The sequence below is a fragment of the Nostoc sp. XA010 genome (genome assembly GCF_020829625.1).
GTDB lineage: Bacteria > Cyanobacteriota > Cyanobacteriia > Cyanobacteriales > Nostocaceae > Nostoc.
The window spans coordinates 1-115,343 of record NZ_JAIVFX010000017.1 but is presented as its reverse complement, the minus strand read 5'-3'; the positions used below and the strand labels follow the sequence as shown (position 1 = coordinate 115,343).

Here is a 115,343-nt window from a genome sequence, read left to right as displayed (position 1 = left end):
GTTGTCGGTTTTAGTGTGACAATACCTCATAAACAGGCAATCATGCCTCTGCTTTCAGAAATTACCCCTCTTGCTCAAGCTATAGGCGCAGTGAATACTGTTAGTCGCCAAAATAATCAATGGGTGGGGACAAACACAGATATAGAAGGATTTATCGCTCCTTTGCAGACGACATATAAGCAAGATTGGAGTCAGAAGGTAGCAGTAATTTTAGGCAATGGTGGCGCAGCGAGAGCAGTTGTAGCAGGTTGTCACCAACTAGGTTTTGCGAAAATTCATGTTGTCGGGCGTAATGTGCAGAGATTACAGGAATTTGGCAATAGTTGGAACAATTCACCCATAAGTGAAAATCTACAGGTTCATCAATGGGAAGAATTACCAAAGCTAATTCCCCAAGCTAATCTGCTGGTAAACACAACCCCCATAGGTATGTATCCCAAGGTTAATGAGTCGCCTTTGAGTGTAGAGGAAATAGCAAATTTACCAAAGGGTGCGATCGCTTACGATTTAATATATATACCTAAACCGACGCAATTTCTAGAGCAGGCAGAAAAACAAGGCGCAATTGCGATCGATGGATTAGAAATGCTAGTTCAACAAGGAGTAGCAGCATTAAAAATTTGGTTGCAGCAGGAAACTGTACCTGTAGAAGTGATGCGCCAAGCGTTGCAAAAGCATTTGGGTTTGGGTTGATGGAGAAATCTCTTACGCAGCTTAATACTATACTAATTATTGAAAACTGACGAATTATTTTTTAATGGACAAAAGAACATTTGCTTTTTCAAGCAGTATTATCGTCTTAGTAAGAATGAAAAATATCTTCATCAAATGAGTATAGTATCTAAAACTAAAGTCAGTATTGCTGGAACCATAAAGTTTCTTGGGCTTGCTCTTCTAATCTACTGGCTGATTGTAACACCAGGTTGGGCAGAAATTAAGTCAATTTTCACCACTGATTTTGAAACAGAAATGTTTGCGGCAGGCTGGACTAATGTTGGAGCGGGCGAGTATGGCAAAAATCTTATTTGGTCTGATACAGGATCATATTCTGGCAAACATCACCTGTCTATAGTTAAACATCAGGATATAGCTGTAGATGGTGGCTGGGAATCCCCTCCATTCCTTGTAAAACCGAACCAGTATTATAAAGTAAGTTTTTTTGCCAAATCACCTCAACCAAATTACTGGACAATATTGTTCTATAACCAATATGGAGCATTGATTGGGGGTGATCACTCTTCATTAATTAATGCAGCACAAGAATGGACAAAACAAGAATTTTACTTTCAAACAAAATTCCCTGGCGTGACAGGCTCTATTGTCTTTAAACCATTAACGGAGCAGTCATTACCATTAGATATTGATAATCTTAGCATCACACCAGTTACTCGTGAAGATGTTGGTAAATGGGTAGAACTTGTTTATGGCAAAGTACGAACCATAGATTATAAGCCGCTAGAGGCTCGTGAAAAGCAACTGTTACCTAATACTATTAAAAAGCTGAAATATGGTGGAAATCTTAATATAGTGCTGCTGGGGGATAGCATTGCCAATGACCTAAGTAATTCCTTTTTAGATATATTATTAGAGCGTAGATTTCCTAAAACTCATATCAATATGCAATTCACTGGTAAGGGTGGTATAAGCTGGCTAAAATTACAATCTCAAGTACAACAGCGCATTATTAACCATCAACCAGACTTAGTTATATGTATGGCTATCAGTAATAATCCAAAATACTTATCTTCTCCCCTTTTGCGTATCATTGACATTACAAAGAAATTTTCTCAAAAAACTGATTTTTTACTACTCAGCCCACATTTGCGAAGCTGGTATGAGAAAAAAAATGATGGGCTGGTACATCGCAATGCTTTGTTGCAGGTAGCAAATAATAGACAAGTTGCTATTATTGATTTGATGACAGCTTGGGAAAATTATCTGATACAAAACAATAAGCAGGTGGATTCGCTACTACGTGATTCAGTACACATGAATGAGCTTGGTCGTCAATTGTCTGCCCAAATAATAGTTGACTACCTTTCTCGAATTATGCAAGGTGTATAGCAAAGTCCTTACTGGAGTCAGGTACGTTGGTCACTGTTGATCAAGCTCAATCTAGGGTACGTATTTTACCGATTAGACGTGGATAGCTGGGTGCTTTGATTTGGGAATCTATATAAGTTTTTCTCAATTCACTTTGAGTGATGATGAGGAATTTATTTATGCATTAGGTCAATTCATATATGTTTCTTAAAGCCAAAATAGTTTTATCATGGCTTGCATTCTTACTGAGTTTTGCAAGCCTATTTCTTAGTTCTTGGATTATTCTTCCGGCTCCAAATATGTTTTTACTCAACCTAGCAGTAGGAGCGCCAGAAGTGAGTCCTTGGTTATTGTTATTAAATTTGCTCTCTTTATCACTTGCTTTTTTCTACATACGTCGCCGTAAATTACAACGTTTAGCTTGTATTTTTAGTTTAATAGGATTGCTAATTTGTGCATGGGTGCTAGTGAATATTCCACCAACTCAAATGCAGATGACTAAAGCGATGAAACAAGGACTCGGAGCAAATTATCTAGAGCAAATTCCAGCCCAAGTAAAGGCAAAGATGCAAACGCATCCCTTTGATTTAGTTAATTTTTTCGGGGGTATTGCACCAGCTAAAACCCGTCATCAAAAAGATATTCTCTTTGCTTCTCCTGGAGGAGTGCCTTTAAAAATGGAAGTTTACCAACCCTCAGAGGTTGGGAAATATCCAGCAGTGGTAGTAATTTATGGTGGAGCTTGGCAATATGGCAACCCTCATGCAAACTCCGAGTTTAATCAATATATCGCTCATCAGGGATATACAGTATTTGCGATCGCTTATCGACATGCACCTAAACATCGTTTTCCAGCTCAGTTAGATGATGTGCGTACAGCCCTAAATTTTATTCGCAAACATGCAGCAGAATATGAAGCTGATCGAGAACGGATGGTACTTTTAGGCCGTTCTGCGGGAGCGCACCTAGCAATGTTAGCGGCTTATCAACCAGATGCACCACCGATTCGTGGTGTAGTGAACTATTACGGGCCTGTTAATTTAACGGAGGGATACAAAACACCACCAAATCCCGATCCTATTAACACCCGCGCTGTTTTAAAAGCATTTCTCGGTGGTTCTTTAGAAGAATTGCCTAATCAGTATGAAATTGCTTCACCAATAAATTATTTGACGCACCCTTTACCGCCAACTTTATTAATTTACGGCAGTCGCGATCATTTAGTAGAAGCGCGATTTGGCAGACAAATGTATGAACGTTTACATGATTCTGGTAATACTGCAGTTTTTCTAGAGATTCCTTGGGCAGAACACGCTTTTGATGCCGTCTTCAACGGTGTGAGCAATCAATTAGCGTTATATTATACCGAGAGGTTTTTGGCTTGGGCGTTGTTTAAGCAATAATTTTAATTAAAGTACAGTACACTCATACCGTTTCTTTGTGAAGCTGCATATATTTACCCCCGGCTACGCCGTCCCCCCTTGTAAAGGGGGGACTGATTATGTGCATCTTCATACAGAATTGGTATCAGAGCTTAAAGACTCATTAACGGAGTTCAAAGGCCATTAATGGAGTTCAAAGGCTCATTAACGGAGTTCAAAGGCTCATTAAGTTTTACTCAGCAATTCTAACTTCTGACTCCTTCTGTGGCCAGCGCCAGTTATAGCGATTCCATTCGTAAATGCCTTGAATTTCATACTCAGCGCCGTTGAAGAAGCGGACGACACAGTTAGTAGAGGTATCATCAGCGTTGCTAATTTCCTCGACCTTGATCACCATACAGGGAAACCATTCGCGCTTACAAGGGCCATCTTCTTGCACCCATTCCCATAGTGCATTGGAAACTTCAATGCGATCGCCTACTCTTAGCTTTAGTGCATCCTCAAAATAAGAATACTTATCAAAATGATATGACTCTACACGATTCAACCACTGTAAACCATAGCGTTGCCGAATAAATTGTACTGTTCCAGAGTCATTTTGCAGTAGCCAGTCGTTGAGTAATTGCACTTTCCAAGTGCGGTTGCGTTGTTCTTCATCCTTAACAAATTGTAAAAATGCTTCTAACTCCTCTGAGGTAAGTTCGTCTAAGGGATTAGCAATAGCTGATGCTCTAGAGGTAGAATTTCCCTGAATTTGCTCCACGACTTGCAGTAATATCTCTTTCTGTGTGTCAGTGAGAGGACAGCTTGCTGCATCACAATCATTAAAGGCTGCGAGCATAGATGCTTCAATCTCATCTGGAGTCATAAGTTAATAGCAATTAAGGGTTTATTTCCCTAATTATTACAAAGGTTAAATTAAAGTCTTCAATTCCTTGTAGTTAAATTCAGTTAAGCTGAAATTATAAGTTACATATTGCTAGATTAAGTCACGGAGTCTTTTATGCGCTTGCGCTCACTCACGGTCGTTTTTATTTCCTGTCTCATCACCTTTCTATCGTGGGTGAGCATTCCCCCTGCTGTAGCACTGACACAGATTAGATTATTTGATGTTTCCTATAAAGAGTGCCCACCAGAACTAGCACAAGGGGCTGTTACCAGTAGTGGTAGCGCGGCTGCTAATTGTTTTCTTGTCATTGGCAAAGCAGAAAATGGCACTTATAAAACAGTCTACGACGCAGATATTTTTGGACGCATCTATGATGCCAATAATGACTCAGTAATGCAAAACCGCACTCGCTTAGGTTCTATTGCTGAAGTGCCACCAGGCATTAGCGATTTTGAATTGAGAATTTCTGTACCTGCGAATCAGCCTACTCCGTTGAAGCTGAAGCAGTTTAAAGCAGCTGGATTTAGCGGCCAAGTGCGTAGGTAATACCAATTTTGGATTTGAGATTTTAAAGCCAGTACATTGGTATTAATGTTACCAATGTTTGAACAAGTAGTCATAAGCTTAAAAGACTATCTAAGTAAACAGTTCTACAAAAACAATTCATATTGCTACGAAGCCGTATTTAACATTATCTGGCATTGTGCCCAAAATCTAACTTACCCAGATTTCCACAAAGCCATGAACTAAACAATAAGCGCAGAATTCTTTCTCTTCCTCCGCCTTCCTCTGCGCTTCCCTCCGCGTCCCTCTGCGTTAAAAAAGAATCTCCTCCCTCATCCTCTCTTCCAGCACATCCAATAACCCATCCACATCCTTCCCAACTTCCTCAAAACAAATTGGTGGTGGTGGTTCCGGTGCAAACTGAATTAATTTAATTTCCCCTTTCCCAATCCCAATCATCACAACCTCCACTTCCGGCTTGTGATTCTCGACAATTCCTAAAATTTCTTGCAGCCGATTTTCAACTCTAATATTTAAATTCTCTATCTGCTCTTTCGGACAATAAACAAAATGCGGCGTTGGTTGCAAATCAATACCAACAGTACCTTGACTGTCACCATTTGCTAACCACAATCCCCAAAACAGCGCCGCCAATTCTTGCTGATTTGCTTTGACAAACTTATCCAACTGGCGACGCCACTTAGTATCACCTGATTCTGGTTGACTATTACCAAAAAACATAAATAATTCGTAATGAAGACACAAAACTTTGCGCGAAAGTTATCTCAAACCTGACTGTACACGCCAGAGGCCGGAATAAATTCCATCTTTCTCCAGCAATTGCTCATGGGTTCCCGACTCTACTAATTTCCCATGTTCCATGACATAAATGCAATCGGCATTGCGGATAGTGGAAAGACGATGAGCGATCGCAATTGTAGTTCTATCTACTGTAATCCGTTCGAGCGATCGCTGGATTGCTGCTTCTGTCTCATTATCCACTGCTGAGGTCGCTTCATCTAAAATCAAAATGGGGGGATTCTTCAAGACTGCACGGGCGATCGCAATCCGTTGTCTTTGTCCACCAGATAACTTTTGTCCTCTTTCCCCCACAATTGTCTCATAACCTTGGGGCAGATCAATAATAAATTCGTGCGCCTCGGCTATCTTCGCCGCCGTGATAATTTCTTGCTCTGTATTCTCAAAGCTACCATAAGCAATATTCTCTGCTACAGTGCCATGAAATAGAAAAACATCTTGGCTCACTAAACCAATACAACGGCGTAAATCTTGTAAATTCAAACTTTGCAAATCAATGCCATCGAGAGTAATGCTTCCCGTTTGCACTTCGTATAACCGCAACAAAAGTTTGACTAAAGTGCTTTTACCAGAACCAGTTGAACCGACAATTGCAATGGTTTTTCCCGCCGGAATATCCAAAGACAAATTTTTAATTACTGGAAATCTGTCTTTATAGGCAAAATAAACATTTTTAAATTGGACTTCACCGCGCACTTCATTCACAGGTAACGCCACATCACCTGTATGAATAGCGATAGGAGTATCCAACAAATTCATGACTCGATTAGTAGAAGCCATTGCCCGTTGATATTGGTCAAATGTTTCGCCTAATCTTGTTAAAGGCCACAGCAATCGCTGGATTAAAAATACTAATACGCTGTAAGTACCTACAGACATTTTTCCAGAAACTGCTGCCATCCCGCCATATAAGAGTAATGCTGTAAAACCGACTAAAATCAGCATCCGAATTAACGGTACAAAAGCAGCAGAAAGAGTAATTGCTTTAGAGTTACTCCGGCGATAAGCTTCACTATCTAATTCCAAACGAGAGGCTTCATAAGCTTCGGCGGTGAAACTTTTAATAGTAGTAATTCCGCTAATATTGTTTGACAAACGCGAATTCAGGAAACCTACCTTTTCGCGCACATCAGCGTAACGAGGTGCAAGTAGTCGTTGATAAGCAAAGGAACCCCAGAGGATAAATGGCATCGGTGACAAAGCCATCCACGCTACACTTGGAGCCAAAATAAAGAAAGCAGCCCCAATAATTAGAACAGTTGCGGAAACTTGGATAATATCATTCGCTCCACTATCTAAAAACCGCTCTAATTGGTTAATATCATCACTCAAGATAGACATTAAACCGCCAGTGCTGCGTTCTTCAAAATAAGCCAATTCCAACTCTTGCAAATGTTTGTATGCATCCAAACGCAAATCATGCTGAATATTTTGAGCCAAATTTCGCCAAAGTCGAGCGTAGGCGTACTCAAAAACAGATTCTAGTATCCAAATGATGACGGTGAGGAAGGAAATAATCAAAAATTGTTGAAAGACATCGCGTACCCCTAACTGGGCAATTATGGAATCTTGCTGCTTGACTACCACATCCACCGCGACGCCAATTAAGCCGGGTGGTGCTAAGTCGAAAAATTTATTGAGGGTAGAATAAGTAGTCGCTAGCCAAATTTGTTTACGATACTGGTGTCCATACTCAAGGAAGCGCTGGAGAGGATGCGTTGAATGTTTACGCTTTCTTGATGCCCGGTGAGATTTTAATACAGTAGCCACAGGTTTTTGCGGTTTATTTTAATATAGCGAGAATTACTTTCACTATTAGGACTTTCCAACAAATTAGAAGGAATTGCTCTACTATTACCAGCGAATCTACTGTAATTTATTAGTGCGATCGCTCTATTGCCGCTTCTATTTTATCTATCTTCAAGGTCTTTACCAATGCCCCAAATATTCCCAAGCGTATTAATCCTACTCGCCCAAAGGTTGATGTTTATTTTATAGGATTATGAAAAAAATATGAGGATATTTAACGGCAAAGTAAATGACTCCACCAGAAAACAAACCTAGTTTACCAGAGGTTCACCGCAGTATTAGAATCCCTAACAGCAGCAGCTTTTGGCGCAAGATGATGGCTTATACAGGGCCAGGGTATCTGGTTTCTGTAGGATACATTGATCCTGGAAATTGGGCAACAGACATCGCTGGGGGGTCAAAGTTTGGGTATGCTCTATTAACAGTGATCCTGCTGTCGAATCTGATGGCGATATTACTCCAATGATTATGTGTACGTTTAGAAGTTGCTACAGGACGAGATTTGGCGCAGGCTTGTCGGGATTATTTCAGCCGAAGGGTAAGCTTTTGTTTATGGGTACTGTGTGAAATTGCGATCGCAGCTTGTGACTTAGCAGAACTACTAGGAAGTGCGATCGCACTACAACTTTTATTTGGTATTCCCTTAGTATGGGGTGTTTGCATCACAGCATTGGACGTTCTGGTATTGCTATTCCTACAAAATAAAGGCTTTCGCTATACAGAAGCCCTAGTAATAATGCTAGTAGCAACAGTAGGCATCTGTTTTACAACAGAAATTCTGTTTTCCCGCCCTGATATGGGGGGGATTTTGTTAGGATATCTGCCCAAGAAAGAGATTTTACAGAATTCAGATATGCTCTACATCGCTATCGGCATTTTAGGTGCAACAGTGATGCCTCACAATTTATATTTACACTCTTCAATTGTGCAAACTCGTGATTGGCAACCTAATACTAAAAAAAGATGGGAAGCAATTAAGTTTGGCACAATTGATTCAACTTTTGCTTTGTCATTAGCACTATTTATCAACTCAGCAATTTTAATTGTATCTGCTGCAACGTTTCATTTTTCTGGTAATCAGAATGTGGCAGAAATTCAAGATGCTTATAAATTACTTTCACCTTTGTTAGGAGCGAGTGCTGCTAGTGCTATTTTTGGTATTGCCTTACTTGCTTCTGGACAAAGTTCAACACTGACTGCAACTCTAGCAGGACAAATTGTTATGGAAGGCTTTTTGCAATTTCGCTTTCCATCTTGGTTACGCCGTTTGATAACCCGTTTACTTGCCATTATTCCAGCGTTAATTACAATCATTATTTTTGGTGAAAATAGCACAAGCAAACTCATAGTTTTCAGTCAAGTTATCCTCAGTTTACAGCTACCCTTTGCAGTGATTCCATTGGTAATGTTTACGAGTAATCGCCGTTTGATGGGTGAATTTATAAATCCCTTGTGGTTGAAATCTTTAGCCTGGTTAGTTGCTATTATTATCGTTGGCTTAAATATTTGGTTGCTATTACAAAGTATCTTGGGATAATTAGTACCGGAGGGCGGAAGTGAAAAGTCTAAAAGCTTTAATTTTGGGCTTTATGGCTGGTTTGAACGGTAGATAGTTTCATGCCAAATAATATTCGCGTCAAATTAAATGGTTTTATTAGAAAATGGTAAGCGAGAATTTTTTTTGAGAACAGACACTAATTTTCTCCTTGTGTAGCTTCATATAAAGCTTTTAAGTCTCGATGATATTGAGTTTGACTAAATCGCAGCTATACGGAATCACAAATGTTTGATCTCTACCATTGGTGGAACAACGGTTGCGATCGCTTGCTGTAGTATTAGCCTAAATGACTCTAAAGATCAACAAAAATGAGCATTATCGTCTTCGGCAGCATAAATATAGACTTGGTAGCAACAGCACCCCGTTTGCCAGTCGCCGGAGAAACGTTATTAGGAGAAGAATTTTTTAAAGTTTCAGGAGGTAAAGGAGCTAATCAAGCGGTAGCATTAGCAAAATTGGGAATTCCTACCCAAATGGTGGGGCGTGTAGGTGCAGACGATTTTGGTGGGGAACTTATTAACAATTTACAAGCATCTGGTGTGCAGATTGGCAATATTTTCGTGGATGAGACTGTTAGTTCTGGAGTCGCGATCATTGCCGTAAATCATGCTGGTGAAAATCAAATTATTGTAATTCCTGGTGCAAATGGGTGTGTGAATCAAGAAGATGTAGAACGATTGTCCCATTTATTACCAGAAGCGACAGCACTGCTTTTACAATTAGAAATTCCGATTGCTGCTGTGGTTGCAGCAGCTAAAGCAGCAAGAAACACTAAAATAACGGTAATTCTCGATCCTGCACCCGCACAATCTGATTTGCCAGATGAACTTTACCCGTTAGTGGATATTATTACACCGAATGAAGTTGAAGCAGGGCAGTTAGTGGGTTTTGCTGTGGATGGAGAAGAACTTGCAGCCAAAGCAGCTGGAGTTTTATTAGAACGGGGTGTGAAATGTGCGATCGTTAAACTGGGTGCTAAAGGTGTTTTTTGTGCCACTGCTGAGGAAAAGTTTTTTGTACCCGCTTTTCCAGTTCATGCAGTTGACACAGTAGCTGCTGGCGATGCTTTTAATGGCGGCTTGACGGCGGCGCTTTTTGAAGGACTTTCTTTACATCAAGCAGTTGTTTGGGGTGCAGCAGCCGGTGCTTTGGCGACGACAAAACCAGGCGCACAAACTTCGTTACCGGATAGGTTTACGTTTGATGCGTTTCTTCAAGAAAGGTAAATAAAAAGCCCCCATCTTACCTTGAGGGCTTGGGATTTTGGAAGCATCCACTTTTGGTAGAGCGACTTTTTTAGACTAAGCATATAGTAGGGTTTTTGGCATCAAGCAATTATGTTTCTGCCAAAAGTGGATGCTCCCGGCATTCTTTTGCTATGGGACTCCGATTTGATTTTTGAAATCCGCGTAGGGTGTGTTAGCGCAGAAAGTATAAAACTATTTCGGGCTTTTGGTGCGTTACGCTTCGTTAACACATCCTACAAGAATACTTAAATTTTTTCAAAACAATTTACGATTTCCATAGATATCGGCTCAATCCCTTCTAGCTACGAGCAAGGGTAATCTGGGCAGCGTCAAAGTCTTGTAGCCGAGTCATGTTTCCACTCTCTTTATTTATGTTATACACAGCATTGGGTGTCTCATACCTCTGCGCTCCAAATGCTAAAAGTTGACCTGTTCCAGAGCAAACCAAGCTTTGTAAGCCATTATTCCATGCTTTACCATTAAGTTTCAATTGTGCCAGTCTGATCGGTGTTTTTTGATTTGAGTCTAGTTGCACCAAAGTTGTATCACCATTTAATCCCACTAAAGAGGTATAGAGTTTTCCATCTGGGCACTGTGCTAGATTGCTGGCTCGCTCATCGCTTGGGAATTTAACCTTACTAATAGTAGTGATCTCTCCTGTTTGAAGGTCAATATCTACCAATGCGATCGGTGGTGTACCGTTCTTCTTATTTACTAAACCGATGAGTCGCCCATCATTAGTCCCTAGCAAACTCCCAAGCTGTTGATTCTGTTTTAGTCCTGAGATTATCAAAGTTTTTACAGGCGTACCCAAAAATGTAATGCGAGTAGGTGTTGCCTGTTTCCTACCAGTGGTAACAGGAGTAGCGGCTACAACAAGTGTGCCATCGCTTAAAGAAGTAAAGCCACTCAATGTCTCATTAGTCTCTACTAAAGGTCTAACCTGATTGGGAGCCTCATTGAGAACTACGCCATTCGTTAAAGAACCGAGGTTACTCAATATATCATCGACCTTTCCTAAAGCTGTACCGAGCTGGGCAATTGTGCCATCGCTTAAAACAGCGAAGCTACTCAATGTCTCATTAGACTGTACTAAAGCTGTACCGCGCTCGGCAAGTATTTGAGTAACTACTGGACTTAGAAGTTGAACCCTTCCTGTATTTAAGGATTGCAAAATAAAGGAGTCCAAAACAAGTCCTAGCCCTACAGGCTTAATATTTGTAGGTACAACGTTTGCGGTAATGCTATTTAATTCAGTGGTATCTACCTCTGGACTAACCGTTTGGTCTGTGCTGATGATAGAGCCAGAACCTATCCCTACAATTTTGAAACTTGGTGTTTGCGCTAAAGTTTTGTTGCTTAAATAACTAAGCCCAGATACTATAGTTCCACCAAGTACCAACTGACCAAACTGCCGACGTGATAGCTTGAAGCTCATATTTCCACTCCTAGAATTAATGACTTTTATTAAGTAGCAATGTATTGAACGTAAACGGGTAAAGTTATGATATTCGCGTCCAGGTTGCTACTGAGGGTGTTCCATTGTTGTCACTAATAAAAAGCATGTACCAGCCTGGTACTGCTATGTTTCGATTGGTTGCTAGCGTGACATTGAGAGAAGTAGCGTTTCTAGAATTAATCCGCACATCCACTAACCTTTGTTCTGTATCGTAGGAATGAGTGGTTGCCATTGGCTTAATCAAACTAACCCATTTGATATTTCCAGCCTGGGGTGTCTGAATTGTAAATTGCTGTCCGTAAGTCAATACGTCAGGAGCGCTTTGAATAATTGGGCGCGATCGCGACATATACGCAGGACTGTAGATTTCTAATCGCAGTTCATTAATAGTCCGGTTAGGGTTACCCCCAGCTGTGACTACCCTACCATCTGGTAAAAGCAAGGCGACTGAGTGATATACACGGGGGACATTTTGTTTAGCTACTACTGTCCAGGTATTTGTAGCTGGATTGTAGATTTCTGCTGGCAGCATTGATTGTTTTGTGTCTTCATTCATTTTGCTACCATTGCAGACAAACACTGTGCGATCGGGCAACAAAACTGCACTGTGATGCATCCGAGCATAGTTTAGAGGCTTTGCTGCTACATAAGTTGGGTTAGTAGCTTTTAAATCTACAATATTGACCCTGTTTGTTGCCGTGTTACCACTACCCCCACCGAGAATCATCACTTTTTGGTCTTGTGCAGGTGGTAAAAGCACGCTGGTAGCTTGATTTCCGAAGGCTGGGTCTTGCAGCCCTGGCACCACTTTTTCGGTAATGGATTCTGTAAATGTCTCTGGCAGGGTTAGTATAGTTGGCGCTACTCCATTGTTACCGCCCATTTGGGCACCTGAATAAAAAAGCTTTCCACTATTGAGTAGAAACAGATTTGCGTATGCCGGGAAGGAACTAGTTGTTGGAAAAGCGTTCCAACCATTTGGAAAGAAATATGAATAAATTTCTGGTTGTTTGTTGAGCTTGCCATCTTTATCCGGCCCAGATATTGCAAAGACCCGACCGCTACCTAGTGTTAACAAAGTAGGATACCAGCGACCATTATTCATTGGTAGTATCTTGAACCATTTCTCGCCAATAGGATCAAATATCAGGGCAGAGGGTGAACCATAAAATGGGTCATAGCGCAAAGTTCCACCCGCAACTAATAACCCACCATCAGGACGGAAGGAGTGACCGGCGCAAAAAATATCAATAGGCTGATTATTACTATCTAATGGAGCCTTTTGACGGGTAAAGGTTCCTTTGCCCACATCCCAAACCACACTGTCATAGGGAGTATTTAACCGACTGGGATCATTACCTGAACCGCAGAAAAAGAATACTTTACCAGTACGAAGTAAAGCGGCATGTATAGGCAGGATTGGAGCACTATACGGCAATACTTGCCATTTGTCTGTGGTACTAGCCTGAGCGATGAAAGTCCCTAAATCCGTTTCTTCTAAAAGGTTAGGGTTGTTATGAGATTGAGTCACTTTATTTACAATTCTTCCTACGTAGGTTTGATCTTTTTGTTCTTTGTTTGAGTAGCTTATTTCTAAAATTATATTTATACTTTGTAAGCTTTTCTAATGTTAAGATGTGATGTTTTTTATAACAAGATTAGATAAATACCGTTTTTTTATTAGTAATTACGCTGTCAATTTTGCCTGTTATCGAGTATCTAATTAAGCCTTGCACTGTGTTTTTTCGGAAAGGATGAATCACGCTTTGAAATTTGATGTGGATACCTTTCAGGGCTTGGCATTGAGCATTACTGGCTAAAAACTTGTGTTTTTGACCTTTGATTTGTAACTAGTTTTGCACGCTCAGGTGTCGCATATTTAATTTGCCCAACTAAGACGCGCAGAATGCCTACCCCACAGGAGATTGGTTTATTGGAGGATGCAAATTGAAATATTTTTAATTTATTTTGTATTAAAAGAAAAATAATTATCTAAAATCTGAATTACAAGTATAATACAATACTTAATACATAGTTAATAGAATTAAAAGGATGACAACCGATCACACCCCATAGCGATCGCAAATTTGAGACAATTAGCTGAGAGATTCTAGCCATAAGCATGATACAAAGTACAGCCAAAGCGTAGTAAAGTAAAGTAGTAAAGCTCAGAGTGGGTTGTAAAAATCGAAACCTACTTAGTAGAAACAGTGGTAACGTCAATCGCTCTCAAAGCAAGATTGTCGCCATGAGCAACTCAACTCCAATGAATGACGAGAAAAATCTTTCCAAGAAAAAGGGCAGGACACTCCCTCCCAAGCTGATCATCTGGCTGGGAAAGTTTGTCTGGACGACTATGTGGCGGATCATGATGTCAAAGCTGGCTCCTAGCAATCAGTCGGGAGCTTATGTTCGTCCTAATAGCCAGTTTCGGAAGTTCATTGGCACAGAAGAAGGAAATCCACACCCACCAGCAGTAGGGCGCTACAAACTATATGTTGGGCTGGGGTGCCCTTGGGCGCATCGAACCCTAGTTGTGCGATCGCTCAAAAAACTCGAAGCGGTAATATCAGTATGTATCGTCTCTCCTTCTCCCATTGAAGGCGGTTGGATATTCAACGAAGAAGAAGAAGGTTGCCGCACACTGGCTGAATTTTATCAGTTGGCAGAACCTGGTTACAGTGGACGCTCTACAGTTCCAATACTATGGGATAACCAAACAAAAACCATCGTCAATAATGAAAGTTCAGAGATTATCGTCATGCTGAACTCTGAGTTTAACGAGTTTGCCAACAATCCCACGCTGGATCTTTATCCAGAAACACTCAAAGAAAAGATTGACTGGTGGAATGAAAAGATTTATCACGCGGTAAATAATGGTGTGTATCGCTGCGGCTTTGCCCAAAGCCAAGAAGCATACAATCAAGCCTGTAATGAACTGTTCGCAACTCTCGATGAGATTGACATTGCATTACAAACTAGTCGATATCTGTGTGGGGATAATCTCACCCTAGCAGATGTCCGTTTATTCACGACGTTATTTCGGTTTGATAGTGCCTACTATGGGTTGTTTAAGTGCAATAGGCAGCGAATTCGAGACTATGAGAACTTGGGAGCTTATTTACGTGATTTATATCAGCTTCCAGGTGTAGCTGACACCTGCGATGTAGAGAGTGTGAAGCGGGACTACTACGGGAATCTATTCCCACTCAATCCGGGCGGGATTATTCCCAATGGGCCTGATATGTCTTATCTTTATCAACCACATGGGCGCGATCGCATCGGCACAGTGAACGCTTCATGAGGTACAGTAATCTACTTACAAATAGTTAAAAAACTGCTTATAGCGCTTCTGGTTTACGTGAGATACACCCGTAGGGGCACGGCACTGCCGTGCCCCTACATTCAGCGATTGTTGTACCGCATCTGAATCGGAACCGCTATATGACATTCTTTTACCACAAAATATACTATTTTGGAGATGTCTAATAATTAGTCCGATCTAGTTGATTCTGGAGGCGATCGCTCACGATTAGAGAACTAATAGCCGATAGTTCTAAAATCATGTAGGGTGCATTAGGCGCTTTTTTTAGCTTTTTGCGCCGTAACGCACCCGATAAGAAAAGGCGATCGCTTGGTTCTTTACACAGTCAACGGTTGCCCTTTTTCAATTGCTGGTTGCTCATTGGTTGATTGCTTGAATCTATTGAGCCATTTCTCAGCCTTTGAGTAGTTATCTTTTTGTACCTGTTTACTTGCTTGTTTAAAGTGTAATTGTATACCCCAAACATCTGAGTGGAAACGCTTCTCTTTCTTCATCCGCTCAAAGAATTCTCCAGCTTCGATATGGGAGAGTTCGCCAACCGTTTTAGCGATCGCTAAGAACACCTCAAACACATCATCTGCCATTTTGGCATCACCACATACGTAGTAATTACATTGCGGATGATTCAATAAATGCCAGAGTTCAATATCTTTTTCTTGCATCAAGCCTTGAACATAGACTTTTCTATCTGTTAAGCGCGAAAAGGCAACTTCCAACCCAGTCAGCACGCCTCTATGCTGCCAATTTACAAGTTGTTCACTATAGAGAAAGTCATCATGATTCCGGCAGCCGAAGTATAAGCAGGCATCTCCAAGCTGTGTTCCTTGGTTCTGTAAGGCTTCACGATATTGGAGGAAAGCAATTAGCGGTGATACTCCTGTGCCGGGCCCAACCATCAGCATTGGCGCTTGCGGATCGGCAGGAGGACGGAAGCCAGAGGTGCGAATGCCAACCCGCACCTTTGAGGCAGGTTTCAGCCCCGCTAAGTAGTTAGAGCAAAGTCCTTGACGCACTTTACCTGCGTCAGTTTGCACTTGCAGCACCCCAACTGTAATTTGAATCTGTTGGGGATGCAGAAGTGGACAGGAGGAAATTGAGTAAAGACGTGGCTTTTGCTTCGGTAGCAGTTCCAGCAAGGCTTCTAAAGTAATTGGGGCGGAGGGGAATTCATCGAACAGATCGACAACACTCATGAAGTTGTCCGTAATCGTTTTCTTGAGCGTGATGCTGTCGGGATGATCCTCTCCTTGGCGCAGAATTTCTAGCCAAGTTTCCAAACGTTGTTTGTCTTGGGGATTTTGTGCTGCTGTGTACAAGTAAGCTAGTAAATCGTTCAACGGTTCCCGCAAGGCTAGATCAAGTTCTTCCAACAGAAGCTGACCAACAGTTGTAGGAATTGCAATAGGCGGCTGGTCTTCAGTTACTATCCCATCAGGTGTAGTGTATTGAGCAGTGAAATAGACATCAGGAATAACACCGATTCGTTCGCATAAACGATTCACGAGTTCTGGCGGATTGCCAGGATGTACAGCAATGTGGTCGCCTGTTTCGTAGTGTAAATCTGTACCAGAAATATCGAAGACGAGATAGCGAGTGGAACGGCTGCCAGGAATCACTTCTTGCAGCAGTTCATCATTGGCAATTAACGGAACTTCGATGCCTCTATCACCGCTTACGGCTATGGGGGTAACGGTTGCAGCTTCTGCTGCACTCAAGAATTTCACCGTCAGTTTTGGTGTAGCGGCGTTTGTGGCATTACCAGACGTTTCATCTGCACCCAACATGCGGGAAATCAGTCCCAACCACTGTTTGAAAGTATTAGCTTGTCCCTTGATTTCATCGCCTTTGTGTAGTGGCAGAACACAATTTGCCCCTGCCTTGGTAAGTGCCTTATCGACAGCAATCCCTGCCGCACAAAACTGTTCATACACGGTGCTGCCAATCCCTAAAATAGAATACTTTAAGCCATTAAGGGAACCCGCAGGCTGTTGCTTTAGCCGTTGGAGAAATTGCTTACCGTTACTTGGCATTTCACCGTTGCCGAAGGTAGATGTGACAATTAATAGCAGCTTTTCAGAAGCAAGAGTATCAATACTCATCTCATCCAATGCCATGACTTGGGGACGAAATTGTTGCAATTGTCGTGCTGCTTTGCGAGCGAACCCTTCGGCAGTGCCTGTTTCTGAGGCATACAGGATGAGAATCCGGTCTTTCTTATCTCCATCCTCATCGGGTACGGCAATGAATTCCTCTAGATTGATGCTCTGTTCCACTGCCCAGCGATCAGCAGCATGATGATAAGCAGGTTCTAGATAGAAGTCGCGCATCTGATGATGCCATACCGGACATGCACTACCACCGGCGGCGGGGACAACCCAGCCCCAGTCACCCGGACACTCACGCCCGGCTTTCTTCTCGCGCAAGTCGTGAGTTAAGAACTGACGCGAGGCTGTTTGGTGATCTACCATCGTTACCTTCGCTTTCTGGAAGGAGTAGAGGATGGCAATGTTGAGTTCGAGGGCGACGCGATCGCGCCACAGGGTTTGTTCAGAACTGGTATCTAACTTTAGGGCTTTGGCAATGTCCTCCATCATGTTATAGCGGTACTCGTCAAGGAAATTCCGCATGATTTCTGTACCCATGTACCAGCCATTGAAGGGAATACAACCATAGTTGATGCCGCCAATGTGAACGGAGAAGTTACTAATAGCCGGAATGCCGTACCACCGCATACCGAGTGACTTCAACTCTGGAATGCTGGGATGCTCGATTTCCACTTCCAGCACTTCGTCTTTGTTCCAGTGATACATCTTCGGTTGCTGATTGGCAGCTTCAATCACCAGTGGCAGAATGTCGTAAGCTGTGCGTAGTTCTGGTGGTTGCCAGCCAAATTTGATGATGGCGTTGGTCAATTCCAGGTTGGCTGGGTCGCCCAAGGTGCTGCCATCGGGTTGCTGATATGCGGCATAGCGATACAATTGGGAATTCCAGATCCGATGTCCCCAGCGTTCCTTGGGTTGCTTAGGACGGAAGACAGTCATGGTAATTTGCAGATTGCCGCCGTTAGTGGCAAAGCGGACGTGTTCTCCCAGTTCGCGGAACATTTCATCTGGGTCGGTGACGTGACGGCGATCGCGCACTACCATATTATTCCAGGCAATCCGCCCGACACATTTGGAAGCATTACGCCAAGCTAACTGTGCCCCGTATGCTAATTCTTCGTAAGTATGAGTATAGGTGGCTGTTGCTTTGACTTCTTCCTTAATTTCTTTCCATCGCCGTTCCTTATCCTCCAGTTCCCAAGCTTGCTCAGATGCAATTAACTCTAAAAATTGTTTTGCCTTTTTGAGCAATCGTTCTTCATTCAGCTTTGGTAACTTAATGACGTTGATCACTCGCTCGATCACCGTCACCCATCCCTGGGACATCTCTGGCGTAAAATTTGGGATGTGCCGTTCCATTAAGGCAATCATGCAGTCTGTAATTGCCGGATAGGCACAGGTGGGTACATCCGCACTACCATGCACCTGCCCCAAAAAGCGTAGTTCGCGCAACATCTCATCGCTGCTGCCAGCTTTGAGGCAGTTGACCAAAAATTCTAGTGCCTGGAATAAGTGAAGCGAAAGATAATCCATGTCTGCCCGTCCAAAAATGGGCAGCACAAACGGATATTTTTCAAACAGCATTTGATAAAACTCAATCCCCATCTGCTGCTTGTTTTGGCTCATGACTTGCCAGGAAGCTGCCATTTTTCGTAACAGTTCTGCTGGTAAGGTTTCTTCATAATTACGAATTGCATCTACCATCGGTAGAATCACATGGGTATTGAAGAACTTATATAATGCAGAGTTTAGTCCTTTTGTCAACTCCTCGCGATCATATTCTTCCAGGTAGGGAATCGACGGCAGCATCCACATCCATACCTGCCGTGCTTTTATCCAGTGGTGAGGACGCATTCCTATATCCGCAAAAAACTTGCCGTACTCTTCAACGCTCTTGAACCCATCCTCTCGCTCTGGTGGCACACCCATTAGCGGTTCGCCAACGATATTTTGAGTCTCAGGTTGAAGTTGGTGGACACAGCAGTCAAACAATTCATATAAAAAGTCTGCCATGCTGTCGATCGCTTCCCCAAACAGATATTCCAAGTCTGGTTCTTCCAGCAACAAACGCTTGAAAAACTTTTCCATCTGGAGTTCTTTCCAAGCTCGCAGTTTGTTCCATGCGTCTTTGACAAGCACTTCCTCCTGTGACGTTAGAGGAATGGGTTGGGGTAGTTCAACCTCAGCCTTGGCATTATCATTATCTTGACGGCGCAGCGAACGAACACCATTTTGTCTGCCAAATATAGTAACAGTACTGCTGTCACCTTCATTTATGCTTTGCGTTAGACGTGCTTTTAACTTTAGCTGTGGTGCCTGACTCCAGGTTAGAATGGGAAACTCTAAATCCGCATTTGAGTCACCCTGGAAATATTCTTGTGTTGCAAACGTAACCGTTCCAGCATCTTGCCAAGGATTAGTAATATCTCCTTCTCGGTAGCAGAGTGTGATGGAAATCGTGCAGTCACCCTTATTCTTCAACTCTACCAACCAATTAGGCTGCATTCGTGCAAACAAGTCCTTCTGCAACAAAGCCTTACCATCGTTCGATGCGAGATACACACGGCATTTGTACTTATAAGCATTGGAAGGAGGAAAGTCAATGGCAGAGACTTCAGTTAAATGAAAAATTCGTTGATTATTATCAGACTGATTATTGTGCATGTTATAGAGATTGGAGAAGCATTGAACTAGGCGTTTACAAATCTGAAGTGAGACTGAATGTCAATTCTAAGCTCAAAGTAACATATGAGTATTGTTGACGCTTAGAGATGATTGGTTGATATCGCTTATTGCCGCACTCAATTAATGGTAAGTTGAGAATTATATCTCTTAATCCTAGTTGACGGTAATAGTTTTCTTGACTTGTAATGCCCGGTGTAAGTAATGCTTCTAGTTGCGAAGCAATTACTTCATCTTCCACCATCGGTCTTTGGATCTTTTTAGCATGGTTTCTGCTGGTTTTTCGACTGACGCTCATGGTTCCCCACAAATACTCAAATACCTATTCTGGCTGAATTAAACATGATTTTTTCTAAATGCCAATATTCCTCACATAATGACTGAGAATGATAATCAAATAGACTTAGTGGGCAAGCATTGCTAGCCTCGTACACGCACTATTCTCATTATTATGCAAATTTATTTATACTCAAAAACGCAGAAATGTTGAATGCTGATACAAAACTTTACATAAATAGTTACACTAACTCTAAAAAGCCTAAATTAGTCAACATAACATCATCTCCTCAAACCAATGAACATAACTGATTTTCTGACACATACAAGATTGAAGATAGCGGAATTTATCTAATAGTGTATGTCCCCATTGTGTGGGAATATATAAAAGCTGTAAAATCAGATAAGCTATCAAACTAACGTAAATTTGTATGGTGATACCATTGACGTTTTTGGTAATTAATTTGTCAAGTTTCAAGTGCATCTTTAAGAACTTCCACAAGAGTTCAACTCCCCAACGTAATCGATAAATATCCCTAATTTCATCATCACTAACAGCTGCATCTCCAGATGAAGGTAAATTAGTTACTAAACGGAATTCAGTTTTAGTTTCTAAATCACAAAAATTAATGACTCTATAGGCTTGAGCATCATCAGATGCACCTACTTTGACTAATCCACTTGCATCCTCAAATTCTAGTTTCCAATTGTTTTTAATCCGCAAAACAAAATATTTGTTTTCTTGTACCAATTCTTGAATAAATTTTAATCCCGCAAAGCCTCTATCCATTACTCCAACAGCATTTATTGGTAGATTAGACATCATTTTTGAGCCAAATTTATAATCATGGTCGTGACCAAAATTGATGAAGTTATCTTCTGGGCTTCCTGTGGAGAGATTTAAGGAACTGAACAGCTTGACTTGATGATGACCTAGTACCCATAACAACTTACTTGTCAGACTAATAATTGTTGAATCTATTGGACAAATTGCATATTTATCGTGTAACTTTTTTTGAACTTTCTTCTGTACTAATTCATTTAATTTTTGGTAAATTTCTTGAAAAGGTTTTTGAGTTCGATGTAAGTTTGCTTTAGAGAAAGTAGAAATATCTACCTCAAACCCTGTGTTGTTTAATCTCTTAAACAAATTTCGCATACTTGTTAAGCTGTTATCCATAGCATAAGATAACCAGCACTCAAAGAACAGACGACTGTTCAATACTGGATAATCGTTTTTTGGCAGTCCTCTCAAGATATCTTTGACAATCTTGGGAAATGAATTTATAATCACTATCAAATATATATACTTTAATGTTCCGCCCAAAATTTAACATATTTTGGGCTGTTTTTATCGGATTTTTCTTAACATTCAACACTTTTGTCAAAAACGTATTGACATTCACTCACTTTTAACTTGTTTCAAATGGTGTAATTGTGAACCAAATTAATCGAGTTGCAATTGTCGGTGGAACTCATGGCAATGAGTTTACGGGGGCATACTTAATCCAAAAATTTGCCCAGTTTCCCGACTTGATTACTAGACAAAGTTTTGAGACAGTGACTCTGTTAGCAAATCCTAATGCTTTTGCGGCGGGGAGGCGATATGTAGAGAAAGATTTAAATCGTTGTTTTATCAAGCAAGATTTACAAGATCCGACTCTGAGCAGTTACGAAGAATTGCAAGCTAAATCAATCCAGCAGACTCTAGCATCAAACAAAGATAAACAAACTGATTTTATCTTAGACTTGCACAGCAGTACATCTAATATGGGTTTGACAATTATTTTGGTAAACAGTCATCCCTTAAACTTGAAATTGGCTGCTTATCTGAGCCAGATTAATCCTTTGGTTAGGGTTTATCGTTGCTCTTTTAAATCAATTGAAGAAAACCCATTTGTAAATTCTCTGTGCGAATTAGGCTTTGCGATCGAGGTTGGCCCTATTGCCCAAGGACTCTTAAAAGCGACGCTATTTCAACAAACAGAAGAACTTGTTTATGCGGTTCTAGACTATCTAGAACGGTTTAACCAGGGGGAAATTCCATCAACTAACGAAACGTTGATTCTATATGACCATTTATCAGTTATGGATTATCCAAAACAACAGGATGGTACAATCTTTGGGATGATTCATCCAGAACTTCAAGATAAGGATTATCAAGCCTTAAACCCAGGAGAACCAATATTTCTAACTTTTGATGGTAAAACGATTTATTATGAGGGAGCATCTGCCGTTTGGCCAATTTTTATTAATGAAGCAGCTTACTACGAAAAGGGAATTGCAATGTGTTTTACCCAGAAGCAGCAAATAAATATCTAAGATGTGTATAGAATTTTTTGTCCGTAGTTTACCGCCGTAGGCATCGCTTTTTATTGGAAGTGATGATAAAAATTGAGCATCCTCATCAATTATTTATATATATAAAGCATTGCTAAAACTTACTTATACGTTTACATATTTCTTGGTTATGATATATTGATGACCAGCAATTATTATATATCAGGGTAAAAAGTTGTCCAAAAGGCTGATCAAGTCGAGATTAAAGGAGCGCTGAGTCGAAGTACAAAACTTGATCGATAAAGCCCAAACCTAACATTATATTTACGCTTAAAATAATGAAAATCAAGCGACAAGAAAACAAACCAATAGCCAGTCTTTCTTTAGACTTGGATAATGTTTGGTCTTTTTTAAAAAATCAGGGCGCTCCAGGTTGGGAGACTTTTCCATCTTACTTGGATATTGCAGTCCCTCGTTTCTTAGATATTTTTCAGCAATGGGATTTGACAATCACAGTCTTCATTGTCGGTCAAGATGCAGCGCTGGAAAAGAACACCAAGGCATTACAAGCCATCGCCACTGCCGGCCACGAAATAGGCAATCATTCATTTTACCACGATCCTTGGCTACATCTTTATTCAGAGGATGAGATTGAACAAGAGGTGGCCTTAGCCGAACAACATATCAAACGCGTCACTCATCAACATCCTATTGGCTTCCGGGGGCCTGGATACAGTTTCTCTCCTGCGGTATTGAAAGTCTTAGCACGACGGGGATACGAGTATGATGCTTCGACTTTTCCCACATTTTTGGGGCCTATCGCCCGAGCATATTATTTAATGACTTGTAAACTGAGCAAAGAAGAACGCAAGAAACGAGAAGCCCTTTTTGGTGGTTTTAAAGAGGGTTTGCAGCCTCTAAAACCTTACCAGTGGAAGATGGGTAAGGATAGACTCACAGAAATTCCTGTTACTACCATGCCAATTTTCAAGGTGCCAATTCACTTTAGTTACATAATGTATCTGAGTACATTTTCTTCGGAAGTGGCGTTACTCTACCTGCGAATTGCCCTGTGGCTGTGTAAACTGACGCGTGTACAGCCTTCTTTGCTATTCCATCCCACAGACTTTGTAAGTCAAGAGGATGTGCCAGAGCTATCATTCTTCCCTGGAATGAGCCTTCCCACTTATAAAAAGCTGGCAATAGTGAACAAAAGTTTGGAAATTATATCCAGTCAGTTTAATGTTTTGACTGTTGGACAACACGCCAAATCCGTAGCCAGTGCCCGTCAACTGCCTGTATTAGTGCCTCAAAAAAGGTAAAAATATGAGCTATGCGATTGATAAGTCGAATTTGTATCCTTAATTACAAATAAAATTAACTTTGATCTGTTGTTGAAAAGGAGAAAATAGTGTTTGCAAAAAGATAAATTTATTTTAAAATAGTCCACTATTCCAATGTCTTTATTAAAAACTTCTGGTGATATCCCTTCCCCAGAGGTTATTTTTTTTTAAATTCGATGTCTAATCAGATTTTTTAATCGTTATCTAAGTTTGAATATCAGTAAATTATCTTGAAACCAGCTGGTATTTGCTAGTAAGTATGTGTAAAGTAATTGAGAGTGATAACTATCTCTAATTTCTGACACATCCATCTATGGTAAGACTATGGTAAGAAAAACCCAACGTCTTTTGCTGCTAGTTGTTTCCTGTAGTGTAATTGGTGTAGTTTTAGGAGGTACTGCTGCTTGGGCAGAAAGCAGTCTCTGCTTGGAAGACAGTAAGGTTACAAGTGAGTGTGTAACCCAAGATCCGATCCAAAAAACTATCCAAGGAATGAGTACCGGATTGGTAGCTGGGGCTGGGGCCGCTTGCGGTGCAGCATGGCAGTTACGGCATGAAGATTGAGTGTAAACTACTTACCACTAACCCGGAGTACCGGGTTAGATCAGATTTTTGTACTAATTGACCAGTGCCTTTACTTAAGCTTTCGCTCAACATGAGGTCTTACCTCCCCTTTTACAGCAGAGACGGCAGAATCTTCCCTCAATAGCCATCTGATATCTTCTGCTCTAATATTTATCGCTGCATTTCTATTTCGGCCATCGTGAATACCTGAGTGCCGATCAGTCCTTTCTGAGGGAAGCAATTATAGTGAATTCGCAAGAGGGTTGTATTACAAAAACTGGACACGGAAGAATTTCTGTTAAAGTTGGGCGGTCAATCATCTTGATTTATGTGCCTTTGGAAGAATACCGATCTATTAATGCACAAGCAAATTTCTGATGTTGTTCAGCTAGATGTTGAGGAGAGATGAACTGAGCATTGCCTATGAAGCGGTACACCCAGCGACAAAACTCCTCCAGCGATCGCTCAGGAAGTTTAATATAAATAATCTACGTAAGCAGGTTTGCGATTTTTTACCTTTGACCCTAGTTTTATATCTTGCTTAGGATGTCGCTTCTCGCCCTCTTGGATACATTCCATAACTTCAGGAAAAAATCGAACTTGCACTTCCACAAGCTTTAGTTCTCCACGAATCTCCCGTCGCTGATTATAAAAATATGACTTGGGTTGAACCAAAATCTAGTAAGAAAGTAGTAAGCAGAGCAGGTGATATTTTAATAAGTTCGGATTCATCTGAAGAAGAAAATCTAGAAGCATTAGATATTGTCAGCAATTGGAGGTCATCATATACATTTACCTTACATATTATTGCAAGTTTATTAAGGTCTAAGGTAAAGAATGTTGAAAAAAATGCAATAATTACCCAAAGATTAAAGCGTATTCCATCAATACTAGGAAAACTCAAACGCCTTCCTAATATGAGATTACATACAATGCAGGATATTGGAGGATGTAGAGTAGTTTTATCAGATGTAAAAAAAGTACATGCTTTAAGAGACTTACTATTAAATAGTAAAACAAAAAATGAATTGGTAAAGCAAAATGATTATATCGAAAATCCTAAAGATTCAGGATATAGAGGGATACATTTAATTTATAAATACAAAGGTAAAAAAGATAATATATATAATGGGTATACAATTGAAATACAAGTAAGAACAAAGATACAGCACTCATGGGCTACAGCAGTAGAAGTTGCAGGAACATTCTTAAAACAATCTCTAAAATCAGGAGAAGGCTCTGAAAAATGGTTACACTTTTTCAAGTTAGTAAGCTTGCTTTTGGCATTTCTAGAAAATTGTTTACTAGAGAATATAAGCAATGAAAAGTTAAAAAAAATTAAACAAGAAGTAAATATATTAGTAGCAGAATTAGAAGTATTCAAAAAACTTCAAGCATTTTCAGTATCAACTCATCTAATTACTGATAATGGAAATAATGATGTTTGTGGTTATTTTCTGATTCTGCTTAATATTGACAAACAAGATGTTAAAATATGGTCTTACAAAGAAAAATACCGTTTTCAAGCAACTGAAGACTATAATAATTTTGAAAAAAAATACAAAGATACAAAAGAAGTAGATATCGTATTAGTTAACGCCAAATCAATAAAGACATTAAAAAAAGCATATCCAAATTATTTTGCTGACTCTAAAGAATTTTTAGACAAACTTAACGAAGTTCTAGCAAAAGAAATATAAGTGAATCCCTAGAGTTCCCAGAGAATCAATATCTGTCATCGCAGAGGATATTTTCAAGCGATCGCACAATAATGGACAACAGCAAGGCATTGTTTGACTAATAGGGATGACCGAGTTCGGCTGAAAAACTATGAGTTAATTGCAGCTCCTGGACACGTTAAAACCCAGGATCATTGTCTAACTGTGCTATCCGTTGTAGCGAAGTGTTAGCTGCAACCGACTGAATCGATATCTGGCTTAGGATGCAAAGAAGCAAGCGTGTGGGCGCATTTGCATTGTTGATGCCTTATAGACAATAATCACAAATAAAGCAGCTTTGGCTTCTTTATGCGAGATAATAAATATAAAATATGGCGATCGCAATCGATTTTGGTACTAGCAACACAGTCATTGCTCGTTGGAACCCTGTAACCCAACAGCCAGAAACCCTGAATTTACCAGGTTTATCAATTAAACAAAGTCTCAATCCACCACTGATTCCCAGCTTGGTTTATGTTGAAGACGCAACAAAAAATCAAGTCTTAATAGGGCAACAAGTACGCGATCGCGGTCTTGACCTCAAAGGCGAAACGCGATTTTTCCGCAGCTTCAAGCGGGGTATCGGTGCAGATATCCAAGGTTTCTTACCCGAACTAGATGGACAAATTGTCACCTTTGAGCAAGTAGGGCAATGGTTCCTCACGAAAGTAATTGAAGAACTAGCTCCCCTGGAAGGGGGGTTAGATTCTCTAGTGTTAACCGTACCTGTAGACAGTTTTGAAGCTTATCGTCACTGGTTGGGGACAGTTTGTCAAGCCCTTCCGGTCGAACAAGTGCGGATGTTGGATGAACCCACAGCCGCCGCCTTGGGTTATGGCTTGGCAGATCAAGAAATTCTCTTGGTGATTGACTTTGGCGGCGGCACTTTGGATTTATCCCTTGTCCGGCTGGATCAAGGTGTGCAAGCAACCACAAAGCCGCTCGGATTTCTTCTCAAGTGGGGTAATAAGTCTCTGGCTGAAAATTCAAAACAAAAAGTTAAAACTGCCCGTGTCCTGGCGAAAGCTGGGCAAAATTTGGGCGGTACTGATATTGATAATTGGTTGGTAGATTACTTTGCCAAAACTCAAGAGTTGGCGATAAGTCCATTGACAACAAGATTGGCAGAACGGGTAAAAATTCAGCTATCAACTCAAAACCAAGCTAGTGAAGTTTATTTTGATGATGAGACATTTGAAAGCTATGAACTGGAATTAAACCGCGATACTTTTGAAGATATCCTCAAAGAACATGCATTTTTTGAGTTACTTGATGAGTCGATGACGACACTGTTGCAGCAAGCAAAACGCCAAGGGATAGAACTTCCAGATATTAATGCAGTTTTGTTAGTTGGTGGGACAGTGCAATTGCCAGCAGTGCAGACATGGATCAAACAGTATTTTGAGCCAGAAAAAATCCGTTGCGAACGTCCCTTTGAAGCGATCGCTCAAGGTGCATTACAGTTAGCACAAGGGATACAAATCAAAGACTTTCTGTATCATAGTTATGGTATCCGCTACTGGGATCGTCGCAATCAGCGTCACAAATGGCATTCTCTGATTAAAGCTGGGCAAGCATACCCAATGAGTCAACCAGTGGAATTAGTCTTAGGTGCTTCAGTGGAAAATCAGCCCAGCATTGAACTAATTATGGGAGAGTTAGGAGCAGATACGGGTAGTACTGAAGTTTATTTTGATGGCGATCGCTTGATTACCCGCCGGATGGACAATACTGAAATCAGCGTCAAACCCCTTAACGATCAAGAAGGCGCGAGGACAATTGCCCAACTGACACCAGCCGGATATCCTGGAAGCGATCGTATAAAAATTCTCTTTCAAGTTGATGAGCAACGGTTTTTGCGAATTACCGTTGAAGACTTGTTAACAAATGATACGCTGTTGGAAAATCAACTTGTGGCACAGTTAAGTTAATTAATTAAAAGGATTTAAAAGTGGGATACCGCAGCCGTCAAAATCCCGGATGTTGCGCGTTACTAAAGTCAATTGATGAATTTGAGCAGTAGCAGCAATCATCATATCTGCTTGGGTGTGTGTTTTCCCACTTAATCTTAGTTGACCTCGTAATTCCCCGGAGCGCTTGGCAATTTCAATGGTGATGGGAAATACTTGACAGTTATTTTCCAAAAAGCTTTCAAACCATATTTGAATTCTAGGGTTAGGCTTGGATGTCAGTCCGTAAAATATTTCTTCAACGGTGATTGCACTCAGAACTATTGAGGAAACTTTTTCTGCCCATTTCACTACACCAGAGTCAGGTTGTAGTCTTACTAATTTGCTGATAATGTTAGTGTCACACAGAAAAGTCATCGATGGCATCAGCGAACGCTTACCCACTTTATAAGTTATTTCTAACCGCCCATTTTTAACCATCCAAAAACTTGATTGACGGTTAGTGCAAGTTGAATTTCTGGTAATACAGGCAAAAAATCTTCTCCCTGGAGTAACACTGGTTGTTGCTCTGGTAGAAATACCAAAATACTGAAATTATCAGGGTCAAGAAACCATCGAAGGTGGCTACCATACTTTAGACAGTAGAGAATGTTGCCAATTACTTTGTTGGGTTTTTGTTCTAGCGAAAGAATCTCAATCGTCCAGTCTGGTGGAAGCTCAAAATTATCAGGTATTTCATTATCAACGCTGAACGGTATGCGTCCCCACTAAAATACAGCTACATCAGGTACAATTGAGCGATGTTTACGGCTGGCTACGCCTACGCCAAAACTACACCGTAATCTTGCAGGCTTTGTTTATGGGGGCTTCAGGAACTCCTCCAGGGTAAGTAGTTGAGTAGTTGAGTAGCTCATAGCTCCTAAATCCCTCGAAGATGTAGTTTTTAGTCTAGCAGTATGTATAGACAGGTGCTTAATTCCGTGAACGCACCTGTCCATACATCAAAGACAGAATTGCAACTCTTAATTACGTTAGCGCAGCGTTAGCGAGTCTTCTCCCAAGGGAGACGCCAAGGGCGAACGAGCGTCATTACGAATTATTTCCGCACCACTACTAAAGTTCCCGTTGAAGCCCATCTGTAAAGATTGCGAGCTTGCTTAACAGGTAAATTTACGCAACCGTGGCTAACTGGAGTTCCAAACCGATTATGCCAGTAAGCACCGTGGATAGCATAGCCTCTGTAAAAATACATTGTGTAAGGAACATCAGGAATATTGTAGCCCCTGCCTCGCATCCGGTGAGTACGATACTTAGAATTAATCCGAAATCTACCTATGGGTGTGGGGGTGGATCGCTTGCCTCCAGAAATGCGGTATGAATAAACAAGTCTTTTACCTTCCCATGCACGTAAGCGTTGCTCTGACAAGTCAATTTCAATCCAGCGAGGTTGGGATGTTTGCCTGATATTAGATGCAGTGATGCTGTTTTCATCCACTGACGCGGCTGTTGCTGTAGTAAAGTTAGGTGTACCTGCTAAAGGTGATGACCAAGAAAATAGAGTTGCCACCATCAGCGCCACGCCTGTACAAAAGGTTCCTGAAGAACGAATTCTATCACTGCGAATCCAAGATTGCATTATGCCTCACCTTCTAAACTACGCAAAAATTATGAAGTAAAGTAATTTTCTGGAAAACTACAAATTTCCAGATCAACTACTCGCTTCCTGTTGAGGATTTACGCAATTCATCCGCTAATGCTTTTCAAAACAAGTCCTAAGCTAATCTGCCTGCAATTTGCACATTTGTCATTTGTCCTTAATTAAATGATGAGTTCTAACTAATAACCGATGACTAATGACTAACCACAAAGGACACCTTAAAAAAAAATCTGTCATTTAAATGCCTAAATACAAACTTTCCCCAAATTTATATTTGCATTTTTAATTTCACACAGCAATTGTCAGGATTTACGCTTGTTTTCTTGGGCAAATCGTTAAATGCCCTCTTCTATATTTTATTCCAAATTCGGTAATTCCGACTCCGAAGATTCCCAGCATAAAATATTGCTGGGAATCACTCAATTGTCTTGATTTGTTGTTATTAATTATTTTCTCTAAATTGCCTTTTGCTTGCTTCACCTACTATTTCTGGATAACTACTGGTGTGCCTACCGATGCCCACTCAAATAGCCATTTAGCATGTTTAGGTGCGAGATTTACACAGCCGTGGCTAACTGGAGTGCCAAACCTTTTATGCCAGTATGCTCCGTGAATACCGTAATTACCTTGATAAAACATGGCATGAGGAACGTTGGGAACATTGTAGTTTTCTCCCCGCATCCGTGTAGTTTTGAACTTGGATTGAATATTAAAAGTACCAATAAGAGTGGGAGTAGCTTTTTTGCCAGAGGAAATAGCACTTCCATAAACCACTCTGTCACCTTCCCAAGCTATTAACCGTTGCTTTGAAAGATCAATTTGAATCCAGCGCTTATCTGATTTTTGTAATGTCTGGATTGTTTGTGCAATCACTTGATTTTTGGAATTCGCCCAAACTTCGCTCGTTCCAGTAGTAGTAAAAACACTTAAGGACAGTGCTGTACCAGTGAGGAGTATTTGTAAGTGACGCACCCAGTCAGGGTAAATTAGTTTTTTCATTTTAGATACACTCACACTTAAATCATGAAGCCTTGAGAAACTTATCAGTTTTCACCTTTGTTTCCCTATCTATTACTTTAATAGACGTGAACTTTTGATGATTTGATTCCACGTTAACTTAACTGTTGTATCAGCTTTCTTGCCCCAGATGCGATCGCTTCCCAATTCCCCTCTGTGACAAGCTTTTTCGGAAATAATTCCCCGCTCAAACCGACAGCGATCGCTCCGGCTTGTAAAAATTCTTTGGCATTTTCTAAAGTCACGCCGCCAGTAGGAATTAAGGGAATCTGACCTAGTGGCCCTTGCAAACTTTTAATATAATCTACCCCTCCCACTGCTTGTACGGGAAATACTTTTACACAACTAGCGCCCTGACTCCAGGCGGTAACAATTTCTGTAGGAGTCATAGCTCCTGGGATGATCGGCACATTTTTTTCTTGTGCTGCTTGAATCATTGCGGAGTCAACGTGGGGTGTGAAGAGGAATTGCGCCCCAGATGCGATCGCTTCTTCTAACTGTTGCACATTGAATAGCGTACCAGTGCCAATAGTACAGGCTGGTAATTCTGAACGTAGTTGAGTGATTAATTCCCCAGCTCGCGAACTATTCCAGGTAATCTCAATTAACTGCATTCCCCCAGATGCTACAGCCATCGCCATTTGCTGTCCCACTTCGATTTTAGGGGCGCGGATGACTGCGATCGCCCGATGTTTTTGCAATTGTGATAACCAAATTTGATTAGGCATTTTGACTGGGAATTAGGGATGGGGGATTAAGGATTATGGATTATGGATTGGGCTAATACAAGCAAAATTTCCCATTCCCTAATACAAGCGTGACATAGTAACCGCGATCGGCTCTTAAACTTGCTTCTTGTATCAAGTTATGAGATATTATAAACAACAGTAAATTTATCGAATTACCGTAGTTTAAAATAAATACCTCAGCTTTTGGGGCTAAAGGAGTAATTAAAATGACAATTGCACAACAAAACCCAGCAGAATATTTACCAATTACCATTCATACTTCCAAAAGCATGGAAATAGGGAGCCTGTGGAAGCTTGTCCGGCTAGGTGCAGTACAAATAAATGGATTTTGGTGGCGGACTAAGGCATACGGAACGATTTTAGGGGTTATCTTACTAACCTTGGTGAGCCTGATTTTTTTAAGTATGCATTGGTCTTATCGCAGACTGTTCCCATTTCTCAGCCATCGAGTCATTAACTATACTCGTCCTATACATCGCCTAATTTTGCTTCCTTTACATTACTTTAGAAACACTCTTTAAAAACTCAGCTTAATTCTTCTAGTAGAGGAGAGGGCTAATTAAAAATGCATATACTGCAATTACCAAGCAATAGTTTGATAAGCCCCTAGTTGAAGACCTACTAGGAGCTTTTTTTTAATTGATTATCTAGCTCAATGGTGGTACATACTAATAAAAATAGTTGTGATTAAACTCTTCCTTATGGTTATTAATGATTAATTCTGATGGTAGATGGAACGAAAGATTAGGATTGATAATATGAATTTGTGACTAAAAAACGTTTACCCAATTAATAACAATGAATATTCTTGCTTGGATTGTTTTAGGTCTAATTGCTGGTGCGATCGCTAAAGCTATCTACCCAGGTCATCAAGGTGGCGGTATTCTGGGAACAATCTTACTAGGAATCATCGGTGCTTTTGTTGGCGGTAGCTTAGGCGTATTCTTCAGTACAGGAACGTTAACTTTAGCAGCCCCTACTCTTAGTATTCCTGGTATTGCGCTAGCAGTTCTTGGTGCAATTGTTGCAGTTTTCCTGTGGAACTTAATAACTCGTCGCAGTGCTGTATAAAAGCAAAAATGCAGACAAGGAGTGAGGGGAATTTAGAAAATCCATTTAACTATTTTAAATTAAATCTAAAAAATAGCGCCAGCCTGTGATTCAGGTGGTGCTATTTTTTGGATTATTGATCAATAAAATAATAAGGACATTGCATAGCGATGTTTAGGAGTGGCTACGCCTACGCACTAATTCATATTTCTATTCCAATATGGTTCAGTTAAGAAGAATTGTAGGTTGGGTTGTAGCAAGATCCCCGTAGGGGTACGAAGTGAAACCCAACAAAGCCTTGATAATGTTGGGTTACTCTGCGGGAAGCCCCTTTGGGTCTACGTTCCTCAACCCAACCTACACCAGTTTTATTTTTTAGCCTTAACTGAACTGTATTGATTTATATTCTGGAACGCCTGGCTTTGTGAAAGACCCGAAACGCTGAGATATTCAAGATTACCCCTAGTGCAATTTTGAGTACCGATGCTGAAAAAATGCCGACAAGCATTCCTCCAATAATGGCTCCAATCACCGAACCAACCCCCATAGGCGCTATGGTATTGCTCAAGGCTGTACGATCTACAAATGCACCTCGATTAGCATATTTGATAACCCCTACCAGTACAGTTGGGAAGCTAACTAGAAGACTGGCTGTACCTGCCGTCTTAATATCTGCACCAAAAGCGAAAACAAGTGTTGGGATAATCACTTCACCTCCTGCAACCCCAAGTAGGCTGCTTACCAACCCAATTGCTAATCCAAATAAAATACCTGCCAAAATGCGCCAACTTAAAGCAGGGGGTAGAAGGGCTGGTATTTGTTGAGGTAGAAAACCCTCGATTATCAAGGCAATGCCAATGACTACCAATAGTACTAAAATGATTCTCTCAAGCTGTTCGTTCGAGAGCTTCCCCGCCATTGCCGCCCCAAAAAAAGCAGTGATAACTGCTCCGGCAATCAAGGAGAAGATTACAGGCAGCAATGGAATAACGGGGCTGAAGGAAAGCCTACTACCCCGGATTACTAAGGATGCAGCAATCGTAATCAAGCTAACAGCCAAGTTCAGAGGCACAGCCTGCCGCACTGAATAGCCCAATGTTCCAGCAAGGACTGGCAGCCGAAACTCTGCACCTCCTAAGCCAATCAGTCCTCCTAATAACCCAATTGGCACGGCATAAAGAAAGGATAATCGGAAACGGCGTACTTCCAAGCTAGTAGTTGTAGGCTCCGGCGCAGACGAGGTATTCTTTTTCATCAATTTTCTTAGAATCTGTTAGGGTGCGTTATAGACTAATGTCCTAACGCACCGAAAATCTAAGATGGTGCGTTAGCCTACGGCATAACACACTCTACAGCTTATATTCCGCAGGTTGGCGATCGCTAATTGTGGATTAATTTCATGCGAGTAAGGACGTTGTTTAGTTTACAGCAGCACTAACTAAACCATTGTGCCTGAGCAAAGCGATCGTACTCGGTTCACGACCCCGGAAAGTTTTAAACACCTCCATTGGATGCTGACCACCACCAAGTGCCAGTACTGTATCTCGATAACGCCGACCTGTAGCTTTTATAGCCTCTTCATCTTCTAGCCCAGCTTCTTCAAAAGCGGCAAAAGCATCAGCACTTAGTACCTCAGCCCACTTGTAACTGTAATAGCCTGCTGCATAACCACCCTCAAAAATATGTCCAAAAGCACATAAAATTGAATCTTCTGGAAGTGGCGGTAAAACGCTAGTAGTCTTGGCTATGCGATGACGCACATCTGAGGGAGTTTCATTACTACCAGGGCGATAGCGATAGTGTAGTTCTAAATCAAGACTGCTCAGGTGGATCTGCCGCAACGTGGCAGATCCACTCATATAATTACGCGCCGCTAGCAGCTTTTGATAATAATGCTCCGGTAGGGCTTCACCAGTTTCGTAATGCTTCGCCATTCCAAAGAAAGTGGTTCGCTCATAACACCAGTTTTCCATAAACTGACTAGGTAGTTCCACTGCATCCCATTCCACGTTATTGATGCCTGCGGCTCCCGTATAGTCAACCTTAGTGAGCATGTGGTGCAATCCATGACCAAACTCGTGGAACAAAGTCTCTACTTCATAGAAAGTCATTAAACTAGGTTTACCATCTACAGGAGGACTTTGATTACACACCAAATAAGCTACAGGTAAACGGATGGCAGTCACACCATTTTCAGTGATTTTGGCCCGATTGATGCACACATCCATCCAAGCACCACCGCGTTTCTCGGCTGGACGGCTGTAAGGGTCTAAGTAGAAGTAGGCTATGGGAGAACCAGTTTCGTCAGCAATTTGGAAATAACGGACATCTTCATGCCATACTGGCGCTTGACCATCGGCAGAGGTGACAGTAACGCCAAACAGCCGCTTGACTAGTCCAAATAAGCCGTCTAACACTTGGGGAAGAGGGAAGTAGGGACGCAATTCTTCAGAGGTAAAGGCGAATTTTGCTTCTCGTTGGCGTTCTGCCCAAAAGCTGATATCCCAGTGTTTTAAATCCTCAGCTTCTGCTGCTCCCTGTGCTGCTGCAAAAGCTTTGAGTTCTTCCAAGTCTTTGACAGCAGCATCATAACTAGCACGGCGTAGTTCTTCTAATAGGGCGTTGACTGCTTCAACGTTGGGAGCCATTTTACTAGCGAGGCTCAATTGGGCAAAACTTTTAAAGCCTAGTATATCTGCGAGTTCTTGCCGCAACTTCAAAATGCGCTCAATTAAAGGGTTGTTATCCAAATCGCCAGTAGAAGCGCGGGTGATATGAGCTTTGTAGAGCTTTTCACGCAAATCTCGACGGGTGCTGTGCTGCATGAAAGGGCCATAGCTGGGGAAGTCCAAAGTAATCCGCCAGGGGCCATTTTCTGGTGTGGCATTACTTTCGCCAGCTGCACGAGCAACTTGGGCTGCTAAACTCACTAAACTTGGTGGTAAACCGTCAATTTCCGCTTGTGTTGTTAGGGTTAAGCTGAAGGCTTTAGTGGCATCAAGTACATGGTTAGAGAATTTGGTAGAAAGTTCTGCTAACTCCATTTGTATGGCGTTAAAACGTTCTCTTACCTCTCCTTCTAAGCCAACACCAGAAAGTTCTGCATCTCGAATGGCAGCATCTACAATACGCTGTTGGGCTAATTCTAAAGTTGCCCAACTATCACTGTTATGAAGTGCCTTAAAGGCATTATAAATAGGTTTACTTTGACCAAGCTTGTTGATAAATTGTACAACTAGTGGCTGTACGATTTCATGAGCTTCGCGCAGTTCTGGGCTATTTTTAACACCCATTAAATGATTCACCACCCCCCAACTCCAGGTAAGCCGTTCTGTCAGCTTTTCTAAGGGTTCTACTAAACCACTCCAAGTAGGCTGTACATTAGACTCTAAGGTGGCAAGCTGCTGCTCAAGTTCTGCCAGCAACTCATTGAAGGCTGGTACTACTCGCTCTGGTTTAATCTCTGCAAAGGGAGGTAAACCAGTGCCTTGAAGTAGGGGATTGTCGGAAATAATGGTACTTGCACTCATGGTTTTGTGTGAACTGCGAGGGAATAAAAATCATTGTTGATTTATATATATCTTCTAATGTAGCGATCGCAGTGCTAGTTAGTGTTGCCGTTATGAGAAAAAGGCGAAAAAAGCGAGAATTCCTCACAAAAATATCCCGATACAGCAATTTTGTTTAGTTTGTAAACAATATCTAACGGCGTGACAGTTCCAGAAATATCAAAGCGATCGCCCGCAGAGTGCATTCACCTACCTCAACTTTACCAAAGGCGATGCCTGCGGCGGGCTACGCCAACGCAAAAAACCATAATTAATGTACTATGTCAAACAGGTAGCGCGTCCGCCAGCATGGGCGTTATCCTGAAAGCACAGTTTCAGCCCAAGAATCCCATACTTCCAAGGCGTGGGAGTGTCACATTAACTTAATGCGATCGAGCATCCTTGCCGAACCGAAAAGGTAGGCTGTATATTTATGATTTTATTTGGCAACTCATCTTTTTACTCGTAAAATCGAAAACAAGATCAAGGTAAGTAGAAAAGAGTCCCTAAATTAATGAATACGTTAATCAGTCAGGGTGGAAGAGCTATCACTAAATTTCAGGTGGTAGACCGGATAAATGATATCGTTTGGCAAGCTCACCAAGGTAGCGTTGCTGCGATTATTCAACTATTGAACGAAAAGCTAGCCAAGTCTGGTGTCAGAACTAGAGCCATATTTTCTGATGGTGTCTTACAACTTCTGTGCGAAGCGGCTAGGATAGAGCAACTTGAGCAATCTCCCCTCGTAGAACAAATCCAGCAAATTCTTGATTCCATCGCGCCGCGTCACATTCGGCGAGTTAATATCAACAGTCGAATTGTTCGGGAACAACAATTACTGTGGTTAAAGGAAATAGATAGCGATCGCGACAACCAATTGCTTTGGTCACAGGAAATTACATTAATTCAGCCTAATCTTGTAAAGCAATTAATTACAGATTTCACAGAAGCTCAAGCTGAACTAGGAAAGCCAAATTTTCCTAGAACTCAAGTCTCTCGTCCTTTAGTACTTATTAACAAAGAAAAACACAAAAATAAGCCTAAAGCAAAGATATTAGCTGCGGCTGGTTTATGCTCACTCTTGTTGCTTAGTTGGGTTATTTATGCCCAGTTAGGTAATAATTTGATAAACCTAATGCAATTACAAACTTCTAAATCTATAACTCCAGAAAATACGAGTAATAGGAAAGTTCAAACACCAGTTAGTCCTACTAAAAATAACCTTTCTGACCCGTCTGATGACCAATTTGCCATAGCCGTGCGAATTGCTAACCAAGCTTCTGCATCTGGTAAAACAGCCACAGTCTCAACTCAGTGGTTAGAGATAGCTGCTAAGTGGCAACGGGCTTCAGATTTAATGAGTAAGGTGCCACAAAAACACAGCCGTTATCAGGAAGCGAAGATTCGTACTCAACTTTATAAGAAATACAGTGAGGCGGCGCAGAAAGAAGCAGGTAAGAGTAAATCTTAGTTTTTTTTATTAGAAAACTTCGATTACTGAGCAGGCAAAATTTAGTAGACAATGATTTTTACTTAAAATCTATTATCACATATTGTATACATCATGACTGGTGGCTCAGAATTTCGATTTTTGTACCAAATACTGTTGGGGACAATTAGAAAAAAATCGACCTTATTGTGTTTTCAATAAGGTCGATTTAATCAAGCTGATTGATTCGTGGAGTCAATCTAAAATCCAAAATCCGTATGTCCCCTAACTCAGGAGTTCTCCTGTTTCTTGCAGGGAGTGTAAGCGGCGATAAATCCCCTCGTGACGCAAGAGTTCATCGTGGCTACCCACTTCTACAATCTTTCCTTGCTCCAGAACTACAATTTTATCGGCTTCCCTGACTGTACTTAAACGGTGGGCAATAACAATAGTGGTGCAAGTACCTTGAATCGATCGCATCGCTAGTTGAATCGAACGCTCAGACTCATAATCTAAACTAGAGGTGGCTTCGTCAAAAATCAGCACATCTGGTTCCACTAACAACGCCCTAGCAATTCCCAAGCGTTGTCTTTGTCCTCCAGATAGCCTGACACCTCGTTCTCCCACGACGGTGTAATAACCTTTGGGTAAGTGCTGCACTACTTCATCGACTCTGGCAATTCTACAGGCTTCTTGAACCTGCTCCAAACTAGCGTTCGGTCTGCCGTAGGTGAGATTATCTAATATAGTACCGTTGAAAACGTCTACTTCTTGGTGAACGATCGCTAGCCTTCGTCTATACTTACCCACATCCAAAGTGCGAATATCTTGACCATCAATCAGAATTTGACCTTCTTGAGGCTCAAAATATCGCAACAGCAACTTTACTAAAGTAGACTTACCAGAACCGGAACGCCCCACCAATGCTACTGTTTGGTATGGCTCAATCAACAAGTTAATATCTTGCAAAACTTGACGGTTGGCATCATATCCAAAACTGAGGTGGGACAACTCAACTTTTCCAGTAAATTTATAAGGAGATTCTGTCTGGTTGCTCTCTTCTAAAAGACTAGCCGAATCAGATGCAGTTGGCTCTTGCAGAAATTCGTGAAACCGTAGCATAGGAGAATAACGACGGGCAAAAACTTCTGCCAAGGCACTAATAGGTTCTAATTCGGCATAAGCCATGCTAGAAAGAGTTAAGGTCATGACAAAGTGACCGAGAGAAATTCTCCCATCTACTGTTGCTGCTAAAGTCAAACCCAGAATTGTAAATACACAAAACTGAATTACAGTTCTTTGCCAAGTAGCCAGTATCGTATAACCTTTGTGGATGCGACTCTCAACCACCGTTAGTTCACGATCTAAACGTTGCTTTTGCCGTTTCAGTTCCCTAGCTTCTCTAGCAAATGCTTTCACCGTTTTGATATTAGTGATCAATTCGGAAGTACGGCTTTCGGTGTCCTCACCGTATTTATCCAGAATAGTTTCGTGCCCAATCAACCGTTGTAAATCCTTCAAAGTTAAGCCAAGGATAACTACAAAGGAGATTAGATATATAACTGCAATTCGCCATTCAATCACCAAAATAAACAAGAAAATTCCTAGTACACGAGCTAGTTTAGGAATCAACTGTCCGGCAACTTCAGGGTAACTAAAAGTATGGTTAGAAATACCTCTTGCTATTCTTCCAGCAATACGCCCGGGGTTATTTTCATCATAAAATTCGAGTGGGAGAGTCAGAATTTTTTCTATGGCTGTTTGGGCTTTCTCCCGACGCACCCTTAAAGGTATATCCCAATGAAACCAAGTGCTTAACCACGGTTGTGTTGGCGCTTTCACTACGGTGACAACGAAAATTAAACCCAGTAAGACACCTAAAGATAGAGTTTTATTGACTGGGTAATTGGTGATGTTTGAAAAAGTTGCGATCGCACTTTGAAGTGGTTTATCCAAAGGTTGATTAGACAAAACGTTTAAAATCTGCCCGATCGCGTAAGGTACAGCTAGATCAATAACTTCGTAAATGCTAGATGCTGTAATACTGAAAACACTCAGCTTCCAGTAAGAATGAAAGTAATTGACAATATCTCGAAATTTGGCCATGATGCACACCGTCCAAGAGCGCGATCGTAAACTTGGAATTTACATACTACAGTTGTATTACATAATAGTCAAGGGCTATAGGTTTAAATCACTCCTTTGAAGTAGTGGGCATTTGTGCGGGGATAAATTCTAGGCGATAGCGATAGAGAGCAACTGGTCGAGAACCAGCTTTAAAGTAATCTGGATCTTGGGGCGAAAGATAGACAGCAGTAACTTGATCTGCCTCAATTGCCGGATTAGCTGTTGCAAGTTTATGATAAGCGGTGGTAGATTCTACAGAGTTTAAATAGGGGCGTGAACCACCTTTAAATAGTTGTTGAAACACTTCTGTAGTGATGAACTTGCCATCAGGGGTAGTTTCTGTAGCTCGTGCAGTCACAATGGAAACTAGTTGTCGACTGCTACGCAAGAACGTAATCTGACGATTAGGTGAATCTGGATCTACTTTGACTAATAACACAGCTTCATCCCCTAAATAAGCTCTTGCCAAATTCAAGCTATTAAACGCTCTATCTGCTACTAAAATTGGGGATTTTCTATTTATCTGAGGTAATATTTTTAACCCAGAAAGATATGGTTGTTCTTTGACAAATCTTACTACAAAACTCACAGGCTGATTTAATTGTCGGCGATTACCTTCAAATCCTGGCGTTATGATATCTGGTGCTAAAGGTGCAGCTAAATCTACCAAAGTACTTGTAACTTGCCAAGTACCAGCCATCCATTCAGGGTAAACCAAATCACCCGAAGCCGATTGTACGGAAGTTAATTTTTCCCATTGGGGAAAATTTGCTAACCGTTCAGATAACTCTCCTGCAAGAGCATCGCCACCCCACAGGAGGAATAAAAGCAGCAAACAAAAACTCCAAATCGCCTTTATTGTAAGCATTAGCAGTTTTATATTTAACGTTTATTATTTATCGATTAAAAATTAAGTAAGTTTGTGTAAAAAATTAAAACTTTGTAGTAAAATATTTGACCTTACAATCCCAAACTATGGTTATAGCATGACACTGGCACTAGGCATGATTGAAGTTTATGGCGTTCCCACAGCAGTGGAAGTGGGAGATGCTATGTGTAAAGCTGCCCGTGTAACCCTTGTTGGTTATGAAAATACTGATTTGGGACGAATTACCGTGTTAATTCGGGGGGTTGTGGGCGAGGTAAATGTGGCGCTGACAGTAGGACTAAAGGCAGTATTGCGAGTTAACGGCGGCGAGGTGATTTCTTATCATATTATTCCCCGCCCCCACGAAAATTTAGAATATGTTTTACCGATTCATCGCAGTGTTAATGTGAAGCAGTTTAGTGCAGATATCCGATTTCCTCCACCCCTATCAGTTTAGCTGTATTAAATTTCTGCTGGTAAAGGTTGCCAAATATCACCATACTTCTCTTTTAGAGTCTGCCAAGCTTCCACCTGTCCTGGTTCATATTCACCAGGTTTACCCCATTGCAAAAACAGGCTTAAGGCAGGTTCTTGTTTATCATCTATAAACCGGATAGCATAGGTTGTAAAATTCCCCCTCTTCGCTTCACCTGTTTCAAATTTCACCTGAGTAATTTTGTCCATATTCAAGTGAAACTCAAAGCCTTCAGTATGCATATTCGCGTACTTACCTTTAGGCAATTCTGCATAAAATAACTTTTCTATTTTGCCTCGTGCTTCTAATACAGCAGCACTACTAGTAACAATTAAACGCAAAGTTCCTAAAGTCTCACAAGCTTCTAAAAATTCTTTCAATGTTGTGGTCATTTGTCATCTATCCTTTGTCATTTGTTATTTGTCCTTGGTTAAACAATGAGTCCTAATTAATGCCCCATGCCCAATTCCCAATCGCTATTTTTCGTATTGTTCATAAGCAGCAACAATGCGCTGAACTAGAGGATGGCGCACAACATCTTTTTGGGTAAATTCGCAAAAGGCAATGCCTTCAACGTGTTTTAAAATTTGTAAAGCTACTCCTAAACCCGATTGTTGGTGAAGTGGTAAATCAGTTTGTGTCATGTCGCCTGTAATCACCATCCGAGAACGGAAGCCCAAACGAGTCAAAACCATTTTCATTTGAGCAGGTGTAGTATTTTGCGCTTCATCCACAATTACAAAGGCATTATTGAGGGTGCGTCCCCGCATATAAGCGAGTGGTGCGACTTCAATTACACCGCGTTCCATTAAACTGGGTACTTTTTCGGGGTCGATAAATTCATAAATAGCATCGTAAAGTGGGCGAAGATAGGGATTAACTTTCTGCTGTAAGTCTCCAGGCAAAAAACCAAGTTTTTCACCAGCTTCGACGGCAGGACGAGTTAAAATTAGCTTTTCAAACTCGTTAGCAAGAAGTGCTTGCACAGCGACAACAACAGCGAGATAAGTTTTACCAGTACCAGCAGGCCCAATACCAAAGGTGAGATCGCGTCTACGGAGTGCATCAATATATTGACGCTGGCGGAAGGTTTTGGCACGGACTTCTTCGCCTCGGCGACTTTTGGCGAGGACATTTCGCTGTAAATCTTGCAGTTCCCCTTGCCGATCGCTATCTATGGCTTGACGAGCTGTTAAAATATCGGCACTGGAGATAGTATTGCCTTTAATCCAGAGGTCTTCAAGCGATCGCACTAATCGAGAAGCCAGATCAATTTGCCCTTCGGTACCAGAAATCACTAATTCCTGTCCGCGTAGCACTAAAGTGGCTCCTGTTTGCCGAGATAGCATTTTGAGATTTTCTTCTCTATCTCCCGCAAGAGCGATCGCACTGGGAATATTGGGCAGCTGAATTGTTAAGGCACCTGCCATAGTATTTCTTAATTGGTGAGGATCTGTGTTTGACAAAGGTTAATGTTTTTTCGCCCTTAGCGAAATTACGCTTTTATTATTTACATTTTGGAAAAATCTTTGCAACAAATAAATCGGCAGTAGGGGCATAAAGCTGTACGCCCCTACAGGTCGAAAAGAGGAAAAGGGGCAGGGGGCAGGGAGCAGGGGGGAATCCCCATACATGAATGTAGGGCTGCTGAAAGTTTGGACGTATTATTTCTCGTGTTACACATCTTGAAATAAATACTTTTACTTTTAGGCATAAATAAAATTAGTTGCTTTCTAACCCTTGTGCCAGGGTCATTCCAGTATCTTTCTCCCTGCCCCCTGCCCCCTGCTCCCCTGCTCCCCTGCCTCTTCGGTGAAGAGTTCAAAAAAAGATCCAAAAATCTTTTTGCTACTTTCCATCTTTACAAAAATTCTGAGCGGAGGTAACCACAACCGCTCAGACTTGCTCTCTAGTTTGAAACTAGCGGAGGCGGGGTTTAACAATGGGTTTAGGCCCATCATTTCCACGCGGTTCTCTTCTAGCCGGCGGTGGCGATCGCTCTTCTGTCTCTTCATCAAAAGACATACCCTCGCGGCCCGGCGTAGTGCTGCCGTAGATATCCAGATATACTGATTGCCCAGTAGCGGCGGCGGCGGCGGCAATTACTGTACGAATCGCCTGAATATTGCGTCCCCCTCGACCAAACACTTTCCCTTTATCCGTGCTTTCAAAGGCGATGCGAATCCAAGCCCGGTTGAGGGCTTGAGAAATTTCACAATCGACGCTTAAAGTTTCTGGAGATTCCAAAAACGGCTGCACTAAAAACCTAACCAGCCCAACATAGTTGGGACTAGCTGTTGGGGATATTGTTCCCGAATTATGATGCGGCTGTAGCTGTGGCACTGACCTGTTCAAAAACATTGGCTTTTACTAAAATGCGACGGACGGTGTCAGTGGGTTGAGCGCCTTGTTGTAGTCGCTTGACGATGCCGGGAATGTCTAGTCGCACTTCATCGGTTCTAGGGTTGTAGAATCCCAACTCTTCTAAGGGACGGCCATCGCGGCGAGAGAGGTTGTTAATGGCGATAATGCGGTAACTTGCTTCCCGCTTTTTACCGTATCGCTTCAAGCGCAGTTTGATCATGGTTAAAGAATCATTCTCCTAATTGGTAAGTATGCCGAAATGCTAATTTTAGCACTGGTCTAGCATTTGGTGCTATTAGTCATTGGTCATTAGTCATTAGCAAATTACCAATGCCCAATAACTAAAGATTACCGAAGCCTTTCTTCTTTTTATCTTTGGTTTTTTTCTTTTTCGTGCCTGTGGCATCACCGCCATAACCCCGCCATCCGGGGGCTGGGGGACGATTGCCTGCGCCTGCGAAGGCGTTGCCCATGCCGCCACCGCCGAACATTCCTGGCATTCCAGGGAAGCCGCCTTGACCCATTTGCTGCATGAGCGATCGCATTTTTTGGAAATCACCCACCAGTTTAGTCACATCTGACTCTCTATAGCCGGAGCCAGCAGCAATCCGCCGTCGCCGGCTGGGAGAACTGGCTAATAAATCGGGGTCATGGCGTTCTTGGCGAGTCATGGAGTTAATCATTGCCTCACAGCGTTTCAGCTGGGTTTCTCCCTGCTTAAGCTGATCGTCTGAGAGCTTGTTCATCCCTGGAATCATCTTGATGAAGCCTCCCAGAGAACCCATGTTCTTTAGCATCCGCAACTGCTTGAGAAAGTCAGTAAAGTCAAACTTTGCTGACAAAATTTTCTCCTGCATTTTCTCAGCATCTGCTAAGTCAAACTCTTCCTGGGCTTTTTCTACCAGGGTCAGCACATCGCCCATTCCCAGAATTCGGGATGCCATGCGATCGGGATAAAACGGTTGCAGTGCCTCAACTTTCTCACCCACGCCCACAAACTTAATCGGCGCTCCCGAAATCTTTCGCACCGAAAGCGCTGCACCACCACGGCTATCACCATCCATCTTGGTGAGAATCGCCCCAGTAATTCCGATCTGCTCATGGAAGGTGCGGGTAAGATTGGCTGCCTCTTGACCAGTCATCGCGTCCACCACCAACAGAGTTTCATGGGGTTGGACAGTTGCTTTGATGCGGGCTAATTCCGCCATCATATCTTCGTCAATTTGCAGACGACCAGCAGTATCAATAATTACTGTGTTTACACCTTCTGCCCTAGCGCGTTCTACACCTTGCCTTGCAATTTCTACGGGATCGGCGTCGCTTCCTAGTTCAAATACTGGTACGTCAATTTGCTTACCCAACGTTACCAACTGGTCGATCGCTGCTGGGCGATATACGTCTGTCGCCACCAACAAGCAGCTACGATCTAATTTTCTCAAATGTAAGGCTAACTTAGCGGTAGCTGTGGTTTTACCAGTACCTTGCAACCCAGCCATTAACACAATAGTAGGCTGTTCCTGGGCTTCTGCAATGGGAACATTTTCTTCTCCCATCACCTGCACCAATTCATCGTGAACAATTTTGATGAACTGTTGGTCAGGTCGCACGCCAGTAATCACCTCGGCTCCCTGTGCCTTGGCTTCGACTTCGCTAATAAAATCTTTGACTACCTGGAGATTGACATCTGCTTCCAACAAGGCGCGGCGCACTTCGCGCAATGCATCTTGAATGTTGGATTGAGAAATTTTGTCCTGTCCCCGCAGTTTTTTCCAGGCGGCTTCTAAACGGTCAGATAAAGCATCAAACATAATGTAATTACAGGTAGTTCGCCAATGGGAAATTTTGAACCGCCGATGAATGCGATTCCGAATTTCCGCTAAATTTTAAACGTGCTATTTACCAGCTTAGTAGTTTTCACCGCGACTGTAGCAACCAGATACCTAGCTTTATAGAAGATTGAGCTTAAAGTACAATGAGGCCAAGAACGGCTATTGTACAGCGAGAACATACATCACATATCGCTATGACTAGCAACACACTGTTTGAACCTACAGAAATCATCCACTTATCAGATATCAGTTGGCAAACATATCAAAACTTGTTAACTGAACTTGGTGTTAATCGCCGCCTCCGGCTCACATACAATCGAGGTACTCTAGAAATCATGGTTCCCTCACCTGAACATGAACGATACAAAAGAATTGCGGGTCGATTTGTCGAAACTCTCGCAGAAGAACTAGAAGTTAGAATTGAGTGCCTTGGTTCTACCACTTTTAAACGTCCAGAACTGAGTGGCGCAGAACCAGATGAATGCTTTTACATTGAAAATATTAATTTTATAAGAGGCAAAAAAAGAATTGATTTAACCCAAGATCCGCCGCCAGATTTGGTAGTAGAAATCGATATTACTAGCAGTTCTAAAAATCGCTTTGAAGTCTATGCGGATATGGGTGTGCCTGAAATCTGGCGATATGATGGCAATTCTTTTAGTATTAACGTTTTACAAAATCAGCAATATCTATCTGTTGAACGGAGTTTAGCATTTCCCAATCTGCCATTAACAGAGATTTCTAAGTTTTTAGATCAGGTGGGAGAAAAAGATTATTTAGAATTAGTTAAAGAATTTCGCCAATGGGTTAGAAGCCACATTTAATATTAAAATTGCGAGTTAATTTAGACAGATGTCGCAGCGAATCAAAGTATATTCATACTCGATATACCACTCGGCGAATTCATACATTGGTGTTGCTCTTGCGGAAAAAGCATTGCAAGGTTTACCTGTTGATATTGAACGAAGACCAATCTATACACCGAAAAAGCGCGGGATAAAGGTAGCTGATTTACAAGGGCGAAGTGAAAGCGCTTTGTTATCGTCGTATCACAAAGAAGATTATTTGCGGTGGGCGAAAAAGTACGGAATTGAAATTCGTCTTAAAGAACTTGAAGAATTTGGTCGGTAGGCCAAGCGCTGGGAGCAAATGAAATTTGGTCGGGAAGAACTTCCTGCAAGAGCGTATTATGCTGCTTGTGGAACCGGAAAGGAGCATCTGCTTGATGCAGCTTTTTTTCGAGCGACGTATATCGACCTTCTTGATGTTAATGATGAGTCTGTGATTAAGAAAGTTGCAAATGATGTTGGGTTGAATAGCGATCGCATTCTTGAGTTAATCTACGGGGAAGCAGCCAAAGAAGCAGCAGTGGCAGCTTTGGCAGAATACGAACAGTTTGGCTGCCCCGGAGTCCCGACTTGGGTAGTCGAAGGCGAGAGGTTTTGGGGAAAAGATCGCGTTGATTGGGTTGCCGAAAAGGTAAAGCAATTATCTTAACTCTTTCTCAAGAGTCGCCCTTTGATGATTGAGTTCCTGCTGGTTTTGAGAGCTGTTGTTGATAAAAGCGGACAACTTTTTGCACATACTCAGCAGTGAAGCCTTTGTCACAACCTGTATAGCTACCAGTCATCCACCAACAAGCTGCACCACGCACAGATGCAATTTCATTATTATTAGTAGCGCGGAATTGATTTGTTAACTCACGGCGGGTGATGCAAGAGACAACTTGGCGAGCGATCGCAGGATTATTTTCAAACTGCGTCGGTGTCAGTTCTCGTTTGAGACAAGTTTTTGACCAGCCTTTAAGGGTTTCTGGTTTAACTTGCCATTCACTATAATATCCATCGTTGGGATTTTTTGTCTGCGGTGCAGCTTGTCGCAATGCTTCTACCATCGCCCCAACTTGGGTATCAGAAACCGGCTGCTGTGCTTGAGCTAATAATGGCAATAGTCCGAAGGTAACAATAACTCCGCCCAGTAGTAATCCTATGGGTTTTTTGATCATTAAGATAACATCCTATGTGTTTACGCTATCAATTAGCAAGGCATGATGTACAACAGATTAGGAACCTACTAAATTTTCTATAGTATCGGCATCATTCGGTAATGCGGCTGTTAAAACTTCGCTACCTTCTGTTGTAACTAAAACATCATCTTCGATGCGAATTCCGCGCACATCAGCAAATTCAGATAAACGTTCCCAATTTACTACATTCTGATATTTTGAGCGAACATTAGCATCATTTAAAATTGCTGGTACTTGATAAAAACCAGGTTCAATTGTGACTAACATTCCTGGACGCAAAGGACGATTTAAACGGAGGTAGCCTAAGCCAAAGCGATCGCTCCTACAACGTCCGTCTTCATACCCTGCTAAATCACCTAAATCTTCCATATCATGAACATCTAAACCCAGTAGATGACCGATACCGTGAGGGAAAAACAGCGCGTGGGCATCCATCTCGACTAAATCTTGAGGGTTTCCTTGTAAAATGCCTAATTCCACTAAACCTTCAGCTATAACCGTAGCAGCTAGCAAATGAATCTCCCCATACTCTACACCAGGGTGTATTCTGGCAATGCAAGCATCATGGGCTGACAGCACAACATTATAAATATCTCTTTGGGTAGATGAAAACTTACCAGAAACTGGCCATGTGCGAGTTACATCGCCTGCCCAACCCATCTCAGTTTCAGCGCCGACATCGGCAAGTAATAAGTCACCTGGTTGTAGGGGATGGTGATACTGTTCGTTATGCAAAACTTCACCGTGAACAGTGACAATACTGGTGTAGGAAGTTGTCATATTGTGGGCAATAATTACCCCTTCCATCGCTGCACGAACTTCTGCTTCCAGCTTGGCTTTAGGTGTTGCTGCCATACCAGCTTTGTGGGCTTCAACAGTGACAGCCGCAGCTTTTCGCAACTGGGTTAATGCAGCTTCATCATGAGTGAGGCGGAGAGAAATGATCGCCTTAGCTAACTCCAAGTCAATTCCTTGGGGAGGACTTTGTGGTAAAACCCATCTATTTAATAGCTGCGATTGTTGCGTCCAAGTAGCTGCATCTTGTACAGCAAGTGTAGCGGCATCTTCTACCCAAGACTCTAATTCTGCCATTGGCCCTGCCACATCCGCCCCAATTTTCTGAGCTATTTCCTGCCGCGTTGGCATTTCTCCATGCCAAAGGGCGCTGCTGGGTGATGGATCGTCTATAAATAGTTCTAGTTTGCCGTCTTCTAAACGAATTGCTGCATTTGCTAATGGCAGTCCAGCAAAATAGAGGAAATGACTGCTAGCGCGAAACGGAAAGGGATTTGCAGGAAAGTTGCGCGGACTGTTGCTACCTGACCACAGAATTACCGGAAAATTAATGAGGTTGGCTAGTTGTTGCCGTCGGTGGCGTAAAGTATCGATTAGGGAAGTAGAAGTTTGTTGGATCAGCATAAATAAAAACTCAAAGAAAAGGATAAAGGTTAAAGATTCCCTTTATTTAATCGTTATCGTCTTTATCGTCATCCTGTTTATCATTCTTGCGATCGTCATCTTTATCGTCATCGTCTTGATCATTTTTGCGATCGTCATCTTCGTCGTTCTGGTTTGTCTGGTTAGGCTGTTGGTTAGGTTTTTGTTGCTCAGTTGGAGCAAGTGGCTGAGGTACTTCAACAGCACAACTAAATAATCCTCCAGTAATTAGCGCTAAGTTGACAGCAGCAAAGATGCTTCTAAAGATTTTTATCGTCATGTTTCTGTTTTGCTTTGACATTGACCCTAGTTTTTGGAGATTGTATTCCTAATTTATCAGGTACTGTATATGGCGGTTCTCGTTTGGATGTAACACGCGTGCTAGCACAACTGTGCTACCCTACAAATGATGCACCGCCTCATAATAATGGTAAATAGAGGCATAAATATCTAATGCACTCCTTATAAATATAATGCTGTCTAATTTTCAAGGTGACTCTAATGGGACAAACCATTACTCAGGTTGATGCTTTTACCAATACACCTTTTGGAGGTAATCCTGCTGCTGTCTGTGTTCTGCCTACTCCCCAAAACGAACGCTGGATGCAGAATGTAGCGCAGGAGATGAATTTATCTGAGACAGCTTTTCTAGTTAGACAGGATGATGGCTTCAAGTTGCGTTGGTTTACGCCCAAGGTGGAAGTACCGCTTTGTGGTCACGCAACCTTAGCTAGTGCCCATGTACTTTGGTCAGAGGGGCATTTGTCACCTAATGAAGTTGCGCGTTTCTACACTAAAAGCGGAGTGCTGATTGCTAAGTTGCAAGGTGAGTGGATTGAGTTAGATTTTCCTGTGAATCATTCAGAAGAAACAGTTGCCCTGCAAGAACTCAAGGCTGCTTTGGGTATCCCATACAAATCTGTTTTCTTGAATTCCTTGGGCTATTTAGTAGAATTGGAATCTGAAGATTTGGTACGGCAAATACAGCCAAATTTCCAAATACTGAAAACATTGCCTACTTCTGAGATAATTGTCACCAGCCTCACTAACCCTGATTCTGAATATGATTTTGTCTCTCGCTTCTTTGCACCGGGTTTAGGGATTGATGAAGACCCTGTAACTGGAGCGGCTCATTGCTGTCTCGCTCCTTTCTGGCGCGATCGCTTGCACAAAGATGAGTTATTGGCTTATCAAGCATCAAGTCGCGGTGGCGTAGTGAAGGTATATTATGACGGAGGCGATCGCGTCTTTCTGAGCGGACAAGCGGTAACTGTTATGCGAGGCGAGTTAATTACCGCATAAACCTAATATTACAAATCAATAGCATCTGGTAAAAACTCAGCATCAAGAATTTGGGCAATGGAATAAGGACATTCCACTGGAAACGTATTTATTGGTAAAGCAAAACTCCGTCGTAGCTGTTGTGAACTTGCTACGGCGGAGAAAGGAAAAATTAAAACGCTAAGAGCGAGCAGGCCAAATGCTTGCATCACAAGAATAGAAAGAAAGCAAAAATGAAGAAGTAAATTTACCTTTTACTTTTTACCTTGTACATTTTACCTAGTCTCTCCCTCGGCGTTTCCTACTGTGCTAGATGTGCAAAATATATAGTTTTTACTTCAACAGAAAAGTATTCTAAGGATCATTTTTGATGTATTATCTTAAAGGCTAAATACAAATAATTCACCAAAAAAGGTTGATGGGCGACCATTTAGGCGATCGCTACGGAAATTCAAAGAAAAAATAAATAAAAAATTAAATTTAGTAGAATTACTCTAGTGAATCCCCAGTCGCCATTGGTTTAATCATGATTTGATCAACCAAAAATGGCTAATAACTATAAAATTTGCAGAACAACTAGTGTCATATCATCAGTGTTTTGCCTATCAGCACCAATAAATTGCTCAACTTGGTCGAATAGGTAATCTACAATCTCCTCTGGGCCATTGCAGTATTTGCAAGCCGTATTGAAGCCAGCGACAAAGTTATCTTCATCGAAGCGATCGCCACCAGCAGCAGCAGCATCGGTCAAGCCATCTGTATAGTAGATAATTGTATCCCCAGGTTCTAACTGTGCCTGAGCATCTTCATATTGGCTGTTAGCATCCAAACCGATTAACATTCCTAGAGTATCTAAACGGCTGACAGTTTTCGTAGCTGCGTGCCACCACAACGGAGGATTGTGTGCCGCATTGCTATAAGACAAAATTCGGTTGTGGGGATTATATTCTGAATAAAATAGCGTTACAAAGCGGTGGGAATTTTCCAAATCCGCATACATAACTCTATTTAAGTTTTGTAGAATTCCGGCTGGAGAATTACCATGTAGCACTTCTCCCCGTAACATTCCCCGCATCATCGTCATAATCAGCCCAGCCGGAACACCTTTGCCCATGACATCTCCAATAACCAAACCCCAGCAACTATTTTCCGTGCTGCCTTTAGTCTTGGGTTGGATTTTATTGTGATTGGTAGCAATAAAGTCATAGTAATCTCCGCCGACGCGATTGGCAGGTTTACAACGTGCCGCCAGGACTGCACCAGGAATTATAGGGCATTGACGTGGCAAAAGTCGCCGTTGAATTTCTGCGCCAATTTCTAGTTCTTGGTCTAGGCGTTCTTTTTTTCTTAGTTCTACAGCTAGTTCATCGTTTTCGATCGCAACGGCTGTTTGATCTGCTACTAACCTAACTAACTTTTGCCTGGTTTCTGTCCAACTATATTCTGGATCGCGGCTCAAGACATAGAGCCATCCCCGTTCTGTATGCTTCACCAGAATCGCCGTACCAAAGATTTGGACATCTGGTCCCAGATAGCGATGCATCTGATCATCCAAAATCCCCGTGGCATTGGCTAGAGGGGCAGCATTGGGCAGAAGCGTGATTTGACTGCTGGCTATTTCCAGCGCTTTGCGAATATTTTTTCGCTGGCGACTATCTTGCCAATGTAACTGCTCTAATCTTACTTGACCATTAGGTTTGTAGAGAAACAGGGCGCTGCCGTCTGCATCCGTCACTCTCGTTGCCATCAGGGGGATCAGTTCCAAAAACTGATTCAAATTATTGAAACTTCTCAGGGCAAATCCTAAAGAACTGAGCAAATCTTGAATTTTATTCTGTTCCCGGTGCAACCTTGCCACGAGTTCTTTGAGTGCTACGACTGGTGTGACATCTGTCGCGGCAGTACTATTGTTGTCAATGGGTTGAGAGGGCAGTTGAGACACAGGCACAGGTATTATTGCACTTTATATTGGCAGATTTTAGATTACTTATAAATCTTTTGGCTTTGGCATTGCTAAACCATATTTAGACAAGACTTGTCACTTTAGCAAGAGTATAAAGACGTAACAGATAACTTTTATCAGTATTTTTTTTGCTTATTGTATTTCTGAGGGAATATTTGTAATTTCAAATCATGTATTTTTAGCCAAAAACCAATCCGTAAAAATTACTAGTTTTAGTGATAGTTAAGAAAGCTTTTCATTTTTTCATAACTTAATTACCAAAGCATATCTCTAAAGTCATAAAAATACTTTATTAAAAGAATAATTTATAACGCTTTCAGAGTAACTGTTTGGGCAGAGGCAACTGGGAGACTGGAAGTTTTTTGAGTGAAAAGCGCGATTTACTAGAGAAAATATTTGTAGATACTTTCGCAAGTAGGAGCTGAGAATACACCTGAGAGTGTTGAACCAGCTTACTTACACCAATTCGCTTTTTGAGTCCACAGTGGACGATTTTGCGAAGTTCTGATGGTCGGAAACTGTCCTTTTTCTAATGTCGGCATTGGGCAAACAGATGATGCTCGTGACTCCTACTCTTAAGTAAGTTGCGTGCAGTGTGCAGTTCTGCCAACTCGCTAACGTAGTTCCTTCGATGTAAGAATACAAGTTGCCACAGCCAACACCAATAACCTGCAAAGGCAAACCCCCACAGTGCTGGACTTTGTGCTGGCTCCCCAACGCACTGCTTACTGCTCTGCTGTCCGTCTTGCAATAGTTTTATTTGCGGGGGTGAGCGTCTCGCTTGCCCTTTAAATACCTTGCTGCAAGATGGAAGCTTCGGAGGTTTTGTGTGTTGCGTTTAAATGCCCATTCACAGCGTGAAAAAAGGCACTAGCTTGAAATTTTAGCAAAAGTTATCCATTTATTGCGGCAAACTTATGATTTATAAGAATTGATCTGTTTCTAATGAGTTCAAGTGATAATACCAGATCAGTAATCCCTAAATTTATCAATTGTCAAGAAAAATATTTAACCCCAAATTTTTCAGTTAGCCGCTCAAGAGAGCTTCGACAAACTCATAGCTAGAAAAGGGGCGCAGGTCTTCAATTCCTTCGCCAGCACCAATAAAGCGAATGGGTAAACCTAGCTGTTGCACAACGGCAAGGGCAACACCGCCTTTGGCTGTACCATCAAGCTTAGTTAAGACAACGCCACTTAATTGGGCAGCTTGGGAGAAAACTTCGGCTTGCCGCAGTCCATTTTGCCCTAAAGTGGCATCTAGAACCAAAAGAGATTCTACTTTGGCATTTGGGGCTTTTTTGTCGATAATTCGCCGGATTTTGCTGAGTTCATCCATTAAATTTTTCTTATTCTGTAGTCGCCCAGCTGTATCTACCAGAAGTAATTCGGTTTGACGCGCTTGGGCAGCTGCGATCGCATCAAACACAACTGCTGCCGGATCTGTATTCTTTCCCGGATTGGAAATTACTTCTACACCACTTCTACTACCCCAAACCTTCACCTGTTCCACGGCGGCGGCGCGAAAGGTGTCTGCTGCCCCAATTAAGCATTTATAACCAGATTTTTGTCCCAGATGGGCAATTTTACCGATGGTGGTAGTTTTACCGGCACCATTTACCCCAGTGATTAACCAAATATTCAAGGTTTCTTTTTCTGGGGTAAAGATAGTTTTGTGGGATGCAATGCTTGGTGCATCCAGCATATCCCGGAGAATTTTTTTCAGGTAAGCGATCGCTTCTTCAGGTGCAGTAACTTCTTCTCGAAGTTTTGTCTGTAGGGCATTGATAATAAAGTCTGTCGCTTCTACACCCACATCAGCTTGCAGTAGCAATGCCTCAATTTCTGTCACAGCAGCTTGGTTTAGCGGCCCTTGACCAACGATCGCCTTTAGTTGGTTAAGAATGCTACGACGAGTTTTATCTAACCCTTGCCGGAGCTTTTTCAGCCAGGTAATTTCTTCAATAGAAACGTCTTCTGGACTTCTACCTTGAGCTGCTAAAACTTTCGCCGACCAGACAAACCCATCATCAAATACCAGTCCAGGAATTTCCTCTCCTGTCTCTGAAGTTGCAGCTACTGGCTGTACTACCTCTGGTTCTGGAACTTCAATGGCGGTGGCCATTAGTTGTTCCAGCTTGGCTTGCCGTTCTGCCGCCGCCCGTTCTAAGAAGGATAATGCTGTTGGCTGTGTTGCCTCTGGCGTAGCTACTGGTTCGGTGGGCGTTGGTTCAGCTTCATTTGCCGTGAGTTCTAGGTTGGAGACATCTTGATCAGCAATTGCTGCTACTGAGGAATCTTCTGTAATTTCTTCATCAGTAGCAGCTTGGATAATTTCTGGCCGTGCTGTTTCTACGGTTGTACTAACAGGTTCCTCAATTGTTTCTGGTTCGGCAATTTCCGCAATTACCGTTTCTGCGGTTTCAGGTTCTGCTGATGCTACTGAGGCATCTCCTGAATCAACCGGGGTTTCTACTACCTCGTCGGCTTGTTGTTTTTGCTGAATATTTTTGTAAGCAGCTTTAGCAAACGCTAACAAGTCTGTCGTTGTGTCTGGAGCAGTTTCAGCAGTTGGTGTTGACGTTTCAGCTGGCTCTGGCTGAGGTTCTTGTGCAGGAAGAGTTTCTTCCTGTTTCTTATCAGAGGGAGTGTCAGAGGAATCGTTATATTTACGACGGAACCAATTAAAAACCATTGCAGCAGTATTAGTTATATTAAGTTATAAGTTATGAGTTTAATTTAACTTGGGGCATTGGGCCTTGGGCAATAATCAATAGTTCTTCTTCGCCTGCTTCCCCTGCTCCCCCTGCTCCCTCACTTTGGCAAGTAATTATAAAAGGCTATGCTGTCTTTTTCTGCTCAGTGACTCGGCGCAAAACACCGTTAATAAACCGATGACCATCGTCTCCACTGTAGCGTTTGGCTAGCTCTACAGCTTCGTTGATGGCAATACTGTCTGGAACTCCTAAGAACTTCATTTCAGCCACAGCGATTTGCAAGATATCGCGGTCAATTTGAGCGAGGCGAGTTACTTGCCAATCTACTAAGGCAGTAGAAAGCAGTTGATCTATAATTTGTCGATTTTCGTTGACGGTAATCACAAGCTCTTTAGCGTAATTACGGACTCCCTTATCCTGATTAGCTAACTGAATCAATACTGGGAAATCAACTGCCGTACCCAACTGATTGATTGCTGTCTGAGTACAGGCGATCGCTTCTTGCAGCATTGTTCTGGCACTATTGAGGTCGGAGGCGCGAGTTTGGCTACTTAAAAGGCGATCGTTACTGCGTTGCAGTTCACCTGCGGCATTATCGAGGGTATCTTGCACTTCTGAGGTCAGAGTACGTACTGCTCCTAGCACCAACTTGGATACTAGTTGATCGTCTTCCAACTTATCTAATTTCTTTGGGTTGACTGGCAATTGGCTAAGGCTTAGAAGCGCCAATTCACGAGCAATTTGCTGGGGTTTACGAGGTTGCATAAAACTGAGGGGTGATTACGTAAGAACTAATTAACTAGACGGGACAAACCTACCATTGTATCAATTTTTTTGCACAGTCAAACAACATTACGCATTTGCTTGTGACTATGCCAGATTAATTTTGCAGAAGAATACAGAATAAGAAAGTCGGGAATTCAGACCCGCCACTAAATTGTAGACCACCAAATTTTCATTTACGCGTGAGTGTTTCACCGTTTATTTAGACGCTCTTGCTAGCTTGCTTCTTTGCAGAAGTACGAGGACTAGCTAATGCTGCGCTATCCGCCAGTAGCCACTAAACTTGTCGTTGGCGCAGCCTCTCGTAGAGAAGTGTCACACAGAATTCAATTCTATTAGCGGTAGCGGGGCGTTTAGCCCATTCTGAATTCTGTTTTGTTAACTTTCTTCAACGGGAACAACCTGCTGCTTGATTTCGTTGTGTTTCACTTCCAGTGTGGACTCTTTGGGGAAAACCAAGGGCGTGTTGGGGGCGACAATGCCACCTGATACAACTATTTTAAAAGCGTCTTCAATCGACATGGAGAGGTTTACCACCTCATCTTCAGGAACTACTGCGTACCATCCGGTAGTCGGATTGGGGGTAGTAGGTATAAAAACACTTAGCACGGGGCGAGGCATCTGGGCTTGGATATCACTGCTGATTGCACCAGTAACAAAGCCGATCGCCCAAATTCCTCGACGGGGATACTCTACCAAAATTACTCGGCGAAATTTGCCATTAGAATCTTTTAGTATTGTTTCTAAAAGCTGCTTAAGGGTTTTGTATACCTGTCCTGCTAAGGGAATTGCCTGTAATAATCGTTCACCAAAATCTAACAACCACCGCCCAGCAATATTGCGAGCCATCAAGCCCATCAATAAAATACTTAATAGGGGTACAGCCAACCCTACTAATAAATTCAGTAAATTTACTAAAATTGGGTTTAGCCCATCAAAGGGATTCAGTTGTTTGGGAATTTGGGTGAGGAAGTTGATTACCCAAGTGGCAATGGTAATCGTTAGCCAGATAGTAGTTGCTAGGGGAATTACTACCAACAAACCAGCGATCAGGTCGTTTTTTAAGTCCTGTTTTAGGCGATCGATTACCAAGCCCCGATTCTCCTGTTTTAAGCTAGAGGAACTTTTGTTATTGGTATTCATACCAGCAGATTCGTCAAATTCCGCAGACTTTAACTTTAGGCAGTTTCTACGGCAAGTAACTGTCCAAAACGCTAGCAGCCTGGCTACTGACGCAAAAATACGTACTTGTTGCTGGAAATCAGCTATTTTCCTACAAGCATACACATAGACATTAACCAATCTGATGCCGACTGGTTATTTTCAAAGGATGTTACTTTTCTTTGGAAGACTTGTAAACGATTGTTGCAAGTTCTTAGGTATTACTAATCTATCGCGCTCAATCAAAAGCTGCTCATGATTGTGAAAGTACGAGCGGATAAACAGAGGAATTATTTTATCTGGTCAGTTGAGCAGGAGAGGCTTTTATGAAAATGTTCTGGTAAAAATATTAATTTATGATTATGGAAGTTTTTGTCTAAATGTAAGACCGACTATGGCAGCACAGATGTGCTACCCTACTTTTAAAATTTTGCAGCCTATCCGTCCGTTGTAAGCGATCGCAGCTTCAAAATTTACGCTACATCAGCCTGTGTTGTTTCAGAATCCGCACACTGTAACTGTTGTGTACTCTCCTGTGCCACAATTACTGTCGTGTCTAAATTAGGTTTTGGTAAATACTTCATTTCCCAGACTTTGAGCAAAATCAGATATTCGTAGAATGCCTGCAATGTACACCAAGCAAATCCGGCGCGTCCATCTAAACATCCGCCTAAGATAAAATACATATATACAAACCGTAGCAACGGTCTGGCGGGTAAACGCAAAGACAAATCTTTCAAGGCACGGCGTTTTTCGACTTCCGATTTGCCAAAGAATAAATCTTGCCAGTTGACCTTTCCCTGTTCTAGTTGATATAGCGTTTCTTGAGCTTCGTCTGTAGAATAACGGTTATGCTTGTCAATCCAGCGACTCAACCCTTTACTGGAAGTGTAGTGTGGGTATGTCTCTTTTAAAAAGCTAGTTGCACCCTCACAAACTTCCCGTTCAGTATGACCATAATCTGTAAACCAGACCTTACCGTGGCAAAAGAGGCGCATTTGGTAACGGGGATACTGTGTGCTGTAGCGAATCCAACGATTCATGAACATGACACGTTCAGCCACGTAGTAACCAATGTAGTCAGGACTCTGACTTGCCTTTTCGCATTCAGCGAACAGTTCTGGTGTCATGCGCTCGTCAGCTTCGAGAATGTAAACCCATTCGTGCTTCGGAGGGATAGACTCTAACATCCAGGTGCGTTGGCGACCGTGGCTTTCAAAAGCGTGTTGAATGACGCGGATGGGATAGCGACTAGCGATTTCCACAGTGCGATCGCTACTGCATGAATCCACAACAATGATGTCATCCGATAGCATCGCCGATTCGATACAAGCAGCAATATCTAACTCTTCGTTATATGTCAGTATGTAAATTGAGAACATTACCCAAGTTTTATAGCGATTTTACTGAGTGATAATTGCCTTTTTATTGTTATTAGCTATTAGGCGTATGGCAGTATCAGCCGTTAAACGTCCTACTGCCATACCGATAATGGATTAGCGTGCAGCCGCTCTAGGTTTACTACCTTGTACAGCACCCCTGCCTCTTAAGCCTGTCCAGCCAATGATAATGTAACCAATGGACAACAGCAAACTGCTAATCCCAATCCGCAGTCCAGACTTCCAAGCAGTATCTTTAGCTTGTTTCTCTGCTTCGTCTCTGCGCTGGCGAACTTGGCTTAATTGTTGAGTTCGCAGGGTCTGAATATCTGTTTGTTGTTCAATAGCTTTATCAAGTACTTGGGGATTTGTTTTAGCCTTCGTTAGCAACTCTTTGATATTTGCGGGAATTTGAGAGCTTTCAATTGTTTGTTTATATCTTTGCTCATCTTTGAGGATTTCACTAAACTGAGCTTTGGTTTGGGTTCGCAGTTGATTTAGTTGAGCTTTTCCTTGCTCAGTATTCAGTTGTGCTTGCAATTGTGAGAACCGATTGTTCAGTTGAGTTTCTGCCTGATCTCCTTCTTGGGCGATACGGTTAAGTGTTTGAGCCTTAGCTTGATTGACGTTATTGAGGTGCAGGGGAAAAATCAGCAAAAACATTAACCCTAAAATACTTGAAAGGATCACGGCAGGAAATCTTAAATCGATCCCTTGGGGGCGATCGCTTGCTGTATCAGCACTATCAATCCAATAGGCAGCAAACAGCAGCCCCAAACCAACTAGAGGCACAATTCCCCGATCAACTAGCGCTGTTGCCAAGTTGATTTGCCATACCCGATCAGTTGGTTGAAAGGGTAACAAGAGAATCAAAAAGTCAACAAAAAACGACAAAATGCAAATTATTCCAACTACCTTAAGTGTGAGGCTAGTACTCACGGAAGTAAAACGGTTAACCATAGTTTTTTGAACTGGCGGTGAATACGAGTGATTTTCATATTTCAAGCTACTTGAATATTGTGCCTATGACCGTGACTATTGTATAGAAACAGAAAGCAGATTCAATATTGGTAAAGGCTATCTGCCTCTTGGTTTTCAACTAGGCCAGAGTAACATTTGTTATGTACAGTGTCTTCAGGAAATTTGTGGTGTTTTAAGATACGAACATGATGCGGGGCTGTAAGAAAAGACTCATTAATTACCCGATTTCCCTTATTAGAGTTCTCAATCGGTCGCATATTGTAGGAGCGCACAAATGTGCGCCCCTAGTGAGTTTTGCATCCATATAAAAATAGCTATATTCCCCTTATTTTTTCATTTCCCTTGCAAGGGTTTGTTCCCAAATTGGCAGATCCTCCGGTCGGTCAACATCACCTAAAGGCGACAAGTTCACATAAGATAAATTAAGTTCCTGAGCAATTTCCACGGTTTTCTGGAATACTTGAGCAGTTCCCCACTCGATGTTAACGAATAACTCCGGGATGGGTTGGCGCAACCCAATTAAGTAATATCCACCGTCGATCGCAGGGCCAAGTACCAGATCAAAGGCGTGTAAGTTCTCAAAGGCTGTTACTAGAATCTGGGCATTGACTCCCGGACAATCTGTACCGATGATAATTGCTTGTTCTGCACCAGATTGAAAGGCATCGAAAAGCGATCGCGCCATCCGCGAACCTAGATTGCCTTCACCTTGAGACTGGTAAACCAAATCCAACCCCAGCCAGTCTTGCATAAGTTGCGAATCCCCACCTGCAAATCTCACTTCTACAGATATGGCAATGGCTTTTTGCAATTCTTGAACCTGAAATATTGTATGTTCAGTCATTTTCCGTTGAAGATTGGCAGCACCAACAGTTCCCAAAGCAGGTATCAATCGGGTTTTTGTCTTACCTGGTTCTGGATAGCGAGTGAAAATAATCAGGTGCTGTTTTGAGATTGCTGGTAAGTTCAGCACACAATACCTTATTTGAATAAACTAAAAATATCTTAATAGCAATACTTATCGTTTTCGGCTGTGGTATGTTCTTTTTCCATTCGCATTGCTCCTAAAATCGTAGAAACAACAACACAACGCTTAACTTTACCACCAGACTTGCTTGATAGTGTTATCCGTCCTAGTGGCGGTTGACTGACATTACCTGTGTAATCAAATTGGATTTGTCTGATGCCATTTGACTCTTGTAAGGTTGTTTCCGCATCTAAGCGCACATTGGAATTTAGATTATTCCAGTTAGCGTTAGATGGGTTTACTGAAGCAGGATGAACAGCCCATTGAATAATGCCGTTTTGTTCACGAAAGCTGGCTTTCCAAGTCAATTTTTGCTTACTAGCTTGGCTTTGGGCTTGGCGCATAGCATAATAAACCTCGCTTTGAGCAGTATTTAGATAGCGAGTCTGCACAAAACCTAGCCAGTTGGGTATTGCCACCGTGGCTAATATACCAATTAATAAAATAACTACTAAAGTTTCTAGTAGGGTAAAACCATGACTAGATTCCTTATTCAAAAGATTTTTTGAATTAACTAGAAACATTAACTGCACTCGGATATCCATTTTTGTCTTCTGGTCGCTTTTCAACTACCCAGCCGTTGAGCAATGTTTCAGTTTCTTGCCTTGTTACTTCGCGCTGCTTAGTAATATTGTCTAGGAAGCTAGGCATCATAAGGATTATGACAATTTTCAGTAATAGTCTTAAGGTGAAATTTATATTCTGAAGTCTTAAAGGATCATGAAGAAAATACTTCCACAAAAATGTAGCAGATGCTAGACCTTTTTTTTTGTTAAACGGCTTTTGTAGCGCTTTACAGGTCAAGTATTTGTATAAATTTGCTAGGCTTGTATTCCAATTATGCTTTAGTGTCGAACGCGCAGGAGCATCTCGTAGATAGGAGCTTTCCTTGTAAGCTCTCTCAAGTATTTGCAGGCAGGATTTTTCCTGTCTGACAAGATTGGAAGAAACTGAATTACCACTTATGCGATATAAGATTTGTACAGATGGCACACATACAAAATCAAAGTTAGAAGCTAATCGCAGCCACATATCCCAATCCTGAGCCGCGCTTAGAGATTCGTCAAAGCTACCTAATTCAATTAAAGATGTTCTACAAATTAAGGGATTGGAACCATTCTCTAGAAAGTTATTTAATAACAAATTTTCATAAACATTTCCATTTACATTAACGCGCTTGCCTGAAAGTATAAATTCACCATTTTCATCAATATAATCAGTCCAACTGTAAGCAACTTTTGCAGTAATGTTTTCTTGCAAAGCCTTTAACTGAGAATGAAGTTTATCAGGCGTCCAAAGATCATCTGCATCTAAGAAACTAACAAATTCCCCAACTGCAAGGTGTAGCCCTCGGTTACGGCTGACGTTCCCACCAGCATTAGGGTAAGAAAATACTTTTATTCGTGAATCTTGAATTTTTGTAATAACTTCTATTGTTGAGTCTTGCGAACCATCATTAATTATAATTAATTCTAGGTCAGAAAAAGTTTGATTTAAAACAGATTGAATTGTATGCTTAATCGTTGTTTCGCTATTGTAAGCAGGGATGATTACAGAAATTTTTGGCAATTTTCTGCTAGTAGATTTAATCATTGCTATAGGGCTATTTTATTTTTTAATACTTTGCCTAAATTACATTGAAAGTAGTAAAAAGGACTCATCATGCTAGCCAAATAAAACTCCATTTCAAAAGTTGGAATTAGATTATTTTTAAATTGCCCTCTATACTTAATGAGATGGTGTAATACTCGGCGTAAATTCCCTAAAACAGTTTTAACAAAGACTATCGGTTTTTGCCACTTTTTAGTATTTATCAAGCGTAGCTGGAAAATACACAATCCACAGCCGCGTGCCAAAGTTAAGAGGTAATCTTGCTCAAGTCGCCAATGTGGTATTTGATGATAAGTATGCATGGTAGGGTTATACCAAATTTGCCAGCCTGCATAATGTATATAAAGTAATGGTTCATAGTCATCACCCTGTACCAAAATACCAGGTAACTTACCACTTAAATTAGGTCGTTTTGGTACATTTTCAAGCCATGCTTTTTTTCTGACAACAAGCGCTGCACCAGGAGGAAGCCTTAAACTGTCTGCATCAAATAAATGTGGATTTGAGCCATGTTCTCTGATAGCTAAAAAAGCTTGAATTCTTTCAAAATTTTCTGGCGGCTTGACTTCAAAATCACCATGAATTTGTCCACTCCAAGCACCTGCTTGAGGATGCTCCAATCCAAAGCTATATGCTTCTGATAACCAATCAGGTGCAGGTAAGTTATCATCATCTAAAAATGCGATTAGCTGTCCTCTGGCTTCACGTACTGCCCGCAATCGGGCAAAAGCTGCTCCCTGCTCGGTTTCTAAAAAATATCTTAAATGACAGTTTCCATCATATATTTTTTGGTAATTCTGAATGATTTCAGATGTGTTATCAGAACTATTGTTATCTACAATAATAATTTCCCAGCTAAGTTGTTCTACTCCTGTCTGGCTTAAGAGTTTATCTAAAATTTTAGGTAAGCGAGTTGCTCCATTATATGCAGGAATGGCTACGCTAATGTCTAAACTTTCAACTGTTAATTCAGTCATAATACTTGATTTTTTGATAATTTATTTTTTTAAATATCCATTTTTCCAAAGATAAAAAGGGCTAATAAAACTACTTAAAAAAAGTTCCATTTCGCAAGCAACTACCAAATCGTGCTTTAGCTTAAATCGATATTTGAGTAAGTGTAAAATTATTTTACGCAGGTCATTTATCATATAAGTTACAAGAGCAACTGGTCTATAAATATGGTTTATATTTACCATTCTAGTTACATAACGGCTAAGTCCAATACCCCGAAAAAATGGAATTAAATAATCTTTTTGTAAGCGAGAGTTTGGTATTTTATGAGAAATTTCCATTTCTGGGTTATACCAAATTTCCCATCCTGATTTTTGGATGTAAGACAACATTTCTAAGTCTTCACTGGTAAGCATATTGCCTTTAACTCTACCAGTTAAAATAGGCTTTTCTGGTACGCTTTCTAACCACGCTTGTCTACGGACAACAAGTCCGGCTGAGGGTGGTAGCAATTTTTTGGCTGCTTCATATAATAGCGGTAAATTACCTCGCTCTGTAATTGCCAAGAATGGAGCAATTCGCTGAAAGTTTTCTGGTGGTTCTACTTCCCAGTCAGGGTGAATTTGGCTGCCATAAGCTCCCGCCATAGGATACTTTTCACCAAAAGTATAAGCTGCGGATACCCAATTTGATACTGGGTAGTTGTCATCATCTAGAAAACCTATGAATTTACCTTTAGCTTCTGCAACTGCCATTTTTCGGGCATAAGCTGCCCCCTGTTGCGCTTCAAAGCAATATTTTAAAGGGTAAGGACACCGCCAATTTTCTTGATAGGCTTGAACAATTTTAGCTGTGTTATCAGTGCTGTTGTTGTCTACAACTATAATTTCCCAAGAGAAATTTTCGGTGTGAAGTTGGTTTTGAAGGCGCTCCAGTAGTTCAGGCAAACGACTTTCACCGTTATAAGTTGGGATAGCTACAGTAAAGTCAAGGTTTTCAGTCATTTGACAAAAGTTACATTTTGATATTTTGATTAGAACGCTTTTTATATGTTCAGCCAATAGCTAATTTGTTGCTAACTATTAAATATATCTATCAAACACTAAAACTGCACATGATGTTTCAATTTTGCTATCAATGTGCAGTTTTATATCCAGTATTATTACGTATTTTTATAAAAAATTACTATAAAAACTACTTAGTCGCAGCTGGGGGAGTCTTTTGCTGTGATCATTGATCCTAAGAGAGTTTTCACAATGACGCATCGCTTTACACTACTAGCCAATGTAGAATTTGTAGAGCTTGGTACAGCTACCACTATTTTTAACCCAGGTGGTTCTGTCGAAGGGGCTATAGGTGTTCCAAAGTTTGCAGTTGGTAAAGTCCCCATATAGTCAAAGGTAATTTTTGTTGATGCACTTAAAGTGTAGGATACAAGAGGAACAACAGTATTGGCAGTGTTTTCGCCACTAAGATTTGCACCCAGCAAAAATCTATCAGAATTGGCTCCCACATCTGCCCCTAAAGGTTTCCATGTGCTGATTTCAGCAAAAGGCAAATTGCTACCATCACTCTTTTTGGTAGAATAAATAGCAACCTCTTGGGTTGTGCTATTTTTCCGAAAGCTGACACTGTAGCTAAGTTTTTTGTTTTTAGCTTCGCGCTGTGCTTCTTGTAATGCAGCTAAAACAGCGTCGTTAGCCTTATTTACCCGTTGCCGATTTACAAAGGCAGCCCAACCAGGAGCTGCGATCGCAGATAGAATTCCTATTATCACCATCACTGCGATTAATTCTAGCAAGCTAAAACCAGCATCCTGTTGGGTGTATCTAGAGGCGTAGTGCAGGTTGTTAACTAAACATGGCTGCTTGCTTTTTGCATTTCTGTGGATTAGTTGCAATAATCTCAAACTTAACTTTCCCATAATTAGCTGCCATTAATTAATCCTTGAATTTTCAGCACTTATTTAGTAAACAAGTATCCGCGCCCCTGTACTCGTATGCTTGCAGTCGGAAAATAAGTTTTTTTGCTATCAGCGTATTTTATTCTATTTGAGTCGTTTTCCATACGAGCAAGTGCATTGCCTCGTATAAATACTTGTGCTGTTGTGTTAACTCGATCAACACAGCCATAAAAACCAGTCATTTTAGCCGTATTACGAGTATTGAAAGTAGCTGTGTCTGGTGATACTGTTAACTGTGCGTTGATAGTAGGGTCAGTAGAACATTCTACTCGTTGTGGTGCGGGATTTGAAGCGTCATCAGTTTTGGTTTGATCAATAAAGTCAACAAGTGCTATGGTATCGGCAGTATAATTTGCTGTAGCTTTTGTCCAAGCATTCATCTTTTCTGTTATTGTGCCTATTCCATCAAGCTTAAATAAAGCAAAACCTGGACTAGGACAATTACCACTAATATATTTGCCAGTATAACCAGTACAATCAACACCAGTACTAGCTGGTACACCATCGCTAATTTGCCATCGGGCGATACGAGCAGCGTTAGACCAAGTAGTACTAGTAGTAGCGTCTTTAATTAAATAGTAGGCAACTAACGAGTAAACAAAAGTATCATCTTTTTGAGCGTCTGTACCTGTACCTGTAATTGTAATTGCTTGACTAACTAATTCTCGTTTCCAAAAGACAAGCACAGGAACTCTATCTATCGCAGTAGAGCTAGGCAATTGAGCTTTAATAGCTTCGATTCCAGTAGCATCATAAATATAGATTGCCTGTTGTAAATCACGGGCAATGTAATCTAGTGCAGCTTGAATTTCTTGCTCAGAATTTGCCTTGGCTTGTTCCTTTCGATCGGTGTCGAGAATATTAACCATGAATCCTAGCAACGGCGTGATGATTACGAAGGCTATAATCATGCCTACCAACAATTCAATTAGGGTAAAACCGCCAACTTGCTGAACTAACCTAGAGCCTTTCAGCTGGCTTTTGAGTAAAAATTTTAGTGTCCTCACCATATTGTGATATTCTCTTTAGTGATAAATGCACAGTGAGCATCGCATAATCTAAAATTGTCTAGTTTTTTATTGGCAAGTTTGATTTGTCGCAGTACCCAGCCGTTGACATAAAGCCTGAAATGTAGTGGTACTGTTGCCAATGTCGGTTGTCATTTCAATTAATGGTGCTTTGCGGCTACCTAATCCGCCAGTAAAAGGTGTTTGTGTGTTTTTAGGACCATTAACAGTGCTGGCTGTTAAGGGAAAGTCAGCACTTGTAACATCTGCTCGATAAACCCTAATTCCCAGACGATAGCTATCTGCTGTCCCAGTAATTTTACCACCCTGAATGTAAAATGAATTATCCGTACTAGTACTACTACAACCGGGCGGATTTAGCTGACCATTTTTGTTAACGCAATACAGACTAGTTAGATCGGTTGCTGATGTAGGAGCAGGCATATTTGTAGTGTTAATTAAATAGTCTTGTGGTCTACCTGTTACGCCTGGTATAAGTGGTGTAGTTGGTGTAGCTGGTATAGCTGCTACATTTGAAAGGCGTCTGGCCGCAGCACCTGAACCAGGAGGAGCAAGTGTTCCGTCAATGACTGTACTTGGCGCTGTAATAGCTCCAGTTCTGATGCCATCAATGAATGTTTTTGCCGCTTGGGTTGCCAGTTCCACCCGTCGAGACTGAACTCGCGTTGCTGTTGCCAGAACTATTACAGGTGCGATCGCTGTTAGTAAAATAGCAACTACAAGTAGTGCTACTAACGACTCAATAATCGTGAAGCCAGACTCACCAGAAGGCTGGCTTTGTTGTTGTTTGTGCTTAATCATTTCTAATCACCAACTTCTGAAATTTTATTAGACCTCTTGCATAAGTCGAATAGACCCCCCTTAATCCCCCCTTATAAAGGGGGGAAACTTGAAATCTTGCGCCCTCCCCTTCACAAGGGGAGGGTTGGGGAGGGGTGATTCAAGAATTTTTGCAAGAGGTCTATTATGGACAGTTAGCAGGACGTTGAGATTCATCGAGAGCATTAGTATCATCGCTGGTAGCAACGGTTCCTTTCGTGTCTTTTGCACACAACAAATTTGCTATCCAGGTATCATCTCTACCAACTTCTCGGAAGTACTCATCTGGCAAATCATCTGGTATGGTCGCCAATTTTTGGGCTAATAAGTCAGGCGACTGAGATAGCAGTGCGACATCATAACCCCATTGCCGTGTAGGAGCCAGATAGAAAGGAGTTCTGCTGGTGTTGCCTTCAATCGGATACTGGTAATTATTGGACTGAGTTGATATGGATGTGTTGAATGGTGCTGTGGCATAGGCACTTCGTTTAATCTGGACGAAAGAGCCACTAATTCTAGCTTTAATGGCATCACCTGTTCCTCCAGTTGGGTTCCAGTTTTCTATGAAGCGCACAAAGTTGTGTAGACCACCATTCTCTTCCGTAGGACGCGCTGGGGTATCTCCAGCCACAGCAATTAAATTAAAGGTAGTTTCAGTAGCTGTTTGCAACCAATTATTGTGCCTTCCAGCGGTAATCAGATCATTGTTATTTGGGCTTTGAGGAGTAGCAAAGGGTTGGTTAATTTGTAGAACCGGTTCAAAGCTACGGACAACGCCACCATCTATAACAGGCTTCAGCCAGGGCATGAACACATTGTTAGGTGGTGGCAATAGCGTTGTCCCTGTAGTGGATGTTGTTGATCCTAGAGGAAATTGTCGTACATCGCCAGGGTTGGTGGTATCAACTCCTAAGACTCTAAGAGGAGTAACTAACCGACCAGTCGCATCACGTACAAAAGCAATTCTTCGAGGAGCGGTTGCAGGAAAGCATCCTCCTGAATAATCCGTCTCTGGATCGTCAAAGATGTATCCTGTTTTTAATCGACTATTGTCTGGGTTTCCATTTTTACCAACAATTTGACCGTTATAAAACGTATTACCTCCTCCACCTCCACAGGCTGTCTGGATTGTCCATGCAGTTGTCGCCTTTGTAGGATCACTACAATCTGCTACGTTAGTTGCAGAACAAACTTCCGTCAAATACGTCCCTGGTGGTATTTGTAGCACAATTGGTGTCACAAAGTTATTGAGGTAGGAACTACCTTGAAACCCTGTTGTAGTTGAGTTCCCATCAACATCTGGAACAAGGTCTTTGGGTATGCCTGTAGTGGTGTTACGCCATTGAGCTAGGGGGACAAAGCTATTGTATTGTGAGAAACCAGATGGTATTGGGAATGGAGCGTTATAACTATTACTCCAGCCATAATCTCCCTCTTCGCGGAAGCCCAATCTAAAGTTATTAGAAAGTAAAGTAACAGAATCTGCCAACACAGATGCAGGACGCCATTCATCCCCAGTTGTACAGTTAGGTAGCCTTGTGTCACTTGGACGACACGCGAAATTCGGATTGCGCTCTGCTTTGGTACGAGTGTAGAAATTGCTCCAATTATCTGCCAATGCCGTTGTGAACTCTTCTTGAGTGTGAGGATTAAAGTCTCCATTAACGTAAGCAGGTAAGTTGGTAGCTAAAATTAACCCTTTTTCGACATCTCGATAGTTATTACTTGTGCCGCGACCGATTTTGATTTGGCGGTTGAGGACAGGCATAATGGCATTGCTGACATCCTTGACTAGCATAATAGCGTTAGGACGGCGAGTTGGATCAACCTTATAATCCACTGGGCTTTCAAGTTTTTTCGCCTCTGTATCTGTCTTCGTTGAACTCAAATCTGGCAGTGCATCATCGCGAGTGGCATAGATAATACCGCTATTTGGCAGTAAGTATTCTTGCGCTGGAGTTTCTCCACCAATTGTTCTTGTGCGAAGGGAGTTAATCTCTAATACGGTGGCGCGAATCTCTAAAGGTTGTCTGTCTTTTTTTTCAAGATCGTAATCAGTACTTGTATCAGTTGTTTGATTTGCCTTAACCTGTCTTGCATCTAAAAAGGCAGTTTCTCGAATTGCACCGTGAGGAATAGGAGGTGTACTGATTACTGGAGAAATACTGCCGTCTAAAATTTGTAGGGCGCAAATTGCAGCATGAATTGTAGATTGTTCCGAAAGAGTACGATTTGCTGCTGTTTTTGCTAAAGCCTTTGCTAGTAGTTCATCATCTATAGAACGTCCAGCTAAATAATCTGGATTAGTAGTTGGAGGAGTTAGTGGACGTTTTGGATCTCCTTTTATATCTCCTTTTGGATATTTTAATTGGGATTGATAAGTTAGTAGTGCCTGGTAATTAGTCTCTGTCCTTGTTGGAGGGCCGTAAACTATGCCGTTGTTGGATAGACCACCTGTAGCTGAACTACTAGCATCTGAAGCCCAAGCTGGAAGTGTTGATAGATTTTTAGCAGTAGTGCTGTTAGTAGGGAGGTAAAAGCTACTAACACAAGCTATGGGTTGTGGATTTTGCTTGTTGTAGCTAGCAGCCTTGTAGTGATAAACAGCTGTAGCCCGCATCCGCAAATATGGCGTCTTAGTTGGATCGGTAATTTCGGGCCATTTATACTCTATCGAGGAGTAATTAGTTACGTCTACAGAAGAGTAATCATACATCCAATATGGCTTAATAGTCTTTTTTAGGGGTGCTGGAGACTGAGGCACCGGCATCAGATCAGACCAAATTTCTCTGGCAGCTGAAGAAAAGTCAGTACTTGCAGGCGTGAAAGTATTAGGCAAATAAATCCCAGCACCAGTTACCACTCGTAAACCACCAACAGGATCTTGTATGTTAGCCGGCACTTGAGCTGCTGCTACTTCCCAATCTTTATCTCGGTCTGTAGAGCCTAAATCAGCTAGTATTTCTACGCGAGAGCGGCGTGTGCGAGTTATAGAAGGTGTTGCTGGTAGATTCCAGTTAACACCACTAATATTTTGAGTATCTTGAAAATCTGGCCCTACAAATCGGTTTTGATTGCTATCCCACCAGATTTGCGGCAGATTATTACCAATTACAACCCTGTCACCCAAGGATTGTTCTTTTCCGTCATAGGTTTTTTGTAGTGTTGTGGGTTCCGTCGCACCAGGTATTAGTTGATTACCGCTTATACTTAGTGTCAAATTACTGTAACCAGTACCCGTTTTCCCATCCGTAGGATTGGTAGGATACATCCAAACATCTACAGGGCGTAGGGTATCACCACTACCTTGAAGCGGAGTAGTTGTGACGTATGCACCTAATGCAACTGATTCAGTGCTTCCAGAAGGAACTTCTCTATAAGGTACGCGGCGGGTGCGCTTTTGAAAATAAAGCTGTAGCTGTTGTTTACGGAGTGTGAGTTCTTCTGCTGTGGATAAGCTTGCTAAACCAAGCTTATCCTTTTGTTGTTGAATACCGCTTGTAACTTCTGCGGGATCAGGGTTTGTGGTAGCTATTTGGGCGTTAACAAGGCGATTGATGCGCTGCGTGTAAGCGAGGCTGTTATAAGCGATCAAGTTTGCTTCGTTTGCTGCTGGAGTAGTTGATTTTGCAAAATCGACTTCAACAGGATCTGTGGCTTCTCCTTTTCTAAATAAATGGACTTTAGTGACATTGCCTAAGTCACTTGTATCTGTGAAGCCACCAGCACCCAAGTTTCCACCAATTACTATTTTGGCATTGTCGGCATCGTAGAAACACGATGCTCTACTACTAACTTGATATAGCTGGACACTATTTGTTGGCGAACCAGTGAGAAAATTACTATTGGTAAAAATTCGTCCATTCAATCTGAAGGCAGGGCCTGGGCTAAGTCCCATATCATCTTCATAAAGAACAGCATTGTTAACTACAGGAATTTGGATACGCTCTTGTTGATACTCTAAACCAGAAAAGCTTTTATTACCTTTGTAAGCCTCATAATTAGTATTAGAAGCAGGTGGGCTGGTAATAGGAACAGTGGCTGTGTAGACAAAAAAGGCTTTTTTCAACTTATTACCCACCTTAAACCAACCAGTATTACCTACTAAGGTGGCACTCGTGCCCAGAGTATCTCCACAATCTCCGCTTACATTACTAGCAGTCATGGGCGGAGTTCTGGCTTCTAAGGGATTTCTACCATATTTATATACACCAGCGTTAATAGGAGGATTTCTAAAGTAAATGCCATAAAGGGTGTAGCTATCAAATTTGCCGTTGTTATCGGTATCGACAGGATATAGCCATGCAGTTTTTAGTTCCTTATTCTTTTCAATATCTTCAGTTCTTTTTGCTTTTTCTAGATTATTTAAAGCCAGCCTAAGTTGAGTTTCATCTCCAAATGTATATTCATTTATCTTCCCATCCAAAGTAGAATACAATGCATCATCTGTTGGGGTAGCTCGTGGTAAACTCCCATCTTTAAATAGTTTGTTTAATTTAGCTCTAGCGCGGTCAATTGCTGGAGTTGCAGCGTTGAGTGCAGCCTCATTTACTCGAACATTACTAGCATTTTTGGAGCGTTCAAAGGAGCGAAATAGAATTGCTGTTGTTAATAGTACAACAACTACAGACACCATCGCTACCGTTGGCAAAACAAACCCAGCATTTCCCGTACCACGCCTTCTATTAGTGGTAAAAATAGTTCTTAATAGCCAAATAATTTGCTTTTTTATTGTAGATAAAATTTGGCTGCTAAGTTTTTTTAAATTAAATATTACTGCCTTGAATAACTTGCGTCTTACAGACATAGAAGCTCCCCTACCAAGTGTTTGTTTACAGATTCAAAGATGTTGATTTTATAGCTAATTCAGCCTATTATGTAAGTTTTAACTAAAAATGAGACTTTTAATTGATGTGAAACCTAACCTTGCTTAAATATTGTTAAAAATGCAGTAGCAAATTAACAAATACGATTTATTCAATTTATATCATGGGTTCATTTTTTGGTTAATACCGAAAAATACTGAAATTATCGAAATTATTTAATTTATGCCTGCTTATTAAATAAAATTTATCCTTCTATGGAATACTGAGGTTACAGAAACAAAACCTGCATTTTCACAGGCTAATTAAGCTCACTTTGATAGAGAAATAGTATAATTTAAACTTAACTTTGTAGAAATCTATTTCATTCAAAGGTAGCTTTATAAAAATGTTGTCAGCATACTAAAGTTATAGTACCCACCTGTTAAAGAAAAATATCAGTTAGGGGCAAAATAATATGAAAAAATTTAAAACCTCACTGTAGTAGGGAGGCGGTAGAATAAATATTCATAATTGCAAGCAAATACGCAGTAATTAGGTTTAATAGTCAATAGCTGAATTACACTGTCGTTTGCACAGACTATAGGACTAGTATTTGATTTTTGAAACTACCGTTGTAGGCTTTTATATATGGTTGCTAAATCTGCTGCCTGCATATTTACTGTGCGAACAGGTTTAATACCTTGGCGCAATTGATTAAGTAAATTAGTATCTGTTGCTAATCGCTCAAGAGCTTGAGTCCAAGCTTTAGTCTCATTAGCAGTTACTAACCAACCATCAATGCCATGTTTTACAAGTTCGGCAATACCCCCCAAATTGGAACCAATTACAGGGAGGCCGGCTTCATGGGCTTCTAAGACTACTATTGGCCCAGTTTCTAACCATTGGGAAGGTACAGCTAGGATGTCATAATTGGCTAGAGCCTGGGGAAGTTCAACTCTAGTTAGTTGCTTCTCTACCCGAATTCGAGGGTCATTGTCAATTAGGTTAAAGATTGTTTGGCGATATCGTTCATCTTGCGCTATGCCATGAATTATCAATTCAATGGGAATCACCGCAGGTAAATCTTTAACTGCTCGGACTAAGATATCAATACCTTTATATATATCCCAGCGTCCTAAAAAAACTACTTTTAAAGTGCTAGATTGCTGTTTTACCTGTATTGATTTTTCTTGTGTAGCGTAAGAAATTCCGTATCGAGAGAGTTCGAGTTTTTTTTCAGGGATGCCATTAATAAGTAAAGCTTCATAAAGCCAATCACACACTGCTACAATGCGGTCAGCAAATTTTGCCATTTCTAGCAGGCTTTTTTTGCGGGCAGTAACATAACCAGGTATTACAAAAGGACGCACAAACTGTCCTAAGTTGCCTTTGTCTACTGAGGCAGGAAGATAAGCACTTACAGGCAATGGTACTCTCCCGAAAACAGCTTCGGGCAGATAGCTAAAACCTTTGACCATTGCAGCTGGTAGCTTTCTGCTCAAACTATCAGCACACTGGGAACAACGCACCACATCTATTTTGCCATCACAAGCCTGTTGTCCATTGAACATCAGAGTAGTTCGCTGGCATAAGGGTAGAGGATAATGGATTGTTACCACCGTTGCCATGCCTAATTCTTTTGCTAAACGTAGATGAGGCAATCCACAAGATACTTCCCAATGGTGCTGATGATAGATGTCTGCTTTTTGGTGAGATAGCCAATTAGCAAAATCTTCAAATTTTCCATGAGGAAATTGACCGTGATTCGGTTGTGTTCTAGGTACTGGGAATACAGGATATCGATAAACTTCTACATCGTTGTACTTGTAAGCATCACCATGTGGGGAACCTAACTTGGCTGCTGCTATCTGGATGTCAATATCATGCGATGGCTCCGACAACGCTAAGAGCGATCGCAATTCTGGCAGTAAATCGTTGAGGTTTACTTGAATACCACCACATTTATCTGGAAAATAACGAGCAAGAGCTTGAATTACTTTCATAATAGGAATCTCCAGGAGAGGAAATCTGCTCTTGCTATTTTATTCGCTGTATTGTGAATTACCCAGTAATATCTGTACTCCAATACAAACTAGATCGCCCATTCTCACCTGACGAATCAGAAAAATAGGGCGATCTAGTTTTATTTACATCTTATTAACGGTGTATTAAGTTTTACGATTCTGGTGCTGACTTAACCAACTTGACAGTAGTTTGCGGCATTGATACCTTCACTAGCACTTTTTTGCTAAAAGACAGACCGGTTTCATTTTTATCAATGATAATCGTGTCTCCAGAGATAAAAGTATTTTCCAATAACTTGGTGGCGAGGGGATTTTCTACTTCTCGCTGAATTGCCCGTTTGAGTGGACGGGCACCATAAACTGGGTCGTAGCCTGATTCGACAAGGTAATCACAGGCTGCTTGGGATATCTCAAAGAAGATTTTTTGCTCACGTAGGAGATTTTCGACCCGTTTGAGTTGAATACGGATGATATGCCGCATTTCCGTGCGATTTAAGGTATGGAAAAGAATAATGTCATCGACGCGGTTGAGAAATTCTGGGCGGAAATGCGATCGCAAGTTTTCCATTACCCGCTTCCGCATTGTTTCATATTTGGAATCATCACCAGATACATCCAAGATATGTTCGCTACCAATGTTACTGGTCATGACAATAACGCTGTTGCGAAAATCTACCGTCCTACCCTGAGAGTCAGTAACTCTCCCATCATCCAACACCTGCAATAAAATATTGAACACATCGGGGTGCGCTTTTTCGACTTCATCCAACAGCACCACTGAGTAAGGACGGCGGCGAACCGCCTCGGAAAGCTGACCGCCTTCTTCATAGCCTACGTATCCTGGAGGCGCTCCCACTAACCGAGAAACTGAGTGTTTTTCCATATACTCAGACATATCCAAGCGCACCAATGCATCATCAGAATCAAAGAGAAACTGAGCTAAAGCACGGGCAAGCTCGGTTTTACCCACACCTGTGGGGCCCATGAACAAAAATGAACCAATGGGACGAGAGGGATCTTTCATCCCCGCACGGGCGCGACGAATTGCTGCTGCTACCGCTTCTACAGCCTCTTCTTGCCCAATGACTCGTTGATGTAAATGACTTTCTAGTTGCAGCAATTTCTGCCGTTCTGATTCCAACAGGCGATTTACGGGAATTCCTGTCCATTTGGCGACGATTTCGGCAATATCGGCTTCGGTGACTTGTTCTCGTAGCAACGTGGAACCTTGATTTTGAATTTCTAAAAGGCTCGCTTCTTTGGCTTCGCGCTCGTGCTGCACTCCCTCCAATTTGCCATACTTCAGTTGGGCAGCTTTATTTAGGTCATAAGCACGTTCCGCCTGTTCAATTTGCACTCGCAGCGCATCTTCTTCTTTCTTTAAGGCGCTTATCGCCTCCAATATCTGCTTTTCACCTTGCCATTGCTCATTAAATATTTGCTGCTTTTTCGTTAAATCGGCAATTTCTTGCTCAATTCGCTCCAAACGTTCTCTCGTTTGGGGAATACCCTTTTCTTCGCCAGCTAATGACAGCTTTTCCATTTCTAACTGCATGAGGCGGCGATCAATGGTTTCCAATTCTGCTGGTTTGGAGGTAATTTCCATTTTCAACTGTGCTGCTGCTTCATCCACCAAATCAATGGCTTTATCTGGTAAGAAGCGATCGCTAATATAACGTGCTGATAGGGTTGCTGCTGCTACCAACGCCGAATCAGAAATTTTGACGTTGTGATGCACTTCGTAGCGTTCTTTCAATCCCCGGAGAATGGAAATAGTATTTTCCACGCTTGGCTGATCGACAAATACTTGCTGAAAGCGACGTTCTAAGGCAGCGTCTTTCTCAATATGTTTGCGGAATTCGTCGAGGGTAGTAGCGCCAATGCAACGTAATTCTCCTCGCGCCAGCATGGGTTTGAGCAGATTTCCGGCATCCATAGCCCCCTGTTGGGTGGAACCTGCACCAACTACGGTATGTAGTTCGTCAATAAACAATACGATGTCACCATTAGATTCTGTAACTTCCTTGAGGACAGCTTTCAGGCGTTCTTCAAATTCTCCTCGTAATTTTGCCCCAGCAATCAAACTACCGATATCTAAAGAAATGAGTTTGCGGTTTTTCAGAGATTCGGGAACGTCACCATTTACCATTCGCTGTGCTAATGCTTCTGCGATCGCAGTTTTACCTACCCCAGGTTCACCAATGAGTACAGGGTTATTTTTGCTACGACGAGACAATACTTGAATTACCCGCCGAATTTCCTCATCCCGCCCAATCACCGGGTCGAGTTTTCCAGATTTTGCCTGTTCTGTCAAATCTCGACCAAATTTTTGTAAGGCTTCATAACGCGATTCTGGGCTTTGATCTGTCACCTTTTGGCTACCGCGAATGGTTTTGATAGCAGCTTCTAGTTTAGCTGCATCTGCACCAAAGCCTTTGAGTATCTTTCGTCCAACGCGATCGTCTTCAGCAAAGGCCAAAAGTATGTGTTCCACGGAAATGTAGGAGTCTTTCATCCTGGCTCTAGCTTCCTCAGCTCGGTCTAGCAAAACATCTAAACTGCGGCTAAGGTAAAGTTGATCACTTTTTCCAACTTTGGGCTGACGTTGGGTAAAGGCTTCTAGCTGCTGTTGCAAGCGGATTGGATCGACCTCAGATCGAGCCAGGATACGTATTGCTAGACTAGTGGGTTCTTCTAACAGGGCAATAATTAAATGTTCAATATCTAGCTGCTGTTGTTGATAAGCACGGACTATATCCTGAGATTTAACAATCGCTTCCCAGGCTTTGTCAGTAAATTTATTTGGATCTGTAGGTTGCATCTTTATAATTTTGGAATTTTGATTTTTAGTTTAGGGATTGGGGATTGCGTGTTTGGGATTGGGGACTGGGTATTGGAAAACTCTTTCCTAGTCCCTAATTATCCAAACATTCTCAGCGTCCGCGTGTATCTCCAGTGGCAATTTTGGATTGGTAATTGGCAATAGTTTAATCCATTACCTATTTCCTAATTTAAAACCAAAACACTGTTCTGAACGGACTTTTCCAAATGGTGCTATTAGAGCGATATTTACGACGGGCTATTTGGCGTCGCTGTTAGTGTTGCTCATCAACAGACTGTATGGGTGTAATATTAATAGGATTTACGCAGAGAAGATCCCCTTACCCGCCTAAAAAGGTAAGGTAAAAAGCGAAAATCTTCCGCGTCTGGGTTTCCTAGATGAGATACCAGTGTGCTGCAAGAATCAATCTCCCCGTATGTAGCTCAACTTTTCAAGACATCGGTGTAGATTTTTCTACAGCTTTATTGCCTTTGATAGGGATTTTAGTGGGTGGCTTAATTCGCTCCTTTTTAAGGCTTATCATTACCAGCATCAAATAAATCTTTCGCTTCGTTGTTAACCCGCCTGGGAATAAATTCCGAGGCTAATAGCTAAAGTCCTCTCAAGAGGACTAAATATAAGATTTTAAGCGATTTCAATGGCTATAGGACTTACGCACTGTACAAAAGAGCTATCTTGTGTATTAACGTAAATACGTTGTTCCAGGCTTTTGGAGGTTGCTTTTGATTGCTGGCGATAGCCAAAATATGATTGAAAAACCTAGATAGAAGCCTTGAAAACTCTACCTGTCATTTTTGCTTTTATGTCAATGCGTAAGTCCTAGGCTAAACTCTTTGTGTTAGGGAAAATTTCAGTCCACTTAAGTGGACTTCAGCTATCAGCCTAGAACTTAAGTTCTGGGAGGTATGTTCGCCAATGCTACACCTTGGCTGTCACAAAGATGTGGGTAACGACAAACTTTTTAAAGAGGCTCAAGCCTGAACCCAAGCGTATTAACTTATATTCTTAATTTTGACATCCTCCCCGCCGTAAACGGTCGGGGATTCCTAAACTTTACAATTTAGGTTTCTGTTTCTTTCCCTTTCGACTGCGCTCAAGGCGAGCCTTAGGGGTATTTCGCAACAGCCCTTGAGGTGATTCACTTTCAGGTCTTACGTTAGCTCCGCAGACTGACACGGCAAGCCCTGCCGCCAAAATATTTTTACTGGCATTTACATCTCTATTGTGATGTGTGCTGCACTTAGGGCAGTCCCACTCTCTGATATTTAAAGGTAACTTATCAACGATATGTCCACAATGTCCACATCGCTTAGAGCTAGGAAACCATCGGTCAATTTTGACAAAAGTACGACCATACCAGTTGCACTTGTATTCAAGTTGACTGACCGTTTTACTCCAACTAGCATCACTAATCGAAAGAGCGAGTTTTTGGTTTTTGACCATATTCTTCACAGACAAATCTTCGACTGCAATCAATTGGTTTTCTCGAACCAGTCGGGTTGTCAACTTGTGAAGAAAATCATTACGAGCATCACTAATTTCTGCATGAACTTTAGCGACTTTCAGTTTTGCTTTGTGGCGATTGTTAGATCCTTTTTTCTTGCGGCTAAGAGCTTTTTGAACTTTACGCAATTTCCGACACTTAGCCTTAAACGCTTTAGGATTAGCAATCTTTTCGCCATTACTCAAAGACATCAAGCTAGTAATACCCCAATCCAAACCAACTTGATTACCAGACTCAGGCAATGCCTCGATTACAACATCTACAAACATTGAAACAGTCCAGCGTCCAGAGGGCGAGAGCTTCACCGTAATTGTTGATGGCTCTGCACTTTCTGGGAGTTGCCGACTCCATCGGATATCCAAGGGTTGAGCGCATTTCGCTAGAAATACTTTGTCATCTTTCCACTTGAAAGCAGCCTTAGTAAATTCAGCATTACCACCATGATGCTTCTTCTTAAAGTTCGGGTATTTTGCCCGTCCTGCAAAGAAATTAGTAAATGCGGTTTGTAGATGCCTCAAGCCTTGCTGTAATGGCACACTGCTAACTTCATTTAGAAATTGCAAATCTTCTTGCTTTTTCCAATTGGTTAGCATTGTTGAAGTTTCAGGGTATCCGACACGCTCTTGATGCTCATACCATGCTTGTGTCCTTGCGGCCAGAGCACGGTTGTAAACCAGTCGAGCGCAACCCATCGTTCTTCTGAGCAATGTTTCTTGCTCAGAAGTTGGATAGAATCGGTACTTGAATGCTTTTTGTGTCATGCTTACATTTTATCAGATATTCTGTAAGACATCGTATTAATTAAAGCCGCCCTAGAACGGCGGGGTTTTAAACCCAATTTTTCGATAAGAATTACTGACTCACAAGTTGCTCTTGTGATTCCTGTTTGACTGCGGAACCTTAAGTTTTCAGTTGAATCAGTTCAATTTTATACCCATCTGGATCTTCCACAAAAGCAATTACTGTCGAACCATGTTTCATCGGGCCTGGTTCGCGCACGATTTTACCGCCCTGATTACGGATTTCCTCACACGTAGCGTAAATATCATCAACACCAAGGGCAATGTGACCATAAGCATTACCCAATTCGTACTTTTCTACCCCCCAGTTGTAGGTTAGTTCTATCACCGAGTTGTCGCTTTCGTCGCCGTAGCCAACAAAAGCCAGGGTAAATTCTCCCCCTGGATAATCTTTTCGACGTAGTAATTTCATACCTAGAAGTTCACAGTAAAACTTTAAGGATTCTTCAAGGTTGCCCACCCGCAGCATTGTATGTAGTAATCGCATATTGACCTTTTCTCTGTAATTGATTTAGTGTTATTCTCTGCCAATATTTTACCTAGCTCAAAGTCTGAAGGTAGAAATGCGATCAAGGAAAAAGACAGGATAAACACTCTCTTACCCATTTTTAGCGTTGATCCCTATCCATATAATGGAAATCTTCTTTAATCTCAGCCAATAAAGGCTCTTAAACGCCTATGCTAGCGATTGGGTTAGGCAACTGGACTGGATGCGTAACACACTCGAACAAAGGATAAAGTACAGATGAGTAAATTTCTAGATACTGCCATTGAAGCGATCGCAGCCCGTGAAATTCTTGATTCACGCGGTAGACCGACAATTGAAGCCGAAGTTCATTTAGCCAACGGTGTTGTAGGACTGGCACAAGTTCCCAGTGGTGCTTCTACTGGCACTTTTGAGGCTCACGAACTGCGTGATGGCGATAAAAGCCGTTATGGGGGCAAAGGCGTACTCAAGGCAGTACAAAACGTCAAAGAAGCACTTGCACCACAATTGCTAGGCTTGGATGCCCTCAACCAAGAATTGCTAGACCGGACAATGATCGCCATAGATGGTTCTGCTAACAAATCCAATTTGGGAGCTAATGCGATTTTGGGGGTTTCCTTAGCAGCAGCCAAAGCTAGTGCTGAGTCTCTGGCAATTCCTCTATATCGCTATTTGGGTGGGCCTTTAGCGAATTTGCTACCAGTGCCGTTGATGAATGTGATTAACGGTGGCGCACACGCATCAAATAACGTGGATTTTCAAGAGTTTATGATTGTCCCAATTGGCGCAACTTCCTTCCGGGAAGCGTTGCGCTGGGGTGCAGAGGTGTTTGCTACACTCAGCCAAGTATTGGATGAAAAAGGTTTGCTCACTGGTGTGGGCGATGAAGGTGGTTTTGCCCCTAACCTAGAGTCTAATCAGGTGGCTTTGGAATTGCTGGTTGCTGCCATTAAGAAAGCTGGTTACAAGCCAGGGGAAGAAGTAGCTTTGGCGTTGGATGTGGCGGCTAGTGAGTTTTACAAGAATGGTCAGTATGTTTACGATAGTAAACCTCACGCCCCGGCTGAGTTTATTGATTATTTAGGACAACTAGTTGACCAATACCCAATTGTGTCAATTGAGGATGGTTTACACGAAGAAGATTGGCAGAGTTGGCAATTGCTTACCCAGAAGTTAGGTTCGCGGGTGCAATTGGTAGGCGATGACTTATTTGTTACCAATGCCACTCGCTTGCAAAGAGGCATCCAGGAAAAAGCCGCTAATGCCATTTTGATTAAACTCAATCAAATTGGTTCTCTTACCGAAACCTTAGAAACAATTGATTTAGCAACTCGCAACAGTATCCGTTCAGTAATTAGCCATCGTTCTGGTGAAACAGAAGACACAACGATCGCTGATTTAGCGGTAGCAACCCGTGCCGGTCAAATTAAAACAGGTTCCCTGTGTCGCAGCGAACGCGTAGCAAAATATAATCGTTTGCTGCGAATTGAAGATGAACTAGGCGATCGCGCCGTTTATGCTGGTGCTGTGGGGTTAGGGCCTAAATAGAGTTAGGAGTTAAGAGTTAGGAGTTAGGAGTTTTAATTCATAATTCATCACTCCTAACCGGAGGCGGAGCGTCTCCGGCTCCGCTCCTAACTGATTTAAGGATAAAACCCCAACTTGGGCAACCCTAAAGTTTCATCCCAGCCCATCATCAGGTTTAGGCACTGAATCGCTTGACCCGCCTGTCCTTTAATTAGATTATCAATTGCTGACATGACAATAACGCGACCTGTGCGCGGGTCAACTTCTAGACCGATATAACAAAGATTGCTGCCATTAGCCCATTTGGTTTGGGGATAGATGCCGCTACCGCAGATTTTCACCCAAGGAGAGTTGCGGTAGAAGGCTGAGAAAATGGTGATTAAGTCATCTCGCACTAAACCGGGATCGCTCATTTTGGCATATACCGTTGCCAAAATACCGCGCACCATTGGGATAAGGTGGGGTGTAAATTGGATCATCAGTTCGTGACCAGCTAAGTCACTGCAAATTTGCTCAATTTCTGGGGTATGACGGTGACGCCCAATATTGTAAGCTGCTATAGAGTTGTCTGCTTCAGCTAGTAATAAGTTGGTTTGAGGTTGTCGTCCACTACTAGATGTACCAGACTTGGCATCAATAATAGCTGTTTCTGGCACGATTAAACCTTGCTTTAAGAGTGGCGAAAGTGCAAGGAGACTAGCGGTAGGATAGGAACCAGGACAGCCAATGAGTTGAGCTTCGGCAATGCGATCGCGATAAAGTTCTGGTAATCCATAAACTGCTGTAGCTGCAATGGTGCGATCGCTTCTCTCAATGCCATACCAATTTGTATAAGTTGTCAAATTACTAAACCGATAGTCTGCACTCAAATCTAGTACTTTACATCCTTTTTCCAACAGTTTGGGCGCGATTTTGCAAGCTAGACCATTTGGTAAAGACAGGAAAACTACTTCACAGCGATGAGCAATTATTTCTGGTTCTACTGCTTCTATTAGCAGGTTAGTTGCATGAACCAGATGCGGGTAGAGATCCCCAAAGGATTTCCCGCTACTGCTTTCATCGCCTAAATAAACCAGTTCGACTTCTGGATGATCCATCAGTAGCCGTACTAACTGTACTCCGCCATAACCCGACGCGCCAACAATCCCAACGGGTACGCGTCTAAATTTGCCCATGATCTGAAATCCTTATCCCATGAATGGTGAATTCGTTATCAGCTATCAACAATATCAGCGACTAGACGCACAGCGTACAAAACAGCTGAAACCCCTCTAGTTTTTTCCGACGCCGGCAAGGAGTGACACGGCGAAATTGCCAAATATTTTATTTGTCTCTCTTGTCTCCCTTGTCATGTTCATCCTTGATTGTCGTTGCACTCACTCTATTAATAAACCCCGATTTTAGGGGCAGAAATTTTTGCTAGGTTATCAAATCATTGCTAGTCTACTCCTCTGCCTTATAAAGGAGCTACAATCTAAAAGAAGAAATTGTTAAAAAAATTTACGTTGGTAGCTGGAAATCTTTCTGTGTCACAGCCTAATACTAACCAAGCTTTTAAATTTGATTCGATTGATGCCGCCTTAGCAGACCTAAAAGCTGGTCGCGTCATTGTAGTGGTAGATGATGAAAATAGAGAAAATGAAGGCGACTTAATTTGTGCCGCCCAATTTGCCACACCCGACATGATTAATTTCATGGCGGTGCAAGCTAGAGGGCTGATTTGTTTGGCAATGACAGGCGATCGCCTAGACGAGCTAGACTTACCCTTGATGGTAAGCAACATTACAGATACTAACCAAACTGCCTTCACTGTAAGTATTGATGCCGGCCCAGAATTGGGTGTAACCACAGGCATATCAGCAGAAGACCGCGCCCGCACTATCCAGGTTACTCTCAACCCAGCCACAAAACCAACCGATTTACGTCGTCCTGGTCATATTTTCCCGATTCGGGCTAAAACTGGAGGCGTACTCAAACGCGCAGGACATACGGAAGCGGCTGTGGACTTAGCCCGACTAGCAGGACTATACCCAGCAGGAGTAATTTGTGAAATTCAAAACTCCGATGGTTCAATGGCGCGGTTGCAGCAGTTAGTCGAATATGCAAAACGTCACAATTTAAAAATCATTAGTATTGCGGATTTAATCAGTTATCGCCTACAACATGATCGCCTAGTGTATCGAGAGGTTGTTACCAAACTGCCTAGTGAATTCGGTCAGTTTGAAATTTACGCCTACCGCCACACCCTGGATAACACAGAACACGTTGCAATTGTCAAAGGTGATCCAGCAAACTTCAAAGATGAGGCAGTCATGGTGCGGATGCACTCAGAATGCTTAACTGGTGACGCTTTGGGTTCTTTGCGCTGCGATTGTCGGATGCAGTTACAAGCTGCACTGAAAATGATTGAGTCTGCGGGTCAAGGTGTAGTTGTATACCTGCGTCAAGAAGGACGGGGGATCGGCTTGATTAACAAGCTGAAAGCCTACTCATTGCAGGATATGGGACTGGATACAGTAGAAGCAAATGAGCGTTTGGGATTTCCGGCTGACTTGCGAGATTACGGCATGGGGGCACAAATGCTGATGGATTTGGGGATTAAAAAGATACGTTTAATTACAAATAATCCCCGTAAAATTGCTGGAGTTAAGGGCTATGGGATGGAAGTAGTTGATCGCGTTCCATTGTTAATTGAAGCCAATGACTACAATTCCTATTACCTGGCGACAAAGGCGAAAAAGTTGGGTCACATGCTGTTACAGACTTATCTGGTAACAGTAGCAATTCATTGGCAAGATGACCCGGAAGCTGTGACGGAACGTTATGAACGCCTAGAAAAACTGCGACACATAGCGAAAAGTAATGATTTATTGTTGCAAGAAGAAGCGCGTCCATTAGCGATCGCTATATTTGACGAGCCATCTTTGACAGTACACTTAGGTTTTGATCAAGCAAAAGTTGCTAGCTGCGATTGGTATCAACAAAGTGGTCATCCTTATATACAGGCTATCTTCCAAATTCTAGACAACCTAGCAACTTTGCCTTACATCCAGAAACTAGAATTTCTGATTTCTTCTGGTTGCGATCCCTTGAGTAATTTACAAGTCCAACTGGATAGACAGACATTTTCGGATGGTACACTACCTTCATCGATTAGCGATCGCCTGGAGACGCAGCAAATTTATAGCTTTAGCAAATAGCTTGGTTCAATATACCTCTCCCTGGTTTTACTACACAAAACCTTTCCCTCTCCGACGGGCGAGAGGGACATACTTGAACTTTAGTTCAAGCCAGGGAGAGGTTTGTCAAACTCACTCACGTTAAATTATTTACTTACTCTATATATTGGTCTAATCTGACGATAAGTATTAAGTAAGCTCAGAAATTTATTACCATCAAAATTTATCGGGTCAACTTTTTTACCAGAACGGTCTACTAAATGGTGCGTAGTGATGCGATCGTCTGGGACTTGACTTTGAGCAATTAACCAAGCAAGAGAATTATATTGAGCTTCCGTATAGCCGCTATGGGTTTGTTGGCTGCTACTGTCATAACCATCTGGCGGTGTTTCTAAAGAAACATGATAAGCAAAATTATTCACAGACGCAGGCAAATTCGGATTAGTCTGCACAGTTTCCACTCCCTGTGGAGTATCAAATACTGAGTTAGCTGCACCAAAAGCCCGCTTTTCTGGGGGTACTAGATAAACCACCGTTCCGTCTAACTTGATTAAAGCGTGGTAACTTGCTTGCACACTTTCATCGTCATGGGCTACTTGAAAAAAATTGATGGCGCTAGAAGCTGAATAACCAGTTTCATGGAGGACGATAATTGGTTGGTTGTTGAGAGGAACGCCGTTAGCATCTTGGGCGTAACGTTCTCCATAGTTAGTTGGGTTAACTGAGACAACTTGATAATTAGGTCTGTACTGTGCAAAGGCTTGAGTGGTTGCGTACCTTGCTACAGGCTTGTTAATCTTGACTGGGGACTTGATAACATTTTGAGATTTCTTCTCTGGCTCTTTCGCTGATTGGAATTGGGCTTGGGGATATTGACTCCAGGCTGTAACCTGTGGATTGGATATATGGGATGTAGTCGGATTATTGTGTAATTTTGTCGCTCGTCCAATTAGCAGCACTACAATTAAAGCCATGAACATCAGCGAAATTAGTAGCACCCTAGTCGCCCAGTCTTTAAACCTCATTTTTCTAATAGCCGTAAAACGGTAGATTTTAATTTATAGCTAAACTGGCGTGTCCTTCGTAGGGGCGCACTTCTGTAAACCCCTATCGCTTATGGTATCTAAACGAGAATCGCTATAATACTTTAATTCTAGTTAAATATACGTTTATAAACCCTGCAATAGTGCTGTTATGAGCCAACTATTAGCAGCTTAGAAAGATATTATCCTTTAGCTTCTAACCTGGCAGCTTTTTCTATAATTTGCAACAGTTCTTCGTTTGTCATCTGCAAACCTCACCAACTCTGTAGCGATATTTACCAGATTAATATATCGCGGGTTATGGGGAATGGGACTAGATTAATGTGTTCTATCTGCGTAGAAAGGGCTGTAATGTTTAAATTAGCAGGGTGCGTAGGCGTAGCCCGTTGTAGACATCCCTATTCTCGCAATAACATTCACTCATTCACGAGTATCAAAGACTCGTTAACGGAGTTCAAAAACTCATTCACAAAGCTCTGAGGTTCATCGACGAAGCTTTGAGGTTCATCGACGAAGCTTTGAGGTTCATTCACGAAGCTTTGAGGTTCATTCACGAAACTTTGAGGTTCATCGACGAAGCTTTGAGGTTCATTCACGAAGCTTTGAGGTTCATTCACGAAGCTTTGAGGTTCATTCACGAAGCTCTGAGGTTCATCGACGAAGCTTTGAGGTTCATTTACGAGTATCAAAGGTGCGTTACGCTTTCGTGCTAAAACATCCTACGACTATGATCGCTTTATAATTGCAATATCTACGACGGGCTACGCCTACACATCACCAACCCTACAGGCGATCGCTTTATGGCATACATTGAATATAGTTAGCAGTCGGCAATTCCATGAATATTCGTCAAGAACTTCTAAGTCTGATTGAACAACTGAATGATGAGCAGTTATCAGCATTGCTTGATTTAGCTCTTTCTTTCAAGAATGGTGAAAAATCTGCTAATCCTGCTGTTGAATCTCAGGCTTATCAGAATTGGGTAAGCCCTGAAAATGACATTTACGACGAAGTATTTGCTGATGAACTTACAGCGCGGTGATGTTGTGTTGTGTCGAGTCCCCATGCCTTCAACGGGATTGGCAACAAATCCATAAGCACTTATCCCAATTCTCTTGATGGAGAGGCGGTTTCGGGAGTTTGAGAAGATGGTTTACTCAAGAAGAAATTCCAGATTCTTTGAATAGCTATTATTAGAAAACCAATCACAATCACTCCTGCTACCACTGGTAAAGCTAGCGCTAGTACAGAAAGTCCGATGGCGACGAGCAACTCAATGGTTGACACAACAGGATTGGTTAATCCACCAGAAACGCCAGTAGAACTTATCCGCAATATATTCGTTAATCCCTGAGTTAATCCTGCGGTTCCACCACCAGCAACTAAAGCTAACGTCCATTGCGCCAGTGGATTCATCTCTGGAGCAACAGATGCTGTGACGATTGTCCCGGCGATAAATGCCGCAGGGGTAGCTACAATATCCAGCAGATGATCCAACCAAGGAATGTAATAACCGATAATTTCTAGTAAACAAGCGACTGCAAAGACAATTACAGCTTGAGGTGTTTCCACCCAATCAAAGTTAGTCGGCAAATCTAAATGTCCAAAAACTGAAGCCACACTCAATGCTAGCAGTGGTACAAATACTCGAAAGCCAGCCGCCGCGCTCAAACTAATCCCCAGTAATAATTCAATAAATGTATTTAGATTGAACAAAGAATTTAAATCCATAGTAAGACTCAAGTTATACTCCTGGTGTTTTTTCCATCTTTGAGCTGAACGGAGTAACAACTCTAAGCTGTGATCCCAAGATAAGAAACTTGGCGGAAATATTTCATCTGACTATGTGTAGAATTCAGTGAAACCCCACCTGTATCAATACCGTGTAGGTTTGCCTAAAAATAGCTCCAATGTAGGTTGCGTTGAAGAACGAAACCTAACCTACAAATCTGGGCTTTGTTTGTAAGCCAGCGACCTCTACGAGTGATATCATGTCCGCATAATTTAGTTATGCTAACCACAGTCATTACAACCACCCCCAATCCCTCCCCGCTCTTCGGGCTACGGTGTACACACAAGTCGAATTACCCCCCTTAATCCCCCCTTATAAAGGGGGGAAATAGGAAATTTGGTTCCCTCCCCTTTATAAGGGGAGGGTTAGGGTGGGGTAAAACCTTGGTTAATCAGCTATTTCAGACTTACCACCAACGTTGATAAATCAGGTCGAAATGAGCCAATAGTGAGTTTCAGCAAAACAGACTTTATTAAAAGATGCCGAAAATATCACAATCTTGGAAAATAATAAAGTAAGTCGAGTATCACAAGACTCACTTTATTTCCTCATTTATTCTAGGAAAATATGACTCATTCTTTCCTTGAACGCCTGCGTAGTCCAGATAGCCCAGTCCTCGTCTTCGACGGGGCGATGGGAACCAACTTACAAACCCAAAACCTCACTGCTGAAGACTTCGGCGGCCCACAGTATGAAGGTTGTAACGAATACTTAGTCCACACGAAACCCGAAGCTGTTGCTAAGGTTCACCGAGACTTTCTCGCTGCTGGTGCAGATGTGATTGAAACGGATACCTTTGGTAGTACGTCCCTGGTGCTGGCAGAATATGACTTAGCAGACCAAGCCTACTACCTCAGCAAGACAGCCGCAGAATTGGCCAAGCGTGTCGCTGCGGAATTTTCCACGCCAGAAAAACCCCGGTTTGTGGCAGGTTCCATCGGCCCGACAACGAAACTTCCTACCTTGGGACATATTGACTTTGACACCATGAAAGCTACTTTTGCTGAACAAGCAGAGGCGCTGTGGGATGGTGGTGTTGATTTATTTCTGGTGGAAACTTGCCAGGATGTGCTGCAAATTAAGGCGGCGCTGAATGCCATTGAAGAAGTGTTTGCCAAAAAAGGCGATCGCCGGCCGTTGATGGTGTCTGTGACAATGGAAAGCATGGGCACAATGTTGGTTGGTTCAGAAATCAGCGCTGTGGTGACAATTCTGGAACATTACCCAATAGATATTCTCGGTCTAAACTGCGCCACAGGCCCAGACTTGATGAAACCACATATCAAGTATTTGGCAGAACATTCACCATTCATCGTTTCCTGTATACCCAACGCGGGTTTACCTGAGAACGTCGGCGGTCAAGCGCACTACCGCCTGACACCGTTGGAATTACGGATGTCATTGATGCATTTTGTTGAAGATTTGGGTGTCCAAGTGATCGGGGGTTGCTGTGGGACACGTCCAGAACACATTCAACAATTGGCAGAACTTGCTAAAGACCTAAAGCCAAAAGTTAGGCATCCTAGCTTAGAACCAGCAGCAGCATCAATTTACACAACTCAGCCTTACGACCAAGATAATTCTTTCTTAATTGTTGGCGAACGTCTCAACGCCAGTGGTTCCAAGAAGTGCCGCGATTTGCTAAATGGCGAAGATTGGGATGGACTCGTTTCAATGGCGAGGGCGCAAGTCAAAGAAGGCGCACATATCCTTGATGTCAACGTCGATTATGTAGGACGCGACGGCGTGCGCGATATGCACGAATTAGTTTCGCGCATTGTTAATAATGTGACATTACCTTTAATGCTCGACTCCACCGAATGGGAAAAAATGGAGGCGGGTTTAAAGGTTGCCGGTGGTAAGTGTTTGCTGAACTCCACCAACTATGAAGATGGAGAACCGCGCTTTTTGAAGGTGCTGGAGTTAGCGAAAAAATACGGTGCTGGTGTAGTTATTGGTACTATCGATGAAGATGGGATGGCGCGGACAGCAGATAAAAAGTTTGCGATCGCACAACGCGCATACCGTCAAGCTGTAGAATATGGCATACCACCCACAGAAATATTCTTTGATACCCTAGCGTTACCAATTTCCACCGGGATTGAAGAAGACCGAGAAAACGGTAAAGCCACAATTGAATCTATCCGGCGGATTCGTGAAGAATTGCCTGGATGTCATGTGATTTTGGGTGTTTCCAATATTTCCTTTGGTTTGAATCCAGCCTCGCGGATGGTGCTGAACTCGGTATTTTTGCACGAAGCAACAACGGCGGGAATGGATGCAGCGATTGTCAGTGCTAACAAAATTTTACCGTTATCTAAGATTGACGCCCGCCATCAAGAAATTTGTCGCCAGTTGATTTATGACGAACGGAAATTTGAGGGTGATGTTTGCGTTTACGATCCCTTGGGAGAGCTTACCACAGTGTTTGCTGGGGTAACGACAAAACGCGATCGCTCCTTAGATGAAAGTCTCCCCATCCCAGAACGTCTCAAACGCCACATCATCGACGGCGAACGCATTGGCTTAGAAGAACATCTCAAAAAAGCCTTAGAAGAACATCCTCCCTTGGAGATTATCAACACTTTTCTGCTAGATGGCATGAAAGTTGTCGGGGAATTGTTTGGTTCTGGACAAATGCAGCTACCCTTCGTCTTGCAATCTGCGGAAACCATGAAAGCGGCTGTTGCGTTTCTAGAACCGTTCATGGAAAAATCAGAATCGGGCAACAATGCCAAGGGAACCTTTATCATTGCCACAGTCAAAGGCGATGTCCACGACATTGGTAAAAACTTGGTGGATATCATCTTATCCAACAACGGCTACAAGGTGATTAACCTGGGAATTAAACAGCCGGTGGAAAACATCATCAACGCTTACGAACAGCACAAAGCTGATTGTATTGCTATGAGTGGTTTGCTGGTAAAATCCACCGCCTTCATGAAAGAGAACTTGGAGGTATTCAACGAAAAGGGAATTAGTGTCCCCGTGATATTAGGTGGTGCGGCGCTGACTCCCAAGTTTGTCTATGAAGATTGCCAAAATACCTATAAAGGTAAAGTTGTTTATGGCAAAGATGCCTTTTCTGACTTGCACTTCATGGATAAATTAATGCCAGCAAAGGCAACTAATAACTGGGAAGATTTGCAGGGATTTTTGAATGAAGTCGAAACGGCTGAAGTTTCGACAAATGGTCACAAAGAACCAAAAGCTACAACTGCTGAAAAAACATCTGCTGAACCAAAAGTAGTAGATACGAGACGTTCCGAAGCCGTGGCGATAGATATTGAACGTCCCACGCCACCTTTCTGGGGAACGAAGTTGTTGCAGCCTAGTGATATTCCCATCGAGGAAATATTCTGGCACTTAGATTTACAAGCTTTAGTTGCTGGACAATGGCAATTCCGCAAACCAAAGGAACAATCTAAGGAAGAATATCAGGCTTTCTTGGCTGAGAAAGTATACCCAATTTTAGAAACTTGGAAACAGCGAATTATTGAGGAGAATCTGTTACATCCCCAAGTGATTTATGGGTATTTCCCTTGTCAAGCCGAGGGCAATTCTCTACATATATATGACTCAGAAAGTCAATCACAACAGGTTGCGACTTTCGAGTTTCCCAGACAGAAGTCTTTAAGGCGGCTGTGCATAGCAGATTTCTTTGCACCGAAGGAATCGGGAATTATTGATGTCTTCCCCATGCAGGCGGTGACTGTAGGTGAAATTGCCACAGAGTTCGCCCAAAAGCTGTTTGCTGCCAATCAATACACTGATTATCTGTATTTCCACGGAATGGCGGTGCAGGTTGCAGAGGCTGTGGCTGAATGGACACACGCCAGAATCCGCCGCGAGTTAGGTTTTACTGCTGAGGAACCTGACAATATTCGGGATATATTAGCACAACGCTATCGTGGCTCACGGTATAGTTTTGGGTATCCAGCTTGTCCAAATATCCAAGACCAGTATAAGCAACTGGAGTTATTGCAGACTGACAGGATTAACTTGTATATGGATGAAAGTGAACAACTTTATCCAGAGCAGTCTACTACTGCGATTATTGCTTACCACCCGTTAGCAAAATACTTTAGCGCGTAGAATTCTACCCCATTCCCTCGCCTCACTTCCGGCGAGGATTGAAGGGGTAGGGAAATCCGAATAAGAAAATGGGGGCAAACAACGCTCAAAAAAGGTGCGATCGCCTAAGCTATGCTTTTAAAATCCTAATTGGTATCGTGCCCTTCTTTATTCTCCGGGTTTATTCTGGGAAACAGAGGGTTACGCTGTATTAACCACTATCATCATTTCAGATACTAACATCGAAGAATTACCAATTATGCTAGAACAAGGCACTATCAGTATTCATACTGAGAATATTTTCCCGATCATTAAAAAATCGCTTTACTCAGACCACCAAATCTTCTTGCGGGAACTGGTATCCAACGCTGTAGACGCCATCCAAAAGCTGAAAATGGTATCCCGCGCCGGAGACTATGCTGGAGATATCGGCGAACCAGAAATTGAAATTGCCATTGACAAAGATAAGAAAACTCTCTCCATCTCCGATAACGGTATCGGGATGACCGCAGATGAAGTTAAGAAATATATCAATCAAGTTGCCTTCTCTAGTGCTGAAGAATTTATTCATAAATATGAAGGCAAATCAGATCAACCGATAATTGGTCACTTCGGACTTGGTTTCTACTCTTCCTTCATGGTGGCGCAAAAGGTAGAAATTGATACGCTGTCATACCAAGAAGGAGCGCAGGCAGTTCACTGGACTTGCGATGGTTCCCCAGCTTTCACCCTAGAAGAATCGCCCCGGACAACTCGCGGCACTACTATTACTCTTAGCCTGCAAGGAGAAGAAGAGGAGTTTTTAGAGTCTGCACGGATCAAGAATCTTGTCAAGACCTACTGTGATTTCTTGCCAGTACCGATAAAACTGGAAGGTGAAGTATTAAATAAGCAAAAAGCACCGTGGCGAGAGTCTCCGAGTAATCTGAGTCAAGAAGATTATTTAGAGTTTTACCGCTACTTGTACCCTTTTCAGGAAGAACCTCTGTTGTGGGTACATTTAAATACTGACTATCCCTTTATCATCAACGGGATTCTATATTTCCCGAAAATGAGGCCGGATGTAGATGTTACGAAAGGGCAAATCAAGCTATTTTGCAATCAAGTTTTTGTTAGCGACAACTGCGAAGAAATTATCCCGCAATTTCTGACTCCAATGCGGGGTGTGATTGATAGTACCGATATTCCTCTGAACGTATCGCGTAGTGCTTTGCAAGGCGATCGCACCGTGCGGAGAATTGGTGATTACATTGCCAAAAAAGTAGGCGATCGCCTCAAAGAACTTTTCCGCGACAACCGCGAACAATACATTAGCGCTTGGAAGGATCTTGGTACTTTTGTAAAATTCGGCGTTCTCAACGACGAGAAATTCAAAAAACAAATTGAAGATATCATCGTCTTCCGCACCACCGCCAAACTGACAGAAAAAGTTGCTGCTGAAACTCCAGTAGTTGAAGTTCAGTCTTCAGACGGGGATGCTTGGCAAGATGTTACTCCTTCACCCAGTTCTGACTCAGCACCCAGCGCTCCTTACACCACGCTGAAAGAGTATCTAGAACGTAACAAAGAACGTAACGAAAACCGGGTTTTCTACAGCACTGATGAAGCAACCCAAGCTACATACATAGAACTGCACAAAAATCAAGGCTTGGAAGTCCTGTTTATGGACTCCTTCATCGACACCCACTTTATCAACTTCCTAGAACGGGAATATCAGGATGTGAAGTTTACGCGCGTAGACTCAGATTTAGATAATACTCTGCTGGAACAAGATAAAGATAAGGAAATTGTCGATCCCAAGACGAATAAAACTCGGAGTGAGACAATCAAAGAGTTATTTGAGAAATCTCTCAATAAACCCAAACTCAATATCCGCACCGAAGCTTTAAAATCAGACGATCCTCATGGTACACCACCTGCGATCGTGCTTCTACCAGAGATTCTCCGCCGTATGCGGGAAATGAACGCCATGATGATGCAGCAGCAGTCAGTAGAATTTCCCGAAGATCACGTTTTGCTGGTGAATACTGCTCACCCGTTGATTCAAAATCTGGCAAATCTTAACCAAGGTAGTATTATTCAAGGTGACGGTCAATCGCCTACAGATCAGTTAGTGAACTTGATTTGCCAACACGTTTACGATTTAGCGCTGATGTCTCAGAAAGGATTTGACGCTGAAGGGATGAAATCTTTCGTCGAGCGATCGAATGAGGTACTTACCAAGTTGACAGAACAAGCTAGTAAGTAAGAATAGTTAGGAGTTAGGAGTTTGGAGTTAGGAGTTATTTCTCCCCTTGCTTCCCCTGCTCCCTCATCTCCCCACTCCCCACTTCTGTTGCCTAAGACCTAAAATGGAAAGGCTGTATTAAAATAACAATCTGGAGATACTTGCTATGTCGCGTCGCTGTGAACTAACTGGTAAGAAGGCAAATAACGCCTTTGCTGTTTCCCACTCCCACCGCCGTACTAAACGCCTTCAGCACGCTAATCTGCAAAGCAAGCGTGTTTGGTGGGAAGCTGGAAATCGTTGGGTGAAGTTAAAGTTGTCTACCAAAGCAATCAAAACCCTACAAATTAATGGGTTAGAAGCAATGGCAAAAGAAGCTGGTATTAACCTAAATCATTACTAAGTGAAATACAGGTGATTCGGGGCGTACAGGTAGCTGTGCGCCCCTAATGCTAATTACATATTGAGTAGTAGGCTTTTTAATACGCTTCGGATTTTTTTGATGAAAATTATATATCACAAAGACGCGATAAATCGCCGTCTCTACAAAAAACTAATTATTGTAAAGATGGCGATTTATCGTGTCTCTTTCCTTAACTGAACCGTATTGGCTCTGTACCCAAAATCAATTACGAATTATTCAGTCTTACTGTTATATCTGCTTTTGTACCCAAAGACGAAAAGCTTTGAGTGTTGCATTTTTGCCTGCTGTTGTACTTTGCTCTAGATATTGGGGAATCGTTTCAAGTAGTTTAAATTTAGGAAAATTTAGGCTTTGCTGAGACTCTACATAATGTCCGTCTTGCAGAACATTAATTTGGAGCTTTCCTTTATCAAAACGCCAAAGCTCAGGTACTTTTAAAGCTTCATAGATATTAGGATGAGTGCGAGAAGTAATATCAACTTCTAGAGCTAAATCTGGAGGAGGATCTACTGTTAAATCTAGTCGCTTCTTGCCACGAATCTTGGCTTCATTTTTTATATAGAAACATTGATCAGGTTCTATACCTTGAGCCATTACTTGATTTTTGAAAGTGGTAGAGCCAAGGCTGATAAACTCAGTATTTAGCTCTTCCAGAAGCGCTTTGACTAAATCACTAATAATTTCTTTGTCATATTCATGTTCTGGCGGTGGTGCCATAATCTCCAGTATTCCCCTGTCATAAGCAATTCGTGCAGCACGATGCTCTCCTAAATCTTCTAGAATTGCTTCCAATTCCTGCCAGGTTACATCTCGCAGTAGCACTCTTTGTCCTGGTGGAACATGGATGCGCTTTAATTCCAACAACATCATCTCCACTCCCAGTAGCTCAAACGTAAATTTAGCTTACTCCAGTTAATGCAACAATTGTTTGCTGCAATTTTCCGATGCTTGGATACACAGCAGTTTGCCGTCAGATATCGCCTGCTTAAAAAGCTCTTTATTGAAGTGTATGGGGCGATCGCTCCTAAAAAAGTGTAATTTAAAAAAAAACCTCTGGAAACTCCAGAGGCTTTGGTTCCTGATTTAGTTTCTACTGCTTACTACAATTTCTCCTCAGTCATTTCCCGATAATGACCGAAATTATCACAAGTACGCATAACATCACGCTGATTGCCAGCAAATCTAGAGGAGGATACCTTGTTAATAGCGCAAATTAATTCTTCACCTGTGGTTGCGAACCAGGAATCGTTACATCTATTGGTGTCACCTTTACTGCTAGCTGCGTCAATGGCGGTTGAATAGCGGTTTGATTCCCTACCACTAGAGTTACTATCTTTTCTGGCTTGAGGTATTCTCGTGCTACTCGTTGCACATCAGCAGCTGTGGTGGCGGCGACGGCTTTTTGATAGCGAAAGAGAAAATCAGCAGGATAGCCGTAATATTCGTATCGCATCAACCGTGATAAGGTTTGACCAGGGTCTTGAAAGTTAAATACAAAGGAGTTGAGTGTAGACTCTTTGGCAAAAGCGAGTTCTTTTGCTGTAACTCTTTGAGTTTGGATACGCTTGATTTCACTTTGTAAGGCTTTAACAAACTGGACGGTAGCATCCGATCGCGTTTGTCCACCAGCAATAAACATGCCAGGATAGTCGTAGCGAGGACTCCACTCGCCATAAACAGAGTAAGCTAAACCTTGACGCGATCGCACTTCATTAAATAAGCGTCCACCAAATCCACTTAAAACCCCATTCAATACATCCAGCGCCGCATAATCAGGATTGTCAAACCGTCCACCTAAATGGCCAATAAGCACACTACTTTGTGTTAATTGTGGCTGATTGACAAAAAAGACTCCACCTGGATTAGCTGGCGAAACGTTTGGTAATTTAGGTTTAGCAATGCCTGGGTTGCGGTTCCAGTCGCCAAAATTAGCTTGAATGAGCGATCGCATTTTCTTGGAATCAAAATCCCCCACAATCCCTAAAATCATATTATTGGGGTGGAAATATTGTTGATAAAACTTGAGCAAATCCTCACGCTCAACCTGATCTACCGTTGTATACTCTATCGTGCGAGCATAAGGACTATCTTTCCCATAGATCAATTTCTTAAATTCTCGACTAGCAATACTATCTGGATCGTCATTGCGACGAGCAATGCCACCCTTAGCCTGTGTCTTAGCCAAGTCTAGCTTTTCTTGAGCAAATACTGGCGATCGCAGCACCTCGGCAAACAGCCCAAACACCGTTTCTAAATCTTCACTCAGTGCGTCAAAGCTAGCACCACCAGAAGCTTCACCAATACTAGCTTCCACAGATGCCGCGCGTTGTTCCAATATCTCGTTGAGTTCATCAGCCGAATGCTTCTTAGTTCCTCCAGTTCGCATCACCGCGCCTGTAAAACCAGCTAAACCAACTTTTCGTTGTGGTTCCAAGCGATTTCCTGTCCGCACAAACGCCGTTCCATTCACCAACGGTAATTCGTGATCCTCCATCAAATAGACAATCAAGCCGTTTTGAAGCACAAACCGCTCATACTTTGGTATCTTAATTTCAGGTAGCGCTGGTAGCTGCAACTGAGTATAGTGCTTTGCCTCAGCCGTCGCCGCCAGAGAAAAATTACAAGTTAAAAGTAAACACGCAAAAACACCAACCAAAGCATAAATTAACCCTTTCCCATTTTTGATTTTCAACGCTATCTGCCTTTTACCCTTCACCTTAAACCTCTGCATATCTCTCTACCTTTGCGCCCTCTGCGCCTCTGCGGTTCGTTTCTCTTATCCTTCTTTCGACAACAACTTCCCAATCGTGCGATTTTTCGGCGTAAACGTCTCCTTTGCCACCCGCACAATATCAGCCGTTGTCACCGCCGAAATATCATCCAACTGCTTAAACAAATTCCGCCAAGAGCCAGTTTTCACCTCATATTCCAACAATTGTTGAGCCATCCCCATATTTGAATCGAGGGTACGTAACAAACCCGCCCTTGCTTGGGTTTTCACTCGTTCCAAATCAACCCTAGCTACAGGCTCAGTTTTTAATTTGTCAATTTCTTGGCGCAAAGCTACCGCCAACTCATCAACCGTATGACCAGGAGCCGTGAGAGCATAGAATAACATCAGGTTTGGGTATTTATCTCCAGGAAATCCGCTAAAACCTTGAGCATTTAGCGCCAAACGTTGCCTTTCTACCAAAGACTTATACAACCGCGATGTGCGTCCATTACTTAATAAACTGCCAATGATTTCATAGACTGCATTATCTGGATGGGTAATTGCCGGACGATGATAACCTTCTAAATACCAGGGTTGAGAAGGTAACTGTAAAGTAACTTCCCGTGTTTGTTGTTGTGACGGTTCCACCGGGATTTCTTCAACAGCTTTGGTTTTTGCCGGATAGCGGCCAAAATAAGTTTGCGCCAGTTTTTTTACCTCAGTCGGGTTAACATCTCCGACAATGGCAATGGTTAAATTACTTGGTACGTAGTGAGTATCAAAAAACTTTTGCACATCTTCAGGTGTCAAGTTGCGGATATCTTCGTCATAACCAATCACCGGCCGCCTGTATGGATGAACTTTGTAAGCAGTATCAATAAATTTCTCCACCATCAATCCAATAGGTGAATTCTCTATCCGCATCCGTCGTTCTTCTAAAATTACATCTTTCTCTTTATAAAACTCACGACGAATTACAGGATCGAGAAATCGTTCCGACTCCAGCGACATCCAAAGTTCCAGCTTATTAGCAGGAAAACTGTACAAATAACGGGTAGCTTCAGTTGAAGTATTGGCATTTAAACCCACACCTCCCGCTTGTTCGACAATTTGACCCAATTCGTTTTGCTTAACAAGCTTGCCTGCTTGCGATTCCACTTGCTTAAACTCAGCTTCTAACCGAGCAACCTCATCTTTTTTGCCATCGGCTTTCGCTGTTTTAATTTCAGCATCCAACCGTTCTAAGGTTTCTAATAGAGGTTTTTCTGCCTTGTAGTCTTCTGTACCAATTCGCGTTGTACCTTTAAACGCCAAATGTTCTAGAAAGTGAGCTACACCAGTTTTGCCATCTGGCTCATCTACACCACCGACATTAGCATAAGTAATAAAAGAAACTACAGGCGCTTGATGTCGTTCCAAGACAATGAATTTAAGACCATTGTCGAGGCGAAACTCCGTTAACTCCTTGATAACTCGATTCAGATAAGGTTGAATCGAACTTTGAACTGGTGGAGTTTGAGTTTTTGTAGGTTGCAGCACTCTTTGGGGAGGGGGTGCGGTCTGAGTTTGAGCCAGAGCAATTTCTGGCAGCAATCCGCACCAGAGGATAATCAAAGCCAACGAAGCGACAAACAACCGCCGCAATATGACAGATACTTTATCTGACCAATCCAAAATCCCCAATCTAAAATCTAAAATTGACCGACTGATCTGGTTCATAAGCGCAAATTAAGATAAAGTTACACTACCTAAAAAACTAGGTACGTAGCAAAAAGACGTTAATCTTGTATTAAGCTTGTTAGGCTTTTTTACTTGACGTTAGACAATAATGCTACAAATCGTGTTCCGCAAATCTCACCTTAACTGTTATGCGAGTTTTTAATTCTTCCCCACCCTCAGAAGCTCAGACACGCACCCGGATTTTACAGGCAGCACAACGGTTGTTCGCCGCTCAGGGATTTGACGGCACTACTACCCGCGATTTAGCACAGGCGGCAAGTGTAGCTGAAGGCACTCTATTTCGTCATTTTCCCAATAAAAAGGCAATTTTGGTGGAAGTAGCGACGAGTGGATGGGTGGAGATTCTCACAGATTTGCTAACAGAATTAAGTGAAATGGGCAGCTATAAAGCCGTAGCTCAGGTGATGCGTCGCCGGATGTGGAATTTCCAAAAAAATGCCGATTTAATGCGCGTTTGTTTTATGGAGGTGCAGTTTCACCCCGACTTGCGCGATCGCATTCAATTAGAAGTCATTACCAAAATGTCCGATGTGGGCGAAGCATTTTTTCAAACAGCGATGGATAAAGGCATTTATCGCAAAATGGATGCCAAGCTGGTAGCCAAAGTTTTTTTAGGAATGTTTGCGATCGCAGGTTTTTCCAACAACACCATCATGGAACCTGACGCTTCCCCTCAACAAATGCAGGAAATGGCAGAAGGACTTGCTGATATCTTCCTTAATGGTGTTTTAGCCAAAGATTAAGGAATTGGGCATTGGTTATTTCCCCTCTACTTCCCCTGCTCCCTCATCCCCCACTCCCTACTCCCCACTCCCCACTATTTTCGCTTGCTGACTCCACTGTTGTACTAATTCAATCGCTGGACACAAATCTCGTCGCTGCATTGTTGCTACCTGCAAGCGCATAATTTGTTGGTGCAATCTGTGAGTGGGAGTCTGAGCTAACTGTGCAACTGAACCAATACCTGCATGGAGCAATAAACCACAATATTGTATGCCTACACTGGGAATACGCGCTAAGTCAGCTAAAGCCATCCATTTATTTACATACTGAAGATGAATCTGTAGTTTATTTGCTAATGCTAGTCTTTTCTCTAGAGTTTTCCCTTGTTTGATTAGCGCTACTGTACTAGGAATTCCACAATCGTGCAATTGAGATTGTTCCTCGTGGCTTAGTCCAGGTAATTGCTCAATTGGCCAGTCACGAGATTGGATACGACTTTGATTATTTGTATTTTTAGCAGACATTTTTGAAATTAAAATATAGGCTTATTTAGATATTGTGACAGGAAGAAGACGCGATCGCCTCGCATCGCGTCTGACATTAAAATGGAGGTAAAATCTCTCCAATTTTGCTCGTATACGGTGATTGCAGGAAGTTTATGACCCCGATTCCGAGAAGCACAGCCCAGTTATATGGGAACTCCAAAAAATAAATTATCCAATTTTTGGAATCAAAACGATTTTTTCTCCCCCTGCTCCCTGCCCCCTGCCTCTATAGCGATGGTATATTTTTTTATTTGGAAGTCCCTATGAAACAGATTTTGTCGCATGGACAAAAAAAACTGTGCAACTCATTCGTGGTGGACAATTTGAAAAAAATGATAAGTCAGAAGAATTATTATTGTCTGGCAAATCAGGAAACAAAAGATTTTAGATGGCTATTAGCTATTCTTGCGCCCCAGCTTTTTGCAGGCTCCGCACCACATTTTTATAACCATTAAATTCTGCAATCATTAAAGCAGTATAACCACCCCGGTTTTTCAAATTCACATCTGCCCCAGCTTGGAGTAACAACTGCACAATTTCGCCGTAACCTACTGAGGCAGCCCACATCAATGCTGTTGCCTTCGCTGAGTCTTGAAAATTCACATCTGCCCCATTTGCCAGCAACAAGTGTATTATCTCCGTGTGCTTGCGTTCGGTTGCCTTGATCAAAGCAGTTTTGCCATCATCGTTCGCAGTGTTGGCATCAGCACCATAGTGTAGCAGTACTTTTACTGTTTGGGTGTGTCCCTGTGATGCAGCCAACGTCAAAGGTACTTCACCGAGGTTTTTCTCAGCAATATCTGCCCCGGAATGCAACAATGCTTCGACGATATGGCTGTGTCCCTGCAATGCTGCTACAAGCAGTGGCGTATCACCCAGGTGGTTCCTAATTTGGACATCTGCACCCCTGTTAAGTAACACTTGCACAACATCAATGTAGCCTTCCACAACGGCAAGGTGTAGGGCTGTTTCACCATCTTGGTCTTGGAGATTAATTTCAGCACCTCGATTTAGTAAAGCTGCTGCGATCGCACTATGTCCAGCAGCAGCTGCTGCCGATAGGGCAGTTGCACCATCGGCGTTTTTCACATTCACATTAGCCCCGACTGCTAGCAGTGCTTCCACAACCTCTAGATGTCCCAAATCTGCCGCTAATGTTAAGAGTGTCTCACCTTCCTCATCTCGGATATTGACATCGATACCAGTTTGGAGAATTGCTTGTAAAACTTCTATTTGTCCCTGCTTAACGGCGAGTTTCAACGCAGTATCATCATCTTTATCTGCGATATTCACCTTTGCACCAGCAGCCAATAAAACTCGCACTACATCGACATGACCTTTAACTACAGCTGCCATTAAAGCTGTGCTGCCATCTTCATTAGTTGCATTGACATCAGCACCTTTAGATAGTAAAAGCGGCAAAATGTCAAGCTGTTTAGCACTAGCCGCCAACATCAAAGCTGTCAAACCATAGAGTTTTCTGTGCAAGTTAATATTTGCCCCAGCATTTAATAGCGATCGCACAATTTCGGTGTAGCCTAAATTAGCAGCAAACATTAACGCCGTCGTGCCAAGGCGATCGCACGCGTCAACCCTCGCACCAGCAGCCAGTAGCGCACTCAGATGCTTAATATCCCCATTTTTAGCTGCTTGTAGCAGCAAAGTATCATTGTTTTCAGTCATGGATGAGATCCCACACAGGGGGTTTTGTTCGTCTACCCTCAAAATTTAGTCTGAGATTGTTTATCCACTTTGGCAAGAGGTTTATGCAATTTAAAATTTACCAGAAAAATGGGTTCAAAGCCCCGTCGTTCTACGACGGCTTTTTCTTCTATTTTTAATTAATCTTATACCAATCGTGATAGTATAAGACAGGAGGTAAAACGATGCTTGTTTTTGAGTTCAAAGCTTATGGGAAGTCAGCGCAATTAGTCGCAATAGATGATGCAATCCGTACTGCCAAGTTCATTCGGAATAGCTGTATTCGGCTATGGATGGATTTTATTGGCACGGGTAAAAACGATTTGCAGAAGTATTGTGCTGTACTTGCGGCTAACTTCCCCTTTGCAAATGAACTCAATTCAATGGCTAGGCAAGCTTCTGCTGAAAGAGCATGGTCTTCTATCTCCAGGTTTTATGACAATTGCAAGAAGGGTATTCCAGGCTTAAAGGGGTATCCTCAATTCCAGAAAGATTGTCGCTCGGTTGAGTACAAAACATCAGGATGGAAGCTTGCAGATAATCGTAAATCAATAACTTTCACTGACAAGAAAGGTATTGGTCGTCTAAAACTCAAAGGGACTCGTGATTTGCACTTCTACCAAATTAGCCAGATTAAACGGGTGAGACTGGTAAAACGTGCAGATGGTGTGTATGTTCAGTTTTGTATTGACATAGAACGTTCTCTTGACATAGAACCAACTGGTAACACGGTCGGTTTAGACGTTGGACTTAAAGAATACTACACCGATTCTGAAGGGAGAATGGTTGAGAACCCAAAATTCCTACGTATTGGTGAAAAAGTTGTTAAACGTTCACAACGTCGAGTTTCGAGAAAGGTAAAAGGTTCAAAAAATCGGGGTAAGGCTAGGCTGATTTTGGGTAAGCGCCACCTCAAAATAAGTAGGCAACGTAAAGACCATGCTGTGAAATTAGCACGGTGCGTAGTTCAGTCTAACGACTTGATAGCCTACGAAGATTTGAGGATTAAAAATATGGTGAAAAATCATTGTTTAGCTAAGTCTATTAATGACGCTTCTTGGTATCAGTTCCGTGTCTGGATTGAGTACTTTGGCAAAGTATTTTCAAGGGTCACGGTTGCGGTAAACCCGCAATATAGTACCCAGGAATGCTCTCGTTGCAATGAAATTGTCAAGAAAACACTATCTACTAGAACCCATGTTTGTAAATGTGGTTGTGTGATGGATAGAGACAAAAACGCCGCGAGAATAATCCTTAGTCGAGGGTTGGGTACGGTAGGGCATACCGGAACCTTTGCGCTAGACGCAAGCAACGCTTGGGGAGATAAAACCTCTACTCAGTCTGGGGAAACCCTGATTGAGCAAGTTATGTCTTAGATTCAAGAATCCCCGTGCGTACCCTTCGGGAACGCCAAGGGCGAACACGCCGGGGAGTGTCAATCATTCTAAATTCAAATTCAATAAAAGCAGTCTTGGCAAACATTCTAGCTATTGGGTTGATAAAAATTATTCTCTTTCTTAGCCTCTTTTTATTTGTGCAACTACTTTAAGCACAGAAAATAGAATTATGCTAATTTTTATGAAGATTTTATAATTGGGCGAGAACACGATGAGTCTGGAACTTTCCGCGTCGGTGAAATATTGGCTGAATTTCTTTCATCCGGTGCTCATGTGGGCGCTATTAGTAGTTTCAATTTATGCTGCCTACTTAGGGCTGCAAGTACAGCGTACCAGAAATGCTCAGGGGGAAGAAAAGAAAGAACTGATTAAAGGTAGATATAACGTTAGACACTACCAAATCGGGTCTATACTCCTAGCTTTGATGGTTGTAGGTGCAATTGGAGGGATGGGTGTCACTTACATCAATAATGGCAAGTTATTTGTTGCGCCTCACCTGCTGGCAGGACTAGGTATGACGGGTATGATTGCATTTTCTGCTGCTTTGTCCCCCTATATGCAAAAAGGGGCAAATTGGGCGCGGGCAACTCATATTCTGGTAAATTTTACCCTTTTAGGGCTTTTTGCTTGGCAGGCTGTCACCGGCGTACAAATTGTCCAAAGAATTCTTACTAAAGCATAGTTAAGTAGGTTTTTGTCATTTGTCAAAAATTAATGACAAATGACAAAGAACTATTGACTCACCGCTTTTGCTTAGAATTAGCAGGAAAGGGTATTGCCAAAGATTTCTGAAAATCTTCTTGAACTTTGCGAGTTAAGCGGCGGGAGACTTGGCGGACAATTTGGTTAAGTAAGCGATCGCCTGTAGATTGAATTATAGACTTAGGTAATCGCTGAATAAACCTGGGAAAGTGCAAATCAACTATTAAATCCAATTCCCATTCAACTCTGGTAATTTCACCAATACTACTGGAAGTATCGTTTTCTATTAACTGTAGAGATGCCCGATAGTCTACGTCATAACCAGGTGGTTGGTAGTCAGGAATAGGGATTGTACGGATGCGGTAAATACCCTCGTCTGGAGGCAACAATTCCAAACCAATTTTAGGTTCTACATTATAACCAAAAGCACCAAAACGACCAATTACTAGAGCGTAGCCATTTTCTCCAAGTAATTGCACCTTCATGGGTTCAGCGCAACGGGAAAACCATGAGGCGTGATTATTAAGATACTCAGCAACCTTCTCTGCTGGGGCAGGCATTTCCATAAAATCTTGATAACGACCGTAAAATTTTGTGACCGTCGCTACATTTGCTTCTATTAATGTGTCCTCGCCTGCTTCATGGCTGGAGGCTACAGGTAAAACTGCTTCTGTTATTTCCCAGGATTTATATTCGCTTTGTTTTGAAAGCATAAATGTATTAATGTATATTTTAGCGTTCGTCTATATTAATAATTCCCCATCTACCTGGGTCATTTCACATTAATATCCCATTTTTACCGAAACCTCATTAATCTGCCATCAAGTCCATAGAATTACTAAAATAAAGAACTGAACAAGCACACAATAGTTTCCCAGGATAGCATTTCTCATGAAAGCATTTGTAGCAGGGGCAACAGGTGAAACAGGTCGCCGGATTGTGCAAGAGTTGATAGCGCGGAATATTCCCGTCATAGCTTTGGTGCGGGATATAGAGAAAGCTAGGGGTATTCTCTCTCCTGAAGCCGAATTAGTGGTAGGCGACGTATTACAACCAGAAAGTTTAACTGCTGCGTTGGGAGATAGCACAGTTTTGTTGGTTGCTACTGGTGCAAAACCTAGTTTTGACCCCACTGGCCCCTATAAAGTAGATTTTGAAGGCACTAAAAATTTAGTAGAAGCTGCTAAGGCAAAGGGAATTGAGCATTTCGTCTTAGTTTCTTCTTTGTGTACTTCGCAGTTATTCCATCCACTGAACTTGTTTTGGCTGATTTTAGTGTGGAAAAAGCAAGCTGAAGAGTATATCCAGAAAAGTGGTCTTACCTATACGATTGTGCGGCCTGGTGGGTTGAAGAATGAAGATAACTCCGACGCGATTGTGATGCAGAGTGCTGATACACTTTTCGACGGTAGTATACCCAGGCAAAAAGTCGCCCAAGTTGCTGTTGAGGCGCTGTTTGAACCAGATGCACGCAATAAAATTGTCGAGATTGTTGCCAAACCGGAAGCAACCCCGAAAAACTTTAAGGAGTTATTTCAACAGTGCTGATATTCCACAGGATTCTATTCTTCATGTAGAAGCTATGCCTACGCCTACGCACTTTGTCAAGTAGCTTGCTTCATCTAAATAGCCGCCCCTTGATTCCACTCTCTAAAGCGATCGCTGCCTCCCACAGGCAAAAGGGTTTAGCAATGCTAAACCCCTACACTGATTCACTATAGACGAGCCATTGCTATCTTAATTACTTTCATCTTCACAAAAACCAATACGACTAAATTACTTTTATTCTGGAAAGTACTGATTATTGAAAATATCTTCAGGAGTAAAAGGGCATTTTTCTGGAAAAATTTCAGGCTGTAAAGCTGTTTTTTGAATTGCTTGTCTTCTGGCTTTAATATAAACTGTATCTAAGCAGTTAAGAGAATAGTTATAAAGCGAGAAGTATTGGAATACTACAAGAAGCGATTGAGCTTATACTTAGTCGATATTGTTGGGAGTATCTCTTTATGCTGATTTTTTCTAATTCTTAAAAAAATGAGCAAATCGGGAATGATAACTAACAATCAGGTGTGAACTTTAATGCAATAAGTTCGTCGATGATTTTTGTTAGCAAAGAGAACAAATTTGAAGGAGTCGGATTCTGAAAGGCTTTGAATTCAAAGGTGTTGAAAAACTTATTGGGCCAATAGCCGCGCTTCTCGGCTTTGTGTATTTGTTGCAATGGTATATTGGAGACTTGCGATCGCCTTCTGATCCCATCTTTGCAGTTCAACAGCCGCCTTTGGTCATGAAAAAGGGCGACCCCTATATCCGCGCTTTAATGCGAACCATCTCGGCGAGTGAAGCGAGTGGTAATCGTCCCTATTCGCTGTTGTATGGTGGGCAGCAAGTCAACGACCTTAGCCGACATCCTGAGATATGCGTCACAATTGTTATAGGCCCCAACACAGGTAATTGTTCCACTGCTGCTGGCAGATATCAAATTATCAACATTACTTGGTATCGTTTAGCCCCCCGTTATCATCCAAAACCGATGCAGATGATGTTTTGGACTGCTTATAGTTTTGAAGCAGAATATCAAGATACAGTAGTTTACCGTTGGTTAAATGATTCTAAAGCTTGGGGAGTTGATATTTCTCAACTGTTGCGCCAGGGAAAGTTAAATGATGTTTTGCGGCGGCTTTCTCCCACCTGGACAAGTCTAGGATATGGCATAGAAACTAATTCTGTTAGTAGCTCTTTGCCTAAAGTTTATCAAAAAATGCTGCAAGAGGAATTAACCGCAGCTAATCAACCAACAGCGCCCAATTTAAGACCATCGCCAACTCCTTCTAGCAAGGCAGTGAAAAAGTTACCCAGTAAGCAATGAGATTATCCTAATTTTTAAGCTGCATAGAAAAAATCTTTGATGTTTTCCAAAAATGCCAAGGTATTTTCAAAGTGAATATTATGTCCAGCATTACTAATTATTTTTAGTTGGGCTTCACAGAGTTGAGCCATTTCTGTATTAATAGATATAAATTTTTTATCATATTCACCCACTAATAATAGCAAAGGAATTTTATTCTCTTGTAGCTTTTGCCACAAAGAAGGTTGACATCCAGTTCCCATGAAGCGCAATGATTTATCTAATTCGTATGGATTATTCTGCAACCGACATTCTATCATGCGATCGTATTCTGGATGATTTTTTATATAACCAAAAATTGGTTGATTGTACCAATTTGAAAGAAAAGCAGCAAAATCAGTTTGAATAATACTTCTGCTTAATTTTCTAGCTATTTGAGCATCACGTCTAACTCGTTCTAATCGTTCTGCTTCTGTTGCTAAACCTGGGGAAGCTGATTCTAATACAACTTTAATAAAACGTTCTGGAAAATGTACAGTTAGATATAAAGCCAACCTTCCACCCATTGAATAACCAATTAAATAGCATTTATCTATTTTTAATTCATCTAATAAATAGATTATTGCTTGAGCAGTGGGTTGTATTTTATAGTATTCATCACTTCCTAAAACTTGGGTTTTACCATGTCCGGGTAAATCAAGGATGAGATAAGAAAAGTCTTGAGTTAGTATTTTTATAGCTTCATCGAATTCATTAATGTTTCCCATGAAGCCATGTAATAAAAGAATTAGAGGTTTGTTTCTATTGGCATTTAAATAATAGTTAAACTTATATTTTTCTTTCTTCTTATTTTCCATACATTATGTTTAAACAATAACTAGCCATAGCTTGCCGACGTAAGCATTGCCTTTTCGATCCTTGGCAAGATAGGTAATGCCAAAACGTCCTCTTTATAATACATATAAGACACTTGTGTTCATTTTGGCATAAATAACCCTTTGCCTGAGTCAATACACCAAATCTCGCATCTCTAGAAAATGGCTTGCCGTGCTAGTTAATTTTTTATTTTTTTAATTCTTAAGGTAAAAATCGATCTAAAGCAGCTTTTAACTGTTTAATTTCAACGTCAATATTACCCTCTTGTGCTGCTCTAGCAATACACTCAGTTAAATGTTCATCCAAAACAATTCGCGCTACCTTATCTAATGCCCCTCGCACTGCGGCAATTTGCAGTAGAACATCAGGACAAGGGGTATTTTGCTGCACCATTGTTTTAATACCACGAACATGTCCTTCTATCCGCGATAATCGATTGGCAATTCGCCGTAATGACTCTTCGCTATGGACGTGAGGATGAGCCGACTCTCCAGCCTCATGAGTATGATCTGTATGCTCGTGGTTTGTATCGTGAGGGTGGGAATGTTCTGTTTGTTGGAATATTGGCAAGGATTCCTTGCCTAATCGCTTTGATCCATTCATGGGTTATCAGAAGACTTGTAGTACTAAGATCCTAGCCTAGTGGTTGTAGGGAGTGGGTAAGAGGACTTGGGTACAAGGGAAAAGACTTGTCCCCAATTCTCACTCAAGTCACCTTGTTCCCCCTACTCCCCACTCCCCTAACTCTACTGCTGACGATTGGCTCTTTCTTGGGGAATGATTTCTGTTACTACCCTACCGCTAGAAGTGCCGCCTTTAACAACAATATTTTCTGTTTGCAGATTACCAACGGCTGTTTCACCTGTAAAATTTAACCGTGGGTCAATTTGTCGATAAACTACATTTCCCTGAGCTTCAACTAACTTATTGTCTAGATACCAAGTTAATGTATTAGATTTCAAAGACTGGCGACGCTGACCAATGGCGTTGACGTTACCTGTTAAATAAACTGTTTTTTGTGGTATTTTCATTTCACCTTGATTCGCAGTGACGGTAAGATTTTCGGCACGCTGGAACATCCGCACGGGGGAATTTGTAGTGACAGTTTCTGCGTTCATGTTCCAGGTCATAGAGTTACTAGTTATTTGCACTGGTGGGTCTAGTAAATCTAATTGAGCATTCTGTTGAATAGTGGCAATTTTCGTTTTTAAGTTGACTTCGGCAGAATTTCCTTTACCGCGATCGCTAATTTTATTATCTTTATAACGGTCAATTTGTAAAGGGCGATCGCCAATCAATTTTTCTTGTTTAATATTCCAGATTAAATGCTCGGTTCTTACTTGTAACTGGGGATCAATGGAATTTGCTATTACCCCTCCAGAAAATTCCATGCGCTGTTCGCGGGTTTTGACTCGCGCTTCCTGCGCCACTGCTTGTAGTTGTTTATGACTACCGTTAATCTGTTTGCGGACAATCAACAAATCTTCTTTGGGACGCCATTCTAATTCATTACCTTGCAATACAATTCCATTACTGGGATCTGTAGCAAATATCCTACCTTTCAGAAACAACTGCTTTCCATTTTGTTCAATATCTGCAACATCTGCCTTGATTTGATAAACTACTTTGCCATCTTGATATAGTTCACCATAAGGACTTTCAGCTTGACCAATTTGCTTTTCTTTGGTGTACTTTGCTTGTTTAGCCCTGACTCTCCAAATCGGTCTTCCTACTTCATCTGCTTGTTCTAAAGTGACATCAAAGAAAGTCAAATTGCTATCTTCGTTAGATGAAGCCGCATTATTTTGTTGAGAAGCTGTGGGAGATTTACCCCCACAGCTTATTAAACCAAATATCAAGAAAAAAATTAAAGGGAAAAGAAGGAAGGGAGGAGTAGAGGAGAAATTTTTAATTTTTCTCTTTCCCTGTCTCCCCCTTTGATGAAATTGATACGCCATTATTCTTGGATTTCTAGATGTCCATCACTAGTTCTGGAGTCTTCCAAAAAACCGATCCCAGATAACGGGCGGTATGGATAGCTTTGGCGAGGAGTTTTTTGAATATCTTCTTTGATGGCTTCTAAATCAATGTAGCGATCACTTACATTAATTAAGCTGTCGCTGGTCATCGAACGCAAGCTCACCACTTCTACCCGCACGCCGCGATAGCTAACTGAATTTACCGCATAAGCCAAATCCCCATCACCGCTAACTAAAACTGCGGTATCATAAGAATCTACTAGCGCCATCATATCGACGGCTATTTCTACATCTAGGTTAGCTTTTTTAGAGCCATCTGGTAGCTGGACTAAATCCTTAGCAATGACTCGATAGCCATTGCGACGCATCCACAGCAGAAACCCCTGTTGCTTCTCGTTTGTCCGGTCTACACCAGTGTAGAAAAAAGACCTTAGTAGTCTAGAACCTCCAGTCAATCGACACAAGAGCTTCGTGTAATCGATTTCAATCCCTAGTTGCAGTGCAGCGTAAAATAGATTTGAGCCATCAATAAATATGGCCACCCGACCCCGATTCTCCAAAACCTGTTCTGGCGTAAAGATTGAATCGGTTTCAAAATTATTCAACATCATTGTGATACCTCAATTATTATCCCTGCTATTTTTGATACAAATTACCAACTTTTAGATGCTAGTCACAGCGGCTTATGATAATGTTCCGGGACTAATTTAAATTCAGCCCCGATAAATTTTTTGAGAAAATAAGAAATTGAACAAAATCAGACTTTGATAAGGATTAATCGTTTTTTGGGGGTTCTATTCGCTTAAAAATCGGTTGGGCTGTACCCAACTGTTGTTTACTAGATAGTATCCCCCATGTCGCATGGGTAGCAAAAGGAGCGGTGATTGAACTTTGTATTTGATCGTTAAAGTTTATTCCAAAGCCCAGCTGCCGATAAATATCGCTACTGATGTTCGGAATAATTGGGGATAGCAGATAAGCTGCTAGTCTAACCGATTCTAGAACTGCGTACAGAACTTTTTCCACCAACTCCTGCTGTCCCTGTTTATATAATGACCAAGGAGCCTGTTCATCAATAAACTTATTACTGGCTTGCACCAATGAAAGGATGGCCTCGCAGGCTTCACTGAAAGCTAGCTCTTGGTATGCTTGTTTTACATTCTCCCCTAGACGTAAACCAATTGTTTTCAATGGATTTTCGTCAGAAATTCCTTCATTGCCGATTGATGGGACATTATTCTGGGCACAGTATTTCTTCACCATGTTCAAGGTGCGATTGAGCAAATTACCTAAATCATTTGCCAAATCTGCATTCAGAACATTAATGAACCTTACTTCATTAAAATCTCCATCTTTGCCAAATTCGATTTCCTTAAGGAAGTAATAACGAACGGCATCACTACCATAGCGCTGAACTAACGCTATAGGATCAAGGGTATTACCCAGACTTTTGCCCATCTTTTGACCATCTTTAGTCAAAAACCCATGCCCAAATACTCGATCTGGCAAGGGTAAGTCAGCCGACAACAGCATTGCTGGCCAGTAAACTGCATGGAAGCGCAGAATATCTTTACCAATTAGGTGCAAGTTAATCGGCCACCATGTTTCTAAGGCATTTGCTAAAGTCGGTTCTGCATCTGGTTCTAGTAATGCCGTTACATAACCTAACAGCGCGTCAAACCAGACATAAAGGGTGTGCTTGGGATCAACTGGTACAGGAAAACCCCAATCTAGATTTACCCGCGAAATGGAAAAGTCTTGCAGACCTTGATTTACAAAGTTGAGAACTTCATTGCGCCGACTTTCTGGTTGAATAAAATCCGGTCTAGATTGATAAAATTCTGTTAGCTTAGTTTGATATTTGGATAAGCGGAAAAAATAGTTTTGCTCGTCTCGCCACTCTACTTCTTTGTTAGTATGAATCGCGCAACGGTGTCCTTCTAGCAGATCCCGTTCTTCTTTGAATTCTTCGCAGGATACGCAGTACCAGCCTTTTTGTTGCCCCTGGTAAATGTCACCAGATTTCCAGACTTTATCAAAGAATTCTTTGACGATCGCTTCATGACGAGGTGCAGTAGTCCGGCTAAAGCGATCGTATTGAATGTCGAGTAATTGCCACAAATTAACGAAACTTGGAACAATTTCATCGCAAAACTCTTGTGGTGCTTTGCCTAAAGTTTCTGCCGATCGCTGAATTTTTTGCCCATGTTCATCTGTACCTGTAATTAGTAATACCTGATGCCCCAAAAGCCTGTGAAATCGCGCCACTACATCTGCTGCGATCGTCGTATAAGCACTGCCTATATGGGGCACATCGTTTACATAATATAGTGGTGTTGTTAGTGCAAATGTCAATTCTTTTTTATTTACTAGATTCATACAAAATAAAAATTCACTTATAAAACGTTTTACTTTTATCGGAAAAACCAAGTAATTATACAATATTATTTCTATTTTTTCCAATAATACCTTAATATTAGCAAACTTTTCATATCAAAAATTGTTTTGTAATATGCATCAATTCAACTCATTTTTGCCTACAACAGTCAATCATTATCATAATTTTTCTGAATACTTTATATTAGAAATTATTGTGATCAAAAATACATAATCCAGAATCCGGAAAATCTATCTGGTTTTGTAGATTAGATATTTCTATCTTAAGACGGTCATGGCAGTCGTAAAGAAATGTAAAAATTAAATTAAGATAAACTGCCATATTTACCGGAAAAATATATTGATTAGGTATGAGTCGAAATAGCCCCTTAGAGATTTCTCGCGCTTTGGTGGCGGCGCTTTCAACCCAAATGTTTCGTTATTACGAGGATCGGATTCCCCAGGATGCCAGCGTTTTGGTAGTCAGCAATCACCGCAGCTTTATGGATGCACTAGTTTTAATGGCGGCGTTATCGAGTCCGATTCGCTTTGCTTGCCATCACTACATGGGACAAGTGCCAGTAATGCGGGAGATTGTCACTGGACAATTGGGGTGTTTTCCTTTGGAAGAAACTCAAAACCGTCAGCAAAGCTTTTTTTCGCACTCGCAGGTGCTATTGCAGTCCAAGCAGATGGTAGGAGTATTTCCAGAAGGAACTGAACCAATGGTGAAATTTACTGTGCCAAACATGGTAGGTAACTTTCAACGAGGATTTGCCCATTTGGCATTACGGGCTGATGTGCAGGATTTAGCAATTTTGCCGATCGCGATCGCCTCCTTAGAAGAAGTAAACACTTCTGGCTTCCCCTTAAGGCTTTTGAGTCTATTTGACCCTTCAGAACCTTTATTTAACCAAAGTGGTTGGCATCCACTGGTACTTTATCGTCGGGTTGCAGTGTTAATCGGTCGCCCTTATTGGATTACGCCCCAACATCAAAAAAAATATCACGGCAAGCAAGCCAGAACTGTTGTGGCTGAACTGACAGAACATTGTCATGCTGAAATTAGCGATTTACTGCGTCAAGGTTGCTATTAGAGGCATTCGATTTTAAATTTTGGATTGTCTTCACGACTTTCAGTAGCTTGTTCCCAAATCTTTTTTATTTTTGCTCAAAAGTACCGAAGCTCGTAACAGCAACAATCAGCAATCCAAAAGTTTTATACCATTGACTAATGACCAATGACTAATGACCAATGACTAATGACTATCTCAGAAGTTGAGCTAAATCCTTGTTTTCTAACTCCTAAACGAGTAAAGCCAGAGTATCCCCTATTGGTATATTTGCCAGGAATGGATGGAACTGGTCAACTATTGCGATCGCAAACGGCTGGATTAGAAACTGGCTTTGATGTCCGTTGTTTAGCGATCCCACGCAAAGACCTTAACACTTGGGATGTGCTAGCGAAAAGTGTATTGGACTTAATCTACGCCGAATTAGAAAAAAGCTCTCAGAGGGCAGTTTATCTGTGTGGTGAGTCCTTTGGTGGTTGCTTGGCAATGAAAGTAGCAATCCAAACGCCGCATTTATTTAAGCGAATTATCTTAATTAACCCAGCTTCGTCCTTTCGTCTTCGTCCTTGGTTGAATTGGGCATCTGAACTTACTTACTTGGTACCATCAGAGTTGTATGATGTTGGCGCACTGGGGTTGTTGCCTTTTCTAGCATCTTTGCCACGCATTTCTCGAAGCGATCGCCACGAACTACTGAAAACTATGCGTTCTGTGCCGCCAGAAACCGTTCTTTGGCGGTTGTCTTTACTGCGAGAATTTGATATTGATAACGAACAGTTAGGTTGCTTAACTCAACCAGTTTTGCTAATTGCTGGTGGTAGCGATCGCCTTTTACCTTCTGTAACGGAAGTAAAGCGGATAGGGAATATCTTACCAAATACCAAAATTGTGGTATTGCCCCATTGTGGACACGCTTGCTTACTAGAGGAAGATATTAATCTCTATGAAATTCTTAAGGATAACGACTTTTTAGAAAGTAATGCTGATATAGGCAGGGGGCTAGAGGTGAGAGGATAGGGTGAGGCGCGATGCCTACGGCGGGCTGCGCGATCGCATGAAATAGAAATTAATTAAACAAACTCAAAACCTACTATGACCAAAACAACTGTCAAACCGCAAATTCCTTTTGAATTATTTCTAGATGCCATTGCCAACCTTCCTTTAGAAGAAAAACATCAACTGTGGCAATTATTAAATGACGAAATTAATCAAAGCGAAAGAAATTTCCTTCCAGAAGACTCTTATGATTGGGGTTCCCAAGGACAGCCAAAAGGCAAGCCACTAGAATATATCCCTGGAGTTGGGCTAAAAGTTGTTGGTGGCAAGAATGCTCCAACTTGATTTGCTTGAAGGTGGCGACGTAATTATAGTAAGTTTGCCTACTAGTACTCCTAGAGGACGTGAGCAGCAAGGAACTCGACCTGCTGTAGTGATCGGTATACCTTGGGGAGAAGTCCGCTATTCAATGCTAATGATTACACCTTTAACTACCCAAAGTGGTTCTTGGGCGTTCAATAATCCCAGCTTATATCCGCTTTTGTTAGCTGGTGCTGGTGTTTGCCTCGTCTTGCTTGATCAAACGCGAGGATTAGATATAAATCGAGTTTTGGCGTATTTAGGAACACTCACCCCTGAGCAATATGTTTCTATCGCTGATGGATTAAGACAGTTATTCAGAAAAGAAAATAGTTAATCTGAAACTGATATTTACGTTTATAGAGGGATGTAGAGCCGCTCATAATTTCGCTACAACCAAAAGAGAGGCTTTACAAGATGGTGTCAAGCAATGGCAGACAAACCACAAAAAATAGAAGTGAATAAATCAGTTAATTCACTCAGAGAAACTTCAGAAGTACAAATCCAGGCTCAATCATCAGTAGAAAATGAACCGTCTATAGTAGAGTTTTTTATTAAAACTGTTGCTGAGACTGGCAAAGCAGTTTTAGACACAGCAGTAGGTGTAGGAGAAGCGACAGCGAAAGAAACACACAAGTTTATTGAGCAAACAACTCAAAGTAGCGGTCAGGTTGTGAATCACCTGAGCGAAAATTGGCTGATTAGAAAGCTATCTGGAGTATTAAATTTAAATTGGCTAATTGGTACTACTGACGCTGTTGATTTGGAAAAAGCAGAAGCGGCGGTAAACAAGCTCAAACAACAGTATCCAAATGAGTCAGCTAGCCAGATTGCTCACCGAATCATGGTAGAAAAAGCAACTCAAGCAGGCACAGTTGGACTAGCAACAAGTGTTTTACCAGGAATAGCAGTTGCATTGTTGGCAATTGATTTAACAGCCACAACTAAAATACAGTCAGAAATGCTTTATCAGATTGCATCTGTCTACGGGCTAGATTTAAAAGATCCTGCGCGTAAAGGTGAAATTTTGGCAATTTTTGGTCTGGGCTTGGGTGGAGGCCGTCTATTAAAAGCTGCGGGATTAGGCTTGCTGCGAAATATACCCTTGGCGGGTGCGGTAATAGGAGCTAGTTCAAATGCGACGATGATTTATTCATTGGGGTACGCTGCTTGTCGATTTTACGAAGCCAAGCTAGATGAATCAACTTCGCTTGCATCGCCACAGACACTAGCAACATTAAAAGCAGAGAGTGAAAAGTATTTAGAAACTGCGATCGCTCAACAAGCCATCATGGATCAAATTTTAGTTCACATGATCCTCGCCAGCCATCCAGAGAAGACTTGGGAAGAAATTTTGCCAGAATTACAAACTCTAAACCTCACTCCTAACTCCTTGGATGCCATAGCCCAAAATATCAAATCACCCAAGCCTTTAGATGTACTGCTCAATCAGCTGAATCGTGATTTTGCCATACCCTTGCTCGCTCAGTGTTACAAAATTGCCCAGCTTGACAATAAGACTACACCAGTTGAGCAAGAAATAATAGAAGCGATCGCTAGCAAATTTGATATTGACAAAAATGGAATTGGGGCATAATGCATTAGGCAGAGGAGGTAAAAAAGTGGAGTTATGAGCGGATTTCACTAGTATCAGACACAAAACTAGCCATTTTTAATAACTTTAAAGCCTGCCAAACTCCAACGGCTTGGCAGGCTTGTCTAGTGTTTTACTAAATTAATGTTCTATCATTAATTTTTTTCCAAATATAACTACCTCTCTTTTTTTAAACCTTTTCCTTTTATCTAATCTAAGTTTTTGCCTAGTTAATTCCTGAGATATTAATTCCTGAGCGCGACTTTCAATTTTTATTTGGTTTTCTATTGGCTGTTCTTTAATTCTTTCTCTTAGGCTTTTGCCCATTCTTCTTACCCTTCTTCTTTTAGTTTTTTAAGATGGCTCTTGTACCGTGCATCAGCCTTTTGAATTAAGTGTTTATAAAAAAGTCTTTGGCTAACGCCGGATTTGTCACCTGCTACCAATAAAATGGCTTGCCTCAATGGGTCAAAAGCAAACGCTACACGCCAAACACCACCAAAAGCTGAGAATCGTAGCTCTTTCATGTTTCCGTACTTCGACCCTTGGAGCGTATCAACATGAGGACTTTTGCTTGTGGGCCAAACATTTCTATTACCTGAGCCGTAGCAAGCAACTCATTTTTTACTTCTTGAGGTAGAGCATCGAACTCAGACTCGAAATCATCATGAAACTCAACTTGCCATTCCACTAATTTATTATGGTTAAAACTTCATAAGAACTCTTGCAAAAGTTTTTTGTGATATGATTAGAAATTTGCTTTCTTTATGATTGGGGCTTAAATTAGCAGTGAAATTTTGGAGAGCCAAGCAGCTTACTTCAAGGAAATTTAAACGACTTAC

At 41.8% G+C, this 115,343-nt stretch carries 98 protein-coding genes and 4 pseudogenes (1 of these 102 running past the window's edge); 38 read left to right on the top strand and 64 right to left on the bottom strand.

Annotation, left to right across the window (positions count from 1 at the left end; all coding sequences use genetic code 11):
- The 3 genes from LC608_RS22865 to LC608_RS22855 all read left to right on the top strand — a co-directional run.
- Window positions 1-693, top strand: partial view of a shikimate dehydrogenase gene (locus LC608_RS22865; RefSeq protein WP_229555715.1) — the 3' portion only. It extends 192 nt beyond the left edge of the window; 693 of the gene's 885 nt are visible here — the last part of the coding sequence; its start codon lies beyond the left edge, outside the window; it ends in the stop codon at window positions 691-693.
- A 39-nt stretch (window positions 694-732) separates the two neighbouring features.
- On the top strand, window positions 733-2,064 hold the full coding sequence (locus tag LC608_RS22860; protein WP_229555714.1) for a hypothetical protein: 1,332 nt from the start codon (window positions 733-735) through the stop codon (window positions 2,062-2,064).
- A gap of 179 nt (window positions 2,065-2,243) precedes the next feature.
- Complete coding sequence (locus tag LC608_RS22855) at window positions 2,244-3,446, top strand: alpha/beta hydrolase (RefSeq protein ID WP_229555713.1); 1,203 nt, start codon at window positions 2,244-2,246, stop codon at window positions 3,444-3,446.
- A gap of 211 nt (window positions 3,447-3,657) precedes the next feature.
- Here LC608_RS22855 and LC608_RS22850 read toward each other — a convergent pair whose 3' ends face one another.
- Entirely contained in the window at window positions 3,658-4,293 is a 636-nt protein-coding gene (locus LC608_RS22850) for a hypothetical protein (protein ID WP_229555711.1), read from the bottom strand.
- Between the two features lie 135 nt (window positions 4,294-4,428).
- Between LC608_RS22850 and LC608_RS22845 the strand changes: the two genes are divergently transcribed.
- Window positions 4,429-4,860, top strand: coding sequence for a biotin carboxylase (locus tag LC608_RS22845; protein WP_229555710.1), 432 nt, complete (start codon window positions 4,429-4,431; stop codon window positions 4,858-4,860).
- A 45-nt stretch (window positions 4,861-4,905) separates the two neighbouring features.
- A complete protein-coding gene (locus LC608_RS37640; protein WP_374108432.1) occupies window positions 4,906-5,064 on the top strand; it encodes a hypothetical protein in 159 nt (52 codons plus the stop codon).
- 66 nt (window positions 5,065-5,130) lie between these two features.
- Here the strand turns inward: LC608_RS37640 and LC608_RS22840 are convergent, their stop codons facing one another.
- Together LC608_RS22840 and LC608_RS22835 are read right to left on the bottom strand one after the other, a co-directional pair.
- Entirely contained in the window at window positions 5,131-5,559 is a 429-nt protein-coding gene (locus tag LC608_RS22840; RefSeq protein WP_229555707.1) for a hypothetical protein, read from the bottom strand.
- Window positions 5,560-5,598: 39 nt separating this feature from the next.
- Complete coding sequence (locus LC608_RS22835) at window positions 5,599-7,407, bottom strand: ABC transporter ATP-binding protein (protein WP_229555706.1); 1,809 nt, start codon at window positions 7,405-7,407, stop codon at window positions 5,599-5,601.
- 268 nt (window positions 7,408-7,675) lie between these two features.
- On the opposite strand from LC608_RS22835, the pseudogene LC608_RS22830 reads away from it, so the two are divergent.
- Both LC608_RS22830 and rbsK read left to right on the top strand, forming a co-directional pair.
- Window positions 7,676-8,983 (top strand): annotated as a pseudogene (locus LC608_RS22830) (Nramp family divalent metal transporter).
- A gap of 329 nt (window positions 8,984-9,312) precedes the next feature.
- Complete coding sequence (gene rbsK, locus LC608_RS22825) at window positions 9,313-10,230, top strand: ribokinase (protein ID WP_229555704.1); 918 nt, start codon at window positions 9,313-9,315, stop codon at window positions 10,228-10,230.
- A gap of 319 nt (window positions 10,231-10,549) precedes the next feature.
- Here the strand turns inward: rbsK and LC608_RS22820 are convergent, their stop codons facing one another.
- Window positions 10,550-11,689: a hypothetical protein gene (locus LC608_RS22820; RefSeq protein ID WP_229555702.1), complete on the bottom strand. Its 1,140-nt coding sequence runs from the start codon at window positions 11,687-11,689 to the stop codon at window positions 10,550-10,552.
- A gap of 64 nt (window positions 11,690-11,753) precedes the next feature.
- Complete coding sequence (locus LC608_RS22815) at window positions 11,754-13,241, bottom strand: galactose oxidase-like domain-containing protein (protein ID WP_229555701.1); 1,488 nt, start codon at window positions 13,239-13,241, stop codon at window positions 11,754-11,756.
- A 717-nt stretch (window positions 13,242-13,958) separates the two neighbouring features.
- Between LC608_RS22815 and LC608_RS22810 the strand changes: the two genes are divergently transcribed.
- Complete coding sequence (locus LC608_RS22810) at window positions 13,959-15,014, top strand: glutathione S-transferase family protein (RefSeq protein ID WP_229555700.1); 1,056 nt, start codon at window positions 13,959-13,961, stop codon at window positions 15,012-15,014.
- A gap of 338 nt (window positions 15,015-15,352) precedes the next feature.
- On the opposite strand, the gene LC608_RS22805 is transcribed toward LC608_RS22810, so the two are convergent.
- The 3 genes from LC608_RS22805 to LC608_RS22795 all read right to left on the bottom strand — a co-directional run bounded on the left by LC608_RS22805 (window position 15,353) and on the right by LC608_RS22795 (window position 21,389).
- Window positions 15,353-19,801 carry a nitric oxide synthase oxygenase gene (locus LC608_RS22805; protein WP_229555699.1) on the bottom strand — a complete coding sequence of 1,483 codons (4,449 nt, stop codon included), beginning with the start codon at window positions 19,799-19,801 and terminating at the stop codon, window positions 15,353-15,355.
- Window positions 19,802-19,835: 34 nt separating this feature from the next.
- Window positions 19,836-20,117 carry a hypothetical protein gene (locus LC608_RS22800; RefSeq protein WP_229555740.1) on the bottom strand — a complete coding sequence of 94 codons (282 nt, stop codon included), beginning with the start codon at window positions 20,115-20,117 and terminating at the stop codon, window positions 19,836-19,838.
- A gap of 249 nt (window positions 20,118-20,366) precedes the next feature.
- On the bottom strand, window positions 20,367-21,389 hold the full coding sequence (locus tag LC608_RS22795; RefSeq protein ID WP_229555738.1) for an IS4 family transposase: 1,023 nt from the start codon (window positions 21,387-21,389) through the stop codon (window positions 20,367-20,369).
- Window positions 21,390-21,532: 143 nt separating this feature from the next.
- Between LC608_RS22795 and LC608_RS22790 the strand changes: the two genes are divergently transcribed.
- From LC608_RS22790 to LC608_RS22770, 5 genes are all read left to right on the top strand, one after another.
- Window positions 21,533-22,417 carry an aspartoacylase gene (locus LC608_RS22790; protein ID WP_229555698.1) on the top strand — a complete coding sequence of 295 codons (885 nt, stop codon included), beginning with the start codon at window positions 21,533-21,535 and terminating at the stop codon, window positions 22,415-22,417.
- Window positions 22,418-22,713: 296 nt separating this feature from the next.
- Window positions 22,714-23,697: a polysaccharide deacetylase family protein gene (locus LC608_RS22785; protein WP_229555697.1), complete on the top strand. Its 984-nt coding sequence runs from the start codon at window positions 22,714-22,716 to the stop codon at window positions 23,695-23,697.
- A gap of 345 nt (window positions 23,698-24,042) precedes the next feature.
- Window positions 24,043-24,282 (top strand): hypothetical protein, encoded by a 240-nt coding sequence (locus LC608_RS22780; RefSeq protein WP_229555696.1) that lies wholly within the window; start codon window positions 24,043-24,045, stop codon window positions 24,280-24,282.
- Between the two features lie 656 nt (window positions 24,283-24,938).
- Complete coding sequence (locus LC608_RS22775) at window positions 24,939-25,982, top strand: RelA/SpoT domain-containing protein (RefSeq protein WP_229555695.1); 1,044 nt, start codon at window positions 24,939-24,941, stop codon at window positions 25,980-25,982.
- Window positions 25,983-26,332: 350 nt separating this feature from the next.
- On the top strand, window positions 26,333-27,931 hold the full coding sequence (locus LC608_RS22770) for an Hsp70 family protein (RefSeq protein ID WP_229555694.1): 1,599 nt from the start codon (window positions 26,333-26,335) through the stop codon (window positions 27,929-27,931).
- Here LC608_RS22770 and LC608_RS22765 read toward each other — a convergent pair whose 3' ends face one another.
- The 6 genes and pseudogenes from LC608_RS22765 to LC608_RS22740 form a co-directional block, all read right to left on the bottom strand.
- Complete coding sequence (locus LC608_RS22765) at window positions 27,932-28,390, bottom strand: type II toxin-antitoxin system VapC family toxin (RefSeq protein WP_229555693.1); 459 nt, start codon at window positions 28,388-28,390, stop codon at window positions 27,932-27,934.
- Window positions 28,369-28,752: pseudogene (locus LC608_RS22760) on the bottom strand (Uma2 family endonuclease); the annotation flags it as partial. The pseudogene LC608_RS22760 and the gene LC608_RS22765, both read right to left, overlap by 22 nt.
- A gap of 254 nt (window positions 28,753-29,006) precedes the next feature.
- A complete protein-coding gene (locus LC608_RS22755; protein WP_229555692.1) occupies window positions 29,007-29,546 on the bottom strand; it encodes a L,D-transpeptidase in 540 nt (179 codons plus the stop codon).
- Between the two features lie 330 nt (window positions 29,547-29,876).
- A complete protein-coding gene (locus LC608_RS22750) occupies window positions 29,877-30,047 on the bottom strand; it encodes a hypothetical protein (protein ID WP_229555691.1) in 171 nt (56 codons plus the stop codon).
- A gap of 3 nt (window positions 30,048-30,050) precedes the next feature.
- Entirely contained in the window at window positions 30,051-30,566 is a 516-nt protein-coding gene (locus LC608_RS22745; RefSeq protein ID WP_229555690.1) for a L,D-transpeptidase, read from the bottom strand.
- Window positions 30,567-30,679: 113 nt separating this feature from the next.
- Window positions 30,680-31,312 carry a bifunctional 4-hydroxy-2-oxoglutarate aldolase/2-dehydro-3-deoxy-phosphogluconate aldolase gene (locus tag LC608_RS22740; RefSeq protein ID WP_229555689.1) on the bottom strand — a complete coding sequence of 211 codons (633 nt, stop codon included), beginning with the start codon at window positions 31,310-31,312 and terminating at the stop codon, window positions 30,680-30,682.
- A gap of 227 nt (window positions 31,313-31,539) precedes the next feature.
- On the opposite strand from LC608_RS22740, the gene LC608_RS22735 reads away from it, so the two are divergent.
- Both LC608_RS22735 and LC608_RS22730 read left to right on the top strand, forming a co-directional pair.
- Window positions 31,540-31,854 carry a hypothetical protein gene (locus tag LC608_RS22735; protein WP_229555687.1) on the top strand — a complete coding sequence of 105 codons (315 nt, stop codon included), beginning with the start codon at window positions 31,540-31,542 and terminating at the stop codon, window positions 31,852-31,854.
- A gap of 277 nt (window positions 31,855-32,131) precedes the next feature.
- The gene (locus LC608_RS22730; protein WP_100900051.1) at window positions 32,132-32,404 is read left to right on the top strand and encodes a GlsB/YeaQ/YmgE family stress response membrane protein; all 273 of its coding nucleotides are present in this window, start codon (window positions 32,132-32,134) and stop codon (window positions 32,402-32,404) included.
- 379 nt (window positions 32,405-32,783) lie between these two features.
- Here LC608_RS22730 and LC608_RS22725 read toward each other — a convergent pair whose 3' ends face one another.
- Both LC608_RS22725 and LC608_RS22720 read right to left on the bottom strand, forming a co-directional pair.
- Complete coding sequence (locus tag LC608_RS22725) at window positions 32,784-33,638, bottom strand: sulfite exporter TauE/SafE family protein (RefSeq protein WP_229555686.1); 855 nt, start codon at window positions 33,636-33,638, stop codon at window positions 32,784-32,786.
- Window positions 33,639-33,801: 163 nt separating this feature from the next.
- On the bottom strand, window positions 33,802-35,913 hold the full coding sequence (locus tag LC608_RS22720) for a M3 family metallopeptidase (protein ID WP_229555684.1): 2,112 nt from the start codon (window positions 35,911-35,913) through the stop codon (window positions 33,802-33,804).
- 180 nt (window positions 35,914-36,093) lie between these two features.
- Between LC608_RS22720 and LC608_RS22715 the strand changes: the two genes are divergently transcribed.
- Both LC608_RS22715 and LC608_RS22710 read left to right on the top strand, forming a co-directional pair.
- On the top strand, window positions 36,094-36,318 hold the full coding sequence (locus tag LC608_RS22715; protein ID WP_229555683.1) for a hypothetical protein: 225 nt from the start codon (window positions 36,094-36,096) through the stop codon (window positions 36,316-36,318).
- Between the two features lie 127 nt (window positions 36,319-36,445).
- On the top strand, window positions 36,446-37,402 hold the full coding sequence (locus tag LC608_RS22710) for a hypothetical protein (RefSeq protein ID WP_229555682.1): 957 nt from the start codon (window positions 36,446-36,448) through the stop codon (window positions 37,400-37,402).
- Between the two features lie 243 nt (window positions 37,403-37,645).
- On the opposite strand, the gene LC608_RS22705 is transcribed toward LC608_RS22710, so the two are convergent.
- Entirely contained in the window at window positions 37,646-39,466 is a 1,821-nt protein-coding gene (locus LC608_RS22705) for an ABC transporter ATP-binding protein (protein WP_229555681.1), read from the bottom strand.
- A gap of 88 nt (window positions 39,467-39,554) precedes the next feature.
- Window positions 39,555-40,355, bottom strand: coding sequence for a DUF6816 family protein (locus LC608_RS22700; protein WP_229555680.1), 801 nt, complete (start codon window positions 40,353-40,355; stop codon window positions 39,555-39,557).
- Between the two features lie 118 nt (window positions 40,356-40,473).
- Here LC608_RS22700 and LC608_RS22695 point away from each other — a divergent pair, with 118 nt between their 5' ends.
- Window positions 40,474-40,812, top strand: a complete 339-nt coding sequence (locus tag LC608_RS22695; protein ID WP_229555679.1) for a carbon dioxide-concentrating mechanism protein CcmK — start codon at window positions 40,474-40,476, stop codon at window positions 40,810-40,812.
- Window positions 40,813-40,817: 5 nt separating this feature from the next.
- Here LC608_RS22695 and LC608_RS22690 read toward each other — a convergent pair whose 3' ends face one another.
- The 5 genes from LC608_RS22690 to ffh form a co-directional block, all read right to left on the bottom strand.
- A complete protein-coding gene (locus tag LC608_RS22690) occupies window positions 40,818-41,222 on the bottom strand; it encodes a ChuX/HutX family heme-like substrate-binding protein (protein WP_229555678.1) in 405 nt (134 codons plus the stop codon).
- An 84-nt stretch (window positions 41,223-41,306) separates the two neighbouring features.
- Window positions 41,307-42,260 (bottom strand): PhoH family protein, encoded by a 954-nt coding sequence (locus LC608_RS22685; RefSeq protein ID WP_229555676.1) that lies wholly within the window; start codon window positions 42,258-42,260, stop codon window positions 41,307-41,309.
- A 490-nt stretch (window positions 42,261-42,750) separates the two neighbouring features.
- Window positions 42,751-43,191 carry a KH domain-containing protein gene (locus LC608_RS22680; RefSeq protein WP_229555675.1) on the bottom strand — a complete coding sequence of 147 codons (441 nt, stop codon included), beginning with the start codon at window positions 43,189-43,191 and terminating at the stop codon, window positions 42,751-42,753.
- On the bottom strand, window positions 43,148-43,414 hold the full coding sequence (gene rpsP, locus LC608_RS22675; protein WP_229555674.1) for a 30S ribosomal protein S16: 267 nt from the start codon (window positions 43,412-43,414) through the stop codon (window positions 43,148-43,150). Before rpsP ends, LC608_RS22680 begins: the two co-directional genes overlap by 44 nt.
- Window positions 43,415-43,535: 121 nt before the next feature.
- Window positions 43,536-45,002: a signal recognition particle protein gene (ffh, locus tag LC608_RS22670; protein ID WP_229555672.1), complete on the bottom strand. Its 1,467-nt coding sequence runs from the start codon at window positions 45,000-45,002 to the stop codon at window positions 43,536-43,538.
- A gap of 215 nt (window positions 45,003-45,217) precedes the next feature.
- On the opposite strand from ffh, the gene LC608_RS22665 reads away from it, so the two are divergent.
- Genes LC608_RS22665 through LC608_RS22655 form a run of 3 tightly spaced genes read left to right on the top strand, consistent with a single transcriptional unit; the run spans window position 45,218 to window position 46,520 of the window.
- Entirely contained in the window at window positions 45,218-45,847 is a 630-nt protein-coding gene (locus LC608_RS22665) for a Uma2 family endonuclease (protein ID WP_229555671.1), read from the top strand.
- Window positions 45,848-45,875: 28 nt separating this feature from the next.
- Window positions 45,876-46,154 carry a hypothetical protein gene (locus LC608_RS22660; protein WP_229555670.1) on the top strand — a complete coding sequence of 93 codons (279 nt, stop codon included), beginning with the start codon at window positions 45,876-45,878 and terminating at the stop codon, window positions 46,152-46,154.
- Window positions 46,155-46,172: 18 nt separating this feature from the next.
- A complete protein-coding gene (locus tag LC608_RS22655) occupies window positions 46,173-46,520 on the top strand; it encodes a DsbA family protein (RefSeq protein WP_229555669.1) in 348 nt (115 codons plus the stop codon).
- Between the two features lie 7 nt (window positions 46,521-46,527).
- Here LC608_RS22655 and LC608_RS22650 read toward each other — a convergent pair whose 3' ends face one another.
- From LC608_RS22650 to LC608_RS22640, 3 genes are read right to left on the bottom strand one after another with little or no spacing between them, the layout of a single operon-like run.
- Window positions 46,528-47,028, bottom strand: coding sequence for a hypothetical protein (locus tag LC608_RS22650; protein WP_229555668.1), 501 nt, complete (start codon window positions 47,026-47,028; stop codon window positions 46,528-46,530).
- Between the two features lie 57 nt (window positions 47,029-47,085).
- Entirely contained in the window at window positions 47,086-48,468 is a 1,383-nt protein-coding gene (locus LC608_RS22645; RefSeq protein WP_229555667.1) for an aminopeptidase P family protein, read from the bottom strand.
- A gap of 46 nt (window positions 48,469-48,514) precedes the next feature.
- Window positions 48,515-48,766 carry a hypothetical protein gene (locus LC608_RS22640; RefSeq protein ID WP_229555666.1) on the bottom strand — a complete coding sequence of 84 codons (252 nt, stop codon included), beginning with the start codon at window positions 48,764-48,766 and terminating at the stop codon, window positions 48,515-48,517.
- A 221-nt stretch (window positions 48,767-48,987) separates the two neighbouring features.
- Here LC608_RS22640 and LC608_RS22635 point away from each other — a divergent pair, with 221 nt between their 5' ends.
- The gene (locus tag LC608_RS22635) at window positions 48,988-49,788 is read left to right on the top strand and encodes a PhzF family phenazine biosynthesis protein (protein WP_229555664.1); all 801 of its coding nucleotides are present in this window, start codon (window positions 48,988-48,990) and stop codon (window positions 49,786-49,788) included.
- Between the two features lie 8 nt (window positions 49,789-49,796).
- Here the strand turns inward: LC608_RS22635 and LC608_RS22630 are convergent, their stop codons facing one another.
- The 20 genes from LC608_RS22630 to gloA form a co-directional block, all read right to left on the bottom strand.
- A complete protein-coding gene (locus LC608_RS22630) occupies window positions 49,797-49,976 on the bottom strand; it encodes a DUF29 domain-containing protein (RefSeq protein ID WP_229555663.1) in 180 nt (59 codons plus the stop codon).
- A gap of 347 nt (window positions 49,977-50,323) precedes the next feature.
- Window positions 50,324-51,715, bottom strand: coding sequence for a PP2C family protein-serine/threonine phosphatase (locus tag LC608_RS22625; RefSeq protein WP_229555662.1), 1,392 nt, complete (start codon window positions 51,713-51,715; stop codon window positions 50,324-50,326).
- 1,042 nt (window positions 51,716-52,757) lie between these two features.
- Window positions 52,758-54,422, bottom strand: coding sequence for a signal recognition particle-docking protein FtsY (ftsY, locus tag LC608_RS22620; RefSeq protein WP_229555660.1), 1,665 nt, complete (start codon window positions 54,420-54,422; stop codon window positions 52,758-52,760).
- 145 nt (window positions 54,423-54,567) lie between these two features.
- Entirely contained in the window at window positions 54,568-55,209 is a 642-nt protein-coding gene (gene nusB / locus LC608_RS22615) for a transcription antitermination factor NusB (RefSeq protein WP_229555659.1), read from the bottom strand.
- Window positions 55,210-55,605: 396 nt separating this feature from the next.
- Window positions 55,606-56,370: a DUF502 domain-containing protein gene (locus tag LC608_RS22610; protein WP_229555658.1), complete on the bottom strand. Its 765-nt coding sequence runs from the start codon at window positions 56,368-56,370 to the stop codon at window positions 55,606-55,608.
- A 491-nt stretch (window positions 56,371-56,861) separates the two neighbouring features.
- On the bottom strand, window positions 56,862-57,770 hold the full coding sequence (locus tag LC608_RS22605) for a glycosyltransferase family 2 protein (protein ID WP_229555657.1): 909 nt from the start codon (window positions 57,768-57,770) through the stop codon (window positions 56,862-56,864).
- Window positions 57,771-57,884: 114 nt separating this feature from the next.
- The gene (locus tag LC608_RS22600) at window positions 57,885-58,727 is read right to left on the bottom strand and encodes an HpsJ family protein (protein WP_229555656.1); all 843 of its coding nucleotides are present in this window, start codon (window positions 58,725-58,727) and stop codon (window positions 57,885-57,887) included.
- Window positions 58,728-59,073: 346 nt separating this feature from the next.
- Window positions 59,074-59,721 carry a TIGR04282 family arsenosugar biosynthesis glycosyltransferase gene (locus LC608_RS22595; protein WP_229555654.1) on the bottom strand — a complete coding sequence of 216 codons (648 nt, stop codon included), beginning with the start codon at window positions 59,719-59,721 and terminating at the stop codon, window positions 59,074-59,076.
- Between the two features lie 32 nt (window positions 59,722-59,753).
- Window positions 59,754-60,320, bottom strand: a complete 567-nt coding sequence (locus tag LC608_RS22590; RefSeq protein ID WP_374108429.1) for a Tfp pilus assembly protein FimT/FimU — start codon at window positions 60,318-60,320, stop codon at window positions 59,754-59,756.
- Window positions 60,286-61,368, bottom strand: coding sequence for a glycosyltransferase (locus LC608_RS22585; RefSeq protein ID WP_229555652.1), 1,083 nt, complete (start codon window positions 61,366-61,368; stop codon window positions 60,286-60,288). The genes LC608_RS22590 and LC608_RS22585 overlap by 35 nt, the downstream gene beginning before the upstream one ends.
- A 2-nt stretch (window positions 61,369-61,370) precedes the next feature.
- Window positions 61,371-62,363, bottom strand: a complete 993-nt coding sequence (hpsE, locus tag LC608_RS22580) for a hormogonium polysaccharide biosynthesis glycosyltransferase HpsE (protein WP_229555650.1) — start codon at window positions 62,361-62,363, stop codon at window positions 61,371-61,373.
- Between the two features lie 21 nt (window positions 62,364-62,384).
- Window positions 62,385-63,344 (bottom strand): hormogonium polysaccharide biosynthesis glycosyltransferase HpsE, encoded by a 960-nt coding sequence (hpsE, locus tag LC608_RS22575; RefSeq protein WP_229555649.1) that lies wholly within the window; start codon window positions 63,342-63,344, stop codon window positions 62,385-62,387.
- Window positions 63,345-63,538: 194 nt separating this feature from the next.
- Window positions 63,539-64,264, bottom strand: a complete 726-nt coding sequence (locus tag LC608_RS22570; protein ID WP_229555648.1) for a Tfp pilus assembly protein FimT/FimU — start codon at window positions 64,262-64,264, stop codon at window positions 63,539-63,541.
- Window positions 64,265-64,302: 38 nt separating this feature from the next.
- Complete coding sequence (gene hpsC / locus LC608_RS22565; protein ID WP_267871169.1) at window positions 64,303-65,313, bottom strand: hormogonium polysaccharide secretion pseudopilin HpsC; 1,011 nt, start codon at window positions 65,311-65,313, stop codon at window positions 64,303-64,305.
- 66 nt (window positions 65,314-65,379) lie between these two features.
- The gene (gene hpsB, locus LC608_RS22560) at window positions 65,380-66,132 is read right to left on the bottom strand and encodes a hormogonium polysaccharide secretion pseudopilin HpsB (protein WP_229555646.1); all 753 of its coding nucleotides are present in this window, start codon (window positions 66,130-66,132) and stop codon (window positions 65,380-65,382) included.
- A 163-nt stretch (window positions 66,133-66,295) separates the two neighbouring features.
- On the bottom strand, window positions 66,296-70,957 hold the full coding sequence (hpsA, locus tag LC608_RS22555; protein WP_229555644.1) for a hormogonium polysaccharide biosynthesis protein HpsA: 4,662 nt from the start codon (window positions 70,955-70,957) through the stop codon (window positions 66,296-66,298).
- Between the two features lie 624 nt (window positions 70,958-71,581).
- Window positions 71,582-72,958, bottom strand: a complete 1,377-nt coding sequence (locus LC608_RS22550) for a glycosyltransferase (RefSeq protein ID WP_229555643.1) — start codon at window positions 72,956-72,958, stop codon at window positions 71,582-71,584.
- 172 nt (window positions 72,959-73,130) lie between these two features.
- Window positions 73,131-75,800, bottom strand: coding sequence for an ATP-dependent chaperone ClpB (gene clpB, locus LC608_RS22545; protein ID WP_229555642.1), 2,670 nt, complete (start codon window positions 75,798-75,800; stop codon window positions 73,131-73,133).
- 1,074 nt (window positions 75,801-76,874) lie between these two features.
- A complete protein-coding gene (locus tag LC608_RS22540; protein ID WP_229555641.1) occupies window positions 76,875-78,086 on the bottom strand; it encodes a transposase in 1,212 nt (403 codons plus the stop codon).
- A gap of 139 nt (window positions 78,087-78,225) precedes the next feature.
- The gene (gloA, locus tag LC608_RS22535) at window positions 78,226-78,612 is read right to left on the bottom strand and encodes a lactoylglutathione lyase (RefSeq protein ID WP_229555640.1); all 387 of its coding nucleotides are present in this window, start codon (window positions 78,610-78,612) and stop codon (window positions 78,226-78,228) included.
- A 258-nt stretch (window positions 78,613-78,870) separates the two neighbouring features.
- Between gloA and eno the strand changes: the two genes are divergently transcribed.
- Window positions 78,871-80,160 carry a phosphopyruvate hydratase gene (gene eno / locus LC608_RS22530; RefSeq protein ID WP_229555639.1) on the top strand — a complete coding sequence of 430 codons (1,290 nt, stop codon included), beginning with the start codon at window positions 78,871-78,873 and terminating at the stop codon, window positions 80,158-80,160.
- Window positions 80,161-80,255: 95 nt separating this feature from the next.
- Here eno and argC read toward each other — a convergent pair whose 3' ends face one another.
- Window positions 80,256-81,314: an N-acetyl-gamma-glutamyl-phosphate reductase gene (argC, locus tag LC608_RS22525; RefSeq protein ID WP_229555638.1), complete on the bottom strand. Its 1,059-nt coding sequence runs from the start codon at window positions 81,312-81,314 to the stop codon at window positions 80,256-80,258.
- 351 nt (window positions 81,315-81,665) lie between these two features.
- On the opposite strand from argC, the gene ribBA reads away from it, so the two are divergent.
- Window positions 81,666-83,339 (top strand): bifunctional 3,4-dihydroxy-2-butanone-4-phosphate synthase/GTP cyclohydrolase II, encoded by a 1,674-nt coding sequence (gene ribBA / locus LC608_RS22520; protein WP_229555637.1) that lies wholly within the window; start codon window positions 81,666-81,668, stop codon window positions 83,337-83,339.
- Between the two features lie 125 nt (window positions 83,340-83,464).
- Here ribBA and LC608_RS22515 read toward each other — a convergent pair whose 3' ends face one another.
- The gene (locus tag LC608_RS22515; RefSeq protein WP_229555636.1) at window positions 83,465-84,343 is read right to left on the bottom strand and encodes an N-acetylmuramoyl-L-alanine amidase; all 879 of its coding nucleotides are present in this window, start codon (window positions 84,341-84,343) and stop codon (window positions 83,465-83,467) included.
- Window positions 84,344-84,777: 434 nt separating this feature from the next.
- On the bottom strand, window positions 84,778-85,050 hold the full coding sequence (locus LC608_RS22510) for a hypothetical protein (RefSeq protein WP_229555635.1): 273 nt from the start codon (window positions 85,048-85,050) through the stop codon (window positions 84,778-84,780).
- Between the two features lie 149 nt (window positions 85,051-85,199).
- Here LC608_RS22510 and LC608_RS22505 point away from each other — a divergent pair, with 149 nt between their 5' ends.
- Complete coding sequence (locus LC608_RS22505) at window positions 85,200-85,403, top strand: hypothetical protein (protein WP_229555634.1); 204 nt, start codon at window positions 85,200-85,202, stop codon at window positions 85,401-85,403.
- A 59-nt stretch (window positions 85,404-85,462) separates the two neighbouring features.
- On the opposite strand, the gene LC608_RS22500 is transcribed toward LC608_RS22505, so the two are convergent.
- On the bottom strand, window positions 85,463-86,092 hold the full coding sequence (locus LC608_RS22500; protein WP_229555633.1) for a DUF4126 domain-containing protein: 630 nt from the start codon (window positions 86,090-86,092) through the stop codon (window positions 85,463-85,465).
- A gap of 628 nt (window positions 86,093-86,720) precedes the next feature.
- Between LC608_RS22500 and metH the strand changes: the two genes are divergently transcribed.
- From metH to rpmB, 3 genes are all read left to right on the top strand, one after another.
- Window positions 86,721-90,248 carry a methionine synthase gene (metH, locus tag LC608_RS22495; protein WP_229555631.1) on the top strand — a complete coding sequence of 1,176 codons (3,528 nt, stop codon included), beginning with the start codon at window positions 86,721-86,723 and terminating at the stop codon, window positions 90,246-90,248.
- Window positions 90,249-90,486: 238 nt separating this feature from the next.
- Window positions 90,487-92,475, top strand: a complete 1,989-nt coding sequence (gene htpG / locus LC608_RS22490; RefSeq protein WP_229555629.1) for a molecular chaperone HtpG — start codon at window positions 90,487-90,489, stop codon at window positions 92,473-92,475.
- A 145-nt stretch (window positions 92,476-92,620) separates the two neighbouring features.
- Window positions 92,621-92,857: a 50S ribosomal protein L28 gene (gene rpmB, locus LC608_RS22485; RefSeq protein WP_109011633.1), complete on the top strand. Its 237-nt coding sequence runs from the start codon at window positions 92,621-92,623 to the stop codon at window positions 92,855-92,857.
- 249 nt (window positions 92,858-93,106) lie between these two features.
- Here the strand turns inward: rpmB and LC608_RS22480 are convergent, their stop codons facing one another.
- The 3 genes from LC608_RS22480 to LC608_RS22470 all read right to left on the bottom strand — a co-directional run bounded on the left by LC608_RS22480 (window position 93,107) and on the right by LC608_RS22470 (window position 97,310).
- Window positions 93,107-93,745 carry a Uma2 family endonuclease gene (locus LC608_RS22480; protein ID WP_229555736.1) on the bottom strand — a complete coding sequence of 213 codons (639 nt, stop codon included), beginning with the start codon at window positions 93,743-93,745 and terminating at the stop codon, window positions 93,107-93,109.
- Window positions 93,746-94,091: 346 nt separating this feature from the next.
- On the bottom strand, window positions 94,092-95,609 hold the full coding sequence (locus tag LC608_RS22475; RefSeq protein WP_229555628.1) for a pitrilysin family protein: 1,518 nt from the start codon (window positions 95,607-95,609) through the stop codon (window positions 94,092-94,094).
- Between the two features lie 45 nt (window positions 95,610-95,654).
- Window positions 95,655-97,310 carry a pitrilysin family protein gene (locus LC608_RS22470; RefSeq protein ID WP_229555627.1) on the bottom strand — a complete coding sequence of 552 codons (1,656 nt, stop codon included), beginning with the start codon at window positions 97,308-97,310 and terminating at the stop codon, window positions 95,655-95,657.
- A 149-nt stretch (window positions 97,311-97,459) separates the two neighbouring features.
- Here LC608_RS22470 and LC608_RS22465 point away from each other — a divergent pair, with 149 nt between their 5' ends.
- The gene (locus LC608_RS22465; RefSeq protein WP_229555625.1) at window positions 97,460-98,074 is read left to right on the top strand and encodes a TetR/AcrR family transcriptional regulator; all 615 of its coding nucleotides are present in this window, start codon (window positions 97,460-97,462) and stop codon (window positions 98,072-98,074) included.
- A 57-nt stretch (window positions 98,075-98,131) separates the two neighbouring features.
- Here LC608_RS22465 and LC608_RS22460 read toward each other — a convergent pair whose 3' ends face one another.
- Both LC608_RS22460 and LC608_RS22455 read right to left on the bottom strand, forming a co-directional pair.
- Window positions 98,132-98,578 (bottom strand): DUF4332 domain-containing protein, encoded by a 447-nt coding sequence (locus LC608_RS22460; RefSeq protein ID WP_229555623.1) that lies wholly within the window; start codon window positions 98,576-98,578, stop codon window positions 98,132-98,134.
- 420 nt (window positions 98,579-98,998) lie between these two features.
- Complete coding sequence (locus LC608_RS22455; RefSeq protein ID WP_229555622.1) at window positions 98,999-100,282, bottom strand: ankyrin repeat domain-containing protein; 1,284 nt, start codon at window positions 100,280-100,282, stop codon at window positions 98,999-99,001.
- A 203-nt stretch (window positions 100,283-100,485) separates the two neighbouring features.
- On the opposite strand from LC608_RS22455, the gene LC608_RS22450 reads away from it, so the two are divergent.
- On the top strand, window positions 100,486-101,676 hold the full coding sequence (locus tag LC608_RS22450; protein ID WP_229555621.1) for a transposase: 1,191 nt from the start codon (window positions 100,486-100,488) through the stop codon (window positions 101,674-101,676).
- 232 nt (window positions 101,677-101,908) lie between these two features.
- Window positions 101,909-102,379: a DUF4079 domain-containing protein gene (locus tag LC608_RS22445; RefSeq protein ID WP_229555620.1), complete on the top strand. Its 471-nt coding sequence runs from the start codon at window positions 101,909-101,911 to the stop codon at window positions 102,377-102,379.
- A 58-nt stretch (window positions 102,380-102,437) separates the two neighbouring features.
- Here LC608_RS22445 and LC608_RS22440 read toward each other — a convergent pair whose 3' ends face one another.
- A complete protein-coding gene (locus tag LC608_RS22440; protein WP_229555619.1) occupies window positions 102,438-103,112 on the bottom strand; it encodes a DUF1997 domain-containing protein in 675 nt (224 codons plus the stop codon).
- Between the two features lie 178 nt (window positions 103,113-103,290).
- Here LC608_RS22440 and LC608_RS22435 point away from each other — a divergent pair, with 178 nt between their 5' ends.
- On the top strand, window positions 103,291-103,947 hold the full coding sequence (locus tag LC608_RS22435; RefSeq protein ID WP_229555618.1) for an NAD(P)H-binding protein: 657 nt from the start codon (window positions 103,291-103,293) through the stop codon (window positions 103,945-103,947).
- Window positions 103,948-104,181: 234 nt separating this feature from the next.
- On the opposite strand, the pseudogene LC608_RS37635 reads toward LC608_RS22435, so the two are convergent.
- A pseudogene (locus tag LC608_RS37635) lies at window positions 104,182-104,331 on the bottom strand (DUF29 family protein); the annotation flags it as partial.
- A gap of 274 nt (window positions 104,332-104,605) precedes the next feature.
- Between LC608_RS37635 and LC608_RS22430 the strand changes: the two are divergent.
- On the top strand, window positions 104,606-105,268 hold the full coding sequence (locus LC608_RS22430; protein ID WP_229555617.1) for a glycoside hydrolase family protein: 663 nt from the start codon (window positions 104,606-104,608) through the stop codon (window positions 105,266-105,268).
- 14 nt (window positions 105,269-105,282) lie between these two features.
- Here the strand turns inward: LC608_RS22430 and menH are convergent, their stop codons facing one another.
- From menH to metG, 5 genes are all read right to left on the bottom strand, one after another.
- Window positions 105,283-106,104, bottom strand: a complete 822-nt coding sequence (menH, locus tag LC608_RS22425) for a 2-succinyl-6-hydroxy-2,4-cyclohexadiene-1-carboxylate synthase (protein ID WP_229555616.1) — start codon at window positions 106,102-106,104, stop codon at window positions 105,283-105,285.
- A gap of 220 nt (window positions 106,105-106,324) precedes the next feature.
- Complete coding sequence (locus LC608_RS22420; protein WP_229555615.1) at window positions 106,325-106,726, bottom strand: metal-sensitive transcriptional regulator; 402 nt, start codon at window positions 106,724-106,726, stop codon at window positions 106,325-106,327.
- Window positions 106,727-106,869: 143 nt separating this feature from the next.
- Window positions 106,870-108,081: an LPS export ABC transporter periplasmic protein LptC gene (gene lptC, locus LC608_RS22415; RefSeq protein WP_229555614.1), complete on the bottom strand. Its 1,212-nt coding sequence runs from the start codon at window positions 108,079-108,081 to the stop codon at window positions 106,870-106,872.
- On the bottom strand, window positions 108,081-108,710 hold the full coding sequence (locus LC608_RS22410) for an NYN domain-containing protein (protein WP_229555735.1): 630 nt from the start codon (window positions 108,708-108,710) through the stop codon (window positions 108,081-108,083). Before LC608_RS22410 ends, lptC begins: the two co-directional genes overlap by 1 nt.
- 166 nt (window positions 108,711-108,876) lie before the next feature.
- Entirely contained in the window at window positions 108,877-110,481 is a 1,605-nt protein-coding gene (metG, locus tag LC608_RS22405) for a methionine--tRNA ligase (RefSeq protein WP_229555613.1), read from the bottom strand.
- Window positions 110,482-110,849: 368 nt separating this feature from the next.
- Between metG and LC608_RS22400 the strand changes: the two genes are divergently transcribed.
- The 5 genes from LC608_RS22400 to LC608_RS22380 all read left to right on the top strand — a co-directional run bounded on the left by LC608_RS22400 (window position 110,850) and on the right by LC608_RS22380 (window position 114,504).
- Complete coding sequence (locus LC608_RS22400; RefSeq protein ID WP_229555612.1) at window positions 110,850-111,575, top strand: 1-acyl-sn-glycerol-3-phosphate acyltransferase; 726 nt, start codon at window positions 110,850-110,852, stop codon at window positions 111,573-111,575.
- 171 nt (window positions 111,576-111,746) lie between these two features.
- A complete protein-coding gene (locus tag LC608_RS22395) occupies window positions 111,747-112,568 on the top strand; it encodes an alpha/beta fold hydrolase (protein WP_229555733.1) in 822 nt (273 codons plus the stop codon).
- Between the two features lie 75 nt (window positions 112,569-112,643).
- Entirely contained in the window at window positions 112,644-112,892 is a 249-nt protein-coding gene (locus LC608_RS22390; protein WP_229555611.1) for a hypothetical protein, read from the top strand.
- On the top strand, window positions 112,879-113,244 hold the full coding sequence (locus tag LC608_RS22385; RefSeq protein WP_229555610.1) for a type II toxin-antitoxin system PemK/MazF family toxin: 366 nt from the start codon (window positions 112,879-112,881) through the stop codon (window positions 113,242-113,244). Before LC608_RS22390 ends, LC608_RS22385 begins: the two co-directional genes overlap by 14 nt.
- Before the next feature lie 93 nt (window positions 113,245-113,337).
- Entirely contained in the window at window positions 113,338-114,504 is a 1,167-nt protein-coding gene (locus tag LC608_RS22380) for an EcsC family protein (RefSeq protein WP_229555609.1), read from the top strand.
- A 138-nt stretch (window positions 114,505-114,642) separates the two neighbouring features.
- Here the strand turns inward: LC608_RS22380 and LC608_RS22375 are convergent, their stop codons facing one another.
- Window positions 114,643-114,828 carry a hypothetical protein gene (locus LC608_RS22375; RefSeq protein ID WP_229555608.1) on the bottom strand — a complete coding sequence of 62 codons (186 nt, stop codon included), beginning with the start codon at window positions 114,826-114,828 and terminating at the stop codon, window positions 114,643-114,645.
- Between the two features lie 5 nt (window positions 114,829-114,833).
- A pseudogene (locus LC608_RS22370) lies at window positions 114,834-115,192 on the bottom strand (type II toxin-antitoxin system RelE/ParE family toxin).
- Window positions 115,193-115,343: the final 151 nt, after the last annotated feature.

Excerpts from the sequence above, each read along its gene's own strand:
- LC608_RS22855 (WP_229555713.1), top strand. The coding sequence starts at position 2,244 with ATGTTTCTTAAAGCCAAAATAGTTTTATCATGGCTTGCATTCTTACTG.
- LC608_RS22850 (WP_229555711.1), bottom strand. The coding sequence starts at position 4,293 with ATGACTCCAGATGAGATTGAAGCATCTATGCTCGCAGCCTTTAATGAT.
- LC608_RS22845 (WP_229555710.1), top strand. The coding sequence starts at position 4,429 with ATGCGCTTGCGCTCACTCACGGTCGTTTTTATTTCCTGTCTCATCACC.
- LC608_RS37640 (WP_374108432.1), top strand. The coding sequence starts at position 4,906 with ATGTTACCAATGTTTGAACAAGTAGTCATAAGCTTAAAAGACTATCTA.
- LC608_RS22840 (WP_229555707.1), bottom strand. The coding sequence starts at position 5,559 with ATGTTTTTTGGTAATAGTCAACCAGAATCAGGTGATACTAAGTGGCGT.
- rbsK (WP_229555704.1), top strand. The coding sequence starts at position 9,313 with ATGAGCATTATCGTCTTCGGCAGCATAAATATAGACTTGGTAGCAACA.
- LC608_RS22820 (WP_229555702.1), bottom strand. The coding sequence starts at position 11,689 with ATGAGCTTCAAGCTATCACGTCGGCAGTTTGGTCAGTTGGTACTTGGT.
- LC608_RS22810 (WP_229555700.1), top strand. The coding sequence starts at position 13,959 with ATGAGCAACTCAACTCCAATGAATGACGAGAAAAATCTTTCCAAGAAA.
- LC608_RS22805 (WP_229555699.1), bottom strand. The coding sequence starts at position 19,801 with ATGCACAATAATCAGTCTGATAATAATCAACGAATTTTTCATTTAACT.
- LC608_RS22800 (WP_229555740.1), bottom strand. The coding sequence starts at position 20,117 with ATGAGCGTCAGTCGAAAAACCAGCAGAAACCATGCTAAAAAGATCCAA.
- LC608_RS22785 (WP_229555697.1), top strand. The coding sequence starts at position 22,714 with ATGAAAATCAAGCGACAAGAAAACAAACCAATAGCCAGTCTTTCTTTA.
- LC608_RS22780 (WP_229555696.1), top strand. The coding sequence starts at position 24,043 with ATGGTAAGAAAAACCCAACGTCTTTTGCTGCTAGTTGTTTCCTGTAGT.
- LC608_RS22775 (WP_229555695.1), top strand. The coding sequence starts at position 24,939 with ATGACTTGGGTTGAACCAAAATCTAGTAAGAAAGTAGTAAGCAGAGCA.
- LC608_RS22770 (WP_229555694.1), top strand. The coding sequence starts at position 26,333 with ATGGCGATCGCAATCGATTTTGGTACTAGCAACACAGTCATTGCTCGT.
- LC608_RS22765 (WP_229555693.1), bottom strand. The coding sequence starts at position 28,390 with ATGGTTAAAAATGGGCGGTTAGAAATAACTTATAAAGTGGGTAAGCGT.
- LC608_RS22755 (WP_229555692.1), bottom strand. The coding sequence starts at position 29,546 with ATGCAATCTTGGATTCGCAGTGATAGAATTCGTTCTTCAGGAACCTTT.
- LC608_RS22745 (WP_229555690.1), bottom strand. The coding sequence starts at position 30,566 with ATGAAAAAACTAATTTACCCTGACTGGGTGCGTCACTTACAAATACTC.
- LC608_RS22740 (WP_229555689.1), bottom strand. The coding sequence starts at position 31,312 with ATGCCTAATCAAATTTGGTTATCACAATTGCAAAAACATCGGGCGATC.
- LC608_RS22735 (WP_229555687.1), top strand. The coding sequence starts at position 31,540 with ATGACAATTGCACAACAAAACCCAGCAGAATATTTACCAATTACCATT.
- LC608_RS22730 (WP_100900051.1), top strand. The coding sequence starts at position 32,132 with ATGAATATTCTTGCTTGGATTGTTTTAGGTCTAATTGCTGGTGCGATC.
- LC608_RS22725 (WP_229555686.1), bottom strand. The coding sequence starts at position 33,638 with ATGAAAAAGAATACCTCGTCTGCGCCGGAGCCTACAACTACTAGCTTG.
- LC608_RS22720 (WP_229555684.1), bottom strand. The coding sequence starts at position 35,913 with ATGAGTGCAAGTACCATTATTTCCGACAATCCCCTACTTCAAGGCACT.
- LC608_RS22710 (WP_229555682.1), top strand. The coding sequence starts at position 36,446 with ATGAATACGTTAATCAGTCAGGGTGGAAGAGCTATCACTAAATTTCAG.
- LC608_RS22705 (WP_229555681.1), bottom strand. The coding sequence starts at position 39,466 with ATGGCCAAATTTCGAGATATTGTCAATTACTTTCATTCTTACTGGAAG.
- LC608_RS22700 (WP_229555680.1), bottom strand. The coding sequence starts at position 40,355 with ATGCTTACAATAAAGGCGATTTGGAGTTTTTGTTTGCTGCTTTTATTC.
- LC608_RS22695 (WP_229555679.1), top strand. The coding sequence starts at position 40,474 with ATGACACTGGCACTAGGCATGATTGAAGTTTATGGCGTTCCCACAGCA.
- LC608_RS22690 (WP_229555678.1), bottom strand. The coding sequence starts at position 41,222 with ATGACCACAACATTGAAAGAATTTTTAGAAGCTTGTGAGACTTTAGGA.
- LC608_RS22685 (WP_229555676.1), bottom strand. The coding sequence starts at position 42,260 with ATGGCAGGTGCCTTAACAATTCAGCTGCCCAATATTCCCAGTGCGATC.
- LC608_RS22680 (WP_229555675.1), bottom strand. The coding sequence starts at position 43,191 with ATGTTTTTGAACAGGTCAGTGCCACAGCTACAGCCGCATCATAATTCG.
- rpsP (WP_229555674.1), bottom strand. The coding sequence starts at position 43,414 with ATGATCAAACTGCGCTTGAAGCGATACGGTAAAAAGCGGGAAGCAAGT.
- ffh (WP_229555672.1), bottom strand. The coding sequence starts at position 45,002 with ATGTTTGATGCTTTATCTGACCGTTTAGAAGCCGCCTGGAAAAAACTG.
- LC608_RS22665 (WP_229555671.1), top strand. The coding sequence starts at position 45,218 with ATGACTAGCAACACACTGTTTGAACCTACAGAAATCATCCACTTATCA.
- LC608_RS22660 (WP_229555670.1), top strand. The coding sequence starts at position 45,876 with ATGTCGCAGCGAATCAAAGTATATTCATACTCGATATACCACTCGGCG.
- LC608_RS22655 (WP_229555669.1), top strand. The coding sequence starts at position 46,173 with ATGAAATTTGGTCGGGAAGAACTTCCTGCAAGAGCGTATTATGCTGCT.
- LC608_RS22650 (WP_229555668.1), bottom strand. The coding sequence starts at position 47,028 with ATGATCAAAAAACCCATAGGATTACTACTGGGCGGAGTTATTGTTACC.
- LC608_RS22645 (WP_229555667.1), bottom strand. The coding sequence starts at position 48,468 with ATGCTGATCCAACAAACTTCTACTTCCCTAATCGATACTTTACGCCAC.
- LC608_RS22640 (WP_229555666.1), bottom strand. The coding sequence starts at position 48,766 with ATGACGATAAAAATCTTTAGAAGCATCTTTGCTGCTGTCAACTTAGCG.
- LC608_RS22635 (WP_229555664.1), top strand. The coding sequence starts at position 48,988 with ATGGGACAAACCATTACTCAGGTTGATGCTTTTACCAATACACCTTTT.
- LC608_RS22630 (WP_229555663.1), bottom strand. The coding sequence starts at position 49,976 with ATGCAAGCATTTGGCCTGCTCGCTCTTAGCGTTTTAATTTTTCCTTTC.
- ftsY (WP_229555660.1), bottom strand. The coding sequence starts at position 54,422 with ATGGTTTTTAATTGGTTCCGTCGTAAATATAACGATTCCTCTGACACT.
- nusB (WP_229555659.1), bottom strand. The coding sequence starts at position 55,209 with ATGCAACCTCGTAAACCCCAGCAAATTGCTCGTGAATTGGCGCTTCTA.
- LC608_RS22610 (WP_229555658.1), bottom strand. The coding sequence starts at position 56,370 with ATGAATACCAATAACAAAAGTTCCTCTAGCTTAAAACAGGAGAATCGG.
- LC608_RS22605 (WP_229555657.1), bottom strand. The coding sequence starts at position 57,770 with ATGTTCTCAATTTACATACTGACATATAACGAAGAGTTAGATATTGCT.
- LC608_RS22600 (WP_229555656.1), bottom strand. The coding sequence starts at position 58,727 with ATGGTTAACCGTTTTACTTCCGTGAGTACTAGCCTCACACTTAAGGTA.
- LC608_RS22590 (WP_374108429.1), bottom strand. The coding sequence starts at position 60,320 with ATGGATATCCGAGTGCAGTTAATGTTTCTAGTTAATTCAAAAAATCTT.
- LC608_RS22585 (WP_229555652.1), bottom strand. The coding sequence starts at position 61,368 with ATGATTAAATCTACTAGCAGAAAATTGCCAAAAATTTCTGTAATCATC.
- hpsE (WP_229555650.1), bottom strand. The coding sequence starts at position 62,363 with ATGACTGAATTAACAGTTGAAAGTTTAGACATTAGCGTAGCCATTCCT.
- hpsE (WP_229555649.1), bottom strand. The coding sequence starts at position 63,344 with ATGACTGAAAACCTTGACTTTACTGTAGCTATCCCAACTTATAACGGT.
- LC608_RS22570 (WP_229555648.1), bottom strand. The coding sequence starts at position 64,264 with ATGGGAAAGTTAAGTTTGAGATTATTGCAACTAATCCACAGAAATGCA.
- hpsC (WP_267871169.1), bottom strand. The coding sequence starts at position 65,313 with ATGGTGAGGACACTAAAATTTTTACTCAAAAGCCAGCTGAAAGGCTCT.
- hpsB (WP_229555646.1), bottom strand. The coding sequence starts at position 66,132 with ATGATTAAGCACAAACAACAACAAAGCCAGCCTTCTGGTGAGTCTGGC.
- hpsA (WP_229555644.1), bottom strand. The coding sequence starts at position 70,957 with ATGTCTGTAAGACGCAAGTTATTCAAGGCAGTAATATTTAATTTAAAA.
- LC608_RS22550 (WP_229555643.1), bottom strand. The coding sequence starts at position 72,958 with ATGAAAGTAATTCAAGCTCTTGCTCGTTATTTTCCAGATAAATGTGGT.
- clpB (WP_229555642.1), bottom strand. The coding sequence starts at position 75,800 with ATGCAACCTACAGATCCAAATAAATTTACTGACAAAGCCTGGGAAGCG.
- LC608_RS22540 (WP_229555641.1), bottom strand. The coding sequence starts at position 78,086 with ATGACACAAAAAGCATTCAAGTACCGATTCTATCCAACTTCTGAGCAA.
- gloA (WP_229555640.1), bottom strand. The coding sequence starts at position 78,612 with ATGCGATTACTACATACAATGCTGCGGGTGGGCAACCTTGAAGAATCC.
- eno (WP_229555639.1), top strand. The coding sequence starts at position 78,871 with ATGAGTAAATTTCTAGATACTGCCATTGAAGCGATCGCAGCCCGTGAA.
- argC (WP_229555638.1), bottom strand. The coding sequence starts at position 81,314 with ATGGGCAAATTTAGACGCGTACCCGTTGGGATTGTTGGCGCGTCGGGT.
- LC608_RS22515 (WP_229555636.1), bottom strand. The coding sequence starts at position 84,343 with ATGAGGTTTAAAGACTGGGCGACTAGGGTGCTACTAATTTCGCTGATG.
- LC608_RS22505 (WP_229555634.1), top strand. The coding sequence starts at position 85,200 with ATGAATATTCGTCAAGAACTTCTAAGTCTGATTGAACAACTGAATGAT.
- LC608_RS22500 (WP_229555633.1), bottom strand. The coding sequence starts at position 86,092 with ATGGATTTAAATTCTTTGTTCAATCTAAATACATTTATTGAATTATTA.
- metH (WP_229555631.1), top strand. The coding sequence starts at position 86,721 with ATGACTCATTCTTTCCTTGAACGCCTGCGTAGTCCAGATAGCCCAGTC.
- htpG (WP_229555629.1), top strand. The coding sequence starts at position 90,487 with ATGCTAGAACAAGGCACTATCAGTATTCATACTGAGAATATTTTCCCG.
- rpmB (WP_109011633.1), top strand. The coding sequence starts at position 92,621 with ATGTCGCGTCGCTGTGAACTAACTGGTAAGAAGGCAAATAACGCCTTT.
- LC608_RS22480 (WP_229555736.1), bottom strand. The coding sequence starts at position 93,745 with ATGTTGTTGGAATTAAAGCGCATCCATGTTCCACCAGGACAAAGAGTG.
- LC608_RS22475 (WP_229555628.1), bottom strand. The coding sequence starts at position 95,609 with ATGCAGAGGTTTAAGGTGAAGGGTAAAAGGCAGATAGCGTTGAAAATC.
- LC608_RS22470 (WP_229555627.1), bottom strand. The coding sequence starts at position 97,310 with ATGAACCAGATCAGTCGGTCAATTTTAGATTTTAGATTGGGGATTTTG.
- LC608_RS22465 (WP_229555625.1), top strand. The coding sequence starts at position 97,460 with ATGCGAGTTTTTAATTCTTCCCCACCCTCAGAAGCTCAGACACGCACC.
- LC608_RS22460 (WP_229555623.1), bottom strand. The coding sequence starts at position 98,578 with ATGTCTGCTAAAAATACAAATAATCAAAGTCGTATCCAATCTCGTGAC.
- LC608_RS22455 (WP_229555622.1), bottom strand. The coding sequence starts at position 100,282 with ATGACTGAAAACAATGATACTTTGCTGCTACAAGCAGCTAAAAATGGG.
- LC608_RS22450 (WP_229555621.1), top strand. The coding sequence starts at position 100,486 with ATGCTTGTTTTTGAGTTCAAAGCTTATGGGAAGTCAGCGCAATTAGTC.
- LC608_RS22445 (WP_229555620.1), top strand. The coding sequence starts at position 101,909 with ATGAGTCTGGAACTTTCCGCGTCGGTGAAATATTGGCTGAATTTCTTT.
- LC608_RS22440 (WP_229555619.1), bottom strand. The coding sequence starts at position 103,112 with ATGCTTTCAAAACAAAGCGAATATAAATCCTGGGAAATAACAGAAGCA.
- LC608_RS22435 (WP_229555618.1), top strand. The coding sequence starts at position 103,291 with ATGAAAGCATTTGTAGCAGGGGCAACAGGTGAAACAGGTCGCCGGATT.
- menH (WP_229555616.1), bottom strand. The coding sequence starts at position 106,104 with ATGGAAAATAAGAAGAAAGAAAAATATAAGTTTAACTATTATTTAAAT.
- LC608_RS22420 (WP_229555615.1), bottom strand. The coding sequence starts at position 106,726 with ATGAATGGATCAAAGCGATTAGGCAAGGAATCCTTGCCAATATTCCAA.
- lptC (WP_229555614.1), bottom strand. The coding sequence starts at position 108,081 with ATGGCGTATCAATTTCATCAAAGGGGGAGACAGGGAAAGAGAAAAATT.
- LC608_RS22410 (WP_229555735.1), bottom strand. The coding sequence starts at position 108,710 with ATGTTGAATAATTTTGAAACCGATTCAATCTTTACGCCAGAACAGGTT.
- metG (WP_229555613.1), bottom strand. The coding sequence starts at position 110,481 with ATGAATCTAGTAAATAAAAAAGAATTGACATTTGCACTAACAACACCA.
- LC608_RS22400 (WP_229555612.1), top strand. The coding sequence starts at position 110,850 with ATGAGTCGAAATAGCCCCTTAGAGATTTCTCGCGCTTTGGTGGCGGCG.
- LC608_RS22390 (WP_229555611.1), top strand. The coding sequence starts at position 112,644 with ATGACCAAAACAACTGTCAAACCGCAAATTCCTTTTGAATTATTTCTA.
- LC608_RS22385 (WP_229555610.1), top strand. The coding sequence starts at position 112,879 with ATGCTCCAACTTGATTTGCTTGAAGGTGGCGACGTAATTATAGTAAGT.
- LC608_RS22380 (WP_229555609.1), top strand. The coding sequence starts at position 113,338 with ATGGCAGACAAACCACAAAAAATAGAAGTGAATAAATCAGTTAATTCA.
- LC608_RS22375 (WP_229555608.1), bottom strand. The coding sequence starts at position 114,828 with ATGGGCAAAAGCCTAAGAGAAAGAATTAAAGAACAGCCAATAGAAAAC.